The sequence below is a fragment of the Rheinheimera sp. genome (genome assembly GCF_037442525.1).
Lineage (GTDB): Bacteria > Pseudomonadota > Gammaproteobacteria > Enterobacterales > Alteromonadaceae > Pararheinheimera.
The window spans coordinates 796,690-887,025 of the sequence record NZ_JBBIQD010000001.1; the positions used below are offsets into that span (position 1 = coordinate 796,690).

Consider the following 90,336-nt stretch of genomic DNA (forward strand, 5'->3'; position numbering starts at 1 on the left):
CGCTGATATGACGCCCAGCGCATCCGGGTAATATTCCATGCCCAGATCCAGATTGGTGGACCGCAGCGATTTCAACGCCGGGTTACCAAAACTGGCTTCCAGTTCATCGTCATCTTCTTCCAGTAAAAAGGCCGGGGCCAATTGGGCAAAGTTAGGCCGCACCAAAGAGCTGGTCGCCGCCGCTCGCAGCAGGCTGTTGTCGGATAATTCAAACTTACTGATCACAGCTGGCAACCAATGGGCTTCAGAGCCGCTGTAACTGCGGGGGCTGAACTCTTCATTGGTGTCGTCGTATTGACTGCCAAAGGCGTCGCGCTGTTCATGCTCATAGCGGCTGCCCGCCAGCACCTGCCAGCCATCGCCCTGCCAGTTGCCCTGCAGGTAAGCCGCCTGGATCTGTTCATCGACGCGGAAATCGTTGATTTGCGACTCCACTTCATCCAGATAATCGCTGTTGTCCAGTGTATTCAGCATGGCCATCAGCCGATCCGGGTTGATGGCGGGGCCAAAGCGGTCCAGACCATAACGGGCGTTGCCGGTGCTGTAATCGGACAGACTGAGCGCACTGATCCCCGCATCTTCGAAGTCTTCAAATAACCACAGGCTTTCGTCCGCTGTTTTTTTGCGGTCACTGAATTTGGCACCTGCTTTTATCTCCACTGCGCCCCAGTGGGTCAGCAGCTCACGGCCGAAATCCAGCTTAACGTTATGTTCACGTTCTTCGGTGCGGGTGTCCGCCACTTCCACTTCGTTCAGCTCATAGCTGCCCGCCTGATAAGCAGCCTCTGGTGCCTGCAGTCGTAACAGATCGCGACCACTGAAACTCACCCCTTCATCAAACTCCGCAGCAAACTGTCCGTCCGCCAGGCTGTATGGTGTCACTTCGTCCGCCTGGCTGGCCCCGGCTTCCAACGACCAGAACCAGACATCCAGTTGCTGTTTCATGCCCAGCACCACAGCGCTGATGCTCTGGCTTTCTTCACGGGCTTTAATACCCCGCACCAGTTCAGCACCACTGTCGGCGCCGGCCAGCACGGGGTCGCTGAATTCAGTCAGTAAGCTCTGACGCACTTCGGTGTCGACAAACTCGCTGTAGAGGGTGCGCAGGTAGTAGTCGGTGTCGCCGCCGGGTCTGTAGTCCAGATTCAGCGCTGCGCCCTGACGTTTGCGGCTGATGCTGTACTGGCGCTGCTCAAACTCTTCCAGTGCCTCGTCATCCAGCTCCCAGCTGCCGCCGGTTTCCACGTTGTCGGACCCAAAGTTGCGGTCGGCATAAGAGGCGGAAAAAGCCACGCCCAATGCATCCTGATCAGCCCCTATATCGAAAATGCCCGTCGCCACGCCTGAAACTTTTGGGCTGGTTTCGCTTTGCTGCTGGTTGTAACTGCCCTCAGCGCTCAGGCTGTAAAAATTGTCGCGCCGGTCAAAGGCCGAAATGGCTTTAATATCAACGGTACCCCCCAAAGAGCCAGCCGCCTGTTCAGGAGCAATGGTTTTGCTGACTTCGACAGAAGCCAACAAATCGGAAGGGATCACGTCCAGCGCCACAGCACGGCGGCCAGCTTCCGGGGCGGCCAGCTGAGTGCCGTTGTAAGTGACTGTATTGTAATCCGGTGCCAGACCCCGCACCCGGATAAAGCGGCCTTCCCCCTGATCCGGCTCCACCGACAAGCCGGCCAGACGGGCCAGCGATTCACTTAAGTTTTTATCCGGAAACTGCCCCAGTTCATCTGTGGTCGCCACACTGACAATGCCGGTGGCAAAACGCTGCTGACTGAGCGCTTTACTGGCGGAATTCAGCTGGCCCTGCACCGTCAGTTTATCAATATTGGCATCGACACTGGCCAGGCTCAGATCACCCAAGGCCAGTGAGCCGTTGAGCTGGACCTGCTGTTGTTGCTGCGAGCGACCGGCGTAACTCAGCACCAGCTGATAATTGCCCTCGGGCAGGTTGGTAAAAGCAAAGCGGCCATCATGGCCTGTGACTTTGCTCAGCTTCAGTGCCGGAATACTGACCTGAACACCGGCCAGCAGCACCTCGCGGCTGTCGAGCACCCGGCCTGATAATTCAGCCGCCAGCACCTGTGAACTACAGCTAAGGGCTACAGCACTGGCCAGCAGGGCCTTTTTAAAACCTCTGGTATTTCTATGAAGCGCAGACATAACTATTCCCTGATCCTATTGAAAAACAATAAGCATTAGTCTGCTGTCGGACTGTGACAGGCCAAAGTCGGCCAGCGCCGGTCCTGCGCAAAAAAGACCCGGTCTGTTTAGCGCAACAGAAGGAATCGCTGTCATGTTTTTGTCATCCGGCCGGCGCAGACTGGTTTTTTGTATCACTGACCTGATTGAATCCCCTTATGACCAGCACCCATCCACGTAAACTGCTGCTGACGTTCAGCCTTTGCCTGCTGTCTTTGATACTGGCGCTGCAAAGCGGCGATTTAAAACCTCTGGTGCGCATTGACTGGTTTGACGTTTTGGGGGAAGGCAGCAGTTTTTTAGTGGTGTTGGCCTGGCTGTTACTGGTGCTGTTCAGCAGGCCAGCCGGCCCTGTCACCAATGGCCTGTACGTCGGTTCTTTGCTGCTGGTGTTGTCCTACTGGCTGAACCTGCTGGATGAATTTATTGCCTACCCGGACAGCGAGCGTTTACTCAGCTGGCTGGAATCTATTCCGGCGCCCATTGGCATGCTGATCCTGACCATAGGCCTGATAGGCTGGCACCGTGAGCAGCGGCTGATTAATTCACAGCTGACCAGCCGCGAGCTGCATTTACGGGCCCACAATTTACTGGACCCACTAACCCGGCTGTACCGGCGCAACTACCTGCTGCAGGCCATAAGGCGTGAACAGGCCTTGCAGGCTGAACATCAGCAGCCGTTTTGCCTCTGGTTGCTGGAGCTGGATGAGCTGAAAACCCTGATGCAGCAACAGGGGCTGGCGGCCAGCGAACAACACCTGCAGCAACTCGCTGAGCTGCTGTTACTGCAATTCAGGCCGGGGGATTTAGTGTGCCGCCTGAGCAGCCACAGCTTTGTGGTGCTGATGCCACAAACCAAGATCCGTACAGCTGATGTGCTGACAGAGCTGGCGGTCCGGCACCTGAACAGCAGCCTGAAACTACAGGCCTGGCGCAGCGCCTTGAGCTGTCAGACCCAACATTCCCACCCGTCTGCCGAAGAAGTGCTGACAGCCTTGCAACAGCAACTGCAGCACCAGCAACAGACAGAGCTGTGGAGTCTGCACTGATGTTGCTCTGCCCGCATCAACCCAGCCTGCTGTTCAGTGCTGTCGCCAAAGACATGCTGCAGTGCTGTGTGCGGCGTGGCTTTCATCTGCAAAAACTGCTTAAAGGCACACCACTGTTTCCGGCCGATTTAGATCAGCCGCGGCTGAAACTCAGTGTGCAGCATTACCTGCAACTGGTGGACAACTGCCAGAAGCTGTGGCCAGGGCCTGAGCTGGCTCACCTGACCGCACAAAGCTGGCTGCACCACCACCCACATCCGTTGCTGCAGTTGCTGCAGCATTGCCAGACCCTGCCCGAAGCGCTGCTGCTGTTTGTCCGTTACCAAAGCCTGCTGTTGCCGCTGTGGTATCCCAGGTTGCAGCGCCAGCACGGCATGGTGCGGCTGGAACTGCGCCCTGCACTGCAACTGGGGGCAGCCCGGCCTTTTATTGAACATCTGCTGTGCAGTTTTTTGACAGGCTTTTTTCAGCGCGAACTGGGCCTGGCCCCAGAAAAAATCAGTATGACCTGGCTATCGGATAACCCGGACTGGAGTTACTCACTGGAATGGGGGGTGCAGCCACAACTGGCGGCCAACTGGACTTTAAGCTGGCCAACACACTGGCACCGGCAGCCGCTGCCATTGGCCTGCGCCAGCCGGAAAAAACTGCAATTAAGCTGGTGTCAGACGTTGCAACAAAGCCTGCCGCCTTGTCAGGGGCTGTGGCAACAGACAGAACAACTGTTATTTGCCCAGTTACCGGAGCTGCCCGCTCAGGAACAGGCCGCCCAGCACCTGGGCATGGCGCTGAGCCGTTATAAAAGGTTATTGGCGCAACAAGGCTGCAGTTACCAGCAGCTCTGTGATCAGGTGCGCTTTAGTGTGGCCTGTGACGCCATGGCCCAGGCATTGCCAAACCGGCAACTGGCGCTGCTGTTAGGGTATTCAGATGAACACAACTTCAGGCGGGCTTTTAAACGATGGGCCGGACTGTTGCCCAGCCAGTTGCGGGTTTTGCTTTAACCTGTGAGGTCAGAGTATAACTCTGACCCCACAGGTTAACCCCCACTGTCAGCGGGCGCCGGTTTTGCCATGCAGGGCCTGGCCGTCAAACTCCACCCCATCCCAGCCGTACTGCATAAACTGGCGGATATTCTGATGATCAGTGCCGGTCGGCTGTTCCAGCACGTCCTGGCGGTAATAGTCACCAAACATCTGCAAGGTTTGCGGTTCAGACAAACGGTGCAATAACGCGAACGCGAGAATTTTGCAGGAACCATTATTCTGCCCTGCAGCATTCATCTGGTCGCCATTTTTAAAGGCGGTTGGCGTAAAATCGTACAAAGCATCAATCAGGCTGATGCTCTGACTGAAACTGATGCTGTCCGGGTCTATCGTCAATTGGCGAAAAAAATCTTCAAGCATGGGTCAATCCTGATTAAAGTTTGTACAAATCCGGCCGATAAGACTGCTGAACACCAAAGGGGAAAACTTATGCAAATCCTCAGCAGCAGTCAGCAACAACAGGCATCCGGCGCGTCGGTATCTTATGCTGTCCGGCGGGTGTCTCCAAGTCAAAACGACCAATCAACTGTAACAAAGGATAACAGCAGAGCGGCTATTGCGCCTGCCCCCCCTGAACCCCTGGCGACTGCCGCCGATGAAGACAGCAGCGAAATCAGCCAGGACGCCCAGCTTGCTTTTAATAAGCAAAACACCATTGGCACCATTAAACGCCTGCTGGAACTGCTGAATAACGGCGAGCTGAAAGGCTGGATTGATCTGGAGAAGCTGGCCAAAGCTTACAGTGGCATTCCGCCGCAGGAAAACCAGAGCGCAGCACAAAACGCTGAAGCACCGGCACAGTTGGTGCAGGAATGGCGTTACAGCGCCGAACATCTGGCAGCTGAGCTGAGTGGTAGCGCCAGTTTCAGCGACGGCACAGAAGTCGCCTGGTCCATCAGTTTTGAAATGAGCTACCAGGAATTCAGCTACTCGGAACGGGTGGAACAGCCCATGCAAGACCCGCTGGTGCTGAGTATGAATGGCCAGCCGGCCGAGCTGACTGAGCAAACCAGCGTGTTTGCGCTGACGGCAGAACAAAGCAGTATCCGCCATCTGGCGAGCGGGCAATATTATCTGGCCGCCGATTACAACGGCAACGGCCAGGCTGACAACGGCACTGAGCTGTTTGGCCCTGAAACTGGCCAGGGTTTTGCTGAACTGGCGCAGCATGATGAGGATCAAAACGGCTGGATTGATCAGAATGACCACATCTGGTCGGCACTGAATCTGTGGCGGCCAGGCGAAGGTTTGTACAGCCTGAAACAAGCCGGGGTGATGGCGCTGAACCTGAACTCTGTCGCCACCCCCTTTACCTTACGTCAGGGCGACCAGGTCATGGGCCGGCTGCAACGCAGCGCAGTGTTCCTGACCGAAGATAAACAAGCCGGTTTGCTGCAACAAATTGATATCAGCGTCTAGCGCGACGCAGGTGCTAAGGCGGGCGGGGTAAACCACCGCCCTGTCAATCAGGACAGATCCAATAATCCGTCTGGTCTGTGATGGCGCCGTCTGTAGTGGCGTAGCTTGCTGCGCCAGCAGTCAGAACCTGTCAGCGTCACTCCATACATCCAGTACCGGATCCGGCCAGTATTTATTGTTCACACAAGGTACACTTAGACAAAACCACCTTACCGGGGTGCCTGATGTCCGAGTTACAGCTTTACCAACAAGCCCGTTTGTCACGTGATCCACGTTTTGACGGCCTGTTTTTTATTGGTGTCAAAAGCACCGGCATTTATTGCCGTCCCATTTGCCCGGCTAAATTACCGGCCGAACATCAGGTGGAATACTACCCTTGTGCTGCCGCCGCTGCTCAGGCCGGGTTTCGCCCCTGCCTGCGCTGCCGCCCCGACAGTGCACCACAATCCCCCGCCTGGCTTGGTGTGCAAACGACGTTGCGTCGCGCGCTGAAGCTGATTGAACAAGGCGCGTTGCAACAAGGCAACCAGGCTCAATTGGCGGCCCGTCTTGGTATCAGTGAACGTTATTTACGTAAGTTGTTTCAGCAGCACCTTGGGGTGGCGCCCAAACACTATGCCTTGTATCAGCAGGTGCTGTTGGCGAAACAGCTGCTGCATCAGACTCAGCTGTCTGTGGCCGACATTGCACTGCGCTCTGGTTTTCACAGTGTGCGCCGTTTTAACGATGCCTTTAAACAACAGGTTCAACTGACGCCGGGCCAAATCCGGCGTCGCCCCCATGGAGATCCGTCAGTGCTTGAATTGCAGTTAAGTTATCGCCCGCCTTTGGACTGGGCTGCCCAATTGGCCTTCTGGCAAAGCCGCACCCTGGACGGTATGGAGTGGGTGCAGGGCCAGAGTTATGGCCGTACTTTTGTGCATCAGGGCATAGCGGGCTGGTTTGAACTGAGTCCACCTAAAGAAGGGCCACAAAAAGACAGCAGTCTGCAGCTGAAGCTGCACTGGCCCAGTACAGCCGATTTAAGCCCTGTGCTGGCGCAAATTCGCCAGCTGGCCGATTTAGACGCCAATATGCTGGCCATTGAACAACAACTGAGCCCGGTATTCGGCACTTATTTAAACCCAGGCTTACGTATTCCGGGGCTCTGGGGCAGCTTTGAAGCGGCGGTGCGCGCTATTTTAGGCCAGCAGGTCAGTGTGCAGGGTGCCCGCACTCAGCTGAACCGCTTACTGGCGGAACTGGCAGGCACAGTTCCCGGCACCGATAAAAAGCTGTTTCCAACGCCAGAGGCTATTGCCGACAGCGAACTTTTGATGATTAAAGTGCCACAGGCGCGGCGTGAGACCCTCAAAGCGCTGGCGCGTTTTGTGATAGCGCAGCCCGACTCGACACCGGATGACTGGTTGCAACTCAAAGGCATTGGCCCCTGGACTGTGGCCTACGCCAAAATGCGGGGTTTGGGTGACCCGGACCTGTGGCTCGGCGGCGATTTAGGCGTACAAAAAGCGCTGGCGCAGCTGCCACAGTTTTCCGAACAACAACTGTCGCCCTGGCGCAGTTACGCCACTTTTCAGGCCTGGCATAGTTTGTCATCACCAAAAACCATGCCTGACCAGCTCAGTAAGGACTAACCCATGCAACAACAACTTCAACTGCCAAGCCCCTTGGGACTGATTGAAATCACCGCCAGCGAGCAGGGCATCCACAGTATTTATTTTGTCGACCACTCTGACGCGCCCAGCCAAAGCAACCAACCTGCGTTGCAGCAGTGTCAGCAGCAACTAACCGACTACTTTGCCGGCAAGCGCCAGCAGTTTGACTTACCACTGGCCGCCAGCGGCACCGCCTTTCAGCAGCAGGTATGGGCCGCGCTTTGTACTATTGGCTATGGCCAGACCTGCAGTTATGGCGATATTGCGTTGCAGCTGCAGAACCCCAAAGCAGTGCGTGCTGTGGGTGCCGCCAATGGCCGTAATCCGTTGTCTATTGTGGTGCCTTGCCACAGAGTGATAGGCGCCAATGGCAGCCTGACCGGTTATGCCGGCGGCCTCGCGCGTAAACTCTGGTTACTGCAGCATGAACAAAACTATGGCTTTGCCTTAAGATGAGATTAAATAATCTTTTAAATCAGCCTATTAAACGGTCAAAATTTTCGAACAACCAAGACAAAATATTGCGCTTTTCTTCGAGCAGCCAGGCTGATTAACTAACCTCATCAACTTTGGAGGTGCATATGACTATCCGTTCAATTAAACAGCTCATTCCGGCCATGCAGGCGTCTGACGGCGCTGGGGTGAAAATTAAACGTAGCCTGGGCCAGCGCCAAGGCGTGCGGCTGGACCCCTTTTTAATGCTGGATGCCTTTGGTTCTGCAGAAGCCAGCGACTATATCGCCGGTTTCCCGGCCCACCCGCACCGCGGCTTTGAGACTGTCACTTATATGCTGGACGGCCATATGCTGCATGAAGATCATCTGGGCAATCAGGGCCATTTAAAAAGTGGTGGTGTGCAGTGGATGACGGCCGGGCGCGGCATTATTCACTCCGAAATGCCACAGCAGGAATCCGGCCTGATGCGTGGTTTTCAGCTGTGGATTAATCTGCCAGCCGCCGAAAAAATGAAACCGGCCGCTTATGTCGATATAGCGCCCACCGATATTCCGCGTTTTGAGCTGGCTGCGGGCAGCTGGCTGAAGATGATTGCCGGCAGCATTGAGCTGAATGGCAAGCTGATGGCAGGCCCTATTCAGGGCTTAAGCACTGAACCTCTGTATCTGGACGTGCAGCTGCAGGGCGGCCAGTCGCTGGATATTCCGGTGCCTGCAGGCCATAACGTTTACCTCTACCCTTTTGAAGGTGACGCCTTCGTAGCCGGTCATAAAGTGCGCGAGCACCACGGCGCTGTGCTGGAGCAAGGCGACAGGGTGGCGGTCAGCGCAGAGCAGCCGGTCCGTTTTATTCTGCTGGCGGCCAAACCTATCAATGAGCCTGTGGTGCAATACGGTCCTTTTGTGATGAACAGCGTGGAAGAAATTGAGCAGGCCATCCGTGATTATCAGGCGGGTGTGCTGACCGATAACCAGCAGGCTCAGACCATTCAAATCCTTAAAGCCCATTAAAAGACGACAGGCTTTCTCCCGCAACGGGGCTGATGCTATGATCAGCCCCGTTTTTTATTGCTTAACGGGATTGGCCATGCAAAAAGTTGGAATTATTGGTGCGATGGAACAGGAAATCGCGCTGCTTAAAGCCCAAATTCAGGATCTGCAAACGCACAAAATTGCTGACTACGAATTTTACAGCGGCAGCCTGAATGGCTGCGCCGTAGTGCTGGTTCAATCCGGTATTGGTAAGGTGGCCGCCGCAGTGGCCACCACTTTGCTTATTCATCAGTTCCAGCCGGATGCGGTGATCAACACAGGGTCAGCCGGTGGTTTTGACCCTGAACTGAATGTGGGGGATGTGGTGATTGCCTCTGAAGTACGCCACCACGATGTGGATGTCACAGCTTTTGGTTACGAGCTGGGCCAGGTGCCTCGTATGCCTGCTGCGTTTACGGCGCACCCACAGCTGATTGCGGCGGCTGAACAAAGCATAACGCAACTGGGCTTCTGCAAAACCAAAAAAGGCCTGGTCACCACAGGGGATGTCTTTATGTGCCAGCCGGAGCGTATTGCCAAAACCCGTGCTGAGTTTCCGGCTATGCTGGCGGTGGAAATGGAAGGGGCTGCTATTGCCCAGGTCTGCCACCAGCTGCATACCCCTTTTGTGGTGATCCGCAGTTTAAGTGACATTGCCGGTAAAGAATCGCCCAGCTCCTTTGAGGCCTACCTGGAAATTGCCTCAAAACACAGTTCCGCTATGGTGGTCGAACTGCTGAAGAACCTGAAAACTCTGTCGCTGAGCTAAGCAGACAGGCCTGCCGCTCCATGTCGCAGCTGCTGACCGAACTCTGGCTTTATCCGCCGCTGTTGTTGCTGGTCTGGATCCTTAGCCAGTACCTGCGGCTGCCACAGGAAACCCAACCAATGGCGCTTCTGCAGCTGTTTGCCACCCGGCTTGGCAACAAAGTGAACCCACCGAATCGCAGCACAGGTCAGCAGCAACTGTCTGGCGCCTTGGCGCTGCTGACCCTGGTGCTGCCGTTGTTGTCATTGCTGTCCCTGCTGTACTGGTTTTCCGACTGGCCTTTGGTACTGGATGCGCTCTTGCTGTTTTTCTGCCTGGATTTCGGCCGCCAGCAACACCGCCACCGGCAGATCGCCTCTGCCATCCAACGCAAACAACTGGGACTGGCGCGGGATCTGCTGCAGCTGGAAGTGCTGCGAGACTGCAGCACCTTGTCCGAAGCCGGTGTATGCAAAGCCAGTATTGAACACCAGGCCCTTCAGCTGGCAAGGCATTGGCTGGCATTGGGCTTCTGGTTTCTTGTGGGCGGCGGCCTGACGGCCGTCGCTTACCGGCTGATTTTGCTCTGCAATCAAAGCTGGAACAGCAAACAGCCTTCTTTTCAGCAGTTTGGCAAAGCGGCTGCAACTTTAGGCCAGCTCTGCAGTCTGCCGGGGTACTTCGGCGCCAGCCTGCTGTATGCGGTCTTAGTCAGTATGGGGCGCAGCTGGCGCGAGCTGCAGCACAGCAAACAAAGCAACCTGTGCCGCGGACAACGATGGGTGCTGGCCAGCCTCGCAGGAGTACTGCAGGTGAATCTGGCCGGGCCCGTCAAGTACCAGGGCCAAAAGCAGCGCCGCGACAGACTGGGACCATCCCGGCTGCCTCAGGCTGCTGATGTATGGCTGACGGTACGGCTGAACCAGCAAGCTCAGTTGACCTGCTATCTGCTGTTACTTTCTGTCAGCTTATTGCAACTTTTTTCAATACTGTATTAACACTGGACAAGGCTGAACAAAGCACTGTATTTTGATGTCTTGCCACAGTTTTACTGCAAAAATAACAATAACAACTAATTGAGTTTTAAGAGGTTTAAGTGACTGCTGCTTGGTTACGCTGCTGTTGTTTCTGCTGGCTGCTATTGGCCCTTCCGGCTTTTGCAGACACCCTGTTGCAGCCCTTAACACCGGATCAGAATTTATCCTCAGGTTCAGTCAATGACCTGCAACTGGACCATCAGGGCTTTTTATGGGTCGCTACAGACTCAGGTCTGAACCGTTTTGATGGTAACCAGAATCTCCGCATCGGAGAGCCCAACACAGCCCTCTGGACGCAGAATTACAGCAAAATTCTGCTCGACCAACAACAACGTTTATGGGTGATGGCGCCCGCAGGTGGCCTGTATTTGTTCCGGCCCGAACAGGCTCAGCTGGATTTACAGCTGCGTTTGCCGGATACGGACCGAACGCCCAGACGGATGTCCGGCTCTCTGACGTCAGACCCGCAGCTACTGCTGCTGAGCAGCAACCGTCACCTCTACAGTTACCAGACCGAACAACGCCAACTGACATTGCTGGCACAACTGCCGGAATCACCCGACAATTCGCTGTATATCCGCACCCTGCTGTCGTATCGCGACTGGGTATTTATTGGCAGCTCAAAAGGCCTGTACCTGCACAGGCCTGGACTGCCTTTGCTGAAAATTCCACATTTGCCTGCCACCGTATCGGGTGATTACCCGAATCATGTCAAGTCACTGCTGATCAACGATCAACAGCTGCTGGTGGGCACAGTACAGGGTTTATATGCGCTGAACCTGGCAAGGCTGGAACAACAGCCAGAACAACCCAGCCAGGTCAAAGTGCTGCAAAAAGACGCCAATATCTGGCAGATCATTGTGCGGCAGCAGCATCTGCTGCTGGGCACAGAACAAGGTTTGCTGCAGCTGGATACCGCTACCGCCGAACAACATCACCTGGTGCAGTTTTCACAAAGCCAGGATGCGTTATCTGACAACAACATTACCGCCATGCTGATGGATGAGTTAGGTGGTTTCTGGCTGGGCAGCCGTTTTGACGGCGCTTATTACTGGCACCCGCGCAGCCAGGCCGTGCAGCAGCTCAGCCGGACCGGAGCGGACGGCCTTGGCCTGTCCAACGACAATATTACCTCTGTCGCAGAACGCAGGCCTGGTGAATTATGGCTGGGCAGCCGTAACGGTCTGAATCTGTGGAACCAACAGAGCGGTGAAGTGCAGCAGTTTCTGAAAAACCCAGACCCGAAAGCCGTCTGGCACAGCAGTACCATTCTGAATATGTCCACCGACAGCCAGGGAAACCTGTGGTATTTCTCATCGTCTGGCCTGAATTATTTTGATGCCCAAAGCCTGAAGCCCAAGCCATTGCCACTGCAAAACCCTGCGGACATCGCCCTCCTGGAAAAAGCCCGCATAGGCAGCCTGCATTGCACTTATGGTGCTTTTTACCTGCTAACGCTGCAAGGCTATTTTGGTTACAACCCGCTTGACGGTACTGTCCGGGAACTCACTCAGCTGCAAAAAGCCATTCCGGCCCGCGAGGTTCGACAAATTCTGGGGCGTTGGCCTGCAGCGGAGGACTGGTTGTTGCTGGCGGCTAACGAAAAGCTGTATCTGGCGAATGAGAAAACCGCTGAATTACAGCTGTTGTACCAGGCTCCCACTGATCAGGCCTATGTATACCGCAGCGGCGACAAGATGGCGGTGGATAAAAATGGTCTGGTTTGGGTCAGTATGGCCAACCTGGGTTTGTTGGCCTTTGACAGTCAGAGCCGCAAACTGAAACATCTGTTTAATACTGCGAACAAACTGCAAACCAACGCTGTCTATGCCGTGCTGGCGGATCAGCAGGGTCAAATCTGGTTTTCAAGTGACAAAGGCGTATCCTCCCTCAATGTGGACAACCTTCATGTGGAACATTTCAGCAAACAGGATGGCTTGTCTGCCAATGGGTTTATTCCGCGCAGCAGCGCCCTGCTGAGTAACGGCGAGCTGGCGTTTGGTTCTTTACGCGGAGTGAATCTGGTCTCCCCCACTCAATTGAGCGAGCCAAGACAAAAACCTGCGGTGGTGATCACGTCGGTCAGCGCATTACAGACCAATTTGCATGCCCCAATGACCAGCCTCAATGACCACGAATTTCAGCTGCCTTACCAGAACCAGGGACTGAGTATCAGCTTTTCCAGCCTGAACTACAGAGACGCCGCCAAAATGCGTTACCGTTTCTGGCTGGACGGCCCGCAGCGTTCGGTGTTTCCGGAGCAAAATCAGAGTTCGGTCAGTTTTGGTCAGCTGGCCCCTGGTGATTATCAATTTAATGTGATTGCCATTTCGCCTGTCTCGGGCATGGAAAGCGACGTCGCCAGCCTGAAACTGACGATCAGCCCCGCTCCCTGGTTAAGCCGTGGGGCTTTTATTGCCTATAGTTCCGTTGGCCTGCTGATCCTGCTGATCTATTTACGCACCCGCCAGCAACAACAAAAAGTGTTGCGTCTGGCGCACGCCCGGGTCACCGCCAGTGAACAGCGGTTGAAGCAGGCGCTGGACTCGATCGACAGCGGCGCCTGGGAATGGCATTCACACAAAAACTCCATGTTTGCCTCACGCATTCACAGCATGTTGGGCTATCAGGAGGCGCTGAACCCTTTGACCATGAGTCAGCATTTGTCCTTGATCCACCCGGATGACAAAGAGCCTTACCAACAAGCCTGGCAAAAACTGCTGCAAAACCCGGAACGCACCTTCGATCACAGCTACCGGATGCAACATAAAAATGGCCAGTGGCTCTGGTTTCGCGATATAGGCAAAGCGACAGAAGTGTCAGCAACAGGCCTGGTGGAACGGGTGATCGGGACCTTCAGCAATATGACTGAAACCCGCGCGAATCAGGAAAAGGCCCGTCTGTTTGGTGAGGCCTTCCAGCAAACCCGTGACTGGGTGGTGATTCTGGACGCCAGCCAGAAAGTGCTGGCAGCCAACCAGTCCTTTGCCGATGTGTTTGGTTCGGTCGACGACTACCTGGCCAAACCGCGCACTCATCATTTAGGCATTAACCTGCAGCGCCGGCGTTTTTATACCCAGTTGCTGCGCAATCTGGCGGTGAACCAGCATTGGCAAGGGGAAGAGCTGGTATTAACACCAGATGGCAAAGAACGCCCTACCCTGATCAATATCAGCGCCATTGGCGATGAACAAAAAGTTGAATTCTATGTGTTGGTGTTTACCGACATTACCGCACAGAAAGTTGCGGAAGAAGAATTGCGTTACCTTGCCAGCTACGATTCCTTAACCGGCCTGCCGAACCGCACCTTGCTGATGGACCGCATTCAGCACGGCATTGATCAGGCGAAACGGGCGAAAAAGTCGCTGGCGCTCTGTTTTATCGACCTGGATAAATTTAAGCAAATAAACGACTCACTTGGCCATGACGTCGGTGACCAGTTACTGCAGGAAGTAGCCAGACGGCTGAGAATCACTCTGCGTGAAACCGATACCATAGCGCGACTGGGGGGCGACGAGTTTGTGGTGCTGCTGGAGTCCTATAAAAACCAGGACAATATCAGCCATGTCGCACGCAAAATTCTGCAGTCTGTCGGGGAGCCCATGCAGCTGGGTCCTCATACGGTGTCGGTGTCGCCCAGCGTAGGTATTGCTGTGTACCCAGACGATGCGCAGGACGCCACAGCCCTGCTGAAACATGCCGACGTGGCGATGTACCACGCCAAAGATTTGGGCCGCAATAACTTCCAGTTCTTTATTAACGAAATGAACGAAAAAGCCCATATGCAGCTGGAAAAAGAAACCCAGCTGCGTCAGGCCTTTAAAAACCGTGAGTTTGTTAATTTCTACCAGCCTATTGTGGACTGCCGTTCCGAAGCTGTCATAGGGGTGGAAGTGTTGATGCGCTGGCAAAGTAAAAAAGGCCTGGTGCCGCCTTCGGACTTTATTCCAATGGCTGAAGATTTACGGCTGATTGTGCCTATGACGATGCTGCAGCTGGAGCAGGCGCTGCAGGATTTAACCCAGTGGCGCGCCAGTGGCCTGAACCTGTATTTGTCGGTCAATTTGTCCACCAGTCACCTGGAGCACCATAGCCTGGCCGATCAGACCGCGCTGCTGCTGCAAAAATACCAGCTACCGGCCAGTTGCCTTCGCTACGAGGTGACCGAAAGCGCGTTGATGCGCGATCCGGAAAAAGCCATTACGACCATGCTGGCCTTGAGTAATTTGGGTATACAGCTGTCGCTGGACGATTTTGGCACCGGTTATTCGTCACTGAAGTACCTGAAAGAGCTGCCGATTGACGCCATTAAAATTGACCGCAGCTTTGTCAAAGACATTGGCATAGACCCGGACGACGAAACCATTATTGAAGCCATTTTGTCGATGGCAGCCAGCCTGGGCATCAGCTGCGTGGCCGAAGGGGTGGAAACCGAACAGCAACTGGCGTTTTTCAGCACCCGGCAGTGTTATTTGATCCAGGGTTACCTGTTCGCCAAACCCATGCCAGCGAAAGAACTGGTCAATTACCTGCTGGCGGAGCATTTGAACTGAGTGCTAGTGTGTAGCTGGTAACAGTATAATTTAAAAAGGAATTAAATTATGTTTCTCAGGATTCGCCGGTTTAACGCCACACTGGCCCGCCACACACTGTCCACCTGTGTAGTGCTGTTACCCCTTTCGTTGATACCAGCCACAGCCAAGACAGATCAGGAAGAATTTCAGACTGAAGAGTTCAATGAAGTCTGGCACTACCTGGACACTGCCCATAAGCAGTATCGGGACCGCCTGAAAACCGAAGCCTTGTTAGGTAAGAATTTCGAGGCCTCACGCCAGAAATTCCCGCTCAGAAATGTGCAGACCAGCTCAGAATCCATCATGATGGATTATGGCAGCGTTGCCCTGACCTACTGGGAAGGCAGCTGGATGTATAACAATGTAACCGACAGCACATCGTTACTGCGTTTAATCGATATCAAACACTGTGGCGAGCAGGTCGCCATTCCCTGTTTTGTCGGCAGTCAGCGCGACACAGTGATGAAACGTTTTGGTGCTGAGCTCAGCACTAAAAGTACCGCGGACTTGTTGGTTTATGAAGACCGGCGAGGTGATGCGGGCGCGAACTACCTTAGTTTTCATCTCAAAGATGGCATGGTGTCTTCAGTCACAATGCAGTTTTACATTGATTAGGGCCTGTTGACACCAGTACCTTTACGCCGCAGGTTCCAATAATTTTTCGACCACTGGTTTTTCTGCATGCTCAGCTAACCAGGCATCATAATGGGCTTGCAGGTTAATCCATACAGCCACATTACTGTCGATGGATAACGCAATACGCTGTGCTATTTCCACTGTGCATGGCGTATGACCGTGGCAAAAGTTGCTCATCGTAGTACGGGATAACCCCAGCGCTTTGGCCGCCCGAGTTACAGAAATACCATGTTCTTCTAAAATTGTGACCCGGAAAACGACCCCAGGATGAGTTGGGCATCTGGTCATTTGTTCCATAGCATCACTCCAGATAAAAGCAGGCTCACAAAAGGTGACTTTACTTTTTGGCTTTGATTTGTTTGCCGTGATAATCACGGTAATCCAGCAATATAGCGCCGTCATCTTCGATTTCGAAGGTAACACGCCAGTTACCGTTTACCTCAATGGAATATACCCCAACACCAGAACCAGACTTTTCAGAGAACTTACTACCATAAATGGCCCGAAGATCCTTCGGCTGATGTGAAGCGTTGAGGGTATCCAGCATCAGTTGCAGTTTGAACGCATGGATGGGCTGCACGCCACTGCTATCACCCTTATAAAACAGATTCTTCAGCCCTTTGTGGCTGAAACTTTTAATCGCCATGCTGTGATCCTTCACTGCACAAAGTGTAAATCAATGCTTTACACTTTTCAATCCGTCGAGATCGTAAGCATAGAAGGTTTTGCGACCAAACCCACAGTTATCACAGGATCAACCAATCATTGCCCTTCTGGTGGCTGCCATAACTCAATGCGGTTGCCTTCCGGATCTGTGACCCAACCGAATTTGCCAAATTCTGAATCTTCGGTGTTGTCGTCCACAATGCAGCCTTCGTCTCGCAGCAGTTGCAGTACAGCGGCCAGGTCAGCAACACGGAAATTCAGCATAAAACTCTGCGCCCCAGGGCCGAAATAGCTGGTGTCGGCGGCAAAGGGGCTCCATACAGTACTGCCTGTTCCTGTCGGGTTACCCTGGTGCTGCCAGCGAAACACAGCGCCGCCCCAGTCTTCCACCGGCACCCCTAAATGGGTTTGATACCAGGCCGCCAGCGCCTTCGGGTCTTTGGCTTTAAAAAATACGCCACCTATGCCTGTCACTCGTTGCATTGTGATTCTCCTGCTGTCCAAAGATAAAGCTGTAACGCCTGACTGATTACAGGCAACTGCACCGGGCCCTGATGCTGAAAACCCAGTTTTTGCCTCAAGCGCTGTGCCGCCCCAGTTTAAACAGTAAGTTGGCCCGCACTGCCGGCCACTCGCTGGCAATAATGGAATACACCACTGTGTCGCGGTAGGAGCCGTCTTTCATCAGCATATGGTTACGTAAAATGCCGTCTTGTTTGGCCCCTAAACGCTCAATGGCGTTACGTGATGTCTGATTAAAAAAGTGGGTACGAAACTCGGCCGCTATAGCGCCGCATTGTTCAAATAAATGGCGCAGCATCAGGAACTTGGTTTCGGTATTCACGGCCGTGCGGCGCACTGATTGTGCATACCAGGTGTAGCCAATCAGCGCTCGTCTGTTGGCGGCATCCACCTGATAAAAGCGGCTGGTGCCCACCACCAGCCCTGTGCTCTTCTGTTTAATGGCAAAAGCCTGTTCTCCCTGCGCTGAAGCGGCTACTGCCTGCTGCACATAACCTTCCAGCTCGTCTGGTGTGGGCACAAAGGCGTACCACAGCTGCCAGCTTTCGCCGTCTTGCAGCGCAGCACGAAGTGCTGCTGTATGCGCCACAGTTAAAGGTTCCAGGCTGACATGCTGCCCCTGTAACGGGCCTGGTTGGATCCACATAAGAAAAGCGTCCTTGTTTGTTGTTGTTCTGCTCTGGTTCCACTCTAATTTGGCTAACCAAAAAGCACAACGCCTCAAACCAGCCTGCTGTCCATCCGCTTTATCCTGTTGGCGCTCTGAAATTCAGGATGTCGCTGTTATACTGCGCGCCATTTTCCCCTGATTCTCCCCTGTGTGTTGGAGTCTGAATGCAACCGCAACTGGTTAAAGGTGCCCTGCTCCTGCTGTTGGCAGAAGCCTGTTTTGCCGGTATAGGTGCCTGTGTGAAGTTTACCAGCGACAGTGCCAGCCATGCTCAGGTGGTGTTTTTCCGTAACTTTTTTGCGCTCTTGGTAATGCTACCCTGGATACTGCTGCAGGGCAGACAAATTCTGTACACCAAACGCTGGTATTTGCATGTCAGCCGGGCCACCACCGGCATTATCTCGATGTACTGTTTTTTTTATGTGATCAGCCAGCTGCCATTGGCGCAGGCCATGGTGGTGCTGTTAATGTCGCCTTTTATTGTGCCGCTGATTGCTTATTACTGGCTAAAAGAAAGGCCCAGCCGCCTGACGCTGTTTTCAATTGGCCTGGGTTTTGTCGGTGTGCTGTTGGCGCTGCCGGTGGCGACCGGCCAGGGTGGTGCTTTTTACCTGTTTTTAGTAGCGCTGCTGTCGGCTGTGCTCGTGGCGGTGACTAAAACCACCATACGTTATATGTCCGACACTGAACCTGCTGGCCGTATAGTGTTTTATTTCTCCCTGCTCACTGCCGTCATCTCCTTTATTCCGGTGCCTTTTGCCTGGAACCCACTGCCAGCCGAAGCCTGGTGGGGTTTTGCTGCTATGGGGGTGCTGGCGGCTGTTGGCCAAATGGCAATGACCAAAGCCTATGCGCTGGCCCCGGCATCCGACATTGGCATCTGGACTTACAGCTCAGTGGTCTTTGCCGGTCTTTTTGGTTATCTGTTCTGGTCCGAACCTGTGACTATGGCCTGGTTTGCCGGGGTGCTGCTTATTTTCTACGCCGGTTATATCAGCACCAGACAGCGACTTATTTGATAACGTATTGAAATATAATAAAGTTTCACACTCTGTTACATTTACCCTGCTATTTTTCTGAAAAAGCTTCCAACCTTTTTCCGCTCCGCTCCGACTTAGTTGCAATCGCTATGAGGAGCTTCTATGAAAATTGCCGACACCAGCAGCCAGGATGAAGTGCTGCAGGCCAAAGCCAAACCCACCAAACTGATCTACGGCGCAGGCGCGGGCCTGGCGTTGCTGCTGGCTATTTGGGCCCTGACACCGGCGGTGCAAAGCTGGTCTCAGTCCGACTTGTCGGTGTCCATGTCGCGTGTGCGTATCGACACAGTGCGAAGCGCCGATTTTACCCGCGACATTACGGCTCAGGGCCAGGTGGTGGCTGCGGTCAGCCCCAAACTCTATGCACCGGCCGACGGCACTATCACCTTGCTGCTGGACGCTGGCACTGAAGTGAGCAAAGGCCAGGTGCTGGCCAGCATCGACAGCCCGGAGCTGACCAGCAAACTGCAGCAGGAGCAAGCCACGCTGTACAGTCTGCAGACCAGCTATGACCGGCAAAAAATTCTGGCCAAACGTCAGCAGTTAACCGACCAGAAAGCGGTCGATATTGCCCTGATGACCTTAACCACAGCAGACCGGGAAAAACGCCGGGCCGATTTGGGGTTTGAAAAAGGGGTTACCAGCAAAATTGAGCACGAAAAAGCCCAGGACGACCTGAATACCGCCCAGGTGCAACACCGCCATGCCGTGGAAGATGCGCGTCTGAATGTGGAGAACCTCGATTTTGAACTGAAAAGTCTGGCGCAGCAGCTGGACCGTCAGCGTTTGCTGGTGGAGGACTACCAGCGTCAGGTGGACGCGCTGAATGTGCGCTCCCCGGTCAATGGCCTTTTGGGTAACTTAGCCGTAGAAAACAAAACCTATATCGCGAAAAACCAGCTGATTCTGTCTGTGGTGGATTTAAGCCAGTTCGAAGTGGAAATTGCAGTGCCGGAAAGTTACGCCAACGACTTATCCATTGGCCTGCCAGTGGAAGTGACAGTCGAGCAAAAAACTTATGCTGGCAAGCTGGTCACCATTTCGCCTGAAGTGTTTGAAAACCAGGTGAAAGGCCGGGTGCGTTTTACTGAAGGCGAAGGCCCGGCGGCGCTGCGGCAAAACCAGCGTTTGTCCAGCCGTATTTTGCTGGAACACAGGCCTGACGTGCTGCAGGTGGCCCGTGGTCAGTTCCTTGACAGCAGCAATGGCCGCTTTGCTTACAAAGTCAGCAATGGCCTGGCGGTGAAAACCCCGATAGAAACCGGCGCCCGCAGTATCAGCGCTGTGGAAATTCTGTCTGGCCTCAAGCCAGGCGACCAAATCATTACCTCTGGCACCGACAGCTTTAACGGCGCCGACACTGTTCAGTTGAACTAACACCGAAGAATTAAGGAGAGCCCTGATGCTCAGCATGAAACATATCAGCAAGTCCTTTGTCACCGACAATGTGATCACCCACGCGCTGCGGGAAATTAACCTGGATCTGAACGAAGGCGATTTTGTCAGCGTGACAGGCCCGTCCGGCTCAGGCAAAACCACTTTTTTAAATATTGCCGGTTTGCTGGAACAAAGCTCCAGCGGCGAATACTGGCTGGACGGTGAAGACATTGCCAGGCTGAACGACGCTGGCCGCTCACGGATGCGTAACCAGAAAATTGGTTTTATTTTCCAGAGCTTTAACTTAATTCCGGATTTAAACCTGTTCGACAATGTCGATGTGCCCTTGCGCTACCGTGGTTTTAACGCGGCGGAGCGCAAAAAACGTATTGAACACCATTTAGACCAGGTGGGCCTGGCCTCGCGGATGAAACACCTGCCCAGCCAGTTGTCCGGTGGTCAGCAGCAACGGGTGGCCATAGCCCGGGCTTTAGCCACTTCGCCACGCTTTTTACTGGCGGACGAACCTACAGGCAACCTTGACAGCCAGATGGCACAAAGTGTGATGGGCCTGCTGGAAGACATTAACAAAGGCGGCACCACCATTCTGATGGTGACGCACGACCCGTCGCTGGCCGCCCGCGCCAAACGCCAGATCTTTATCAAAGACGGCCGGGTGACTGAACTGACGCAGAAAAACCAGAACAACCTGCATCTGGTTAACGCGGAGTAAGGAGCAGCTTATGTTTGCGTACTATTTAAAACTGGCGTACTTAAGCTGCAAACGCACCTGGGGCATGACCAGCCTGATGGTGCTGGCCATTGCCTTAGGGATTGGCGCCTCGATGACCACCATTACGGTGAACTACCTGATGTCGGCCAACCCTATCCCGCACAAAAGCAGCGAACTCTTTGTGGTGCAGCTGGACAGCTGGGACCCGAATAACCCTTATTACGATGACGGCGACGCGCCGGACCAACTGACCTACCGCGATGCCACCTTCTTATGGCAGGCCAAACAGGCACCACGCCAAACCATCATGACCCAGATGAGTGCCGTGGTAGAGCCTGCTGAAAAAGACGCCTTGCCTTTTTTAGTGGAAGGCCGCGCCACCAGTGGTGATTTTTTCCCCATGTTCGACACGCCTTTTGTCTACGGCAGCGGCTGGGACCGTGAAGCCGATGAAAAACAACAAAAAGTGGTGGTGATTAACGCCGAACTGAACGAACGTTTATTTGGTGGCAAAGACTCAGTCGGCCAGAGCATTCGGCTGGCCGGTGACGACTACAAAGTGGTCGGCGTGATGGCGCGCTGGAATCCAAAACCGAAGTTTTATGACATCACCACAGGCGCGTTCAGTGACACCGAAGAAGTTTTTGTGCCATTCAGCCTGATCACCGAACAGAAACTGGGCCGCAGCGGCAATACCAACTGCTGGAAACCGACCGAATCCGGTTACCAGGCCTTTTTGGACTCCGAATGCATCTGGATCCAGTTCTGGGTGGAGCTGCCTTCCGCGGCCGACAAAGAACAGTACCAGACTTTTATCAATAACTACGCCAAAGACCAGCACCAGTTTGGCCGTTTTGCCCGTCAGGACAACAACCAGCTGCGGGATGTGATGCAGTGGCTTGAAAAACGCGAAGTGGTGTCCGACGACGCCAGCATGATGATGGCGATGTCGCTGATGTTTTTACTGGTGTGCCTGCTGAACACAGTGGGCCTGCTGCTGGCCAAGTTTTTAGGCAAAGCCAGTGAAATTGGTGTGCGCCAGGCGCTGGGCGCCAGCCGGAAGGATTTATTTGTCCAGCACCTGATTGAATCGGGCCTGATTGGTCTGGCTGGTGGTGTATTGGGGCTGCTGCTGGCTTTTGCCGGCCTTGAAGCGGTGAAAAGCATGTACGGCGACTGGATCCGCGATTTGGCCCGGCTCGACCTGACCTTAGTGGCCATGGCGATTGGGCTGGCGGTGCTGTCCAGTATTCTGGCTGGTTTATACCCGACCTGGCGCGCCTGTCAGGTGCAGCCGTCACAACAACTGAAAGCGCAATAAGGAGCCCGCCATGTTAGAAATTGGACCCATTTTCCGCGCTTTATTGCGCAATAAAATAGGCGCTTTGCTGATAGCGCTGCAAATTGCACTGACGCTGACCATTATGGTGAACGCCATTTTTATGATGCAGGAACGCAGCAGCCAGATGGCCCGCCCCAGCGGCCTGGATGAAGCCAACACCTTTTACCTGAGCAACACCATTTTTGCGCAGAACTACAACCAACAAAGTTCGCTGGCACGAGACCTGGACTTGATCCGCAAAACCCCAGGTGTAGTGGACGCCACCCAAATTAACGCCATTCCGCTGTCGGGCGGCGGCTGGTCCATGGGGCTGCAGACTAAACCAGGTGACGATATAGACGGCACAGGGGTGGCTGTGTATATGGTGGACGATCACGGCATCAACGCGCTGGGCGTAAAACTGATTGCCGGTGAAAATTTTGCACCCACCGACATTGTCTGGCGCGCCAGCAGCAGTAACGACTGGCCAGCCAAAGCCATTCTGACCAAAGCCATGGCGGAGCGTTTATTTGACGGTGACTGGCAAAACGCCGTCGGTAAAACTGTCTATATCAATAACCATGAACCTATCCAGGTCAGTGGCTTGATTGAAGCCCTGCAAGCGCCCTGGAACGGCTGGGACAATGTCGAAAACGCCATGCTGGTGCCCCAGCAGCTGGAAAGCCGTGGCAGCCGCTTTTTTATCCGCACCGAACCAGGCCGTCGTGACGAGCTGATGCCAGTGATTGAAAAAATGCTGGCTGAAGCCGACAAAGGCCGCATTATCCGCCGGGTCACCAGCATGGAGCAAACCCGCACTGAGAGCTACCGTCAGCACCAAGCCACCAACAGCATTCTGCTGACCGTCATTGTAGTGCTGACCTTAATCACCGGCTTAGGCATTGTCGGCCTGGCCATGTTCAGTATCAGCCGCCGCACCCGCCAGATTGGTACCCGCCGCGCTCTGGGCGCCAGCCAGTGGCAGGTGATGCGTTATTTTATGCTGGAAAACCTGCTGATCAGCGTTGTGGGGGTGCTGCTCGGCGCTGCTGGCGCTGTGGGCCTGAATATCTGGCTGGTCAGCACTTTTAGTATGACGCCTATAGGCCCGGAACTGATTGCAACAGGCGTGGTAGTGCTGTTGCTGGTCGGCCAACTGGCGGTCAGTTACCCGGCGTTGCTGGCGTCGCGGATATCACCGGCGACTGCCACCCGCGGCCGGGCCTAACTATAGCCGTCGCCTTTGAAGCTGCAGCTTTGTTGACTGTGGCAGTGTAAGTTCCCAACCACTTTCCCCGCTGGTTTTGTCCTTAACAGCGGGGATTTTTCTGTGCTCAGCCTGGGTTATTTCGGACCCTCCAGCCAGATCAGCGGATTGTCGCGCGGCTCGTCTGGCTTCACTCTGTTACGGCCAGCCTGCTTGGCCTGATACATGGCTTCGTCGGCATCCGAAATCAGTTTACGGGTATGATAACCGCAGGCTTTGGCCGCACTGACCCCAAAACTGGCGGTCAGTTTAAAGGGGTAACCCGACTGCTCTGGCTCCAGCGCCTCAATGGCCTGACGCACAGTTTCCGCCAGCGCCCAGCTTTGTGAAAAATTGCAGTCCAGCAGCACAATGGCAAATTCTTCACCGCCAATGCGACCAATGGCATCACTTTTACGCAAACACTCTTTGGCGGCATTGGCCGCCTGCTGCAAAGCCCAGTCGCCGGCCTGATGGCCGTGGTTGTCATTCACCAGTTTAAAATGGTCCAGGTCAAATAAAATAAAACCCAGCTCCTGCTGCTGTGTTTCGGCCTGGCGCAACGCGGTATTCAGTAGCTCTTCAAAATGATCCCGGCTGTACACACGGGTCAGTTTGTCATAGGTCACCCGCTCTTTCAGCTTGATGCGAACTCTGTGACTACGCACCACCAGAGCCGCCAGCAACAGCACCAGCACGGAGCCTACCAGCAAATACAATCGCTGGTTTTCACTTTCGGCTTTCGCCAGCGCAGTTTCCAGCTGCAGCTGGTTGGCTTGCTGGTTTAACGTATCAATTTCCTGCTTGCGCTGCGCCGCCTGCATTAACGCCGCATGGTAAGCCAGCGCCGCCGATTGTTGCTTGTCATAGGTCTTCTGGTAGGCCGAAAAAAGATCTTCTGCGTAGCCCAGTGCCCGTGCAGGCTGCTGCACGGCTTTATTAAGTTTGACTAACGCATGATAGATTAAAGTTGCGACTTCAAGAGGAGTTGTCTCTTTGTGTTTATTGAATAATTGTATCAGCATCTCAGCCTGCTCTGAAGCGAGCTTCAATTCATCATTTTGTACCAGCGCATTCACAAATGTCGCCTGCCAAATCATCGATAAATTTGTGTAGCCAAAGCTTAATGCGAGTAACTGCTTGTTCCGCAATACATCAAGCGCCTTATTGGTTTGCGACACAGATAACCAATAAATGCTCAGCGCACTTTCACTTAGCAGTGCATATAGCATTTGTTGTTTGTTGTAGCAGTAACGAATCTCATCCTGCAATTGACTTTCTGGGCGAACCCAAATGTGACTGCGATAAGCGATTTGAGTTTGAAGATAGAGAGCGGTGCAACGAACATTGTCGGGATGTGCGGAGAAGTCCGCTTTCCCCAAGGTAGCAGCCGCTTCATCGTACAAAGCAGAATCCATCAAAGCCAGAGCCATAGCTATCAGACCACTTGATTTCACTGCCTCAGGTAATTCACTGTATTTGACGTCACTTAACTGCAAGCCGTAAGAGAAGGCTTGATAAAAATCACCTTTAAGTTGATACAAATTAACCACAGAAACCAAAGTTTTGTAGTTCAATTCCAGATCTTCAGACTGAGACAGAACCTGAAGGTAAAACCGTTCTGCATCGTCATAATTGGTCAATAACATTGCAGAACGTCCCTGGTAAAACTTAAGCAGGTTCGTTTGCTTGCTATCTGTTTTCGATGTGACTTGACTGACGCTATGTTTGACGTAATCAAGAAAAGATTTGGCGTCTGAGCTAAACAACATGTCTGCATGCGCCGGATCAAAGTCAGATTCAGCATGTGCCGATAAGCTAAAAACGATCAGCAAAACACCGATCGTTTGCTTCATTCTCAGTAAGAGCAAAATATTAAGCCGACTCGCGCTCAGGAACCGGAGCGTCCTCTTCTTGAGGCTCTTCTTCAGGTTGGTCTGGAGCGATAATACAACAAACAATATCACCAGCACTTTTTACTAACTGCGTAATTCTAGCTTTGTCTCCAGAGAGAACCGCACTAATCTCATCATCAGATAAACCATCCAATTCCATCTTCACTCGCAACTCTTCCTGACTAAGTGCTCTTAATTCAGCACTTGAAGCAAAACTGGTAATGAACTGCAGTAACTTACTCATTTTTTTTCTCCTTATTTTACAACTCTTGACCATAAGTGATTTGCATATCCAAGCACAATAGCTCCCAAAAATTTAATCTGCTGCAGGGTCCAGCAACTGTCTCATCGCCATATTTGGAACAAGTTTTTTTGCTGGAGGAATAACTAATGTTGTGTGCAGAAATAACTCAGCTTGTGGTAAGTCACCCAGTCGGATCCTATCCATTCTGGGTTTACCTACAGGTAAAGTGCAAGCTTCATAGAGCACCACCTGATGATCCACCGGGTACTGTTCCGACAGCAGCTCAACTAACAGGGCCAGCCGCTGCTGATTAGTGCTAAAGCGGGCGACAGATAAATCACCGGCCACGCCAATTTGCCATAAGATCAGGTAAGCGCTGGGGTCGATGTTGCGCTTAAACATCATTAGCTGAGTGGTTTCATATTGCTGGCAGCCAACCCGGCCCGGGTCTATGCCCAAATCGGCAATCAGACAGTCTTCCGCCGACACCCCTGGCTCCATATGAGCAGCAAACCCTTCGGCCCTGGCTTGTGCCAGCGCCTGATGCGGCACTTGAGCAAACACACCAGGGTGGCCATAAAAAGCGCCCACCACTTTTTTACCGGCCCGCACTTCGGTCAGTATGGCGTCCACCATCTGACGGTAGCTTTGGCTTCTGTCCTGCCCTTCCTGGTAATAGGGCTGCAGGCTGCGCACATCCGGGTGCAGGCTATCCAGCCATTTCTCCACCACACCATGCGACATCAGGGCAAACACCACATCGGCTTGCTGAATATAACTCTGACTTAATGGCGTAATATGCGCCGCCATCATCATGCCTGTTCCTACACAAACCAAACTACCTTTATTCGTCATAAAACCTTTGCCTAAATTTGATAAGGATAAATAGCTGAATACTGCTGCCAGCGACTTCGCCTCATAATCCAATAGCCAAATCCATTTTGCTCATTTGAATATTCAATATGCAACCGTGTTAAAAATGCAGGCACCGCCTTGTTTGATATCCGATGCTTTACGTCCACCCCTTCCAGTCCCCAAACACTGAACCCAAAGTTGATCAATGCAGCCCCCACAGGGACCGAATAACCTTTGTTGCAATACTCAGGCAATAACATCAGACCAAACTCAGCCCTGTCATCTGCAGTGCTGATCAACGCTGTAATCCCCATCCCACTATCATTGTCTGACGAAACCGACCAATAGTAGGCTGAGCTATCACATCGAAGTGCCTTTTTGAACAGTTCATCAGCTTCAAATTGCGTCATCACCGGGGCAATATGTTTCATCACGTCAGTGTTGGTAAATAACTCGATAAACAACTCGTTGTCATCTTGGCACAACGGGGTTAAACATAAACCTGCATGTCGAATTTGTTGTTGAATTCTTTCCATTTTTTATGCCTGCACTTCACAGAACAGCCAATTTAGTTCCCTGCGACGTGACAAACAAGTCCCAAAGTCATCGCATGATCAGCGCGTTTTTGCCATCCATAACAGCAATACTTTGATTGCTCTGCCACTATTGAACAAGGAAATCGCCTATGGGCTGGCGACTAACACTTCGGCAACTCAGGCTGGTACTTGAGGCGCTACTCGGCTAAAATACGCCACCTTTTTTCGGCGTTAACTTTTTTACGGGCTACAACACAGATGGGCAAAAAGCTGCACATTAAGACCTGGGGCTGTCAGATGAACGAATACGATTCGTCCAAAATGGCGGACCTGCTGGATGCCACTCATGGCTACACTCTGACCGAAGAGGCGGAAGAAGCGGATGTGATCCTGCTGAACACCTGTTCTATCCGGGAAAAAGCTCAGGAGAAGGTGTTCCACCAACTGGGTCGCTGGCGTCCACTGAAAAAGAAAAACCCGAACCTGATTATTGGTGTCGGTGGTTGTGTGGCGTCGCAGGAAGGCAAAGCCATCCGTGACCGCGCCCCTTATGTCGATATCGTATTTGGCCCCCAAACCCTGCACCGTCTGCCCGAGATGATTAACTCTGTGCATGGCAGCAAGTCACCTGTTGTTGACGTGTCCTTCCCGGAAATTGAGAAGTTTGACCGTCTGCCGGAACCCAAAGCAGAAGGCCCAACCGCCTTTGTATCCATTATGGAAGGCTGCTCCAAGTACTGTACTTTCTGTGTGGTGCCTTACACCCGGGGTGAAGAAGTCAGCCGTCCGCTGGACGACGTATTGCTGGAAGTAGCGCAGCTGGCGGATCAAGGGGTGCGTGAAGTGAACCTGCTGGGTCAGAACGTTAATGCCTACCGCGGTGAAAAACACGACGGCAGCATTTGCCATTTCTCTGAACTGCTGCGGTTAGTGGCGGCTATTGATGGTATTGACCGCATCCGTTACACCACCTCGCATCCGGTGGAGTTCACCGACGATATTATCGAGGTGTACCGTGACGTGCCTGAGCTGGTGGACCACCTGCACCTGCCGGTGCAGTCCGGTTCTGACCGTATTCTGGCGCTGATGAAACGCAATCACACCGCCATTGAATACAAATCAAAAATTCGTGCGCTGAAAAAAATCCGGCCGAATCTGTCGATGTCGTCCGACTTTATTATCGGCTTCCCGGGCGAAACGGCCGAAGACTTTGAACAGACCATGGATCTGATCAAAGCGATGAATTTCGATTTAAGCTTCAGCTTTATCTACAGCGCCCGCCCTGGCACCCCTGCGGCAGACTTACCGGACGATGTGCCGGAAGAAGAGAAAAAGCAGCGCCTGTATATTCTGCAGGACCGCATCAACCAGCAGGCGCAGAGCATTGCCCGCGCCATGCACGGCACTGTGCAACGTGTGCTGGTCGAAGGTCCGTCGAAAAAAGACATTATGGAGCTGACTGGCCGCACCGAAAACAACAGGGTAGTGAATTTCGAAGGCTCACCGGATATGATTGGTCAGTTTGTTGATATTGAGATCACCCATGTGTTTGCCAACAGCTTAAAAGGCAAAGTGATCCGCACCGAAAACGAAATGGATTTACGCCGTTCTGTGTCTCCGGCTTCTATTCTGGCGAAAGCGCCCAAAATAGATGAACTTGGAGTGACCAGTTACGTGCCTTAAGGCAAATCCGGATAATCGACAAAGGGTGCTCAGCGCCCTTTGTTTTTCCAGGAACCAGACAGAGACAGGACTTTGGATAACCCCATTACCAGCTTAGATTTTGCGTTAACTCCCTTTGACCCGCAGCGCCTGGCGTTTTTGTGGGGACCATTCGACGACAACCTGCGCCAGATAGAAAGGCGTTACCGGGTCCAAATTTCGTACCGGGACAACGAAGTGCATTTAGTTGGCCTGACCGCTCAGCTGGAACCGGTGAAATTGATTTTGGAGCTGCTGATGGCTGAAACCGTCAATGCCCAAGGCAAAGCCGTAGCACTGACACCCGAGCAGGTGCATCTGGTCATTCAGCAACAGCAGCAGGACCCGGATGAACAAGGTTCGGATGAAGTCAGCATCAAAACCCGCAAAGGTTCCGTCAAAGGCCGTAACGCCAATCAAAGCCGCTATGTGAAAAATATCCGTCAGCACGATGTCACTTTTGGTATTGGCCCGGCCGGTACAGGCAAAACTTATTTAGCTGTGGCCTGCGCTGTGGATTCACTGGAAAAAGGCGAGGTGCGCCGCATTGTGTTAACCCGCCCTGCGGTGGAAGCCGGTGAAAAACTGGGCTTTTTACCGGGCGATTTAACCCAGAAGGTCGATCCTTACCTGCGGCCTTTGTACGACGCATTGTTTGAAATGCTGGGGTATGAAAAGGTTGAAAAGTATTTAGAACGTGGGGTGATTGAAATTGCGCCTCTGGCCTATATGCGTGGCCGCACTTTGTCGGATGCCTTTATTATTCTGGATGAAAGCCAAAACACCACAGTGGAACAGATGAAAATGTTTCTGACCCGTATTGGCTTTAATTCCAAAGCGGTGATTACCGGGGATGTGACTCAGGTGGATTTACCCCGCGGCCAGTACTCGGGTTTAAAACATGCGATGGATGTACTCTCCGAGGTGCCGGAACTGAGCTTTAACTTTTTTAAAGCCAAAGACGTGGTGCGCCACCCTGTGGTACAAAAAATTGTACTGGCTTATGAAGCTTTTGATGCGAAAAAGCAGGCGGCGGCCGACACCGCCAAAGCCGTAACATTGGGGTCAGAGTCAAAGGCGACATCCGACTTGAATCCCAAACAAAGCTGAGGATTTTATGGCCGTTATTCTGGATTTGCAGCTGGCCAGCAACGCCGCAAATTTACCCACTGAAGCGCAGTTCCAGCAATGGCTGGATGCAGCAGTGTTACCTTTTCAGCAGGACGCCGAAGTGACCATCCGTATAGTGGATGAAGACGAAAGTCGTCAGCTGAATTTTGATTACCGCGAAAAAGACAAACCAACCAATGTGCTGAGTTTTCCTTTTGAGCTGCCGCCAGGGGTGGACGAATTGCCACTGCTCGGTGATTTAGTGATTTGTGCCGCAGTGGTGGCCACTGAAGCGGCAGAACAGGGAAAAGCACTGCATCACCACTGGGCTCATATGGTGGTGCATGGTTGTCTGCATTTATTGGGCTATGACCATATTGACGATGCCGACGCCGAAGAAATGGAGCAGGAAGAAATTCAGATCCTCGCCACACTGGGCATAGAAAACCCTTATATTCTGCCGGATTAACTGATATCTTAATTTTTTATTAGTTTGGAGCTGAAAGTTTTATATGGGTGACGACCATTCTCACTCTAGCAAGGGTTCTGCAAAGTCCTGGTTAGAGCGTATAGCCGCCATTTTTACCGCAGAACCACAGGATTTATCCGATCTGGTCGAGATTATTCAGGAAGCTGGCAGTCGTGAGCTGATTGATACCGACACCCAGCGTATGCTGGAAGGTGTGCTCGATGTCTCGAAAATGCGCGCCCGCGACATTATGGTGCCACGCAGCCAGATGGCGACCCTCAATATCAACCACAGCCTGCAGGAACTGATGCCTGTACTGTTGGAAAACAATCACAGCCGCTACCCAGTGGTCAACGAAGACAAAGACCATATTGAAGGCATTTTGCTGGTCAAAGACTTGCTGGCCCATGCACTGAAAGGCGAAACCGATCTGGACCTGCGTCCTTTCCTGCGCCCGGCGGTCATTATTCCGGAAAGTAAACGCGTCGACGCCCTGCTGAAAGAATTCCGGCAAAAACGCTACCATATGGCGGTGGTGGTCGACGAATACGGCGGTGTGTCTGGTCTGGTCACCATTGAAGATATCCTCGAACAAATCGTTGGTGAAATTGAAGACGAACACGACGATGAAGAAGATGTCGATATTAAACAAATGGCCAGCCATGTGTTTCAGGTCAGCGCCTTAACGCCAGTGGATGAGTTTAACGAAAGTTTCGGCACCTCATTTGACGAAGAAGAGGCCAGTACTATTGGCGGCATAGTGCTGCATGCGTTCGGTCATATGCCTGAAAAAGGCGAAACCATTGAACTGCAACAGCTGACCTTTAAAGTCAGCAAAGCCAATAACAGACGCCTGGTGCAACTCCAGGTGATCAAAGCCAAACCCCCGGCAGAACCGCCGTCGGAATAAAGGAAGAACATCTTGTTGTTACGGACCTCTTTCTTACCAGCCCTGCTTCTTGCAGGGCTGGGTGCATTCAACACCCTGGCCTATGCACCATATACCTGGCATGCCATTCCGCTTTTTACCTTAACAGCGCTGGCCATTATGGTGCTGCGTGCTCCCAGCTGGAAACAGGCCGCCCTGTATGGCTTTAGTTATGGCCTGGGCTGGTTCGCCGTCGGCATCAGCTGGGTGCATGTCAGCATAGCCACTTTTGGCGGCATGCCGCTGATTGCCAGCCTGGGTATTATGGCGCTGCTGGTGTTGTATTTATCCTTTTACCCGGCGCTGGCCGCTGCTTTGGCCTGGCGTTTTCGTGCCACTAAAGCCTGGCCGCTGCTGTTGGCCGCCTGCTGGTTGGTCGCTGAAAACCTGCGCAGCTGGGTGCTGACCGGTTTTCCATGGTTATCGGTCGGTTACAGCCAGACCAGTGGTTTTCTGGCGCCCTGGGCGCCACTGATAGGTGAAATCGGCATCAGCTTTATTATGCTGTTGTTTGCTGGCAGCTTTGCAGTGCTGGCGCTGCGCCGGCAGTTTGGCAGCGTGGCTGTCACTGCGCTGCTATTTGCCGCCACGCCTTTTCTTGGTGCTTTTAAGGGCTGGCAGGGCACAGACGACAAAGTTTCTGTGGCTTTGGTGCAAGGCAATATTCCGCAGAACCTGCGTTGGGACCCGGCCGAAGAAGCCAACACCATGAAGAAATACATGGAGCTGTCGCGGGAGCATCTGAACCATCAGTTGATGATTTGGCCAGAAGCAGCCATTCCTCAGCTGGAGCCACTGGCGCTGGCCTACCTGATTAACCTGGATATGCTGGCCGCCGAGCGGGAAACGGCAGTCATCACAGGGATACTGGACTACAAAACCAATGGCGACGCCTACAACGGTATGATTGTGTTGGGTCGTTTCCATAATGCTGAAACTCAGGGCGATTACAGCTACGGCACCCACAACCGCTACCAAAAGCACCACTTATTGCCTATTGGTGAATTTGTGCCTTTTCAGTCAATATTGAAACATGTAGCACCCTTTTTTAACCTGCCAATGAGCAGTTTCAGCCGCGGCGACTGGCTGCAGCCTAACCTGCAGGCCAATGGGTATCAGTTGCTGGCCGCCTTGTGTTTTGAAATTGCCTTTCCACGCCAGATGGTGGCGAATTTCAACGACGACACCGACTTTTTATTAACGGTCAGTAACGACGCCTGGTTTGGTGAATCCATAGGGCCACATCAGCATCTGGAAATTGCCAAAATGCGGGCGCTGGAATTAGGCCGCCCGCTGCTGCGCGCCACCAATAATGGCATTACCGCTGTGATAGCGGCTGACGGCACAGAGCTTGGCCGCCTGCCACAGTTTGAAGAGGGGGTCTTATCGCTGGAAGTGCCCCAAACCACAGGCCGGACTTTGTACAGCCAGTTGGGTGACTGGCCTCTGAACTTAGTCAGCGTGCTGGTACTGGCTGGTTTCTGGCTGCGCCAGCGTTTGAGCGCCGCCAAAAACCAGGCCTGAGTCAACCGGGCGGGAACCCGGCTCAGGCAAAGACTGTGACCACCTGCCGGCTTAAGCCAACCAAAGCGCCGGCAGGGTTCCATAAACGCGAGCTGATCAAATGATAGCCATCAGCGCCCTGCTCTATTTCTGCGGCATAGGACCAATACTGCTCGCCAGAAAAACCTGACCAGCCAGGCAATAACTCTAAAGTCCAGGTAAGTGAACTGGCAGGTGCAGGCTGAGGCAATAAGCCGAGACTGACCGGCCACCAGGCGTCTATTAATGCCAATAGCTCTGGTAAGCCTGCTTCGCCCTGATGCGCTTTTAAGCGGTTACGGCCCGCCAGCACCCGCTGGCTGCCCCCACTGTAAGGCCATGCACCAGCGTCCAGCATAAAATCAATGTGTTGAGTAAATTCTGGTACACCGGGAGCTTGGGGCATCTGCCAGCCTTTATGCTGGCTGATGTTGTTCTGTTGCAATTCGGGTAACAGCGGTAAGTCGAGCTTCGATGGGCGGGCCACACCGAAACTGGCCAGTAGCACCAGAGCCACCTGGCCTTGCTGTTCAATTTCCACCAGCGCTTGAGTGACAGATTTGCCCTGACGCAAAATCCGGCGGCTGACGGTCGCTATGCCAGGTTCCAGCGGTGCGACAAAAGAAACGGTCAGTGAACGGATATCTGCCGCTGCTACAGGCCCATTTAATAAATGCTGCGCCGCTAAGGCCGCCGCCATACCACCAAATAAGGCCCTGCCCTGACCCCAGCCGGCCGGCACCTCAATCTGTACCTGCTCGGACTGGGCCGTAGAAAACTGCTGCATCACCTGTAAAAACTGCATTTCAACCTCATTGACTGCACCGGGCTGCGTGTCTGGCTGCAGCCCTTCCGTTGTGGCTGCTATCTTAGTTTTCTGGCGGCTCCGGCTCCAGATCTTTTACCGTCACAGTACCAAGGGCTTCGTCATTGCGGCGCTGCAACTCGACGATATACTTCAGCAATTCAGGCGGAAAGCGATTCAGATAGGGTACATCATCGTTGCTGATTGAGACTGAGCTACCGCCACCAAACGACTGCCTGGTGCCATAAATATCAGTGACCATCCAATCATCGATCAGCGCATACATGGTGTCAGCATCCTGCAGTGAGTCTTTTTCTGCCGGTTTCAGATATTGCTCTAAATGCGCTCTGAGGTCCTGCTGAAAATTCGGAAAGTAATCGGCGTTGCGTTGATAAAAACTGGATACCAGGAAGTTGTTGCCGGCCGGATAAGTACCGCGGTTGGAATTAATAAAATCAAAGGCGTTGGCCTGCAATGCGCGCATCACATTTTCGCCGGTATAAGCAAACTTGCGAATACTGGGGCTGCCAATATAGCCCTGGTACAGGCCATACAGTACCAATGGGTCGTGGTCAAATTTCACCTTCAGCACTTTATGCTGAATATCATTCAGGCTTAACTCCACTCCTTCTATCTTCAAGAGTTTACGCTGTAATAAGCCGTCTTCTGCGGTGACAAAATCTTCCAGGTATTTTTCCGGGTAGACTTTATTGATTTCATCAATCACCACCAGGTTGTACAGATTCAACCAATAGGCCAGTTGCTCAGCAGCGGTCAGGGTATTCAGCGCCACTTTGCTGGGCAGCTGCTGCATGCTTTGCCGTATCACGCTGAGGTTTTGGTTTAATTCAGGCTTCTTGCGAAACTGTTCATAATGGAACTTATTACCCGCCAGAATAGTGCGGGTTTTGTATTTGTTGGTTAAGCGCGTACCTACATAGGCAACCTCAGATTTAGCCTTTTCCCGGTTGACAGGACCAGACAACAATACTGACGAGCGCAGCACAAAGTCCCACGGAGCATAATCAATCACAACTTTAGACTTGGGGTCGTCGCCAAACCAATGCGCAGGCAATTCCTGCTCGCGGGCCTCAGCACTCCATGCAAACAGGGCAATCAGCGATGGTACTAACCAATGGTTTTTCATCATAGTCGCTCCTTCGATTTAACAAATAAAAGCGCAGTGACGGCCTGCCAATGAGCAGGCTATCACTGGCTGACTGGTTAATTTTGTGCACCATCCTCGTCCAAATCTTTGACCGTCACAGTACCAAAGTTTTCTTCATTGCGGTGTTTCAGCTCTCTTAACCGGACCATCAGCTCAGGAGAGAAACGGCCATAGTTCACAGAGCGACTTTGCATGGCATCGCTCAGTAATTCCGTATTGGCCACTTCGCTGGTTTCCGGCGAGCCACCAAGCTGGCTGAAAGCACCAATAAAGGCCGCATTATTGGTGGCGACACTGCCGCCAAAATTCTGGGTGGAGCCGTAAATATCGGTCACAGTCCAGTCATCAATTTTGGCGACCAGTTTTTTGGCATTCTCCAAAGCGTTCTGGTCGGCCATGCTCAGGTATTCTTTTAAATGCGCAGATAAATCCGCTTTAAAATCAGGGAAATAATCGGCATTGCGTTTGTAGAAGTTGGCGACCAGAAAGTCTTTACCGGCCGGGTACGTACCGCGGTTGGAGTTGATAAAATCAAAGGCGTTGGCGGTCAGGGTGCGGCGCACATTATCGCCGGTATAGGCATGTTTGCGGATGCTGGGGCTGCCAATATAGCCCTGGTACAGGCCATACAACGTCAGCGGGTCCCGGTCGAATTTCACTTTCAGCACTTTATGCTGAATATCATTCAGACTGAGTTCCACCCCTTCCACTGTGACGGTTTTACGCTCTAACAACCCATCATCGTCAGTGACAAAATCTTCCAGTTTCTTTTCAGGATAAATTTTATTAATTTCATCGACCACCACTACGTTATACAGGTTCAGCCAGTAGGCCAACTGCTCGTTATTGGTCAGAAGGTTCAGCGGGACCTCACTGGGTACCCGCTGCAGACTGTCACGGATAGTGCTGATACTTTGTTTTAATTCAGGCTCCTTACGAAATCGTTCGTAAAAGAACTTATTGCCAGCATTGACGGTTTTAACGTTGTACTTGTTTTTCATTTTGGTGCCGATACTGCCCCGGTCTTCCTGCGCTTCTTCCCGGCTTGGCGGGCCAGACAACAGCACAGAGGCTTGTAAGATGTAATTCCAGTCACTGTAATCGACGGTAATAGTGGAGTTAGGGTCTTCGCCAAACCAGTGCTTTGGCAATTCCGGCTCGCTGGCCTGAGTGCCCAGTGCACACATCAGGGCTGCGAATGCTGGTAACCAGTATTTTTTCATCAAAATCACTCCTTTGTTCTGCTGATTAATTTTGTGCAGACTCTTCTTCCAGATCTTTCACAGTGACAGTACCACTGTGGCGTTCATTCCGTTCTTTCAGTTCTTTTAACCGCACAATCAGCTCTGGAGAGAAGCGGCCATAGTTCACAGAACGTCTTTGTAAGGCATCGCTGAGCAATTCAATATTAGAGTCTTCACGGGTTTCCGGCGGACCATCAATGCGGGTGAAGGCTCCCAGGAAAGCCGCATTGTTATTCGCCACACTGCCACCAAAATTCTGGGTGGAGCCGTAAATATCGGTCACAGTCCAGTCATCAATTTTGGCGACCAGTTTTTTGGCATTCTCCAAAGCGTTCTGGTCGGCCATGCTCAGGTATTCTTTTAAATGCGCAGATAAATCCGCTTTAAAATCAGGGAAATAATCGGCATTGCGTTTGTAGAAGTTGGCGACCAGAAAGTCTTTACCGGCCGGGTACGTACCGCGGTTGGAGTTGATAAAATCAAAGGCGTTGGCGGTCAGGGTGCGGCGCACATTATCGCCGGTATAGGCATGTTTGCGGATGCTGGGGCTGCCAATATAGCCCTGGTACAGGCCATACAACGTCAGCGGGTCCCGGTCGAATTTCACTTTCAGCACTTTATGCTGAATATCATTCAGACTGAGTTCCACCCCTTCCACTGTGACGGTTTTACGCTCTAACAACCCATCATCGTCAGTGACAAAATCTTCCAGTTTCTTTTCAGGATAAATTTTATTAATTTCATCGACCACCACTACGTTATACAGGTTCAGCCAGTAGGCCAGTTGTTCGTTGTTGTTCAGCATATTCAGCCGGATTTCATCCGGCACTTTCTGCAGGCTTTCGCGAATACCTTTAATGGTCGCCTTTAATTCGGGGTTCTTACGAAAACGCTCGTAAAAGAACCTGTTACCGGCATTGATGGTTTTAACGTTGTACTTGTTTTTCATTTTGGTGCCGATACTGCCACGATCTTCCGGCGCTTCTTCCCGGCTTGGCGGACCAGACAACAGCACTGAAGCCTGCAGTACATAATCCCAGTCGCTGTAATCAATAGTGATGGCAGAGTTTGGATCCTCACCAAACCAGTGCTCGGGCAGTTTCTGCTCGCTGGCCTGACTACCCAGTGCGAACCCCATCAGGGCCGATGCCACTAACCAGTACTTTTTCATTGTTCTCGCTCCTTCGTTTTAATCTGTGTTCAGATTCCGGAGCACGAATACACCCTGTGCTTCGGGTTTAGTCAAAGCCTACAGTAGCTTAATTAGCCATTAGTTTCAAATTTGTTAACACATTGATTTCATTAACAGGAATTCATGCAGTTTTGCAAGAATTTGCAACTGGAGGTCAGAACAGCGGGAGCAACTCAGTCAGGGTTTTCACCGTCAGATCAGCCTGAATACCAGCAGGAAGCTGTTTACCCAGGTGCTGGACAAAACAGGTATAAAACCCCATCTGCCGGCCACCGGCAATATCGGCTTGAGGGTTATCGCCCACCATCAGCACTGTGGACGGGTCTGGCTGACCCATTTGCTCCAGCGCATGCTGAAAAATCCGTGGGTTGGGTTTGGCGGCACCAACTTGTTCGGAGATCACCAGCAGATCAAAATGATCCTGCAGCCCGGCCTTTTCCAGCCGCACCTGCTGCAAGTCGGTAAAGCCATTGGTAATAATGCCCAGCCGCTTTTGACCTTTGAGCCGCTGCAATAATTCGATGGCGCCGGGCAAAGGCGGGCAGACCTGCGCCATCGCCTGCAGGTACTGCCGGTTCAGCACTGCAGGTTCGACACCCAAACGTTGGCCCAAGGCCGTAAAACGGCGAACTTTCAGCTCGTCGGCCTGAATGTCGCCTTGCTGATACAACACCCACAGTGGCTGGTTCAGCGCCTGAAACTGCTGATACTCCTGCTCACTGAAGCCCAGGCCATAAGCCTGCATCATCAGCGACAGGCCGCTGAAGGCATCAAAATGAAACAGGGTATCGTCAGCGTCAAACAACACCCATTCCAGCTTGGTTACCCAATGGTTACTCATCAGCGGTGCCATTGACGATATCAGCAATATCTTCCAGCCGGCGCAGCGCCAGGAAGTTGATGGTGCGTTTCGGGTACTGGCCTTTGCTGTTGCGCTCACCGGCTGGCATGTCCATCAGCAGTTCCAGCGCTTCATCCACCTGTTTGACGGTGTAGATATGGAACTGACCATCCCGCACGGCCTGGGTGACTTCGTCGTTCAGCACCAGGTTCAGCTGGTTACTGGCCGGAATAATCACCCCTTGTTCGCCGTTTAAACCACGCGACTGGCACAGCCGGAAAAAGCCTTCAATTTTTTCGTTTACGCCACCTATGGCCTGCACCTGACCATACTGGTTGATGGAACCAGTCACCGCCAGGCTTTGCGCTATCGGCAAATCGGCAATAGCAGAAATCAGCGCACAGACTTCCGCTAACGAGGCGCTGTCGCCATCAATCAGGCCGTACGACTGTTCCATCGCAATATTGGCTGACAGCGTCAGTGGGAAATGCTGGGCATATTTAGCGCCCAGATAACCGGTCAGCAGCATCACCCCTTTGGAGTGAATGGCTTTGCCCAGCTCCACTTCCCGTTCTATATCGACCACACCGGTCGAACCGGCAAACACAGTGGCACTGATGCGGGCCGGTGTACCAAAAGCGGTGTCACCAATTTCCAGCACTGTCAGGCCATTGATTTTTCCGACCGCCCAGCCGTCTGTGTCGATCAGGATCTGGCCTTCCTGGATATCTTCCAAAAAGGATTCGCTGATGCGGCCTGTGCGGTACTGTTTGCCGTCCAGTGCTTCCTGCACATGGGCCGCCGTCACTTCCGTCTGGCCATGCTGGCTGGCATAAAAACAGGCTTCCCGTACCAGCTCCAGCACTTCGGCAAAACGGGCGGACAGTTTGCGCTGGTGCTCCGCCTGGCGGAAACTGAAACGCAGCAGTTGAGTCAGGCCACAGGCCGACAGAGTGTCCAGCCCCATCTGCTGGATCTGATCCTGAATTTGCAGCGACATAAAACGCATGGTGTGTGGTTCAAACGGCAGATAATGTTCAAAATCCGCCAGCACCCGGAATAACTCATTGAATTCGTCGTCCACATCCTGGATCAGGTAATACAGGTCGCGGGATCCCAGCAGCACAATTTTTACATTCAGCGGTATGGCTTTGGGCGTGATAATGGTGGAGTTGGTCACCGCATGGTCGCTTAAGGTGTCGATCACAATCTCGCCACTTTTCAGCGCCAGTTTCAGCGCATCCCAAACGCCGGGTTGTGTCAGCAAACGATCGGCGTCCAGCACCAGATAACCACCATTGGCTTTGTGCAACGCGCCGGGGCGGATCATGCCGTAATTGGTGTACAGACTGCCCTGCATCGAGCTGTATTCGACCCGGCCAAATAAATTGCCATAGCTGGGGTTGGGCTCAAAGATAATAGGGGCGCCGTCCATTAATTCATGGTGCATCAGCACATTGGGCACAAAATCTTCCACAAACAAACTGCGGGTGTCCATTTCCTCCAGCTTGTCGGTTTCCGCCTCTTCCGGCAGCAATTCCAGCACGGCTTTAATCAGCGCCGGTTTCATCTCTTTCAGAAAACGCAGCACACCAATTTCTTTGGCGTAATCATGCTCCAGCTGTTTCAGCAGCGGCTTGATGGCGGTTTCAATGGTCTCACGGCGCAGCGCCCGCAGGTTTTCTGACAGCTCACGTTTCCACTGTGGCAACTCCAGCAACTGCTCGTTCAGAATGGTTTCCAGTTCTGACACCAGGTCATAAAAATACTGGCGTTTTTCGTCTGAGAGTTTGGCAAATTCGCTGTCATCCAGTGCTTTGCCATCGATCACCGGCGAAAAGCTCACAGCGCCATTTTCTTCATACAGCACCACTTGCTGTTCCAGCGCTTTGCGTTCCACCAGCGCAATGGCGGCTTCGTATTTATCGTCAAAGGCCTGATGAATGGCTTTTTTCTTGCGCTGATAGCCTGGGTTGTCAAAGGCGGCCGGAAAGGTGTCCAGCAGCTCGTCAATCAGCGCTTCCACCTTTTTTACCAGTACTTTGCCTTCACCCGGCGCCAGACGCAGCGTGTGGGGCACCCGCTCATCGTCAAAGTTATTGATATAACACCAGTCATCCGGTGTGGCTTTTTCGCTGGCGGCCTGCTGCAGCACATCCTGCACCAGGGTAAAACGCCCCAGTGCCGGTTCCCCCATCACATAGAGGTTGTAACCCGGCATATCCATACCAATGGCAAAGTTCAGCGCGGCTTTGGCTCTGTCCTGACCAATAAAAGTGCTGGATAAACCGCTGACATCCAGCGCTTGTTGGATCAGTTCAGGTGCAAGATTAGGACCTAATTGTTCAGGGGACAGTGCAAGGGTACGGCTCTGTGGCGTCATGCAAAAGGCTCTTCGTGATCAAAAAAAGGGGAAACTTCCCCATCTTAACAAAAGGTGGCGCAAAAAGAACAACCGCAATGGCTTTTACGCCACCATAACCATTAAGAGGGCAACCCCAGCCGGGAAAACTGCAGACCACCGCAGTCCGTGCAGCTGCACAGTTCTTCCGGATGAAAAAAGCTCTGAGTCTGACCGCAGGCCGTGCACTGATACAGACCCATCCCCACCCGCTCCCCTTGCAGGTACACGCCATGGTGGTGTAAATCCTCCAGCAGCTCCTGCCATTCCACCTGGGTTTTGTCGGTGATCAGGGACAACTCATACCAAAGCGCTTCAGGCCAGATCGATGGTGGCTCTTCTTCGTCAGACTGCCGCTTTAAAGTTTCCAGAAACAGCTGGGTTTCATAGGCGCTTAAGTCTTTACCTGCTTTCAGATAAGCTCTGATGGTATCAGTCCACTGCACCAGCCGGCCCACCTGCTGCTCACGGGCTTGTCGCAACATTTCAGCTAACTCGTTGAGCCAGCGTTGATATTTGTCGGAAAAATCTGCCATAACTGCCTCCTGTACGTCAGTATAGTCGGCAATAAACGGCTTTTTTGTCAATTTAGTCGCAGCCCTGTTGTAGTTGGCCGGGCTTTGTTTCAGGCTGACCTTTTGCCGGAGTTTCAAATGAAAAAAAGAATGATTGTGCTCGGCCTGGTACTGCAGCTGAGTGCTCAGGCAGCAGACTATTTCCCACCTGCCGGCCACTGGGCAACGGCCAGCCCCGCCAGCCTGAATGTGAATGAGCAGCGCCTTGCCGATGCAGTCACCTACGCTATCGCCAGTGAAAACCGGGCCAGTAGAGATCAGGCCATAGTGCAGGCCACCACCTTTGGCGCCAAAGAACCTTACGACCAGATTATTGGCCCTATGTCGGTGCGTGCGCCCGCTAATGGCCTGATTATTTATCAAGGTAAACTCATTGCCCGTTGGGGTGAGGTCGACAGTGTGGATATGACTCACAGCATCACCAAAACGTTTTTGACCACGGTCACGGGGCTCGCCTGGCAGAAAGGTTTCATCCGCGATCTGCAGGATAAAGTCGGGGCTTATATGCCGCAGGGTGTCGATTTGTACCAAGGGGAGCATAACAGCCAGATTACCTGGGATCACCTGTTGCGTCAGACCAGCGACTGGCAAGGCAGCTTGTGGGGAAAACCAGACTGGGCCGACCGACCCGAAGGCAAAACGCCAGCCGACTGGCCGAACCGGCCGCTGCGCGCACCGGGTAGCTATTACAAATACAACGATGTGCGGGTGAATCTGCTGGCGCTGTCCACACTTTATGTCTGGCGTAAACCGCTGCCGACAGTACTGAATGAGCAGATTATGCAGCCCATTGGCGCCTCGTCTACCTGGCGTTGGTACGGCTATGACAACAGCTGGATTGAACTGGATGGCCAGCGCATCCAGTCGGTGTCCGGCGGTGGTCACTGGGGTGGCGGTCTCTTTATTAACGCCTGGGATTTAGCCCGTTTTGGTTATCTGTTTTTACGGGACGGCAACTGGCAAGGCACAGAGTTGATCAGCAAAGAATGGATTAAGCTGGCCCGCACCGGCGGCAAGGCCAACCCGGAATACGGCTTTGCCAACTGGTTTTTAAACCCTGGCCGTAAAGCCCTGCCAAACGCCCCTGAAACGGCCGTCACATTTCAGGGGGCCGGGCGCAATATTATCTACATAGATAAAGAAAATGATCTGCTGATGGTCGCGCGCTGGATTGGCAATGGCGATGAGCTGAACCAATTAGTGGGTAAAGTGCTGGCTGCTTTGCCTGAATAAGCCACATCCCCTGGCCCTGCAGCCTCCACTGCAGGGCGTATTTCTGTCAGCAATGGCCGTCTTTGCTGTTGTTGGCGTCCCCACTGATGCGGTATGCTAGCGGCAATTTTTTTCGCCGGTTCAAAGCACTGCAGAGCCGGTTTTGCATGGTTTGAAGTCGGAAGGTCTGAATGCACGAACAATACAGCCCGCAGCAAATTGAACAGCAGCTGCAAGCGAAGTGGGAACAAAACAACGCCTTTAAAGTGGTGGAAGACGCCACCAAAGAAAAATTCTATTGCCTGTCGATGTTCCCTTACCCAAGTGGCCGCCTGCATATGGGCCATGTGCGTAACTACACCATTGGGGATGTGATCAGTCGCTTCCAGCGCATGCAAGGTAAAAACGTGATGCAGCCTATGGGTTGGGATGCATTCGGTTTACCGGCAGAAAACGCCGCTATCAATAACAAAACCGCTCCGGCCAAATGGACTTATGCCAATATTGAGTACATGAAAAACCAGCTGAAACGCCTGGGTTTTGGTTATGACTGGGACCGTGAAATTGCCACCTGTCAGCCAGAGTATTACCGCTGGGAACAATGGTTTTTCACCAAACTGTTTGAAAAAGGCCTGGTGTACAAAAAACTGTCGACCGTGAACTGGGACCCGGTGGATCAATGCGTGCTGGCCAACGAACAGGTGATTGACGGCCGTGGCTGGCGTTCAGGTGCCTTGGTGGAGCAGCGTGAACTGGCGCAGTGGTTTATCAAAATCACCGATTACGCCGAAGAACTGCTGAACGATTTAGATCAACTGGATGGCTGGCCTGAGCAGGTCAAAACCATGCAGAAAAACTGGATTGGCCGCTCCGAAGGGGTGGAAATCACCTTCCAGGTTGCCGGTTCCGATCAGACTCTGACGGTCTACACCACCCGTCCGGATACCTTCTATGGCGTGACTTATGTCGCAGTGGCTGCTCAGCATCCGCTGGCGCAACAAGCCGCGCTGAACAACCCACAGCTGCAAGCCTTTATTGACGATTGCAAAGGCAACAAAGTGGCCGAAGCCGAAATGGCGACCATGGAGAAAAAAGGCGCGCCAACAGGCGTGTTTGTGATCCACCCGCTGACCGGTGAACAGGTGCCGGTTTGGGTCGCCAACTTTGTGTTGATGGACTATGGTTCAGGCGCTGTCATGGCGGTGCCTGGCCATGACCAACGCGACTATGAATTTGCCAGTAAATACGGTCTGGCGATTAAGCAAGTGATTGAGCCTGCTGCTGGCAGCGAAAGCGTCTGCGATTTAACCACCGCGGCTTTCACTGAAAAAGGCGTACTGGTGAACTCGGCAGAATTTAACGGCCTGGATTTCGCTGCCGCATTTAAGGCCATTGCCGACAAGCTGTCTGGCCTGGGCATTGGCCAAGTGAAAGTGAACTATCGTTTACGTGACTGGGGCGTCTCCCGTCAACGTTACTGGGGTTCCCCCATCCCGATGCTGACGCTGGAAGACGGTACCCAGGTGCCGGTGCCAGAAGACATGCTGCCGGTGCGCTTGCCGGAAGACGTAGTGATGGACGGCGTGAAATCGCCGATTAAAGCCGACCCGGAGTGGGCGAAAACGACCTATCAAGGCCAGGCCGCTTTCCATGAAACCGATACCTTCGACACCTTTATGGAATCGAGCTGGTACTACGCCCGTTACTGCAGCCCGGATCACGATAAAGCCATGCTGGATCCGGCCAAAGCCAACTACTGGCTGCCGGTTGACCAGTACATTGGTGGTATTGAACACGCCATTTTGCACCTGCTGTATTCACGTTTCTTCCACAAACTGCTGCGTGATGTAGGTTTAGTGCAGTCGGACGAGCCATTCAAACGCCTGCTGTGTCAGGGCATGGTGCTGGCGGAGACCTTCTTCCGCGAAACCGACAACGGCGGCAAAGAATGGTACTCACCGGCCGACGTGACTGTGGAGCGTGACGACAAAGGCCGCATTACAGGTGCAGTACTGCAAAGCGACGGCCAGCCGGTGCAAAGCGCGGGCATGAGCAAAATGTCCAAGTCGAAAAACAACGGCATCGACCCCCAGGTGGTGATTGACCAATACGGTGCCGACACCGTACGTCTGTTTATGATGTTTACTGCCCCGCCGGAACAAACCCTGGAATGGCAGGATTCCGCCGTCGAAGGTGCCAACCGCTTCCTGCGCCGGATCTGGACTTTAAGTGCAGAAAACAAAGCGCTGTTTGGTACCGATTGGGCCGCTGAGCTCAATAACGGGCAAAAAGCACTGCGCCGCGAAATTCACAAAACCATTGCCAAAGTGACAGACGACATTGGCCGTCGCTACACCTTTAACACCGCCATCGCCGCTATTATGGAGCTGACCAACAAGCTGCAAAAAGCGCCGGTGGACACCGACGCCGACAAGCAAGTGAAAGTGGAAGGCATCAAAGCCGTACTGCAACTGCTCAACCCAATCACCCCTCACCTGTCACAGTACCTGTGGTCAGAACTGGGTTTGGGTGATGCACTGGAGCAGCAACCTTGGCCAACTGTGGATACTGCCGCTCTGGTGGAAGACGAGAAGCTGGTGGTGGTACAGGTCAACGGCAAGCTGCGTGGCAAAATCACAGTGGCGGCAGACGCAACGCAGGACGACGTGCTGGCCCTGGCCAAGCAAGACGAAAATGTGGTGCGTTTCCTCGAAGGTGTGGAGATCCGTAAAGTGATCTATGTGCCCGGTAAACTGCTGAACCTGGCGGTGGGCTGATGCGCAGCCTGCCTCTGCTTGCCCTTGTGCTGCTGAGCCTGGTGCTCAGCAGCTGTGGTTTTCATTTACGTGGCAGCCTGCCGTTGGAAAAATTTCCGTCTTTGTATCTGGATGCCCCCAAGCATTCGGATTTGGCTGAGCGGTTAAGCCTGCAACTGCAAAGCAACCAGGTTAAACTGCTTGAACAGATGGACCCGAAAGCACCTGTACTGAAGCTGGAACAGGACAGCCTGGAACGCCGCACCCTGTCGTTGTTTCCGAACGGCCAGGTCGCCGAATACGAACTGATTTATAAAGTCCGCTACACCCTGTATTTACCAGAACAAAACGAGCAACAACGCGAATTTCAGCTGACCAGGGATTATCAGGATGACCCGAACAGTGCCCTTGCCAAAGCCAAAGAGCTGGATCTGATGCTGGATGAACTGCGCACTCAGGCGGCCAGCCGAATTATCCGCCAGTTGAACCGGACCCACTAAATGCTGAAACTGTATAGCAATCAGCTTGCTGCACAGTTAGATAAACAGCTGGCTCCTGTGTATCTGGTGTTTGGTGAAGAACCATTGCAGAAGCAGGAAAGCCTGGATTTAATCCGGAAAAAAGCCCGAACACAGGGCTTTGACGAGCGTCTGAGTTTTCAGTGGGATCCGCAATTTAACTGGTCCGATTTTCTGCTGGAATTGAACAATCTGTCGTTATTTGCCCCCCGCCGGTTATTTGAACTGGAACTGCCGGCCAAACTACCTGCTGGTGCCGCCGACCAGCTGAAACAGCTGACGCAGCAGCTGCATCCTGACCTTGTCCTGGTGCTGCATGCCAGTAAAAACGCCACCGAATTTGCCCGTAGCAGCTGGTTTAAACAACTGGCTGAACAAGGTGTACAGGTACAATTCTACCCGTTGGATGACCAGCAGTTTGCCCGCTGGTTACAGCAACGCGCAAGCAGCATGAAAGTGCAGCTGAGCCCCGATGCCATCACTTTGTTGCAACATCACTGCGCAGGGAATTTATTGGCCGCCGCGCAGGAGCTGGAAAAATTAGCCCTGACAGACCACCAGGGCCGCATTGATGCGGCGTTGCTTGAGCAGTTTCTGGCTGACCAGTCACATTATTCAGTGTTTCAGCTGGTGGATGCCTTGCTGCAGGGCCAGGGTAATGAGGCGCTGCACAGGCTGCACCGCCTGTTGTTGCAGGACACTGAGCCTGTGATTATTGCCTGGCAATTGCAAAAAGAAATCCAGACCCTGCTGCAGATGCATCTGGCACAACAACAAGGCCTGCCGCTGGCAGAGTTTTTTAAAAAGCATGGGATCTGGCCCAAACGGCAGCCGATGTACCACAGTGCAGTGGCACGGTTACCGCAGAAATGGCTGAGCTACTGCATTGCCGAACTGGCCGCGTTTGACCGCGCTTTTAAAACCGGCCTCCTGACAGACCAGGATTTAGCACTGGCCCATCTGGTCAGTTTGTTTGTTTGCCCTGTGCCCAAAGTCTTTTCACTGCAACAGATCTATGGCCATGACTAAAGCCCGTCTGGCGATTCTCGGTGGCACCTTCGACCCGGTGCATCAAGCCCATATTGCCTGTGCCCTCTATGTGCAGCAGTTGTTGCAGCCTGAACAGGTGCAGCTGATGCCTTGCCATCTGCCAGCGCATCGCAGCAGTCCCGGGGTCAGCCCACAGCACCGTGCGGCTATGGTCGAACTGGCGATTGCGCCTTATCCGGGCCTGACGCTGCAACCCCTGGAATTAAACCAGCACAAACCTTCGTACACAGCGGACAGCCTGGAACAGCTTCGTGTGTTGTATCCAGAGCACCAGTTGTTGTTTGTAATGGGCAGCGATTCGTTAACCTATTTTAAAAGCTGGAAAAAATGGCAGTCTATTCTTGAACTTAGCCATTTGGTTGTCTGTCAAAGACCTGGTTATTCCCGAACAGAAGGCGACTGCCCGGCATTATTGCAGCAGTTTGGTACAGAGAGTAAAGATAGGCTCAGCACCAAACCCAGTGGCGTCATTTTATGGCTGGACAATGCGCCTCTGGATTTATCAGCCACTCAGGTCCGCCACTGCCTGCGAACCGGGCAGCAGCAAGCGTTGCACCAGTGGCTGGATGCGAAGGTGCTGGCCTATATCCGCCACCACCGGCTCTATCAGGCCCTGTAATGGCGTGGAAAAAATGCTACCATAACGCGTTTTTTCAGCCTGGAGTAAAAAGTGCAAGCCCAAGAGTTACTAAGTTTTGTTCTGGACAAAATGGACGATATGAAAGCCAAGGACATCACCCCGGTTGATGTCAAAGGTAAATCCAATGTCACCGAAGCCATGGTGATTTGTTCAGGCACATCCAACCGCCATACCCGCTCTATTGCCGATTACCTGGTCAAAGAAGCCAAAAAGGCCGGCTTGTCGATTCTGGGTATTGAAGGCACAGGTTCAGGCGAATGGGTGTTGATTGATCTGGGCGACGTGATTGCCCATGTGATGCAGGAAGAAAGCCGCAGTTTTTACCAACTAGAGAAGTTGTGGAGCGCTTAACCGGATGAAGTTGTTACTGATCGCTGTAGGCAGCAAAATGCCGGATTGGGTGACAACAGCCTATCAGGAGTATGCCCGCCGTTTTCCCAGAGATTTACCACTGGAGCTGATTGAAATTCCGGCCGGTAAACGTGGCAAAAACGCCGATATCAAACGCATTCTGGAGCAGGAAGGCGAAAAAATGCTCGCCGCTGTGCCTAAAGGTGCACGAATTGTCACACTGGAAGTGGAAGGCGGCAGTTGGAGTAGCCCGCAACTGGCACAAAAGCTGACTCAGTGGCAAATGGACGGACGGGATGTCTGCTTGTTGGTCGGTGGGCCTGAAGGCCTGGCACCAGCCTGTATTGCAGCCAGTGAAGCCAAATGGTCCTTATCTGCGCTGACCATGCCTCATCCCATGGTACGGGTGGTACTGGCCGAAAGTCTGTACCGCGCCTGGAGTATCAGCACTAACCACCCTTATCACCGCGAATAAGTCATGCGCAAAGAACGTCAGGCCATTCAGGACCCCTCCGCCGACAGTCAGTTGTTTAAACAACGGGCCGCTGTGGGTTTTGTCATCGTCGTGTTGTGTTTTACGCTGATTGTTTTCAACCAGTATCATCTGCAAATTGAGATGCACGAGCACTATGTCACCCGTGCCGACGGCAACCGCATTAAGCTCATTCCACAACCGCCAAACCGGGGGCTGATTTACGACCGCAATGGCGTGCTGCTGGCAGAAAACCGCCCTATCCATTCGGTCGAACTGGTGCCCGAACAGGTTGAAGACATTAAAGCCACTGTGGCACAACTGGCCAAACTGATTGAGATCACACCTGAACAGCAGGAAGAATTTTTAAAAGAAGTCCGCCACCACCGCCGCTTCGCCAGCATAGCGGTGAAAGAACACCTGACTGACCAGGAAGTGGCGATTATCGCCGTCAATCAACACAGGTTTCCCGGTGTCACTTTGGAAGCCCGCTTAACCCGGCATTACCCTTATGGCGATTTATTTACCCATGCTATCGGCTACATTGGCAAAATTAACGCCAAAGAGCTGGATAAGCTGGAAGCCGACGGAGTATCCGCCAATTATGCAGCCAGCCGCGATATTGGCAAAATTGGCATGGAACGGTTTTACGAAAGCCAGCTGCATGGCCAGGTCGGCTTTGAGCAGGTGGAAGTGAACAACAGGGGCCGGGTGATCCGGGTCCTGAACTCCCAGCCGGCGACCTCGGGCGACGATTTGATTTTATCCATTGATTTAAGCCTGCAACAAAAAGCCAAGGAGCTGCTGGGCGAAAACCGTGGCGCCATAGTAGCGATGGACCCACGAGATGGGGCAGTACTGGCGTTTTATTCCAACCCAAGTTACGACCCGAATTTATTTGTGCATGGCATCAGCGGCAAAAACTACCGTGAACTGCTGAACTCGCCGGATCGGCCTCTGGTCAACCGGGTGACACAGGGGGTCTACCCACCGGCGTCCACCATTAAACCTCATATGGCAGTCTTGGGGCTGGAAAGCGGCACTGTCACAGAACAGACCCGCATTCCTGACCCAGGTTTTTACAAACTGCCCAATTACAGCCGGGCGTACCGCGACCATGTCAAATGGGGCCACGGCTGGGTTGATGTTTACACTGCTATTACCAAAAGCTGCGATACCTATTTTTATGATTTGGCCGTCAAACTCGGCATCGACAAAATTTCGTCTTATATGAAGCAGTTTGGTTTTGGCTCCCGCACTGGTATTGATGTGCTGGAAGAAAGCCAGGGTCTGATGCCCTCAAAGGAATGGAAACGGGCCCGCCATAAACAAAGCTGGTTTCCGGGTGACACAGTGTCACTGGGCATAGGTCAGAGTTACTGGACCATTACGCCGATGCAACTGGCTTTGGCGACGGCCGTCTTGCTGAATAATGGCGCTAAACCCACGCCCCATATGGGGCGGTTTTTCCGTAACCAGCAACAGGACACCAGCCTGATTGCGCCTCTGCAACAAAGTGTTGAGGTGAAAAATCCGAAGAACTGGGATATTGCCCGTGAAGCGATGCGCCAGACCGTGATGATCCAGGGCGGCACCGGTTATAACGCCTTTAAAGGCATCAGTTACAGTGCAGGCGGTAAGACGGGTACAGCCCAGGTCATCAATATGGCACAGAACCAGAAATACAATGCGGCCGCATTGAAAGAAATTCACCGCGATAACGCTATGTTTATTGGTTATGCCCCAGCCGAAAACCCCAGCATTTTATTAACAGTAGCGGTCGAAAACGTGGGTGGAGGTGGCACCAATGCAGCCCCCATAGCCCGCAAAATGATGGACCACTATTTTACCCGGCAAAGTGCGGCGGGGGCCCAACCATGACCACCTTAAAAGACCCCAAACACCAGGGCCTGCTGGCCAGGCTGCATCTGGACGGTCCGCTGTTCTTCGCTCTGCTGGCATTGTCAGCGACCGGGCTTTTTGTGTTGTACAGCGCCAGTGGCCATGACTTTGGCATGATCAGCCGTTATGTGCTGAGAGTACTGATGGCTTTTGGTGTGATGCTGCTGTTGGCTCAGGTGAAACCTCAAACCCTGGCCTTCTGGGCTTTGCCGTTGTTTCTGACAGGCACCCTAATGCTGATTCTGGTGCTGGCCGTTGGCCATATAGGCAAAGGAGCTCAGCGTTGGCTGGATTTAGGCTTTATGAAGTTTCAGCCTTCTGAGCTGATGAAACTGGCCGTGCCAATGGCCATTGCTTGGTTTGTGTCATCCAACCCCTTACCACTGCGCACCAAACACCTGGTGTTTGGTTTTATTATGTGTGCCATACCCACAGTGCTGATCCAGCAGCAACCCGACCTTGGCACCTCCATTCTTATTTTTGTCTCAGGCGCTTTTGTGCTGTTTTTAGGTGGCATGAGCTGGAAAATTATCAGCAGCATCGCCTTGGCTCTGCCTGTGGTCGGCTACACCATGTGGCTGTTTTTTATGCATGACTACCAGAAACGTCGGGTGCTGACCTTTTTAAACCCGGAGAGCGATCCTTTAGGCTCTGGTTATCACATTATTCAATCCAAAATCGCCATAGGTTCAGGTGGCTTTGAAGGCAAAGGCTGGATGCAGGGCACCCAGTCCCAGCTGGAGTTTTTGCCGGAACGGCACACCGATTTTATTTTTGCGGTGTTCAGTGAGGAACTCGGCCTGATTGGCGTGTTGTTTTTGCTGGCGATGTACCTGTTTATCATAGGCCGTGGTCTGCTGCTGGCCAGCCGGGCACAGGATAACTTTGCCCGCCTGCTGGGTGGGAGCATTATGCTGACCTTTTTTGTCTATGTGTTTGTCAACATAGGTATGGTGTCCGGCTTACTGCCCGTCGTCGGGGTTCCTTTACCTCTGGTCAGTTATGGTGGCACATCAATGGTTACACTGATGGCAGGTTTTGGTATTCTAATGTCCATTGCGACTCATAAACGTTTTTTAGCTCCGCAGTCCTGATATGAAACTAAAAATAATAACAGCGCTAAGTGTGTCTCTGCTGATTTCGGCCTGTAGCCAAACTCCAAAGCCGTCTTCAGATTCTTCCGCAAACCAAAGTTGGGAAGAACCCAATAAAGGCCGTTACTCGCAAGACAAAGACAGCCACCCGACCCGCCTGCCGACCTTGCTGGAAATGACAGATCCGGAACCTAAAGCTGAACTGCTCAGTCGGGGTGGCAACAAACCCTACAACATATATGGCGTAGACTACTCGCCGCTGCTGGGCATTACCGAATACGACGAGGTCGGTATCGCCTCCTGGTACGGCAATAAATTCCATGGACATAAAACCTCCAATGGCGAAGAGTACAATGTGTTTGCCATGAGCGCGGCCCATAAAACCCTGCCTTTACCCTCTTACGTGCGGGTGACCAATCTGGACACCAACCAATCCGCTATCGTGCGGGTGAATGACAGGGGCCCCTTCCACAACGACCGTATTATTGACCTGTCCTACTCTGCCGCCTACAAAATTGGCATGATGGGTAAAGGCACCGCCAGGGTGCGGGTGGAATTACTGGCTTCACCGGCCATGGCAGGCCAGGACACTTATGCTATGGGTCTTGGCAGCCCAAGCCGGAATAAATTTGAAGAAACCACCCTTGTGTCCAACCCGGCTACACCACGTCCGGGTTTAAGCCAGCCTCTGCCTGCTGCAGTGGCAGCCCCCACAGCGCCGGCTTATCAGGCCGCACCAGCAGTGGCGCGGGCGGGCAAAGTCAGTGGCTGTTATATCCAGTTGGTGGCCAGTGGCAATAAAGCCCGCTTGCAACAACTGGGTGAACAAATCAGCCAACGTCATGCGGTGGCCACAGAAATTAACGATGGCAATGGAATTTTCCGTTTGCTGGCCGGTCCAATGACGTCAGCGGCAGCTGCCGGTGCCTTGTTAGACCAGTTGAAATCAGCGGATTACCCTTCAGCTTATATCACTGACAGAAACAGTTGCAGTTAACCCGAATTTTTTAGTGACAATCAAAAGAAAAGGTCTCATGAATACGTATCGTAAAATTTTTCTTGCTGGTTCCATTGGTGTTGCAAGCTTTTTTGCAGCCGGACAAACAGCACCAGCCCAACCTACTGTGTTACCTCAGCCACCGGAAGTAAACGCCAAGGGCTATATTCTGATTGATTACCACACAGGGGCAGTGCTCGCAGAAGGCAATGCGGATGAACCTCTGGCCCCGGCCAGCCTGACCAAAATGATGACCAGTTACATCATTGGTATGGAAATAAAAAATGGCAATATCAAACCCAGCGACCCGGTCACTATCACCGAAAATGCCTGGGCGAAGCAGTATTCCGACTCATCAAAAATGTTTATTGAGGTCGGCGAAACCATCAGCGTCGAAGAGCTGAACCGCGGCATTATCATTCAGTCAGGCAACGATGCCTGTGTCGCCATGGCCGAACATATTGCCGGCACCGAAGGGGCTTTTGTCGAACTGATGAATGCCCACGCCACCCGTCTTGGTATGGACAACACCACCTTTGCCAACGCGCACGGTTTACCGGATCCGGTGCAGCGCACCACAGCACGTGATATGGCTAAATTGTCAGTAGCACTGATTCGTGACACGCCAGAGGAATACAAAATTTACTCCGAAAAAGAGTATGTATTTAACGGCATCAAACAATACAACCGTAACGGTCTGTTATGGGATAAAAGCCTGAATGTGGACGGGATCAAAACCGGTCACACCTCTGAAGCCGGTTACAGCCTGGTCACCTCAGCAACCAAAGATTCAATGCGGCTGATTTCAGTGGTAATGGGCACTGAAAGCGCTAAAATCCGTGAGGCGGAGAATAAAAAGCTGCTGACCTACGGCTTCCGTTTCTTTGAAACCTTTTCCCCTTTCAAAGCGGGTGAAAAATTTGCTGAACAGCGTGTCTGGCAAGGCACCAAAGATATGCTGACCCTGGGTGTGCTGGAAGAAACCCCCATCACACTGCCACGCAACCAACGCAAAGAATTAAAAGCTGACTTTAAGTTGAATCAGCAACTGGTCGCCCCCATTACCAAGGGTCAGCAACTGGGGACTGTTTACTTAAAACTGGGGGACAAAGACGTGGCCGAGTACCCTCTGGTTGCCCTGGAAGATATTGAACAGGCCGGTTTTTTCAGCCGCCTGATCGATATGGTAAAAATGCAGTTTGAATAAACTGCCGGAACTGAGCTTTTCCACAGAAGTCCCGGCCTGACCGGGACTTTTTTATTGACCTTAATGAGTACAACGCTATGACCACAGAAGTGAAAAACACCAGATTTGACGAATTTTTAGAGTTTCCCTGCGCGGTCAACTTTAAAGTACTGGGTGTGGCCGTGCCTGAACTGGTGGACCATATTGTAGCTGTACTGCAGGTGCACGCTAAAGCCAATGACTACAACCCGCAAGTCCGCCCCAGCAGCAAAGGCAATTATCACTCTGTCACTGTGTCCGTCACTGTGGTCAGTAAAGACCATATGGAACTGCTGTATACCGAGCTGGGCCGGCTTGAACTGGTCCGTTATGTGATCTGAAGCCCCTTTTTCTTCTGGTTGCAGGTATAATACGCGACCAAAAAGTGCAGTGGAGAGTGCAGTGACACTGACCCATCAACTGGTGATCCGGGATTTAGGCCTGTGTGACTACACGGAAGCCTGGCACGCCATGCAGCGTTTTACTGATGAGCGCGACGAACAAACCCCGGACGAGCTCTGGCTGGTCGAACATCCGCCAGTCTTTACTCAGGGCCAGGCTGGAAAAGCAGAACATGTACTGATGCCCGGCGATATTCCGGTGGTGCAGGTCGACCGTGGCGGTCAGGTGACCTACCATGGCCCAGGCCAGCTGGTCGCTTATGTACTGCTGGACATTAAACGACGCAAAATCGGTGTGCGTGAGCTTGTGACCCTGATTGAACAATGCATTGTTGACAGTCTGACCCCTTACGGCATCACTGCTTATCCCCGTGCAGACGCGCCGGGAGTCTATGTCGACGGACGCAAAGTCGCCTCTCTGGGGTTGCGGGTGCGCAAAGGCTGCACTTTTCACGGCCTTGCACTAAACGTCAACATGGATTTAAGCCCTTTTGACCGGATTAACCCTTGCGGTTACGCTGGCATGGAAATGATCCAGACACAAAGTATTCAGGGCCCTCAGACTGTGGCTGAGGCCAAACAACAGCTGGTGCAGCAATTTTTGCAACAACTGACCATAACCCATCCCGAACACAAAACAGGGTTAACAGATTAAGATGACGACCAAAACAGCCCGTATGGAACCCGGTGTAAAATTACGTGACGCCGACAAAATGGCGTTGATCCCGGTAAAAGTACTGCCAACCGAACCCAGCGAAATGCTTCGCAAGCCCGACTGGCTGAAGATCAAGTTGCCTCGCAGCACAGAACGTATTGAACAGATCAAAGGCGCCATGCGTAAACACGGCCTGCATTCGGTCTGTGAAGAAGCCTCCTGCCCTAACCTGCCGGAGTGTTTTAACCACGGTACCGCCACCTTTATGATCCTGGGAGCCATTTGTACCCGTCGTTGTCCATTCTGTGACGTTGCCCATGGCCGGCCTTTGCCGCCCAGCGCCGAAGAGCCGGAAAAACTGGCACTGACTATTAAAGACATGGCGCTGAAGTATGTAGTGATCACCTCAGTCGACCGTGACGATTTACGCGATGGTGGTGCCCAGCATTTTGCTGACTGCATCAGCGCCATTCGCCGTGAAAGCCCGGCCATTAAAATTGAAGTGCTGGTTCCGGACTTCCGTGGCCGCATGGATACGGCGCTGGATATTCTGACCCAAACACCACCTGATGTGTTTAATCACAATCTGGAAACTGCACCGCGGCTATACAAACTGGCGCGCCCAGGTGCCGATTACAAGTGGTCACTGGAACTGCTGCGTCGTTACAAAGAGGCTCATCCGGAAGTGTCCACCAAGTCCGGCCTGATGGTGGGGTTGGGTGAAACGACCGAAGAAATTATCGAAGTGATGCACGACCTGCGCGCACACAACGTCGATATGCTGACCGTCGGCCAGTACCTGCAACCCAGTAAGCACCATTTGCCGGTGAAAAGGTACATGAGCCCGGCCGAGTTTGAAGAAATCAAACGTATTGGTTATGAAATCGGCTTTAAACACGTCGCCTCGGGCCCCTTCGTGCGGTCTTCGTACCACGCAGACCGCCAGGCCGCAGGTGAAGAGGTTGTGAATTACAACACTAAATAACCAAAAACAATAAGGGTGGCCATAAAGGAACTCTGCGACCTGGAGTTCCCTGTTATGGACAGGTAAGCAGTTGACATCAGGCCGGTTTCCCTGCGTCAGTCTATTTTTTGCCTTAAAAACCAACTATGCTTAGGGCAACAGATAAGAGAGGTTGTCGTGGATCACAGACGTTTTAGCCGGGTGCTGTTCAGTGGCCCCACTCTATTAACCGCATCTGGTCAGCAACTGCCTGGCCAGTTAAAAGATTTATCCCTCAAAGGTGCGCTGGTCCAGCTGGAACACACTGGCAGTCTGGTGATAGGCACGCCTTACCAGCTTGAAATCGAACTGAATGATTCTGGCCTGCACCTGCAGATGCAAGTCAGTGTCGCTCATCAGCATGGCCTGTTGGTCGGCCTGCGCTGTGACAAAGTGGATATTGAATCGGTCAGCCATTTACGCCGTTTGCTTGAACTGAACCTGGGTGACGCTGAATTACTTAGTCGGGAGCTGGCTGATCTGTCTGCACCTTAGAAGACTGCTGCAACAGCCGTATCGCATCGGGATAGCCGAGTGCTGCAGCCTTTCGCATAAAGACTGACCAACTGGTCATGTCACCTGCCAGACGGGCTTTGTAGGCATAAAAATACTGCACTGGCATCAGTGCCTTTGCCGACTTAAGCTGATTCTGCATCAAGTGCAGGTACAAGGGACTGAGTTCAGCTTCGTGATAACGCATCAGGGACCAGTCCGACAACGCATAAGCCTGCAGCCCCACTTGTGCACAAGTGTCCACTTTCACCAATTGTTCCACTGTGCGCTGGTGAGCAAAGCGCCTTTGATGCAAGGGCAGCTCACCCAGATCCGTCAGCAAATTCGGAATATCCGATCGGGTACACAGGTCTTTTGCAGTGGATTCTGGCAAGAGGTATTCATCGATAAATCCCAGCACATGGGCAAACTCATGCCGGAGCACAGAATAAGGGCTGTCTTCTGCTAACTGCAAAATACCGTTGTTATAACTGGCTCCGCCCTTACCGCCTATGACCAGCAGCTGAGTCATGGCACTGTGACGAACCAGTGAAGCCAAATGCTGATACTGGCATTGTACCCGGGTGTCAGGCACCAGGCTGCAACGCAGTTCCAGGCTCTGGATACGCTGCGCTGGCAAAAAACAGACCGACAGGCTGCTCATAGCCGGGTCCCGTTGCCATTCTGCCAGCAACCTTTTCCACTGTTGTTCCGCCGCCGCATTTTGCAGCACGGGTTGCAGCTGTAAGGCACATTCTGACCGCTGCAAACCCGGTACAGAGCTGTTCCCCTGCCATAAACCATACTGAGCCAACAAAGATGGCTCAACTTGTGAGTGTTGTGCTTGTTGCCAGAGCGACAAAAACTCAGCCGCAGCATAAAAGCCCTGTTGCTGTTCCAGCAAGTGCAGATAAGGTGCTAACAACTGATGCTCACCAAGCTGCAGTGCCTGCAACTGCCATTTCAGCGCGGCAGTCCATTGCTGCTGTGCCAGGCGTCGCTGTGCCAGTTCAGTGGCGGCTGCCGCTTCTGTGGCCGCGGCTTTAAATAGTTCGGTGTCGGTTTTGGCGGACCAGTCTGGCTGACAGGCACAAAGCAGGCTGCATAAAAAAAAGCCAGCAAGCCGGCCTTTTTCAACAAAATACAGCGGCCTACTGAGCCAGTTCTGCATCAGCATCCAAACCTCTTAACCTGTTCATTTCAATGCGGGCATAACGGTGCTCAACAAATTCATGAATATTGGTGGCCAAGGCTTTTTTGTAGTAATCCAACGCTTTGGTCGGGTGCTGCTGTTCATGCCATTTGGCGAGGTAAAAATACACTTCACACAAACGTTCAGCCAATTGCTGAGGATTCAGTTGTGGGTCAGCCGCAATCTCCAGCAATTGTTGTTCGGTGATTTTCCCCAGATAAAACGCGATAATCTGGCTGGCCCAGTGCTGGGAGTCCAGTCTGGCTTCGTTCAATGCCATGCGAGCCTGAGCTTCCGGAACTGATTTTTTACTCTCGGCAAAATACAACCATAAGGAACGGTAAGGGTCTGCAGGTTTAGCCTGATAAAAGGCTTCGAAGTCACTGATAGCCAAATCATTTTTACCATCGTACATCAGGGCTATGCCCCGGTTCAGATAGGCATAATCATAATCCGGTGCCAGTTCCAGTGCAGCATCAAAAGACTCATAGGCTTCGTTGTAATTCCCCACCAGTGTATGATGAATGCCGATAAAGTTATAGGCATCCGCCATATCAGGTTGTAGCCGTAACGCACGCAGGAAATCAAAGCGGGCCAGAGCTCTTAAGCCAACGCTGTCATACATGACGCCGCGGTCATAAAACAAGCGGGCACGTTGTTCATCTGTCGCTTCGGGCTTGGTGAGCAGCTCAGTAATTCGGGCAATCGCAATTTCAGTGCGATAAGAAACCGGCTGAGCCTCAGGCATCAGCAAATCTTCCACCAGCTCTGGCTGAGTTGCCGTGGTTTGAGCACAACCCGCCAGCCACACTGCACAAAGCAGTGTGCTGACGAAAGTCCGCAGGGCTTTACTCTGCAGCAGCTGCATCGGCAGCCTCAGCAGACTTTTCATGAGCTTCTTTAATGCTCAGACGAACGCGGCCTTGCTTGTCCACTTCCAGTACTTTTACTGCCACTTTCTGACCAATTTGCAGGTGATCCGCCACATTGTTCACACGCTCATCAGAGATTTGTGAAATGTGCACCAGACCATCTTTGCCTGGCAGTACGTTGACAAAAGCACCGAAGTCGACGATACGAACCACTTCACCGTGGTAGATACGACCCACTTCAATTTCAGCCGTAATGGCTTCAATCTTGTTGATAGCGATATTGGCAGCCTGAGAATTGGTGGCCGCAATTTTTACAGTACCGTCATCTTCAATCTCAATAGTGGTGCCTGACTCTTCCGTGATTTGACGGATCACCGCGCCACCTTTACCAATCACGTCACGGATTTTCTCCGGGTTGATTTTCAGGGTGTAAATGCGTGGCGCATGCTCTGACAATTCTTCACGGTGTGTGCTGATCGCCTGGTCCATCACGTTCAGAATATGCAGACGGGCTGCTTTGGCTTGTTTCAGCGCAATCTGCATGATTTCTTTGGTGATACCATCAATCTTGATATCCATCTGCAGTGCGGTGATACCTTCTGAAGTACCGGCCACTTTAAAGTCCATATCACCCAGGTGGTCTTCATCACCCAGAATGTCAGACAGAACCACGAAATCATCGCCTTCTTTCACCAGGCCCATGGCAATACCCGCCACAGAGGCTTTGATCGGTACACCTGCATCCATCAGCGCCAGAGAAGAACCACAAACAGAAGCCATTGAGCTTGAACCGTTTGACTCTGTGATTTCAGACACCATACGTACTGTGTAGGGGAAATCTTCAAACGCAGGCATGACTGCAGCCACACCGCGCTTCGCCAGACGACCATGGCCGATTTCACGGCGTTTTGGTGAACCGACCATACCAGTCTCACCCACTGAGAACGGAGGGAAGTTGTAGTGGAAAATAAAGTGGTCGGTTTTTTCGCTCAGCAAATCATCTACCGTCTGTGCATCACGGGCTGTGCCCAGAGTGGCAGTGACCAGAGCCTGAGTTTCACCACGGGTAAACAATGCCGAGCCGTGGGTACGTGGCAGCAGACCAGTCATTACCGACAAAGCACGCACCATCTCATTGTCACGGCCATCGATACGTGGTTCACCTTTGATGATACGGCTACGAACAATCTGGCTTTCCAGGTTATGGAAAATCTCACCAGCTTCCAGCTCGTTCAGGCTTTCACCTTCTGGCAGTTGTGCTTTGATTTTGGCAAATACAGCGGCCTTGATTTCGCCGATACGCTCGTAACGTTTGGCTTTTTCAGTGATGCGGTACGCTTCACCAACATCGGCAGTCGCCAGTTCAGCAATTTGAGCGATCAACGCGGTGTTTTTGGCCGGAGCTACCCAGTTCCAGGCTGGCTTTGCAGCTGCTGCTGCAAATTCGTTGATGGCATTGATCACAGTTTGCATCTGATCGTGGCCATAAACGACGGCGCCTAACATCACGTCTTCTGACAAGATGCCCGCTTCAGATTCAACCATCAGTACGGCATTGGCAGTACCAGCCACCACCAGGTCCAGCTTGCTGGTTTTCAGCTCAGCTTCGGACGGGTTCAGTACGTACTGGTTATTGATATAACCCACGCGGGCGGCGCCCAGAGGGCCAGCAAACGGAATACCAGACAGCGCTAAAGCCGCTGAGGTACCAATGATAGAAATAATGTCCGGCTGAATTTCAGGTTGCACAGAAACCACTGTGGCAATCACCTGCACTTCGTTGGTGAAGCCTTCAGGGAATAATGGGCGGATTGGACGGTCGATCAGGCGGGAGATCAGGGTCTCACCTTCTGAAGGACGGCCTTCACGTTTAAAGAAACCGCCAGGGATACGACCGGCAGCATAAGTTTTTTCCTGATAGTTTACGGTCAGAGGGAAGAAGTCCTGACCTGGTTTAGGCTCTTTTTTACCGACCACTGTGACTAACACAGAGGTATCACCCATGCTGGCAAGTACGGCCGCGTCAGCCTGACGGGCGATCACGCCGGTTTCCAGAGTAATAGTGTGTTGGCCAAACTGGAATGATTTTACGATGGGAGTCACGTGAGTATTTCCTTTCTGATTTTTCGCGTTTTTTCGCGGAGTCTTTTGTTCGATTTTTCGCGGCACAGTATAGCCTGTTCAACAGGTTAAAAGATAGCGGCGGCCTTCTGGCCTGCGAAGAAATATTAAGCATTTCAGGACCGCAGGTCTGACCCGGAAGTCTGGCAAAAGTTCGGGGAGATAGAATGAAAAGAAGGACAGGCAAAGCGTAACCGGCTTCAGAAACAAAAAAGCCAGTCATCCGACTGGCTTTTTCGCATTTCGTCATTCAGTTAAGAATTAACGACGCAGACCTAAACGCTCGATCAGCGCAGCATAACGCTGAGCATCTTTGCCTTTCAGGTAATCTAACAGCTTACGGCGCTGGCTAACCATGCGCAGCAGACCACGACGAGAGTGGAAATCGTGTTTGTGATCAGCAAAGTGAGGCTGTAACTTGTTGATAGAACCAGTTAACAGAGCAACTTGAACTTCTGGTGAACCAGTGTCGCCTTGTTTAGTCGCGAAATCAGCTAAAATTTTCGCTTTTTCTGCTGTAGTTAGTGACATAAATCCTCCGATTGGATGTACAGCTGTAGCCAGGCACTAATCCAGCCACAGCAAAAGAGCGCGCATTTTATGCGTTTTCACCAGCGCTGACAAGTAAAATCATAGGGCTGGTGTATTGGTATTCAACAGCCTGCGAACGGACAGAATGGCACCTGTGACAGAGCCGACACCAATAAACTGCGCTGCCGTGCCATACAACTTCACAGCCAGTAAATCAGCCTGCCCCAACAGCTGCAATTCGGCATCTGTCAGTACCACCGTCTGGCCGTGCACCAAACGTTTTTGTTGCACTTCGTTCAGGTTGAGCGCAGGCAAGCCGGTCAGTGCCAAATCCATCGGCAACAACAACGCATCCAGACCAGCCCAGTCTTTGGCATCATTTAATGGCACCAGCTCCCCTTCCTGTCGCATTTGCGCCGCATGAAAAGGCCCGACATGGGTGCGGCGTAATGCAGTCACATAAGCACCACTTCCTAACAACTCACCTAAATCATCAATCAAGGTGCGGATATAGGTGCCTTTACTGCAATGCACAATAAAGCTGGCATTTTCACCGTCAAAACTCAGCAACTCAAAACGGAAGACCTCTATAGGCCGGGCTTCACGCGGAACTTCTATGCCCTGACGTGCATATTTATACAACGGCTGGCCCTGGTACTTCAGTGCCGAAAACATGGTGGGCACCTGCAACTGCGGACCACGGAACCGAATAAGTGCCTGCTCCAGCTGCGCCAAATCAAACTGCACAGGCCGCTCGCTGATCACTTCCCCAGCAGCATCACTGGTATCAGTCCGTACACCAAAGCGGGCACTGACTTCATAGGTTTTGTCCGTGTCGAGCAGAAACTGGCAAAACTTGGTCGCTTCACCAAAACAAATCGGCAACAAACCACTGGCCAGCGGATCCAAAGCACCGGTATGGCCGGCTTTTTCCGCCTGATACAACCAGCGGATCCGCTGCAAAATGCCATTGCTGGAAACTTCCAGCGGTTTATCCAGCAATAAAATACCATTAACCGCACGACGGGCCATTATTCTTCCTCGTCGTGTTTAGCTTTTGGCTCTGGCTCCTGACCTGAAGCGACGCGTTTACGCTCATCTTCTTTACGCACCTGTTCCACCAGGTTCGCCATGTTGATACCGCGGTCCAGCGACTCATCAAAGTAAAACCTGATGGTCGGCACAATACGGGACTGAATACGCTTGGCAATCAAGCTACGGATAAAACCGCTGGCATCGTTCAGTATGTCCAGGTTCTGTTTCACCTTGGCCTGTTCCAGACCTAAAAAGGTGACGAAAATTTTGGCATGGGACAAATCTTTTGACACATCCACAGCCGAAACTGTAATCATGCTGTGCAGGCGAGGGTCTTTGATTTCACGTTGTAAAATCACTGCCATTTCCTGCTGCATTTGTTGTGAGAGCCGGTCTACCCGGCTGAATTCTTTAGCCATTTGTTCTTTCCTTCTAGCTGAGAAAGAAACAGGGGCTAAGCACTGCCTAACCCCTGCCGATTTCTGTATCGAACTTTCTGCTGTTACAGCGTACGTTCTACCTGAACCACTTCGAAGACTTCGATTTGGTCGCCTTCGCGGACGTCGTTGTAGTTCTTCACGCCGATACCACATTCGAAGCCGTTACGCACTTCGGAAACGTCATCTTTAAAGCGACGCAGGGACTCCAGTTCACCTTCGTAAATCACCACGTTGTCACGTAACACTCGGATTGGCGCGTTACGCTTCACAATACCTTCGATCACCATACAACCCGCGATGGCACCGAACTTCGGTGAGCGGAACACGTCACGAACCTGAGCCAGACCAATGATCTGTTGTTTAAACTCAGGCGCCAGCATCCCGGTCATCGCCGCTTTCACTTCGTCTAACAGTTCATAAATGATGCTGTAGTAACGCAGATCCAGGTTTTCATCTTCGATGATCTTACGTGCTGTGCCTTCGGCGCGCACGTTGAAGCCGATGACGATGGCCGACGAAGCCGCAGCCAGCGTAGCGTCAGTTTCAGTAATACCACCGACACCGCTGCCGATAATTCTGATCTTCACTTCATCGGTGGACAGTTTCAGTAAGGAGTCGGTAATAGCTTCAACTGACCCCTGTACGTCCGCTTTCAGCACTATGTTCAGCTCGGCCACATCGCCTTCGGCCATATTGGCGAACATATTTTCCAGTTTGGCTTTTTGCTGACGCGCCAGTTTAACATCACGGAATTTACCCTGACGGTACAAAGCAACTTCACGGGCTTTACGCTCGTCACGCACCACTGTCACTTCATCACCAGCGGCCGGCACACCGGACAGACCTAAAATCTCAACCGGAATTGAAGGACCTGCTTCTTTTACTTCCTGACCGTTTTCGTCGCGCATCGCACGAACGCGGCCATATTCGAAACCACAAAGCACGATATCGCCTTGCTTCAGCGTCCCTTCCTGCACCAGGATGGAGGCAACAGGCCCACGGCCTTTGTCCAGACGGGATTCAATCACCACCCCACGTCCCATGCCCTGCCGAACAGCTTTCAATTCCAGTAATTCAGCTTGAACCAACAGAGATTCCAGCAGGTTGTCAATACCAATACCCGCTTTGGCAGATACCTGAACGAACTGGGTATCCCCACCCCATTCTTCAGATATGACACCGTATTGGGATAACTCGTTACGCACGCGGTCCGGATCAGCTTCTGGTTTATCAATTTTGTTCACCGCAACCACAATAGGCACACCAGCCGCTTTGGCGTGCTGAATCGCTTCTTTGGTTTGTGGCATCACGCCGTCGTCTGCAGCCACCACCAGAACCACTATATCTGTGGCTTTGGCACCACGGGCACGCATTGACGTGAAGGCAGCGTGACCTGGGGTATCCAGGAAAGTGATCATGCCACGGTCAGTATCCACGTGGTAAGCACCAATATGCTGGGTAATACCACCAGCTTCACCTGCCGCCACTTTGGCTTTACGGATGTAGTCCAGTAATGAGGTTTTACCATGGTCAACGTGGCCCATTACGGTGACGACCGGAGCGCGAGGCTCCAGCTGGCCTTCACCTTCGCGGTCTGACATGACCGTTTCTTCCAGCTCATTTTCTTTGGTCAGCGTGAACTTGTGGCCCATCTCTTCACAAACAATAGCGGCCGTTTCCTGGTCGATCACCTGGTTGATGGTGGCCATAGCGCCCATCTTCATCATCACTTTGATGACTTCAGACGCTTTGACCGCCATTTTGGCAGCCAGCTCAGCCACTGTGATGGTTTCGCCAATTTTGACTTCACGCTCTACCGGTTGGGCCGGTTTGTTAAAACCATGCTGCATACTGGTAGGGGTTTTCTTTTTCTTATGACGGTTGGCGCGGTTAAAAGCGTCTTTATCGTCCACATCGTCTTTTTTCTTGGCCTTGCCAGCTGGCGCCTTGGCCTTACCACTGCGACGTCCGCCACGCTCGTCGCGTGAGTCAGCTTCGTCTTCAGCCTGTTTGGCATAGGCATTGCTCGTCAGGTGGTAATCGTCTTTGTCTTCCGTTGAGTCTTCTTTTGACCAACGTTCTGCGTTTTCTTCGGCCAAACGACGGGCTTCTTCCGCCTGTTTCTGAGCTTCCAGCTCAAGTTTGCGCAAACGTTCCGCTTCCTGCTGTGCTTTGATACGTTCAGCTTCACGTTTGGCTTCTTCCTTGGCCGCTCGGCGGGCAGCTTCTTCCGGGTCATCTTTATGACCGGCTTTGGCTGCATCATCACGACGTTTGGCTTCGGCGGCTTTACGCTCTGCGTCTTCACGCGCTTTACGCTCGGCGTCGTCTTTGGCCTTTTTCTCAGCCGCTAAACGCTCCTGTTCACGGCGGGCTTCTTCAGCTGCACGTTCTTCTTCCAGACGGGCTTCTTCCGCCTGCCGCGCCGCATCGTCGCCAAATGGGCGTTTGACGTAAGTTTTTTGCTTACGGACTTCCACCTGCACTTCACGGTTACGGCCGGCGCCACCGGACACGCTCAGCGTGGTTTTTTCCTTGCGTTTTAACGTCAGCTTGGTTGGCTCGGCCGACTGACCACCATGAGCCCGGCTTAAATGGTCCAACAACGTGCGTTTTTCTTCTTCACTGACCATCTGGCCAGCCGATTTTTGAATGCCTGCATCAGCAAACTGCTGGATTAAACGGTCAACTGTGGTGTTGACGTCACTGGCCAGTCTCTCAATAGTTACTTCTGTCATGTCAGTGTTTTCCTCCGTTTACCCAATCAGTTCTGTTCGTTAAACCAGACGATGTTACGGGCAGCCATAATCAGCTCAGCCGCTTTTTCTTCTGACATTTTTTCAATTTCGATCAAATCATCTACTCCAAGCTCAGCCAGGTCGTCGAGAGTGACAACACCTTTGCTGGCCAATACGTAAGCCGTATGAGTCCCGACACCTGGCAGGTTGATCAGCTCTTCACTTGGAGCCGCACCTTCCAGTGATTCTTCACTGGCCAGAGCTTTTGTGGTCAATACTGCTTTTGCGCGTTTGCGCAATTCTTCGACAGTGTCTTCGTCCAGACCGTCGATCGCCAGCAATTCACTGACAGGTACATAAGCGATTTCTTCCAGCGATGAGAAACCTTCGTCTACCAGCACACCTGCGAAGTCTTCGTCAATTTCCAGCGCGCTGATAAACAGGTTCAGCACTTTGGAAGTTTCTTCCTGGTGTTTCTCTTTCATGGCCGTCACTGTCATCACGTTCAGTTCCCAACCTGTCAGTTGACTGGCCAGACGAACGTTCTGACCGGCGCGGCCTATGGCCATCGCCAGATTGCTGTCTTCGACAGCAATATCCATCGAATGCGCATCTTCATCCACAATGATGGAGGCCACTTCAGCCGGAGCCATAGCGTTAATCACATATTGAGCTGCGTTGTCATCAAAAAGCACTATATCCACGCGCTCACCGCCCAGCTCACCGGAGACAGCTTGCACCCGTGAACCACGCATACCGACGCAGGCGCCAACAGGGTCAATACGACGGTCGTTTGTTTTCACCGCGATTTTGGCACGCAGGCCAGGGTCACGGGCGGCACCACGGATTTCGATCATCTCTTCACCGATTTCCGGCACTTCAATGCGGAACAGTTCGATCAGCATTTCCGGACGGGTACGGCTTAAAAACAGCTGAGCACCGCGGGCTTCTGGTTTTACTGCATACAATAAACAACGGATACGGTCACCAGGACGGAAGGTCTCACGTGGCAGCATTTCTTCTTTGGCCAGCATGGCTTCGGCGTTATTGCCTAAGTCCACAATGATGCTGTCACGGTTTACTTTTTTCACCACGCCAGTCACTAATTCGCCGACCTGGTCGACATAAGCTTCAACCACTTGTGAACGTTCAGCTTCACGGACCTTTTGCACTATGACCTGTTTGGCCATTTGAGTGGTAATGCGGTCAAAGGTAATAGATTCGATCTGCTCTTCAACATAGTCACCCACCTGCAGTGACGGATCGTCAAACTGAGCGGCGGACAACGTCATTTCGCGGTATGGATGTTCCTGGATCTGGTCGTCAGGGATCACCTGCCAGCGGCGGAAAGTTTCATAAGCGCCGGTTTTGCGATCAATAGCCACACGGACTTCAATATCACCTTCATTTTTCTTTTTGGTAGCAGCAGCCAGTGCATACTCCAGCGCCTGGAAAATCTTTTCACGTGGGACTGACTTTTCGTTGGACACGGCGTCCACAACCAATAAAACTTCTTTAGCCATCTTATTATGCCTCGCTATGACCTGTGTCTCAGAACACAGGAACCAGGTTTGCTTTATCTACATTATCCATCAGCAAACGGTAGGGTTTGCCATCCACTTCAACCACCAACATATCGTCTTCGATTTGTGTCAGCAGCCCCTTAAACTTACGGCGACCATCCTGCGGAATAGCCAGTTTTACTTCGATTTTCTGCCCAACCACCTTGGTAAAGTGAGCCGGCGTAAACAACGGGCGGTCTAAACCAGGCGAGGACACCTCAAGGAAATATTCAGTTGGAATTGGGTCTTCAACATCAAGAACAGCGCTGACTTCACGGCTGACCACAGCACATTGATCCACATTCACGCCTTCCGGGTGATCGATATAAAGGCGTAAGGTCGAATGTTTTCCCGCCCTTATCAATTCAATCCCCAACAATTCAAAGCCTGCAGCTTCCACTGTAGGGGCAAGCAGCGCTGTTAATTGCTGTTCTTGTTTAGTCAAAGAGACCTCCTGACATCAGAAATAAAAAAAGGGCATAGCGCCCAGAATTTTAGTACAACTCGATTGCAGATATAAAAAAGCCCCGAACAAGCGGGGCGAATTTAACTCTGACTGAAAACTGATATCGCCAATCAATTTTCTGAATTCTATGGCACCTTTGTGCGCTTGCGGACTGCTCACCAACTTTATTTTACTTACGTAAAACATTCTGGAAATTGGTTGCGGGAGCCGGATTTGAACCGACGACCTTCGGGTTATGAGCCCGACGAGCTACCAGGCTGCTCCATCCCGCGTCCGTAAAACGCGCACATTATATAGTCCTGGTCTGACTATCGCAAGGCTGAATTCTTCATGCACTTGCGGTGCTTCAATATTGGTGCCGAGAGCGGGACTTGAACCCGCACGCCCGAAGGCACTACCACCTCAAGGTAGCGTGTATACCAATTTCACCATCTCGGCTGAATTTTTGAGGGTTAGTTTCCTACCGGGATCTCAGACTCAGGCTTTTTCTGCTCAACCTGCTCTGCTGATGGAGCTAGGTTTTCCCACTCGTCGGCCTTTTTCACATGAGTTGTGCTCAGGTTGCCCAACAACAGGCTTAACGCAAAAAACAGTGTGGCCAATACGGTCGTAGTACGGGTCAAAAAATTGCCTGTTCCGGAAGAGCCAAAAATAGTGGCAGAAGCGCCGGCACCAAAAGAAGCACCCATGTCTGCACCTTTACCGTGCTGGATTAACACCAGACCAATCAGGGCAATTGCCACCAACAGATATAACACAATAAATAATTCGTACATTATTCACCTTTCGCACTGAGGCAAATTGCAACAAAGTCTGTTGCATTTAAACTGGCTCCACCAACAAGAGCACCATCAACGTCAGCCTGGGCAAAAAGTGAAGCACTATTGCCTGCGTTTACGCTGCCGCCATATAAAATCCGTACATCAGGCGCCGCAGCTGCATCATACCTGGCCAGTTGTTGGCGAATAAATGCATGCACCTGCTGGGCTTGTTCTGGCGTCGCTGTATTGCCAGTGCCTATAGCCCACAAGGGCTCATACGCAATGACAGAGGCCGCCAGCCATTGAGGCTGCGCAGAATACACCGCATCCAATTGCTCTGCAAGCACCTGAAAAGTTTTTTCTTCGGCCCTTTGAGCCGCAGTTTCCCCAACACAAAGAACAGGGGTTAAACCTGCAGCCAGTGCCCGCGCCACTTTGGCAGCCACCAGAGAATTAGTCTCACCATACAGGGTTCTGCGTTCGGAGTGCCCAACTATCACATGACTTGCGCCAGCCTGGGCTAGCATAACGGCAGAAATTTCACCGGTAAAGGCACCTGCTGGCTGTTCGCTCAGATTCTGTGCACCCAAACAATAATTCGGATGTTTTGGAAAGTTCGACAGAAAAATTACCGGCGGACAGATCAGAATATCCGGTAAAGCGCCAGATAACGCAGCCAGACTGTCGCTGACCTGATGAACCAGATGCTGATCACCATTCATTTTCCAGTTTGCGACGACCAAAGGCTTGCGCTGTCTCATAATGTTGCCCCGAGCTGAAACCGGGCGAGATGGTAACCAACCTCGCCCGCTCAGACAAGTTAAAGTAGTGGTTTAACTGGCAATCCTCACTGAATCGGCTATTTTTTGCGCCATTTCCTGTACTTCGTCCTGTACTCTTCCTTCCACCATTACACGGATTAAAGGTTCAGTACCGGATTTTCGGATCAAAACGCGACCTTGCCCGGCCAGCTCCTGCTCTACCTGTTTAATCACATCTTTGACGTGCTGATTATCCAGTGGCGCTGTGCCTTTTTCAAAACGGACGTTAATCAGCACCTGTGGCAGTTTATGCATGCCCTGTGCTAATTCCGCCAGCGACAAACCTGCATTCAGCATGGCGGCCAGTACTTGCAATGAAGCGATAATGCCATCGCCAGTGCCAGTGTGATCCAGATTAAGGACGTGACCGGAATTCTCACCGCCAATACGCCAGCCTTTTTGGGCCAGCATTTCCACGACATAACGATCTCCGACCGCAGAGCGGGCAAAAGGAATGCCCAACTCCGCCAGTGCGATTTCAAGACCCATATTGCTCATCAGGGTCCCCACCACACCGCCTTGCAGTTTGTCTTGCTGTTTGGCGTTACGGGCGATGATATAGACAATTTCGTCCCCATCGATCACCCGACCTGTATGGTCGACCATCATCACGCGGTCGCCGTCACCGTCATAGGCAATGCCCAGGTTAGCGTTGTTTTCCACTACGGTTTTTTGCAGCAATTCTGTGTGAGTGGCACCACAGTGATCGTTAATATTCAGACCGTTGGGCTGAATGCCAATGGCAATCACCTCAGCCCCCAGTTCACGAAACACGCTAGGTGCTATGTGGTAGGTTGCACCATGAGCACAATCAATCACAATTTTTAAGCCACTCAGATTCAAATGATTCGGTAAATGGCTTTTACAGAACTCAATATAACGACCGGCGGCGTCATCAATACGCTGGGCTTTGCCCAAACGTTCGGACGGTTCACAGATCATCGGCTGCTCCATCGCCTCTTCAATGGCCAGCTCGACGTCATCCGGCAATTTGGTTCCGTCAGCAGAGAAAAACTTGATGCCGTTGTCGTAATAAGGGTTGTGAGAGGCGCTGATGACAATGCCAGCCTCAGCGCGGAAAGTTCGGGTCAGATAAGACACCGCTGGTGTGGGCATAGGCCCCAATAAACGCACATCAACACCGGCCGCAACCAAGCCCGCTTCCAATGCAGTTTCCAACAAATAACCTGAAATACGGGTATCTTTGCCAATCAGCACTTTGCGGGTGCCACGTTGAGACAAGACACGGCCGGCGGCCCAACCCAGCTTCATTGCAAATTCCGGAGTAATGGGAAATTCACCAACCTTGCCCCGTACCCCATCAGTTCCAAAATACTTCCTAGCCATGCTCTACTCCAAATAAGGTGGCTTGTGCAACCGCCACCGCTTGCACTGTTTCTTTGACATCATGCACCCGGATAATCCGGGCACCTTGCATAACGGCTATTGTGGCACAGGCCAAACTGCCTGCCAAACGCTGCTCAACAGGCAGCTCTAACAACTGCCCAACCATGGATTTGCGCGACATGCCTGCCAGCACCGGGTAATTTAACTGCACCAGAGCTGACAGCCCGCTTAACAGCTGGTAGTTATGGGACAGGGACTTGCCAAAGCCAAAACCCGGATCGAGTACGATTTGCTCTCGCGCTATTCCCGCCTGGATACAGATGTCGGCACGCTGCTGTAAAAACTGACATACCTCCTGAACCACATTCTGGTAAACAGGAGCCTGTTGCATTGTTCTGGGCTGGCCTTGCATATGCATGAGGCATACCGGCACCCGCAGTTCTGCAGCCAGCGCCACTGCGCCTTCATCCTGTAGCGCTTTGATATCATTCAGTATGTCTGCGCCAGCAGCCACAGCCTCACGCATCACGATCGTCTTACAGCTGTCAATCGAAATGACAGGATCTAACTCTTTACGCAGCAATTCGATGACCGGCAGCACCCGGTCCAGCTCCTGCTGCACCGATACTTCATTCGCCCCGGGGCGGGTAGATTCACCGCCAATGTCAAGGATCGCAGCACCGGCCTTTAACATGCTCTCCGCCTGCATCAGCGCAGCATCATGGCCGATAAAACGGCCCCCATCAGAAAACGAATCCGGTGTGATATTCAGAATGCCCATGACTTTGGGCTTGGACAGGTCTAATTGCCGCTGACGTGGTAACTGCAACAACATAAAAAAACTCCGTAAAACACAAACCCCGGTCAAGCCGGGGTTTGGTTACTCAATCAACTTATTACAAAGTGTTGTCAGTTGAAGGTTCTGTTGCCCCTGAGACCGTTTCTTTGGTTTCAGGTTCATCATTCTTCGGACCTTTATTTTGATCTTTCGGTTCCCAGTTCTCGGGTTCACGTACCGGACGACGTGCCATCAAATCGTCAATTTGTTTGGCATCAATGGTCTCATAAGCCATCAGGCAATCTTTCATCGCATGAAGAATATCCATGTTCTCTTCAATCAGCTGCTTAGCCCGTGCATAGTTGCGGTCGATAAAGTCACGAATTTCTTCGTCAATCACTTTAATCGTCTCTTCCGACATATGGCGGTTTTTACTGACAGAGCGCCCTAAAAACACTTCGCCTTCTTCTTCAGCGTACAGCAGGGGCCCAAGCTTGTCCGAGAAGCCCCATTGCGTCACCATCTTACGGGCTAAGTCGGTCGCACGTTCAATATCGTTTGATGCACCGGTCGTGATGGCTTCAGGGCCATAAATGACTTCTTCCGCAATACGGCCACCAAACAGCGAACTGATCATGCTTTCCAGGAATCGCTTGGAATGGCTGACCCGGTCGCGCTCAGGCAGGTACATAGTGACACCCAAAGCACGGCCTCTGGGGATAATACTGACTTTGTAAACAGGATCATGCTCGGGTACCAGACGACCGACAATAGCATGTCCAGCTTCGTGATAAGCAGTCATTTCCTTTTCTTTTTCCGTCATCACCATAGAACGACGTTCAGTACCCATCAGAATTTTGTCTTTGGCTTTTTCAAATTCATCCATCGACACCACCCGGCGGTTTGAGCGCGCAGCAAACAGCGCCGCTTCATTGACCAGGTTGGCTAAGTCTGCACCAGAAAAACCTGGTGTACCACGGGCAATCAATGAGGCGTCCACCCCATCTGCCAATGGCACTTTACGCATATGTACTTTCAAAATTTGTTCACGGCCACGTACATCAGGTAAACCAACCACCACCTGACGATCAAAGCGGCCAGGCCGTAATAAGGCCGGGTCCAACACGTCAGGTCTGTTGGTGGCGGCAATCACGATGATGCCTTCGTTGCCGTCGAAACCGTCCATCTCTACCAGCATCTGGTTCAGTGTCTGCTCACGCTCATCATGACCGCCACCTAAACCGGCGCCACGCTGACGGCCTACCGCATCAATTTCATCGATAAAGATGATGCAAGGCGCCGCCTTTTTGGCTTGCTCGAACATATCGCGGACACGGCTGGCACCTACACCGACAAACATTTCAACAAAGTCAGAACCCGATATAGTGAAAAACGGCACCTTGGCTTCACCCGCTATGGCTTTAGCCAGCAAGGTTTTACCTGTACCAGGCGGGCCGACCATCAGCACGCCTTTTGGGATACGTCCACCTAATTTCTGGAAGCGAGAAGGATCTTTTAAATAATCCACCAGCTCAGTCACTTCTTCTTTGGCTTCGTCACAACCGGCCACATCCGCAAAAGTAGTTTTGATCTGATCTTCACCCATAAGACGGGCACGGCTCTTACCAAAAGACATGGCACCTTTGCCGCCTCCCCCTTGCATCTGGCGCATAAAGAAAATCCAGACACCAATCAGCAGCAACATAGGGAACCAGGAGATAAAGATCTGCCCCAGCACGCTGGGTTGCTCCGGTGCAGTGCCGGTAAAGGTGATGTCATTTTTGTACATGTCATCCACCAGTTTCGGGTCATACCCCATAGGGATCACAGTTTCAAACCGGTCGCCTGAGCGTTTGACCCCAGTGATCAGGCCACCCTGCTCTTTCACTTCGCGGATCTGCCCCTGATTTGCTTCTTTCAGGAATTGGGTATAACTGATTTGCCGCTCGGATTTGTCCGCCGGTCCAAAACTGTTAAAGACCGACATCAACACCACGGCAATCACTAACCAGACGATCAGATTTTTAGCCATATCACTCAAGGTAGGAACCTCTTAGTTACCAAAACAAATAATTAGGATTCGATCAAACTGGCGCTACTTTACTAAACTTTAAAGCCAGTCGCCACGATATATGTCTCGCTGGAGCGGGAGCGGGACGAATCCGGCTTACGAATTCGTACTGCAGAAAATACATCCCGTACCTGTTTGACATAGTCATCGAAGCCTTCGCCGTGAAAGACTTTCACCACAAAAGCACCATTTTTTTTCAACACTTTATGACACATATCCAGCGCCAGCTCTATCAGATACATGCTGCGGGACTGGTCCACTGTCGCATTACCGCTCATATTCGGTGCCATATCAGACAACACCACATCAACGTTACGACCGCCGATGCGTTCCAACAATGCATTGAGCACCGCATCTTCGCGGAAATCACCTTGCAAAAAGGCCACGCCGGCCAAAGGGTCCATCGGCAAAATATCACAAGCCACCACACAACCTGTTGGACCCACCAAACGAGCCGCAAGTTCAGACCAGCTACCCGGCGCAGACCCTAAATCCACTACCGTCATCCCAGTTTTGATCAGTTTGTCTTTGTCCTGAATTTCGTCGAGCTTAAAGGAAGCTCTGGAACGCAAACCCAGTTTTTGTGCTTTCTGCACAAAAGGATCACTGACATGCTCCTGAATCCAGCGTGACGAGCTGGCGGAGCGTTTTTTCTTAGTCATCTCTGTACTCTTAAATAGTCTTCCACCGAAGATGGCGGTACAATACGCTATTTTCAAGCTTTCCCAACTGGAAAACCCGATTTATGAACTTAAGCAATAAACAAAAACAATTCCTCAAAGCCAAGGCGCATGAGCTGAAACCAGTGGTTTTGCTTGGCGGCAATGGTCTGACTGAAGGCGTCATGGCTGAGGTGGATTTGGCGTTGAACCATCATGAACTGATCAAAGTTAAAGTGCCCAGCATCGACCGCGAAGAAAAAATCGCCATTATGGATGCCATAGTGCGCGAGTCCAAAGCACAAAAAGTGCAGGTGATTGGCCATATTCTGGTGCTGTTCCGCCCTTCCGACGACAAAAAAATCCAGTTACCCCGCGGTTAAAGCCGGATAAACCCCGCCTGGATCAAAGACTGGCGGGCGTCTTGTTCATCCGACGCCAGATGACGGGTCAGATCCAATGGTTTGTCTGTATCTGTGGCTTTCAGATACTGCCAGGTCAGAATTGGATCGGCCGGTAACAGTATTTCCACATGCTTGAGATTATTCGCCAGGGCCCAGACGGAGTTGTCCTGCAGCAGTGCAAAAGACTGAGCCGGACTGGGTTGCCACAGGCTCATATCCAGCACCACGGCCCAAGGTTCATGCAACACAGGCTGCACCGTCTCTCTGAACGCTCTGATGTATTCTTCAGTCTGCAGCACTGTCGAGACCCCTATGGCTTTTACCCAGAGTACCCGCTGTTCCAACTTCAACTGATAGGCTTTGTGTGGCACCAGGATATCCCCTACTTCACGACGTGGCTTAAACTCAGAATGCACCCCGTACAACGAGCTGAAAAAAATGGCGGCTAATGCCGCCATTTATTCAGAACCATGTTTAGAGGTACTGCACTTCGGCGATTTCGAATTCGACCTCACCGGCTGGCGTTTTGACCCTGACCACATCGTCCTGCTCTTTGCCTATCAGGCCCCGGGCTATAGGTGAATTGACAGAAATCAGGTTGTTTTTGATGTCTGCTTCATCATCACCCACAATGCGGTAAGTCACTTCTTCTTCAGTATCCAGATTCAGAATAGTCACAGTGGAGCCAAAAATCACTTTGCCGTTATTTGGCATCTTGGTGACATCAATAATCTGCGCATTCGACAGTTTGGCTTCAATATCCTGAATACGGCCTTCAATAAAGCCTTGCTGTTCACGGGCGGCGTGATACTCAGCGTTTTCTTTTAAATCGCCGTGTTCACGTGCTTCCGCAATAGCTTCAATCACTGCCGGACGCTTAACTGTTTTCAGTTCCTGCAATTCATCACGCAGTTGTTGTGCGCCCTGAACTGTCATTGGGATCTGATTCATCCTTTTACTCTCTTATGTAATTCCTGCACTGATGCAACCCGGGCAAAAGCACTGGCGGCTGTTGACTGACAGGTTGCAAAAGCAGCATTCAGGGTTGTGGTGTAATTCGCTTTGTGTTGCAGCGCGCCACGACGTAATACTTTGGAATCTTCAATCGCCTGACGACCTTCAGTGGTGTTGACGATATAGCTGTATTCGCCGTTTTTAATGCGGTCCAGAATATGCGGACGGCCTTCAAAGACTTTGCTGACTTCACGGCAAGCAATACCTGCAGTTTGCAATGCTTTGGCAGTACCCCCGGTTGCATCCAGTTCAAAGCCTTTTTCCAGCATCAGACGCGCTAACTCTACGACGCGCACTTTATCGCTATCACGCACCGAAAGTAAAGCCCGGCCACCGGACGGAATCATCACACCAGCGCCTAACTGCGCCTTGGCAAAGGCTTCAGCGAAATCATCCCCCACGCCCATCACTTCCCCTGTTGAACGCATTTCAGGGCCAAGGATAGGGTCAACACCTGGGAACTTGTTAAAGGGGATCACCACTTCTTTCACTGAGAAATACGGTGGGATAATCTCTTCAGTCACACCCTGTTGTTTCAGACTCATACCGGCCATACAACGGGCCCCAACTTTGGCTACAGGCAAGCCAATGGCTTTGGACACAAATGGCACAGTACGGGCGGCACGTGGGTTTACTTCAATCAGATAGACTTCCCCGTCTTTCACGGCAAACTGGGTATTCATCAGCCCGACGACGCCCAGTTCCAGTGCCAGTTTCCGTACCTGGTCGCGCATCAGGTCCTGAATGTCTTTACCCAGGCTGTGTGGCGGCAGCGTACAGGCAGAGTCCCCTGAGTGCACACCCGCTTGTTCGATATGTTCCATAATGCCGCCGATCACCACGTCGGTGCCGTCGCAGATCGCATCGATATCCACTTCAATGGCGTCATCCAGGAAACGATCCAGCAACACTGGCGAGTCGTTAGACACAGACACAGCTTCCGTCATATAACGGCGCAGGTCGGTGTCGTCGTAAACAATTTCCATGGCACGGCCACCCAGCACATAAGACGGGCGCACTACCATAGGATACCCAATAGCAGGGGCCTTGCTCAGAGCTTCTTCCAGGCTGGTCACAGTGGCGTTTTTCGGCTGCTTTAAACCCAATCGTTCAACAGCTTGCTGGAAGCGCTCGCGGTCTTCTGCTCGGTCGATGGCATCCGGTGAAGTACCAATGATTGGCACTCCGTTGGCTTCCAGCGCACGGGCCAGTTTCAATGGCGTCTGCCCACCGTACTGCACGATCACGCCTTTTGGCTGTTCTTTTTTCACGATTTCCAGCACGTCTTCCAGCGTAATTGGCTCAAAGTACAGACGGTCTGAAGTGTCATAGTCGGTCGACACAGTCTCTGGGTTACAGTTGACCATAATGGTCTCATACCCATCTTCACGCAGTGCCAGCGCCGCATGCACACAGCAATAGTCGAATTCAATGCCTTGACCGATACGGTTCGGGCCACCACCGATGATCATGATTTTGTCACGGTTGCTTGGCGCCGCTTCACATTCTTCATCGTAAGTGGAATACATATAAGCTGTGTTGGAGGCAAATTCTGCCGCACAGGTATCGACACGTTTGTACACCGGGTGCAGATTAAAGCTGTGGCGTTTTTTGCGTACTTCAGTTTCGGCCACACCTAAGATGTCTGCGATGCGTTTATCAGCAAAACCTTTGCGTTTTAAGGTACGCAGACGCTGTTCATCCAGACCGGCAAAACCATGGGCGGCTACGGCCGTTTCTTCTTTCAGTAAATCTTCAATCTGCACCAGGAACCAAGGATCAATTTTGGTCAGGTTAAAAATCTCGTCCATGCTCATGCCCAGACGGAAGGCATCGGCAATGTACCAGATCCGGTGAGAGCCTGGCTCACGCAGTTCGCGGATAATTTTTTCACGGGCTTCCGGTGCATGGATGTCGATGACCGGATCCAAACCACAAACCCCGATTTCCAGACCACGCAGGGCTTTTTGCAGCGATTCCTGCTGATTACGGCCAATCGCCATCACTTCACCGACCGATTTCATCTGAGTGGTCAGACGGTCATTGGCACCGGCAAATTTTTCGAAGTTAAAACGTGGCACTTTGGTGACCACATAGTCAATGCTTGGCTCGAAAGACGCCGGGGTTTTACCACCGGTAATGTCATTGGCCAGCTCGTCCAGCGTGTAACCAACAGCCAGTTTGGCGGCCACTTTGGCAATAGGGAAACCTGTGGCTTTGGACGCCAGTGCAGAGGAGCGCGATACCCGCGGGTTCATCTCGATGATCACCATACGGCCATCAACCGGGTTGATACCAAACTGCACGTTGGAGCCACCGGTTTCCACACCAATTTCACGCAGTACCGCCAAAGAGGCGTTACGCATGATTTGGTATTCTTTATCCGTTAAAGTCTGAGCCGGCGCTACTGTGATGGAGTCACCTGTGTGCACGCCCATAGGGTCGAAGTTTTCAATGGAGCAGACAATGATGCAGTTGTCGTTTTTATCACGCACCACTTCCATCTCGTACTCTTTCCAGCCGATCAGCGATTCGTCAATCAGCAACTCTTTGGTTGGTGATAAATCCAGACCGCGGGTACAGATTTCTTCAAACTCTTCACGGTTATACGCAATACCACCGCCTGACCCCCCCATAGTGAAGGACGGACGGATAATGCAAGGGAAACCGATTTTTTCCAGCACTTCGAAAGCTTCTTCCATCGAATGCGCCAAACCTGCACGTGGACAGGCCAGGCCAATGGAGCGCATCGCTTTATCAAAACGGCTGCGGTCTTCGGCTTTATCGATGGCATCGGCCGTTGCACCAATCATTTCTACATTGTATTTAGCCAGCACACCGTGTCGTTCTAAATCCAGCGCACAGTTCAGTGCGGTCTGACCACCCATGGTCGGCAAAACCGCACATGGACGTTCCTTTTCAATAATTTTTTCCACCACTTGCCAGTGAATCGGCTCGATGTAAGTGGCATCGGCCATTTCAGGGTCCGTCATAATGGTGGCCGGATTGGAATTCACCAGGATCACCCGGTAGCCTTCTTCTTTTAAGGCTTTACAGGCCTGAGCGCCTGAATAGTCAAATTCACAGGCCTGACCGATCACGATAGGACCGGCACCGAGGATCAGAATACTTTTAAGGTCAGTACGTTTTGGCATAACTCTTCCTGCTCTCGCTAATCAAGCCTGACGCTGTTGCATCAATTCGATAAAGTGGTCAAACAATTCACTGGCTTCATGAGGGCCAGGGCTGGCTTCAGGGTGGCCCTGGAAGCTAAAAGCCGGTTTGTCTGTACGGTGAATGCCCTGCAAGGTGCCGTCGAACAGCGATTTGTGAGTGGCACGTAAATTGGCTGGCAACGTGGCTTCGTCCACCGCAAAACCATGGTTTTGTGCAGTGATCAGTACACGTTTTGTATCCAGGTTTTGCACCGGGTGATTACCACCGTGGTGGCCCACCACCATCTTGACGGTTTTGGCCCCACTGGCCAGTGCCAGTAACTGGTGGCCTAAACAGATACCAAAGACCGGAATGTCAGTCGTCAGGAAAGTTTCAATGGCGTTGATGGCATAATCACAGGGGGCCGGATCGCCAGGACCGTTCGATAAGAAGATACCGTCTGGGTTCATCGCCAGTACCTGCTCAGCCGGTGTCTGAGCCGGCACCACAGTTAAACGACAGCCTCTGTCGACCAACATACGCAGAATATTGCGTTTCACACCAAAATCATAAGCTACGACATGAAACTGCTTGTTTTCTGGAGTGACAAACCCCTGACCTAACTGCCAGCTGCCTTCGGTCCACTGATAAGGCTCACGAACCGTGACTTCTTTGGCCAGATCCATGCCTGACAGGCCAGGAAAACTACGTGCCAGCTCAAGTGCTTTACTTTCGTCTAAATGATCACCGGCCATCAGGCAGCCGTTTTGTGCACCTTTTTCACGCAGAATACGGGTCAGCTTACGGGTGTCGATGTCGGCAATGCCAAGAATGTTACGGGATTGGAGGTACTGACTAAGGGAAGTTTGATTACGGAAATTGCTGGCTAACAAAGGAAGGTCACGAATAATCAGGCCTTTGGCCCACACTTTACCGGATTCTTCATCTTCCTCATTGGTGCCGGTATTTCCGATATGAGGATAGGTCAGAGTGACCATTTGTTCAGCGTATGAGGGATCAGTCAATATTTCCTGATACCCGGTCATTGAGGTATTAAACACCACCTCTCCGACAGAAACACCTTCAGCGCCAATGGCTGTACCGCGAAACACGGTGCCGTCTTCCAGTACGAGCAGGGCGGACTTAGTCAAGATAACCTCCAAACAGCAAAAAACGGGGGAAAAACAATCAGTTCACCACCCGTTTTGACCCAGAATTTTTGAACCCAGATTTGCCTAGGCAAACCTGATTATTCTAGGTGATTTGCGCTATTTGGTCTAACTATTTTTTGATTATTTATAAAAATGGCTGGTTTGATGCATTTTTATAACATAGTCTTCAAAAATCTATGCTAAGTCGGCCAATCCCAGCACTTGCTGCATAGAATAAAGTCCTGGCTGCTTATTTTGCAACCAGAGCGCTGCGCGCCAGGCTCCTTGCGCAAAGGTAGTACGACTGGAAGCTTTATGGGTAATTTCCAGACGCTCGCCAAGGTCAGCAAAGAGTGCCGTGTGATCCCCAATGATGTCGCCGCCCCGCACAGTCGCAAATCCAATGGTCTTCTGATCACGTTCGCCCGTGATACCTTCCCGGCCATAGACGGCCAGGTCCGCCAGATTGCGCCCAAGGGTTTTGGCAATCTGATGACCTATGGCCATTGCAGTGCCTGACGGTGCATCCTTTTTAAATCTGTGGTGTGCTTCGATAATTTCAATGTCAGCGCTATTGCCCATCACTTTGGCGGCCGTTTGCACCAAATGCAGCAGCAAATTCACACCAACACTCATATTAGGGGCCCAGACGATGGGTATGAGCTTGGCCGCCGCCTGCACCTGAGCATACTGAGCATCGGTCAGGCCTGTGACACCAATGACCATGGCTTTTTTCGCCTGCACCGCCAGTTCCAGATGCTGCAGCATGGCGTCCGGCATCGTAAAGTCGATCCAGATATCCGCCTGTTGTATCACCGTCAGCGTGGTTTGTTGTAGTAATACAGCGGTTTTACCACAACCGGCCAGATCTCCGGCATCCAGCCCCGCCAGCTCAGAGCCTAGGCGAACAGTCGCTGCGGCAAATGGCAAGTCCTGCTCTTTGGCCACAGTTACCAGGGCACGCCCCATCCGGCCATTGGCGCCCAAAATACCTACGCTGCTCATCGTTACCTCAACAGAAGACAAAATCGGCCGCTATTTAACGGCAGTCTGGATGGATAAGCAATAAAAACCTCAGACTGCTGCACGGAATATAGCTTCCGAAGCTGCGTAGTCAATTTGGCCATGCTCACCCAGCTGTTGCATCCCAGCGGCCCTGACTTTGGCGGCCAGTTCCGCAGCTGCACTGGCCGGTAAGCCATAATCCGTTAAACGGGTGGGCACGCCCATCCGTTCGAAAAAAGCACGGGTATGTGCAATGGCGTCATCCATCAGCCGCTCCGGGTCGTTATGGCTTAGCCCCCAGACATTTTGAGCGTACTGCAGCAACTTGTCTTTTTTGACGCTGCGTTGATGCTGCAGCAACGCAGGCAACACAACCGCCAGCGTCTGCGCATGGTCCAGGCCATAAAGCGCCGTGATTTGATGGCCTAAAGCGTGCGTTGCCCAGTCCTGCGGTACGCCAACACCAATCAGCCCGTTTAACGCCATAGTCGCAGACCACATCAGGTTTGCCCGCACATCGTAGTTCTCTGGTTGTGCCAGCGCTTTTGGGCCTACATCAATCAGGATCTTTAGCAAGGACTCTGCAAACGCATCCTGCACAGCGGCATTCACAGGGTACGTCATGTACTGCTCCATCACATGCACAAAGGCATCCACCGCACCGTTGGCAATTTGTTTGGGCGGCAGGCTATAAGTGACAGTCGGGTCCAATACGGCAAACTGAGGAAAAACGGCCGGATGGGAAAAGGACAACTTCTCTTGTGTCGCCTTTTTGGTGATGACCGCATGAGGGTTACTTTCTGATCCTGTGGCCGGTAAAGTTAACACACAGCCTAAAGGTAAGGCCTGCCGCACCCGTACTTTGTTTTGCAAAATGGCCCAACCATCCTGCTCCAACAAGGCTGCGGCTGCTATGTACTTGCTGCCGTCCACTACAGAGCCCCCACCCACTGCCAGAATAAAATCGAGTTTCTCCTTTTTGACCAGCTCTACAGCTTTGCTCAGAGTCTCATAACTTGGGTTGGGTTCAATGCCTGAAAACTCTACCACCTGATGCTGCTTCAGCGCCTCAGTCACCTGCTGATATACGCCATTCCTGTGGATAGAACCACCGCCATAGGTCAGTAACACCCGGGCATCCGCAGGCACCAATTGGCTCAGCTGTGACAGCTGGCCCGCTCCAAAAACAATACGTGTTGGGTTCTGATAGGAGAAATTCTGCATAAGGTTTGACTCTTCTGATAGTAATCTTTCAGATATGCGCCTGACCCTGCCAAAGTTCAAGGGAGTTCGTCGCAGAGTAGGCAGCCGGACAAAAAGCAGATAGGCTGTTTTTTCATCAGCCTGACGGCAGAAACAGGTTCTAACTCAGGCCATTTTCTTATTTGACAGGACTTCTGGACGTCTATATATTCCGCCAGATTTTAAATACCTCACCCATTTAAAGAGGATCACGAATGACTCATTCGGAAAAGCAGCAGGCACGTTTATCCTTAGTGCCTATGCTGCTGTTTGTCGCACTATTTCTCGGCACCGGGCTCTACCTGCAATCTCAAGGGGTGGATTATGCCTTTTACCAGTTGCCCGGCCCAGTTGCTATCATTCCGGCTTTAGTGCTGGCTATCTGGTTGTTTAAAGCGCCCTTGCATCAGGCGATTGACGTTGCGGTCCGGGGGGCTGGCAACAGCAATATCATCACCATGTGTTTTATCTACTTGCTGGCTGGTGCCTTTGCATCAGTGGCTCAGGCCAGTGGAGGTGTCGATGCCGTGGTTAATGCTGGCCTGTCCCTGGTTCCGGCGCAATTTTTATTACCCGGTTTGTTCGTGATTTCAGCCTTAGTGGCGACGGCAATGGGCACTTCGATGGGCACCATAGGTGCCTTAGCCCCCATCGCCGTTGGTCTGGCACAACAGGCAGGATTGGAACCGGCTTTGGTGGCAGGTGTGCTGCTCAGCGGCGCTATTTTTGGCGACAACCTGTCGATCATCTCAGACACCACCATCGCATCGACCCGCACTCAGGGTGCACAGATGAAAGATAAATTCCGCGAAAACCTGAAAATTGCCTTGCCCGCCGCGCTGCTGACCTTACTGCTCTTTGTGCTGCTCGGTCACAGCGAAAGCCAGGTGACGGTCAAGGAATTCAACTGGACCGGTGTTTTGCCTTATGCCGCCATTTTGGTGTTGGCCGTCGCCGGTCTGAATGTGTTTGCCGTGCTGCTGCTGGGCATTGTATTGGCAGCGGTGCAAGGTGCCGTTTTTGCTGATTACCCGCTGGCAGAGCTGGGCAAAGATATTTACAAAGGCTTTGGCTCGATGCAGGAAATTTTCCTGTTGTCGATGCTGGTGGGTGCTTTGGGTGAATTTATAAAGCAGCAAGGCGGTCTGGACTATCTATCACACCATATCAGTGCTTATGCTGAGAAACTACGGTTGGCGGGCAACAAAGCACAGCAATTGGCCATTGCGCTGCTGGTGTTTGTCAGCAACCTTTGTATCGCCAACAACACTGTGGCCATTGTGGTTGCAGGTGACGTTAGCAAGCAGATTGCGACAGAGCACCAGATCAGCGCCAAACGCAGTGCCAGCCTGCTGGATGTGTTTGCCTGTATTGCACAGGGCCTGGTGCCTTACGGTGCTCAGGCGCTGCTGCTCGGCGCCAGCTTTGGTTTATCGCCTTGGGATGTGGTGACCCAAAGTTATTACTGCCTGTTATTGGCGCTGTTTGCAGTACTGCGCATTGCCTTTGAGAGAACCAAATAAGCACTCTTGAATAAACAAGCCCGCATGCAGCGGGCTTGTTTATTGTTTTGCTGGATGTATTCACCCAGAAGCGAGCTTAGCCTTTACTGCAGGAAGGTTGAGCCCCCCGGCTAAGACGCTGCTGATAATAGCCCTCAGCAACCATCATATGGGCATTCAGCGCTTTAATGCGATTTTCTGGCACCGGGTGACTGGACAAAAACTGAGGTGTGCCACCACTGCCCTTCGCCGCCATATTTTGCCACAGCTTCACGGACTGGGCTGGTTCGAAGCCTGCTTTGGCCATCAAATCCAGACCAATAATATCGGCCTCACTTTCATGAGTCCGGCTAAAAGGCAAAGCCACACCAATCTGTGCCCCAACGCCAAAAGCCGTCATCAGTTGCTGCTGGTATTGAGTACCAGTTGCAGCCAGAGCACCATCCGCCACTGTTAATGCAGTTTGAATAAACTGGTCGCTCGACAAACGTTCATTGCTGTGCCCTGCTATCACGTGCGCTATCTCATGCCCCATCACTGCCGCCAGCTGATGTTGGTTTTCAGCCACCAGTAACAGCCCTGTATAAACCCCTATTTTGCCGCCGGGCAAGGCGAAGGCATTGACCTGATCATCGTCAAACACCACGACTTCCCAAGGCGTTTGTTGCCATTTGGCATCCGTCTGTTTGATCAGCGAATTCGCCACACATTGGACGTACTGGTTAATTTTTTTGTTGCTGCTGACAGGCATGTCCTTTTTCATGCCTTCGAAGGTCTGAGAACCCATAGCACTGAGTTTGGACTCATCAAACAACATCAATTGCCGCCGGCCTGTCGGCGACTGGGCACAACTGGCCAGCACCATAGAAACCGCCAATAAGGCATAAGTAAAACGACGCATATCTCCCTCCTGCATCTGTTGGCACGCCGCCATCTGAACTTTGGTGTGGGTTAAAAACAGCAAACCACCTTAAGGTGGTTTGCTGAATTGACACTTAACCTGTTAAATCATCAAAGAACTTTTTCACCCCATCAAAAAATCCCTTGGATTTTGGCCTGTGTTTGCCTTCGCTGTCACCTATCCAGCTTTCGTCCAACTGACGCAGCAATTCCTTCTGACGTTCGCTGAGGTTGACCGGCGTTTCAACCACCACCTTGCACACCAGATCGCCGACGCCACCACCCCGCACCGACTGCACACCTTTGCCACGCAAACGGAACATCTTGTCGGTTTGGGTTTCTGCAGGGATCTTCAGCTTGACACGGCCATCCAGCGTTGGCACGTCGATGTCGCCCCCCAAAGCCGCAGTGCTGAAGCTGATCGGCACATCGCAGTACAGGTTATTACCATCCCGGACAAAAATCGGATGGTCTTTCACATGCACCTGCACATACAGGTCACCTGCCTGAGCACCAAACATACCGGCTTCACCTTCACCGGCCAAACGAATACGATCGCCTGTGTCCACACCGGCAGGAATTTTGACCGACAGAGTTTTGGTCTTTTCAACCCGGCCATCGCCATGGCACTTAGTGCATGGATCCGGAATGATTTTGCCGCGGCCATTACAGGTCGGACAGGTTTGTTGCACCGCAAAAAAGCCCTGACGCATAGTGACCTGACCAGCACCGTGGCAGGTCGGACATGACTTGGCCTGGGTGCCTTTTTTCGCACCTGTACCATCACAGCTATCGCAGCTGACCCAGGTAGGCACTTTGATTTCAACCGACTTGCCTTTTACCGCTTCTTCGAGGCTCAGCTCCAGATTGTAGCGCAAGTCTGATCCGCGTTGGGCACGTGACTGGCCACGACGGCCGCCACCAAAGATATCGCCGAATACGTCGCCGAAAATATCATTAAAGTCAGCCCCTCCGCCGCCACCGCCCCTATTAGGGTCCACACCGGCATGACCGTATTTATCATAGGCAGCACGTTTCTGATCATCCGACAGAATTTCGTAGGCTTCCTGCACTTCCTTAAACTTTTCTTCCATGGCTTTATCCCCCTGAGTCCGATCAGGGTGATACTTCATCGCCAGCCGCTTATAGGCCTTTTTGATTTCTTTGTCATCGGCGCCTTTGGCAACACCAAGGACTTCGTAATAATCACGTTTCGACATAACAGCTCATCTTATAAAGGAGCGACCGCACAAAGGCGGCCGCTTGGATTGACTCTGAGTGTCAGCGCATCTTAAAGAGCCGCTGACGACGACACAATGATTACTTGTTGTCTTTCACTTCTTCGAACTCAGCATCGACCACGTCATCGCCGCCGGCGTTTTTCGCCTGAGGCTCTGCACCACCGCCTTGCTGCTCTTTACGCTGAACCACTTCGGCCAGTTTCTGAGCCGCTTGCAGTAACGCCTGCGTCTTGGCTTCAATCTCGGCTTTGTCGCTGCCTTTGATCACTGCTTCCAAAGCACTGATAGCCGCTTCGATCTCTTGTTTGTCGTTGCTTGCCAGCTCTGCACCAACTTCTTCAATTTGCTTGCGGGTACCGTGGATCAAGGCATCAGCCTGATTACGGGTTTGCACCAGTTCTTCGAACTTCTTGTCTTCTTCGGCATTCAACTCGGCGTCACGCACCATACGCTGAATTTCATCATCAGTCAGACCAGAAGAGGCCTTGATGGTGATCTTCTGCTCTTTGCCCGTGTCTTTGTCTTTAGCAGACACATGCAGAATACCATCGGCGTCCAGGTCGAAGGTCACTTCGATTTGAGGCTCACCACGGCGCGCAGGACGAATACCTTCCAGGTTAAACTGCCCCAGGGATTTGTTCGCAGACGCCTGCTTACGCTCACCTTGCAGCACATGGATGGTCACTGCCGACTGGTTGTCGTCCGCTGTTGAGAACACTTGCGACTTTTTAGTCGGGATCGTGGTGTTTTTCTCAATCAGTGCCGTCATCACGCTGCCCATGGTCTCAATCCCCAGAGACAAAGGCGTGACGTCCAGCAGCAATACGTCTTTGACGTCACCTGACAACACAGCGCCCTGAATGGCCGCACCTACGGCTACAGCTTCGTCCGGGTTCACGTCTTTACGGGCTTCTTTACCGAAAAACGCAGCCACAGCTTCCTGAACTTTTGGCATCCGGGTCTGACCGCCCACCAGAATAATGTCGTCAATATCGCTGACCGACAGGTCGGCATCTTTCAGCGCCTGCTTTAATGGCTCGATAGTACGGGCCACTAAATCATCCACCAGAGATTCCAGCTTGGCGCGGGTCACTTTGATATTTAAGTGCTTCGGACCTGTCGCATCGGCTGTGATGTACGGCAGGTTCACTTCGGTCTGAGAGGCTGACGACAGCTCAATTTTGGCTTTTTCAGCGGCTTCTTTCAGACGTTGCATCGCCAGCGGGTCGTTACGCAGGTCAATGCCTTGTTCTTTTTTGAACTCATCCACCAGATAGTTGATCAGACGTGAGTCAAAGTCTTCACCACCTAAGTGAGTGTCACCATTGGTTGATAATACTTCGAAGGTTTGTTCACCATCGACATCATCAATTTCAATGATAGAGATATCGAAAGTACCACCACCCAAGTCATACACCGCAATTTTGGTGTCGCCTTTTTTCTTGTCCATACCGTAAGCCAAAGCGGCTGCGGTTGGTTCGTTGATGATACGTTTCACTTCCAGACCCGCGATGCGGCCTGCATCTTTCGTCGCCTGACGCTGCGCGTCGTTGAAGTAGGCAGGTACTGTGATGACCGCTTCAGTCACTGGTTCACCCAGGTAGTCTTCAGCCGTCTTCTTCATCTTTTTCAGCACTTCAGCTGAAATCTGCGGCGCAGCCAGCTTTTTGCCTTTAACTTCTACCCAGGCATCCCCATTGTCCGCTTTCACGATCTGGAATGGCATAATTTTGATATCGCGTTGTACTTCAGCGTCTTCAAAACGACGGCCAATCAGACGTTTGATCGCAAACAGGGTGTTTTTCGGGTTGGTCACCGCCTGGCGTTTTGCCGGCTGGCCCACTAATACTTCGCCATCATCAGCATAAGCAATGATAGAAGGCGTAGTACGAGTACCTTCTGCGTTTTCAATAACCCGAGGCTTGTCACCATCTAAAATGGCTACACAGCTGTTTGTTGTACCTAAGTCAATACCGATAATTCTACCCATAACTGCTCTCCGCTACTTAATCTGAACAATTAATATTGTGTTGAACCGTTAATGGGGTTTATCCCTAGTTGATTCAAGGTTATTTTCTGAAAAATTTTTCTATTTGCGCGATAAAGCAGCAATTGTCAAAGATAAAGCGCGATTTGGCGGCATAGCTTATGCAATTACCAGAGCGGTTCGGGCTGAATTTTCTGCCCCCATTCGTCGACCAAAAGCGTATAATCCGAATCATCTGCATCGGAATTAAAGAGACTGATTATGCCATTATTAGACAGCTTCACCGTTGACCACACCATTATGAAAGCCCCAGCGGTACGGGTAGCCAAAAAAATGAATACGCCAAAAGGCGATGCCATCACTGTGTTTGATTTGCGTTTTTGTGTCCCAAACCAGGAGATCCTGTCGGAAAAAGGTATTCATACCTTGGAGCATCTATTTGCAGGTTTTATGCGTGATCACTTAAATGGTGCTGATGTGGAGATTATTGATATCTCCCCTATGGGTTGCCGTACTGGCTTTTATATGAGCCTGATTGGCACACCGGACGAACAGCGTGTTGCTGCAGCCTGGCAGGCCGCTATGGCAGATGTACTGAAAGTACAAAATCAGTCCGAAATTCCTGAGTTGAATATTTATCAGTGCGGTACGGCCCAGATGCACTCTCTGGACGAAGCCAAACAAATAGCACAAAACATTATTGACCGCGGTGTGGGTGTGAACTTAAACGACGAGCTGAAATTGTCTGCTGAGTTTTTAAAGTAACGAAATGAAGCTGACGCCCAAAAGGCGTCAGCCTTAAACCTCAGTATTACCGGTGGATCCGGAACTGAGAAACCACAGCACTTAAAGCAGTTGCCGACTGATCCAATTGCTGAGCCTCAGAAGTCAACTCTGCGGCGTGCCCAGCTGTGGTATCCACCAATTGAGTAATACGGTGCAGATTCTGATTAATCTCTTCAGCTACAACACCTTGCTGCTGAGTGGCTACCGCAATTTGCGAGCTTTGTTGCTGTACCACCTCAATAGCTGAACCTATAGCTTCAAGAGCGCCTTGCATGGTTCTGGCCCGCTCTGAACTCAACTGGGTTTGTTCACAGCCTTGCTGCATTTTCAACTCAGCTTCTTTGGCAATACTTTGCAGTTTTTCCACCATAGCACGGATATGTCCAGTGCTTTCACTGGTGCGACCGGCCAATGAGCGAACTTCATCAGCCACCACGGCAAAACCCCGGCCTTGTTCGCCAGCACGGGCCGCTTCAATGGCCGCGTTCAGTGCCAGCAAGTTGGTTTGCTCAGCAATAGCTTTGATCACATCCACAACAGCGCCAATATTTTCAGACTCTTTCGCCAACCCAACAACCACATCCACAGCGTCTGACATGGTGTTTGCCAGTGCGGACATATCCTGCAACGCAGCCTTTGACAACACGATGCCTTCGGCCCCCCGTTGTTGGGCCGCTGTTGCGGCAGTACTGGTTGCCTGGGCATTGCGGCTTATCTCAAGTACAGTTGCCGACATTTCGGTCACAGCAGCGGATACGGCATCAATTTGTTGCTTGTTGCTCTGAATTTCCTGATCTGTCTGAGTAGCGACCATATTTAACTGACGACTGGACTGATGCACCTGAACCGACTGCTCGGATGTACTTTGCAATGAAGTGCGCAGCTTACCGAGGAAACGGTTAAAGTGGGTAGCCAGCACACCTACTTCATCGGCACTTTGCACTGATAAAGTCCGGGTTAAATCACCTTCGCCACTGGCAATATCCTGCATAGCCAACGTCAGTTGCGTCAGAGGTTTCAGGATCACCTGAGTCAGCGCCAACACTACCAGGGTAATCACTGCAAGAATAAACAAGGTGAACAGCAAGGCCCAATTGATCGCCTGCTGGATAGGCCCTTCAATCAGTTCAGCGGGGATAAGCAGACCAACCTGCCAGCTCATTTTAGGAAAATCTTGGGTGACAGGCTGAAAAGATGCGTAATAACTGTGCCCTTTAAACTGCACAGGAACAAAACCGGCGTGCTTTTGCTGAGCCGCAAGCGCGATTTGCCTGAACCCTGAACTCTCAGCTTCCTGGTCAAGTAAAGCGAAATCATCGTTCGGTTTACGCTGCGTCAGGCCAGCCTTGACCGACAGATGGACAATCTGTCCTTTGCTGTCCAGTAAAAAAGGAATGCCGGCATTTTCATACTGAATGCGCTCAATCTGCTCACCTATTTTGTTCAGATGTAAATCCAACCCTCCAACGCCAAGCAAGTTACCATCAGGCAGATAAACAGGGCCTTCCACTACTGCAGAGACAATACCTGTAGTAAAGTCTGCAGAAGGTGAACCGACAAAATACGTGTTATGTTTCAGGCTCTCGAGATACCAAGGCCTCTGAGTCGCGAAATAACCTCTATCAACTTTACCCGCATCTGGCCCCTCTTTATCTACCCCCGTCCTGGAGTTCTCACGAAAATATTCGGCAGATCGGTCCAAGGCAAAGAATGCCGATAGAATCACAGGGTCCCGTTCGCTGATCCTGATAAAAGTGTTATTAATACTGTCATAACCAGGCACAGTATTCAGCTCAGTACCTCGCCCGGGGTATTGCATGAACCATTGCTGAAACTGAGGACTGTCCAGAAAGGTCCTGGCAACTTGGGCATATTCAGCAAAAAATTTACGCACAGAACCAGCCTCAGTTTCGACCAGGCTGCTCACTTCAGCTTCCACCTGATGGCGGGTTAGCTGACTGATGTGATAAACAGTGAACCAGGACGTGGCAACCAGCAACAATGCAATAGCACCGCCGACACCAAATAAAAATTTTTGTTTAATTGATAGTTTTTGTAGTAAATCCATAAGGCCCCCAACAACTTACAGTTCCATCAGAACATAAAGTGTCAGCCCTTGCCACAGAATTTACCTAGCGTTACCTCGCTTAGATAGGGCTGAATTTTTGCCCAATTCTGGCCCTGAGCAGCGCCCTAAATCAGAGATGGCTAATAAATCAGAGAAACAAACTATGTCAAAGTAACCAAGCAGAAATAACGGCTCAATCACGCACTAACATGGTGCAACCTAAAACTTCTGCAAAGTTTCTGCCGCATCCAGCATGGAAGCTGTGGGCAAGAACAAAAAGCAAAAAGGCCCAGTTTTTCAACTGGGCCTTCTGGCTTTATTGGGAGCCTGGCGGTGAACTACTTTGCTCACCCCATCCCTGGGGTTCGTCCCTGCGGGACCCGCAGTCGCGGTCCCAATTCGCTCCGGACGAACTGGTCGCATGTCGGATGCCCTGCTCGAATGGTTCAGCGCCTGATTTCGAAGTAAATAAAAAAGCCCCTCGCTTTCGCGAAGGGCTTTTCCATTTATTGGGAGCCTGGCGGTGAACTACTCTCGCATGGCAAGCGCCACACTACCATCGTCGCAGCTGCGTTTCACTTCTGAGTTCGGAATGGGTTCAGGTGGTTCCACAGCGCTATTGCCACCAGGCAAAAACTTGTAGGGAACAAGTTTTAACGCACTTTAGTGCGGCCCGCTTTGCGGGTCAACTCCATGGATGGAGTTGATAAAAACAAGTTCCAGTAATTGAGCAAGCTGATTCGAATTCTTTTCACAAACCAAAACATCTTGGGCGTTGTATGGT

The 90,336-nt window shown here is 52.1% G+C and carries 80 protein-coding genes, 2 tRNA genes and 1 rRNA gene (1 of these 83 only partly in view); 38 read left to right on the top strand and 45 right to left on the bottom strand.

The genetic code is table 11. From position 1 onward, the window contains the following. On the bottom strand, positions 1 to 2,163 hold the 5' portion of the coding sequence (locus tag WKJ03_RS03730) for a TonB-dependent receptor (protein WP_337840811.1). The gene continues 597 nt to the left of window position 1, outside the view; the window shows 2,163 of its 2,760 coding nt (coding positions 1–2,163); it begins with the start codon at positions 2,161 to 2,163; its stop codon lies off the left edge, out of view. A 197-nt stretch (positions 2,164 to 2,360) separates the two neighbouring features. Between WKJ03_RS03730 and WKJ03_RS03735 the strand changes: the two genes are divergently transcribed. Then, positions 2,361 to 3,251 (top strand): diguanylate cyclase, encoded by an 891-nt coding sequence (locus WKJ03_RS03735; RefSeq protein WP_337840812.1) that lies wholly within the window; start codon positions 2,361 to 2,363, stop codon positions 3,249 to 3,251. Continuing rightward, positions 3,236 to 4,255 (top strand): helix-turn-helix domain-containing protein, encoded by a 1,020-nt coding sequence (locus WKJ03_RS03740; protein ID WP_337840813.1) that lies wholly within the window; start codon positions 3,236 to 3,238, stop codon positions 4,253 to 4,255. The genes WKJ03_RS03735 and WKJ03_RS03740 overlap by 16 nt, the downstream gene beginning before the upstream one ends. Before the next feature lie 48 nt (positions 4,256 to 4,303). On the opposite strand, the gene WKJ03_RS03745 is transcribed toward WKJ03_RS03740, so the two are convergent. After that, positions 4,304 to 4,657: a HopJ type III effector protein gene (locus WKJ03_RS03745; RefSeq protein ID WP_337840814.1), complete on the bottom strand. Its 354-nt coding sequence runs from the start codon at positions 4,655 to 4,657 to the stop codon at positions 4,304 to 4,306. A gap of 69 nt (positions 4,658 to 4,726) precedes the next feature. Here WKJ03_RS03745 and WKJ03_RS03750 point away from each other — a divergent pair, with 69 nt between their 5' ends. The 8 genes from WKJ03_RS03750 (at position 4,727) to WKJ03_RS03785 (ending at position 15,832) form a co-directional block, all read left to right on the top strand. Further along, positions 4,727 to 5,716 (top strand): hypothetical protein, encoded by a 990-nt coding sequence (locus WKJ03_RS03750; protein ID WP_337840815.1) that lies wholly within the window; start codon positions 4,727 to 4,729, stop codon positions 5,714 to 5,716. A gap of 224 nt (positions 5,717 to 5,940) precedes the next feature. Continuing rightward, on the top strand, positions 5,941 to 7,350 hold the full coding sequence (locus WKJ03_RS03755) for an AlkA N-terminal domain-containing protein (protein ID WP_337840816.1): 1,410 nt from the start codon (positions 5,941 to 5,943) through the stop codon (positions 7,348 to 7,350). Between the two features lie 3 nt (positions 7,351 to 7,353). Continuing rightward, positions 7,354 to 7,827 (top strand): methylated-DNA--[protein]-cysteine S-methyltransferase, encoded by a 474-nt coding sequence (locus tag WKJ03_RS03760; RefSeq protein WP_337840817.1) that lies wholly within the window; start codon positions 7,354 to 7,356, stop codon positions 7,825 to 7,827. 125 nt (positions 7,828 to 7,952) lie between these two features. Further along, positions 7,953 to 8,837, top strand: a complete 885-nt coding sequence (locus WKJ03_RS03765; protein WP_337840818.1) for a pirin family protein — start codon at positions 7,953 to 7,955, stop codon at positions 8,835 to 8,837. 76 nt (positions 8,838 to 8,913) lie between these two features. After that, positions 8,914 to 9,627, top strand: coding sequence for a 5'-methylthioadenosine/S-adenosylhomocysteine nucleosidase (mtnN, locus tag WKJ03_RS03770; protein ID WP_337840819.1), 714 nt, complete (start codon positions 8,914 to 8,916; stop codon positions 9,625 to 9,627). A 20-nt stretch (positions 9,628 to 9,647) separates the two neighbouring features. Then, on the top strand, positions 9,648 to 10,604 hold the full coding sequence (locus WKJ03_RS03775) for a cobalamin biosynthesis protein (RefSeq protein ID WP_337840820.1): 957 nt from the start codon (positions 9,648 to 9,650) through the stop codon (positions 10,602 to 10,604). Between the two features lie 173 nt (positions 10,605 to 10,777). Next, complete coding sequence (locus tag WKJ03_RS03780) at positions 10,778 to 15,196, top strand: EAL domain-containing protein (protein ID WP_337840821.1); 4,419 nt, start codon at positions 10,778 to 10,780, stop codon at positions 15,194 to 15,196. A 48-nt stretch (positions 15,197 to 15,244) separates the two neighbouring features. After that, positions 15,245 to 15,832, top strand: a complete 588-nt coding sequence (locus WKJ03_RS03785) for a hypothetical protein (RefSeq protein ID WP_337840822.1) — start codon at positions 15,245 to 15,247, stop codon at positions 15,830 to 15,832. A gap of 21 nt (positions 15,833 to 15,853) precedes the next feature. On the opposite strand, the gene WKJ03_RS03790 is transcribed toward WKJ03_RS03785, so the two are convergent. The 4 genes from WKJ03_RS03790 to WKJ03_RS03805 all read right to left on the bottom strand — a co-directional run bounded on the left by WKJ03_RS03790 (position 15,854) and on the right by WKJ03_RS03805 (position 17,687). Next, on the bottom strand, positions 15,854 to 16,150 hold the full coding sequence (locus tag WKJ03_RS03790; RefSeq protein ID WP_337840823.1) for a HigA family addiction module antitoxin: 297 nt from the start codon (positions 16,148 to 16,150) through the stop codon (positions 15,854 to 15,856). Between the two features lie 40 nt (positions 16,151 to 16,190). Then, complete coding sequence (locus WKJ03_RS03795) at positions 16,191 to 16,499, bottom strand: type II toxin-antitoxin system RelE/ParE family toxin (protein ID WP_337840824.1); 309 nt, start codon at positions 16,497 to 16,499, stop codon at positions 16,191 to 16,193. 116 nt (positions 16,500 to 16,615) lie between these two features. Beyond that, positions 16,616 to 17,002: a VOC family protein gene (locus tag WKJ03_RS03800; RefSeq protein ID WP_337840825.1), complete on the bottom strand. Its 387-nt coding sequence runs from the start codon at positions 17,000 to 17,002 to the stop codon at positions 16,616 to 16,618. A 94-nt stretch (positions 17,003 to 17,096) separates the two neighbouring features. Further along, positions 17,097 to 17,687, bottom strand: a complete 591-nt coding sequence (locus WKJ03_RS03805; protein ID WP_337840826.1) for a GNAT family protein — start codon at positions 17,685 to 17,687, stop codon at positions 17,097 to 17,099. Positions 17,688 to 17,875: 188 nt separating this feature from the next. Here WKJ03_RS03805 and WKJ03_RS03810 point away from each other — a divergent pair, with 188 nt between their 5' ends. The 5 genes from WKJ03_RS03810 to WKJ03_RS03830 all read left to right on the top strand — a co-directional run bounded on the left by WKJ03_RS03810 (position 17,876) and on the right by WKJ03_RS03830 (position 23,410). Continuing rightward, a complete protein-coding gene (locus WKJ03_RS03810; RefSeq protein ID WP_337840827.1) occupies positions 17,876 to 18,730 on the top strand; it encodes a DMT family transporter in 855 nt (284 codons plus the stop codon). A 123-nt stretch (positions 18,731 to 18,853) separates the two neighbouring features. Beyond that, positions 18,854 to 20,128 carry an HlyD family efflux transporter periplasmic adaptor subunit gene (locus tag WKJ03_RS03815; protein ID WP_337840828.1) on the top strand — a complete coding sequence of 425 codons (1,275 nt, stop codon included), beginning with the start codon at positions 18,854 to 18,856 and terminating at the stop codon, positions 20,126 to 20,128. 25 nt (positions 20,129 to 20,153) lie between these two features. Beyond that, positions 20,154 to 20,861, top strand: coding sequence for an ABC transporter ATP-binding protein (locus WKJ03_RS03820; protein ID WP_337840829.1), 708 nt, complete (start codon positions 20,154 to 20,156; stop codon positions 20,859 to 20,861). Positions 20,862 to 20,871: 10 nt separating this feature from the next. Next, complete coding sequence (locus WKJ03_RS03825) at positions 20,872 to 22,182, top strand: ABC transporter permease (protein ID WP_337840830.1); 1,311 nt, start codon at positions 20,872 to 20,874, stop codon at positions 22,180 to 22,182. Between the two features lie 10 nt (positions 22,183 to 22,192). Beyond that, positions 22,193 to 23,410: an FtsX-like permease family protein gene (locus WKJ03_RS03830; protein ID WP_337840831.1), complete on the top strand. Its 1,218-nt coding sequence runs from the start codon at positions 22,193 to 22,195 to the stop codon at positions 23,408 to 23,410. Positions 23,411 to 23,526: 116 nt separating this feature from the next. On the opposite strand, the gene WKJ03_RS03835 is transcribed toward WKJ03_RS03830, so the two are convergent. The 4 genes from WKJ03_RS03835 to WKJ03_RS03850 form a co-directional block, all read right to left on the bottom strand. Continuing rightward, positions 23,527 to 25,077 (bottom strand): GGDEF domain-containing protein, encoded by a 1,551-nt coding sequence (locus WKJ03_RS03835; RefSeq protein WP_337840832.1) that lies wholly within the window; start codon positions 25,075 to 25,077, stop codon positions 23,527 to 23,529. A gap of 226 nt (positions 25,078 to 25,303) precedes the next feature. Further along, entirely contained in the window at positions 25,304 to 25,567 is a 264-nt protein-coding gene (locus WKJ03_RS03840; protein WP_337840833.1) for a hypothetical protein, read from the bottom strand. Positions 25,568 to 25,639: 72 nt separating this feature from the next. Next, positions 25,640 to 26,422: an SAM-dependent methyltransferase gene (locus WKJ03_RS03845; protein ID WP_337840834.1), complete on the bottom strand. Its 783-nt coding sequence runs from the start codon at positions 26,420 to 26,422 to the stop codon at positions 25,640 to 25,642. A gap of 11 nt (positions 26,423 to 26,433) precedes the next feature. After that, entirely contained in the window at positions 26,434 to 26,958 is a 525-nt protein-coding gene (locus WKJ03_RS03850) for a GNAT family N-acetyltransferase (RefSeq protein ID WP_337840835.1), read from the bottom strand. A 258-nt stretch (positions 26,959 to 27,216) separates the two neighbouring features. On the opposite strand from WKJ03_RS03850, the gene miaB reads away from it, so the two are divergent. The 5 genes from miaB (at position 27,217) to lnt (ending at position 32,690) form a co-directional block, all read left to right on the top strand. Next, positions 27,217 to 28,641, top strand: a complete 1,425-nt coding sequence (gene miaB / locus WKJ03_RS03855) for a tRNA (N6-isopentenyl adenosine(37)-C2)-methylthiotransferase MiaB (protein WP_337840836.1) — start codon at positions 27,217 to 27,219, stop codon at positions 28,639 to 28,641. A 72-nt stretch (positions 28,642 to 28,713) separates the two neighbouring features. Next, complete coding sequence (locus tag WKJ03_RS03860) at positions 28,714 to 29,769, top strand: PhoH family protein (RefSeq protein WP_337840837.1); 1,056 nt, start codon at positions 28,714 to 28,716, stop codon at positions 29,767 to 29,769. 7 nt (positions 29,770 to 29,776) lie between these two features. Then, entirely contained in the window at positions 29,777 to 30,238 is a 462-nt protein-coding gene (gene ybeY, locus WKJ03_RS03865; protein ID WP_337840838.1) for an rRNA maturation RNase YbeY, read from the top strand. A gap of 43 nt (positions 30,239 to 30,281) precedes the next feature. Then, positions 30,282 to 31,148, top strand: a complete 867-nt coding sequence (locus WKJ03_RS03870; RefSeq protein ID WP_337840839.1) for a transporter associated domain-containing protein — start codon at positions 30,282 to 30,284, stop codon at positions 31,146 to 31,148. Positions 31,149 to 31,160: 12 nt separating this feature from the next. Continuing rightward, on the top strand, positions 31,161 to 32,690 hold the full coding sequence (gene lnt, locus WKJ03_RS03875) for an apolipoprotein N-acyltransferase (RefSeq protein ID WP_337840840.1): 1,530 nt from the start codon (positions 31,161 to 31,163) through the stop codon (positions 32,688 to 32,690). A gap of 22 nt (positions 32,691 to 32,712) precedes the next feature. On the opposite strand, the gene WKJ03_RS03880 is transcribed toward lnt, so the two are convergent. From WKJ03_RS03880 to WKJ03_RS03910, 7 genes are all read right to left on the bottom strand, one after another. Beyond that, entirely contained in the window at positions 32,713 to 33,513 is an 801-nt protein-coding gene (locus tag WKJ03_RS03880) for a thioesterase family protein (RefSeq protein WP_337840841.1), read from the bottom strand. Positions 33,514 to 33,577: 64 nt separating this feature from the next. Further along, positions 33,578 to 34,663: a DUF547 domain-containing protein gene (locus WKJ03_RS03885; protein WP_337840842.1), complete on the bottom strand. Its 1,086-nt coding sequence runs from the start codon at positions 34,661 to 34,663 to the stop codon at positions 33,578 to 33,580. Positions 34,664 to 34,737: 74 nt separating this feature from the next. Beyond that, positions 34,738 to 35,904 (bottom strand): DUF547 domain-containing protein, encoded by a 1,167-nt coding sequence (locus WKJ03_RS03890; RefSeq protein ID WP_337840843.1) that lies wholly within the window; start codon positions 35,902 to 35,904, stop codon positions 34,738 to 34,740. 25 nt (positions 35,905 to 35,929) lie between these two features. After that, a complete protein-coding gene (locus tag WKJ03_RS03895; RefSeq protein ID WP_337840844.1) occupies positions 35,930 to 37,096 on the bottom strand; it encodes a DUF547 domain-containing protein in 1,167 nt (388 codons plus the stop codon). 175 nt (positions 37,097 to 37,271) lie between these two features. Further along, entirely contained in the window at positions 37,272 to 37,958 is a 687-nt protein-coding gene (gene yjjG, locus WKJ03_RS03900) for a pyrimidine 5'-nucleotidase (RefSeq protein ID WP_337840845.1), read from the bottom strand. After that, the gene (locus WKJ03_RS03905; protein WP_337840846.1) at positions 37,951 to 40,341 is read right to left on the bottom strand and encodes an ATP-binding protein; all 2,391 of its coding nucleotides are present in this window, start codon (positions 40,339 to 40,341) and stop codon (positions 37,951 to 37,953) included. The genes yjjG and WKJ03_RS03905 overlap by 8 nt, the downstream gene beginning before the upstream one ends. A 101-nt stretch (positions 40,342 to 40,442) precedes the next feature. Beyond that, entirely contained in the window at positions 40,443 to 40,895 is a 453-nt protein-coding gene (locus tag WKJ03_RS03910; RefSeq protein WP_337840847.1) for a hypothetical protein, read from the bottom strand. A 117-nt stretch (positions 40,896 to 41,012) separates the two neighbouring features. On the opposite strand from WKJ03_RS03910, the gene WKJ03_RS03915 reads away from it, so the two are divergent. From WKJ03_RS03915 to WKJ03_RS03985, 15 genes are all read left to right on the top strand, one after another. Then, the gene (locus WKJ03_RS03915) at positions 41,013 to 42,167 is read left to right on the top strand and encodes a serine hydrolase (protein WP_337840848.1); all 1,155 of its coding nucleotides are present in this window, start codon (positions 41,013 to 41,015) and stop codon (positions 42,165 to 42,167) included. Between the two features lie 170 nt (positions 42,168 to 42,337). After that, a complete protein-coding gene (gene leuS, locus WKJ03_RS03920; protein WP_337840849.1) occupies positions 42,338 to 44,923 on the top strand; it encodes a leucine--tRNA ligase in 2,586 nt (861 codons plus the stop codon). Continuing rightward, positions 44,923 to 45,402: an LPS assembly lipoprotein LptE gene (gene lptE / locus WKJ03_RS03925; protein ID WP_337840850.1), complete on the top strand. Its 480-nt coding sequence runs from the start codon at positions 44,923 to 44,925 to the stop codon at positions 45,400 to 45,402. Before leuS ends, lptE begins: the two co-directional genes overlap by 1 nt. Beyond that, positions 45,403 to 46,449 carry a DNA polymerase III subunit delta gene (gene holA, locus WKJ03_RS03930; protein WP_337840851.1) on the top strand — a complete coding sequence of 349 codons (1,047 nt, stop codon included), beginning with the start codon at positions 45,403 to 45,405 and terminating at the stop codon, positions 46,447 to 46,449. Further along, positions 46,442 to 47,089 (top strand): nicotinate-nucleotide adenylyltransferase, encoded by a 648-nt coding sequence (gene nadD / locus WKJ03_RS03935; protein WP_337840852.1) that lies wholly within the window; start codon positions 46,442 to 46,444, stop codon positions 47,087 to 47,089. The genes holA and nadD overlap by 8 nt, the downstream gene beginning before the upstream one ends. Positions 47,090 to 47,140: 51 nt before the next feature. Beyond that, positions 47,141 to 47,461: a ribosome silencing factor gene (rsfS, locus tag WKJ03_RS03940; RefSeq protein WP_337840853.1), complete on the top strand. Its 321-nt coding sequence runs from the start codon at positions 47,141 to 47,143 to the stop codon at positions 47,459 to 47,461. A gap of 4 nt (positions 47,462 to 47,465) precedes the next feature. After that, on the top strand, positions 47,466 to 47,936 hold the full coding sequence (gene rlmH, locus WKJ03_RS03945) for a 23S rRNA (pseudouridine(1915)-N(3))-methyltransferase RlmH (protein WP_337840854.1): 471 nt from the start codon (positions 47,466 to 47,468) through the stop codon (positions 47,934 to 47,936). 3 nt (positions 47,937 to 47,939) lie between these two features. Next, complete coding sequence (gene mrdA, locus WKJ03_RS03950) at positions 47,940 to 49,814, top strand: penicillin-binding protein 2 (protein WP_337840855.1); 1,875 nt, start codon at positions 47,940 to 47,942, stop codon at positions 49,812 to 49,814. Beyond that, the gene (gene rodA, locus WKJ03_RS03955; RefSeq protein WP_337840856.1) at positions 49,811 to 50,929 is read left to right on the top strand and encodes a rod shape-determining protein RodA; all 1,119 of its coding nucleotides are present in this window, start codon (positions 49,811 to 49,813) and stop codon (positions 50,927 to 50,929) included. The genes mrdA and rodA overlap by 4 nt, the downstream gene beginning before the upstream one ends. 1 nt (position 50,930) lies before the next feature. Beyond that, positions 50,931 to 51,926, top strand: coding sequence for a septal ring lytic transglycosylase RlpA family protein (locus WKJ03_RS03960; RefSeq protein WP_337840857.1), 996 nt, complete (start codon positions 50,931 to 50,933; stop codon positions 51,924 to 51,926). Between the two features lie 37 nt (positions 51,927 to 51,963). After that, positions 51,964 to 53,133 carry a D-alanyl-D-alanine carboxypeptidase family protein gene (locus WKJ03_RS03965; protein ID WP_337840858.1) on the top strand — a complete coding sequence of 390 codons (1,170 nt, stop codon included), beginning with the start codon at positions 51,964 to 51,966 and terminating at the stop codon, positions 53,131 to 53,133. Positions 53,134 to 53,210: 77 nt separating this feature from the next. After that, positions 53,211 to 53,492 (top strand): DUF493 family protein YbeD, encoded by a 282-nt coding sequence (gene ybeD / locus WKJ03_RS03970; protein WP_337840859.1) that lies wholly within the window; start codon positions 53,211 to 53,213, stop codon positions 53,490 to 53,492. Positions 53,493 to 53,553: 61 nt separating this feature from the next. Further along, on the top strand, positions 53,554 to 54,207 hold the full coding sequence (lipB, locus tag WKJ03_RS03975; RefSeq protein ID WP_337840860.1) for a lipoyl(octanoyl) transferase LipB: 654 nt from the start codon (positions 53,554 to 53,556) through the stop codon (positions 54,205 to 54,207). Between the two features lie 22 nt (positions 54,208 to 54,229). Beyond that, positions 54,230 to 55,192 carry a lipoyl synthase gene (gene lipA / locus WKJ03_RS03980; RefSeq protein ID WP_337840899.1) on the top strand — a complete coding sequence of 321 codons (963 nt, stop codon included), beginning with the start codon at positions 54,230 to 54,232 and terminating at the stop codon, positions 55,190 to 55,192. 156 nt (positions 55,193 to 55,348) lie between these two features. Next, complete coding sequence (locus WKJ03_RS03985) at positions 55,349 to 55,705, top strand: PilZ domain-containing protein (RefSeq protein WP_337840861.1); 357 nt, start codon at positions 55,349 to 55,351, stop codon at positions 55,703 to 55,705. Here WKJ03_RS03985 and WKJ03_RS03990 read toward each other — a convergent pair. The 17 genes from WKJ03_RS03990 to rlmE all read right to left on the bottom strand — a co-directional run bounded on the left by WKJ03_RS03990 (position 55,671) and on the right by rlmE (position 73,099). Continuing rightward, a complete protein-coding gene (locus tag WKJ03_RS03990; protein WP_337840862.1) occupies positions 55,671 to 56,879 on the bottom strand; it encodes a hypothetical protein in 1,209 nt (402 codons plus the stop codon). The two genes, WKJ03_RS03985 and WKJ03_RS03990, sit on opposite strands and share 35 nt — an antisense overlap. Next, positions 56,854 to 57,762 (bottom strand): lipoprotein NlpI, encoded by a 909-nt coding sequence (nlpI, locus tag WKJ03_RS03995; RefSeq protein WP_337840863.1) that lies wholly within the window; start codon positions 57,760 to 57,762, stop codon positions 56,854 to 56,856. The genes WKJ03_RS03990 and nlpI overlap by 26 nt, the downstream gene beginning before the upstream one ends. Continuing rightward, positions 57,743 to 59,869: a polyribonucleotide nucleotidyltransferase gene (pnp, locus tag WKJ03_RS04000; protein WP_337840864.1), complete on the bottom strand. Its 2,127-nt coding sequence runs from the start codon at positions 59,867 to 59,869 to the stop codon at positions 57,743 to 57,745. Before pnp ends, nlpI begins: the two co-directional genes overlap by 20 nt. Positions 59,870 to 60,148: 279 nt before the next feature. Continuing rightward, positions 60,149 to 60,418, bottom strand: a complete 270-nt coding sequence (gene rpsO / locus WKJ03_RS04005; RefSeq protein ID WP_337840865.1) for a 30S ribosomal protein S15 — start codon at positions 60,416 to 60,418, stop codon at positions 60,149 to 60,151. 99 nt (positions 60,419 to 60,517) lie between these two features. Continuing rightward, a complete protein-coding gene (gene truB / locus WKJ03_RS04010) occupies positions 60,518 to 61,450 on the bottom strand; it encodes a tRNA pseudouridine(55) synthase TruB (RefSeq protein ID WP_337840866.1) in 933 nt (310 codons plus the stop codon). Further along, complete coding sequence (gene rbfA / locus WKJ03_RS04015; protein WP_337840867.1) at positions 61,450 to 61,872, bottom strand: 30S ribosome-binding factor RbfA; 423 nt, start codon at positions 61,870 to 61,872, stop codon at positions 61,450 to 61,452. The genes truB and rbfA overlap by 1 nt, the downstream gene beginning before the upstream one ends. Before the next feature lie 83 nt (positions 61,873 to 61,955). Then, positions 61,956 to 64,631 (bottom strand): translation initiation factor IF-2, encoded by a 2,676-nt coding sequence (gene infB / locus WKJ03_RS04020; protein WP_337840868.1) that lies wholly within the window; start codon positions 64,629 to 64,631, stop codon positions 61,956 to 61,958. A gap of 26 nt (positions 64,632 to 64,657) precedes the next feature. Beyond that, positions 64,658 to 66,154, bottom strand: coding sequence for a transcription termination factor NusA (gene nusA / locus WKJ03_RS04025; protein ID WP_337840869.1), 1,497 nt, complete (start codon positions 66,152 to 66,154; stop codon positions 64,658 to 64,660). 28 nt (positions 66,155 to 66,182) lie between these two features. After that, a complete protein-coding gene (gene rimP, locus WKJ03_RS04030; protein WP_337840870.1) occupies positions 66,183 to 66,638 on the bottom strand; it encodes a ribosome maturation factor RimP in 456 nt (151 codons plus the stop codon). Between the two features lie 216 nt (positions 66,639 to 66,854). Next, a tRNA-Met gene (locus tag WKJ03_RS04035) sits at positions 66,855 to 66,931 on the bottom strand. Between the two features lie 81 nt (positions 66,932 to 67,012). Next, positions 67,013 to 67,097 (bottom strand) — tRNA-Leu (locus tag WKJ03_RS04040). A gap of 14 nt (positions 67,098 to 67,111) precedes the next feature. Continuing rightward, on the bottom strand, positions 67,112 to 67,435 hold the full coding sequence (gene secG / locus WKJ03_RS04045) for a preprotein translocase subunit SecG (RefSeq protein ID WP_337840871.1): 324 nt from the start codon (positions 67,433 to 67,435) through the stop codon (positions 67,112 to 67,114). Next, positions 67,435 to 68,181: a triose-phosphate isomerase gene (gene tpiA, locus WKJ03_RS04050; protein ID WP_337840872.1), complete on the bottom strand. Its 747-nt coding sequence runs from the start codon at positions 68,179 to 68,181 to the stop codon at positions 67,435 to 67,437. Before tpiA ends, secG begins: the two co-directional genes overlap by 1 nt. A gap of 72 nt (positions 68,182 to 68,253) precedes the next feature. Beyond that, positions 68,254 to 69,588: a phosphoglucosamine mutase gene (gene glmM / locus WKJ03_RS04055; RefSeq protein ID WP_337840873.1), complete on the bottom strand. Its 1,335-nt coding sequence runs from the start codon at positions 69,586 to 69,588 to the stop codon at positions 68,254 to 68,256. Then, positions 69,581 to 70,423, bottom strand: a complete 843-nt coding sequence (gene folP / locus WKJ03_RS04060) for a dihydropteroate synthase (RefSeq protein ID WP_337840874.1) — start codon at positions 70,421 to 70,423, stop codon at positions 69,581 to 69,583. The genes glmM and folP overlap by 8 nt, the downstream gene beginning before the upstream one ends. Before the next feature lie 61 nt (positions 70,424 to 70,484). Continuing rightward, positions 70,485 to 72,398 (bottom strand): ATP-dependent zinc metalloprotease FtsH, encoded by a 1,914-nt coding sequence (gene ftsH / locus WKJ03_RS04065; protein ID WP_337840875.1) that lies wholly within the window; start codon positions 72,396 to 72,398, stop codon positions 70,485 to 70,487. Between the two features lie 71 nt (positions 72,399 to 72,469). Next, positions 72,470 to 73,099: a 23S rRNA (uridine(2552)-2'-O)-methyltransferase RlmE gene (gene rlmE, locus WKJ03_RS04070; RefSeq protein ID WP_337840876.1), complete on the bottom strand. Its 630-nt coding sequence runs from the start codon at positions 73,097 to 73,099 to the stop codon at positions 72,470 to 72,472. Between the two features lie 83 nt (positions 73,100 to 73,182). Between rlmE and yhbY the strand changes: the two genes are divergently transcribed. Further along, positions 73,183 to 73,479, top strand: a complete 297-nt coding sequence (yhbY, locus tag WKJ03_RS04075; protein ID WP_337840877.1) for a ribosome assembly RNA-binding protein YhbY — start codon at positions 73,183 to 73,185, stop codon at positions 73,477 to 73,479. Here the strand turns inward: yhbY and WKJ03_RS04080 are convergent. From WKJ03_RS04080 to WKJ03_RS04105, 6 genes are all read right to left on the bottom strand, one after another. Next, complete coding sequence (locus WKJ03_RS04080; RefSeq protein ID WP_337840878.1) at positions 73,476 to 73,958, bottom strand: hypothetical protein; 483 nt, start codon at positions 73,956 to 73,958, stop codon at positions 73,476 to 73,478. The genes yhbY and WKJ03_RS04080 overlap by 4 nt on opposite strands. A gap of 16 nt (positions 73,959 to 73,974) precedes the next feature. Beyond that, positions 73,975 to 74,451 carry a transcription elongation factor GreA gene (gene greA / locus WKJ03_RS04085; protein WP_337840879.1) on the bottom strand — a complete coding sequence of 159 codons (477 nt, stop codon included), beginning with the start codon at positions 74,449 to 74,451 and terminating at the stop codon, positions 73,975 to 73,977. Next, positions 74,448 to 77,669, bottom strand: coding sequence for a carbamoyl-phosphate synthase large subunit (gene carB, locus WKJ03_RS04090; RefSeq protein WP_337840880.1), 3,222 nt, complete (start codon positions 77,667 to 77,669; stop codon positions 74,448 to 74,450). The genes greA and carB overlap by 4 nt, the downstream gene beginning before the upstream one ends. Positions 77,670 to 77,690: 21 nt before the next feature. Next, positions 77,691 to 78,821, bottom strand: a complete 1,131-nt coding sequence (carA, locus tag WKJ03_RS04095) for a glutamine-hydrolyzing carbamoyl-phosphate synthase small subunit (RefSeq protein ID WP_337840881.1) — start codon at positions 78,819 to 78,821, stop codon at positions 77,691 to 77,693. 195 nt (positions 78,822 to 79,016) lie between these two features. After that, positions 79,017 to 79,826, bottom strand: a complete 810-nt coding sequence (gene dapB, locus WKJ03_RS04100; RefSeq protein ID WP_337840882.1) for a 4-hydroxy-tetrahydrodipicolinate reductase — start codon at positions 79,824 to 79,826, stop codon at positions 79,017 to 79,019. Between the two features lie 69 nt (positions 79,827 to 79,895). Then, positions 79,896 to 81,050, bottom strand: coding sequence for an iron-containing alcohol dehydrogenase (locus tag WKJ03_RS04105; RefSeq protein WP_337840883.1), 1,155 nt, complete (start codon positions 81,048 to 81,050; stop codon positions 79,896 to 79,898). Between the two features lie 233 nt (positions 81,051 to 81,283). On the opposite strand from WKJ03_RS04105, the gene WKJ03_RS04110 reads away from it, so the two are divergent. Beyond that, positions 81,284 to 82,591, top strand: coding sequence for a Na+/H+ antiporter NhaC family protein (locus tag WKJ03_RS04110; RefSeq protein WP_337840884.1), 1,308 nt, complete (start codon positions 81,284 to 81,286; stop codon positions 82,589 to 82,591). 76 nt (positions 82,592 to 82,667) lie between these two features. Here WKJ03_RS04110 and WKJ03_RS04115 read toward each other — a convergent pair whose 3' ends face one another. From WKJ03_RS04115 to dnaK, 3 genes are all read right to left on the bottom strand, one after another. Continuing rightward, entirely contained in the window at positions 82,668 to 83,471 is an 804-nt protein-coding gene (locus tag WKJ03_RS04115) for a M48 family metallopeptidase (RefSeq protein ID WP_337840885.1), read from the bottom strand. Between the two features lie 94 nt (positions 83,472 to 83,565). Then, positions 83,566 to 84,690 (bottom strand): molecular chaperone DnaJ, encoded by a 1,125-nt coding sequence (gene dnaJ, locus WKJ03_RS04120; protein WP_337840886.1) that lies wholly within the window; start codon positions 84,688 to 84,690, stop codon positions 83,566 to 83,568. A 100-nt stretch (positions 84,691 to 84,790) separates the two neighbouring features. Then, positions 84,791 to 86,701, bottom strand: coding sequence for a molecular chaperone DnaK (gene dnaK / locus WKJ03_RS04125; RefSeq protein WP_337840887.1), 1,911 nt, complete (start codon positions 86,699 to 86,701; stop codon positions 84,791 to 84,793). A gap of 258 nt (positions 86,702 to 86,959) precedes the next feature. Between dnaK and luxS the strand changes: the two genes are divergently transcribed. Continuing rightward, positions 86,960 to 87,463, top strand: a complete 504-nt coding sequence (luxS, locus tag WKJ03_RS04130) for an S-ribosylhomocysteine lyase (protein ID WP_337840888.1) — start codon at positions 86,960 to 86,962, stop codon at positions 87,461 to 87,463. 46 nt (positions 87,464 to 87,509) lie between these two features. On the opposite strand, the gene WKJ03_RS04135 is transcribed toward luxS, so the two are convergent. Beyond that, positions 87,510 to 89,552, bottom strand: a complete 2,043-nt coding sequence (locus WKJ03_RS04135) for a methyl-accepting chemotaxis protein (RefSeq protein ID WP_337840889.1) — start codon at positions 89,550 to 89,552, stop codon at positions 87,510 to 87,512. Positions 89,553 to 90,067: 515 nt separating this feature from the next. Continuing rightward, positions 90,068 to 90,182 (bottom strand): 5S ribosomal RNA (gene rrf / locus WKJ03_RS04140). Between the last annotated feature and the right edge of the window lie 154 nt (positions 90,183 to 90,336).

Excerpts from the sequence above, each read along its gene's own strand:
- rodA (WP_337840856.1), top strand. The coding sequence starts at position 49,811 with ATGACCACCTTAAAAGACCCCAAACACCAGGGCCTGCTGGCCAGGCTG.
- WKJ03_RS03915 (WP_337840848.1), top strand. The coding sequence starts at position 41,013 with ATGAAAAAAAGAATGATTGTGCTCGGCCTGGTACTGCAGCTGAGTGCT.
- WKJ03_RS03810 (WP_337840827.1), top strand. The coding sequence starts at position 17,876 with ATGCAACCGCAACTGGTTAAAGGTGCCCTGCTCCTGCTGTTGGCAGAA.
- WKJ03_RS03790 (WP_337840823.1), bottom strand. The coding sequence starts at position 16,150 with ATGGAACAAATGACCAGATGCCCAACTCATCCTGGGGTCGTTTTCCGG.
- WKJ03_RS03830 (WP_337840831.1), top strand. The coding sequence starts at position 22,193 with ATGTTAGAAATTGGACCCATTTTCCGCGCTTTATTGCGCAATAAAATA.
- rlmE (WP_337840876.1), bottom strand. The coding sequence starts at position 73,099 with ATGACTAAGAAAAAACGCTCCGCCAGCTCGTCACGCTGGATTCAGGAG.
- WKJ03_RS03765 (WP_337840818.1), top strand. The coding sequence starts at position 7,953 with ATGACTATCCGTTCAATTAAACAGCTCATTCCGGCCATGCAGGCGTCT.
- secG (WP_337840871.1), bottom strand. The coding sequence starts at position 67,435 with ATGTACGAATTATTTATTGTGTTATATCTGTTGGTGGCAATTGCCCTG.
- WKJ03_RS03840 (WP_337840833.1), bottom strand. The coding sequence starts at position 25,567 with ATGAGTAAGTTACTGCAGTTCATTACCAGTTTTGCTTCAAGTGCTGAA.
- lipA (WP_337840899.1), top strand. The coding sequence starts at position 54,230 with ATGGAACCCGGTGTAAAATTACGTGACGCCGACAAAATGGCGTTGATC.
- nadD (WP_337840852.1), top strand. The coding sequence starts at position 46,442 with ATGACTAAAGCCCGTCTGGCGATTCTCGGTGGCACCTTCGACCCGGTG.
- rpsO (WP_337840865.1), bottom strand. The coding sequence starts at position 60,418 with ATGTCACTAACTACAGCAGAAAAAGCGAAAATTTTAGCTGATTTCGCG.
- yjjG (WP_337840845.1), bottom strand. The coding sequence starts at position 37,958 with ATGAGTAACCATTGGGTAACCAAGCTGGAATGGGTGTTGTTTGACGCT.
- WKJ03_RS03845 (WP_337840834.1), bottom strand. The coding sequence starts at position 26,422 with ATGACGAATAAAGGTAGTTTGGTTTGTGTAGGAACAGGCATGATGATG.
- WKJ03_RS03820 (WP_337840829.1), top strand. The coding sequence starts at position 20,154 with ATGCTCAGCATGAAACATATCAGCAAGTCCTTTGTCACCGACAATGTG.
- rbfA (WP_337840867.1), bottom strand. The coding sequence starts at position 61,872 with ATGGCTAAAGAATTCAGCCGGGTAGACCGGCTCTCACAACAAATGCAG.
- WKJ03_RS03890 (WP_337840843.1), bottom strand. The coding sequence starts at position 35,904 with ATGAAAAAATACTGGTTACCAGCATTCGCAGCCCTGATGTGTGCACTG.
- yhbY (WP_337840877.1), top strand. The coding sequence starts at position 73,183 with ATGAACTTAAGCAATAAACAAAAACAATTCCTCAAAGCCAAGGCGCAT.
- greA (WP_337840879.1), bottom strand. The coding sequence starts at position 74,451 with ATGAATCAGATCCCAATGACAGTTCAGGGCGCACAACAACTGCGTGAT.
- infB (WP_337840868.1), bottom strand. The coding sequence starts at position 64,631 with ATGACAGAAGTAACTATTGAGAGACTGGCCAGTGACGTCAACACCACA.
- WKJ03_RS03895 (WP_337840844.1), bottom strand. The coding sequence starts at position 37,096 with ATGAAAAAGTACTGGTTAGTGGCATCGGCCCTGATGGGGTTCGCACTG.
- luxS (WP_337840888.1), top strand. The coding sequence starts at position 86,960 with ATGCCATTATTAGACAGCTTCACCGTTGACCACACCATTATGAAAGCC.
- WKJ03_RS03905 (WP_337840846.1), bottom strand. The coding sequence starts at position 40,341 with ATGACGCCACAGAGCCGTACCCTTGCACTGTCCCCTGAACAATTAGGT.
- WKJ03_RS03800 (WP_337840825.1), bottom strand. The coding sequence starts at position 17,002 with ATGCAACGAGTGACAGGCATAGGTGGCGTATTTTTTAAAGCCAAAGAC.
- WKJ03_RS03760 (WP_337840817.1), top strand. The coding sequence starts at position 7,354 with ATGCAACAACAACTTCAACTGCCAAGCCCCTTGGGACTGATTGAAATC.
- miaB (WP_337840836.1), top strand. The coding sequence starts at position 27,217 with ATGGGCAAAAAGCTGCACATTAAGACCTGGGGCTGTCAGATGAACGAA.
- dnaK (WP_337840887.1), bottom strand. The coding sequence starts at position 86,701 with ATGGGTAGAATTATCGGTATTGACTTAGGTACAACAAACAGCTGTGTA.
- rlmH (WP_337840854.1), top strand. The coding sequence starts at position 47,466 with ATGAAGTTGTTACTGATCGCTGTAGGCAGCAAAATGCCGGATTGGGTG.
- WKJ03_RS03960 (WP_337840857.1), top strand. The coding sequence starts at position 50,931 with ATGAAACTAAAAATAATAACAGCGCTAAGTGTGTCTCTGCTGATTTCG.
- WKJ03_RS04105 (WP_337840883.1), bottom strand. The coding sequence starts at position 81,050 with ATGCAGAATTTCTCCTATCAGAACCCAACACGTATTGTTTTTGGAGCG.
- WKJ03_RS04115 (WP_337840885.1), bottom strand. The coding sequence starts at position 83,471 with ATGCGTCGTTTTACTTATGCCTTATTGGCGGTTTCTATGGTGCTGGCC.
- mrdA (WP_337840855.1), top strand. The coding sequence starts at position 47,940 with ATGCGCAAAGAACGTCAGGCCATTCAGGACCCCTCCGCCGACAGTCAG.
- WKJ03_RS03795 (WP_337840824.1), bottom strand. The coding sequence starts at position 16,499 with ATGGCGATTAAAAGTTTCAGCCACAAAGGGCTGAAGAATCTGTTTTAT.
- WKJ03_RS03870 (WP_337840839.1), top strand. The coding sequence starts at position 30,282 with ATGGGTGACGACCATTCTCACTCTAGCAAGGGTTCTGCAAAGTCCTGG.
- lptE (WP_337840850.1), top strand. The coding sequence starts at position 44,923 with ATGCGCAGCCTGCCTCTGCTTGCCCTTGTGCTGCTGAGCCTGGTGCTC.
- WKJ03_RS03850 (WP_337840835.1), bottom strand. The coding sequence starts at position 26,958 with ATGGAAAGAATTCAACAACAAATTCGACATGCAGGTTTATGTTTAACC.
- WKJ03_RS03755 (WP_337840816.1), top strand. The coding sequence starts at position 5,941 with ATGTCCGAGTTACAGCTTTACCAACAAGCCCGTTTGTCACGTGATCCA.
- dnaJ (WP_337840886.1), bottom strand. The coding sequence starts at position 84,690 with ATGTCGAAACGTGATTATTACGAAGTCCTTGGTGTTGCCAAAGGCGCC.
- WKJ03_RS03835 (WP_337840832.1), bottom strand. The coding sequence starts at position 25,077 with ATGTTATTGACCAATTATGACGATGCAGAACGGTTTTACCTTCAGGTT.
- WKJ03_RS03990 (WP_337840862.1), bottom strand. The coding sequence starts at position 56,879 with ATGCTGATGCAGAACTGGCTCAGTAGGCCGCTGTATTTTGTTGAAAAA.
- holA (WP_337840851.1), top strand. The coding sequence starts at position 45,403 with ATGCTGAAACTGTATAGCAATCAGCTTGCTGCACAGTTAGATAAACAG.
- nusA (WP_337840869.1), bottom strand. The coding sequence starts at position 66,154 with ATGGCTAAAGAAGTTTTATTGGTTGTGGACGCCGTGTCCAACGAAAAG.
- WKJ03_RS04110 (WP_337840884.1), top strand. The coding sequence starts at position 81,284 with ATGACTCATTCGGAAAAGCAGCAGGCACGTTTATCCTTAGTGCCTATG.
- ybeD (WP_337840859.1), top strand. The coding sequence starts at position 53,211 with ATGACCACAGAAGTGAAAAACACCAGATTTGACGAATTTTTAGAGTTT.
- leuS (WP_337840849.1), top strand. The coding sequence starts at position 42,338 with ATGCACGAACAATACAGCCCGCAGCAAATTGAACAGCAGCTGCAAGCG.
- WKJ03_RS03745 (WP_337840814.1), bottom strand. The coding sequence starts at position 4,657 with ATGCTTGAAGATTTTTTTCGCCAATTGACGATAGACCCGGACAGCATC.
- WKJ03_RS03805 (WP_337840826.1), bottom strand. The coding sequence starts at position 17,687 with ATGTGGATCCAACCAGGCCCGTTACAGGGGCAGCATGTCAGCCTGGAA.
- WKJ03_RS03750 (WP_337840815.1), top strand. The coding sequence starts at position 4,727 with ATGCAAATCCTCAGCAGCAGTCAGCAACAACAGGCATCCGGCGCGTCG.
- WKJ03_RS03825 (WP_337840830.1), top strand. The coding sequence starts at position 20,872 with ATGTTTGCGTACTATTTAAAACTGGCGTACTTAAGCTGCAAACGCACC.
- dapB (WP_337840882.1), bottom strand. The coding sequence starts at position 79,826 with ATGAGCAGCGTAGGTATTTTGGGCGCCAATGGCCGGATGGGGCGTGCC.
- WKJ03_RS03880 (WP_337840841.1), bottom strand. The coding sequence starts at position 33,513 with ATGCAGTTTTTACAGGTGATGCAGCAGTTTTCTACGGCCCAGTCCGAG.
- folP (WP_337840874.1), bottom strand. The coding sequence starts at position 70,423 with ATGTTGTTGCAGTTACCACGTCAGCGGCAATTAGACCTGTCCAAGCCC.
- WKJ03_RS03775 (WP_337840820.1), top strand. The coding sequence starts at position 9,648 with ATGTCGCAGCTGCTGACCGAACTCTGGCTTTATCCGCCGCTGTTGTTG.
- WKJ03_RS03785 (WP_337840822.1), top strand. The coding sequence starts at position 15,245 with ATGTTTCTCAGGATTCGCCGGTTTAACGCCACACTGGCCCGCCACACA.
- truB (WP_337840866.1), bottom strand. The coding sequence starts at position 61,450 with ATGGCCCGTCGTGCGGTTAATGGTATTTTATTGCTGGATAAACCGCTG.
- nlpI (WP_337840863.1), bottom strand. The coding sequence starts at position 57,762 with ATGCAGCTGCTGCAGAGTAAAGCCCTGCGGACTTTCGTCAGCACACTG.
- WKJ03_RS04135 (WP_337840889.1), bottom strand. The coding sequence starts at position 89,552 with ATGGATTTACTACAAAAACTATCAATTAAACAAAAATTTTTATTTGGT.
- ybeY (WP_337840838.1), top strand. The coding sequence starts at position 29,777 with ATGGCCGTTATTCTGGATTTGCAGCTGGCCAGCAACGCCGCAAATTTA.
- WKJ03_RS03815 (WP_337840828.1), top strand. The coding sequence starts at position 18,854 with ATGAAAATTGCCGACACCAGCAGCCAGGATGAAGTGCTGCAGGCCAAA.
- WKJ03_RS03965 (WP_337840858.1), top strand. The coding sequence starts at position 51,964 with ATGAATACGTATCGTAAAATTTTTCTTGCTGGTTCCATTGGTGTTGCA.
- tpiA (WP_337840872.1), bottom strand. The coding sequence starts at position 68,181 with ATGAGACAGCGCAAGCCTTTGGTCGTCGCAAACTGGAAAATGAATGGT.
- glmM (WP_337840873.1), bottom strand. The coding sequence starts at position 69,588 with ATGGCTAGGAAGTATTTTGGAACTGATGGGGTACGGGGCAAGGTTGGT.
- WKJ03_RS03910 (WP_337840847.1), bottom strand. The coding sequence starts at position 40,895 with ATGGCAGATTTTTCCGACAAATATCAACGCTGGCTCAACGAGTTAGCT.
- WKJ03_RS04080 (WP_337840878.1), bottom strand. The coding sequence starts at position 73,958 with ATGGCGGCATTAGCCGCCATTTTTTTCAGCTCGTTGTACGGGGTGCAT.
- ftsH (WP_337840875.1), bottom strand. The coding sequence starts at position 72,398 with ATGGCTAAAAATCTGATCGTCTGGTTAGTGATTGCCGTGGTGTTGATG.
- mtnN (WP_337840819.1), top strand. The coding sequence starts at position 8,914 with ATGCAAAAAGTTGGAATTATTGGTGCGATGGAACAGGAAATCGCGCTG.
- WKJ03_RS03885 (WP_337840842.1), bottom strand. The coding sequence starts at position 34,663 with ATGATGAAAAACCATTGGTTAGTACCATCGCTGATTGCCCTGTTTGCA.
- WKJ03_RS03735 (WP_337840812.1), top strand. The coding sequence starts at position 2,361 with ATGACCAGCACCCATCCACGTAAACTGCTGCTGACGTTCAGCCTTTGC.
- carB (WP_337840880.1), bottom strand. The coding sequence starts at position 77,669 with ATGCCAAAACGTACTGACCTTAAAAGTATTCTGATCCTCGGTGCCGGT.